Raw genomic sequence first — 95,910 nt, 5'->3', positions numbered from 1 at the left:
CGGCGGCCTCGAGCTGGGCCTGCAGCTGCACGGCCACCTCGGGCAGCTCGGCGCGGTCGGTGAAGGTGCCGATGGTGATGGTCCTGCCGTCCGCGGCGCCGGCCGGCGCGGTGGCCTGGGTGCGCTGCGGGCGGTCGGCCGTCCACGGCAGCGCCGGGCCCAGCAGGCCCTGCGCGACGTCGGCGCGGCCCTCGTAGACGGTGTCGACGACCTGCCGGGCGTCGACGGCCTCGCGCGCTGCGGCGCGCACCGCCGGGTCGGCGAAGGCGCCGCTGGAGGTGTTCAGGTAGAGGGTGTTGGTCCGGGGCATCTTGACCTCGTGCAGCAGCGCCGGGTCGAGCAGCGACGCCTGGCCCGCGGGGACCGCCTCGACGACGTCGGCGGTGCCGGTCCGCAGCGCGGCGGCGCGCGCGGTGCCGTCGGGCACGAACGAGGCGTCGATCCCGGCGGCCGCGGCCCGCTCGCCCCAGTAGCCGTCGAAGCGGTCCAGGGTGGCGCTCGAGGTGCCGTTGACGGCGGTCAGCACGAAGGGCCCGGTGGCGTGCCGGACCGGGTCCACCACCGTGGTGCCGGAGCCGTCGGTGGAGTAGGCGGCCGGCGACATGATCGCCAGCTGCGGGCTGGAGAGGCGCTGCGGCAGCAGCGGGTCGGCGGCCGCGGTCCGCACCAGCACGGCCTCGTCGGGGGCTGAGGGGTCGACCTCGGCGGTCAGGCCCACGCCGTCGAGGATGCGCGGCGGGGGCGACGCCGCGGCAGCCGCGCCGAGCGACCCGACCACGGCGGCCGGGGTCAGCGCCTGCCCGTCGTGGAACTGCACGCCCTGGCGGACGACGAAGCGCCAGGTGGTGTCGTCGACCTGCGACCACCGGGTGGCGAGCAGCGGCTGGGCGTCCCCGTCCTCGTCGAGGGTGACGAGGGTCTCGGTGTTCGACCAGCGCCCCATCTTGAAGGCGTCGTCGGTGATGGTCGAGAAGCCCGAGCGCGGCGGTTGCAGGTGGGCGATGCGGATGCGCGCGTCGCCGGCATCCGCGCTGGCGCCGGGTGCGCCGTCCGCGTCGTCGGTGCTGCCGGGCGTGCCGGCGAAGCACCCGGTGAGCAGCAGCGCGCCGGCGGCGGGCACCGCGAGGAGCAGCGACAGGCGGCGCGGGCTGCGCCGGAGCAGGGCGGAGCGGGACAAGGGTCCTCCAGGAGCGGTCGGGTGGTGCTGGTCAGGGGCGCCGCGGCCCGGCGCCGGTGCTGAGCCCGGGCCGTCAGGCCGTCAGGCCGTCAGAGCGGCGGAGCGGTCAGGGGCCTCGGGCAGGCGCGGCAGCGCGTCCACGAGCTCGCGGACGGCCTCGTGGCGCGGGTCGGCGAGCACGTCGCGGGTGGCGCGGTCCTCCACGAGGCGACCGGCGTGCAGGACGGCGGTCCGCTCGCACAGCGCGGCCACGGCGGCCAGGTCGTGGCTGACCACCACCAGCGCCGTGCTGCGCCGCACGCGGTGGAGCGCGTCCAGGACCTGCTCGCGCAGCGGGGCGTCCAGGCCGCTGACCGGCTCGTCGGCCAGCACCAGCTCGGGACGGGGCGCGAGCGCCCGCGCCACGGCGACGCGCTGCGCCTGGCCGCCGGAGAGCTGGCCCGGGCGGTGGTGGTGCAGCGCGGCGGAGACGCCGACGTCCTCGAGGCACTCGGCGGCGCGCTCGCTGGCGGCGGCGCTGCCGGCGCGGTGGACGCCGAGCCGCACCAGCGGCTGCTCCACGGCCTCGAGCGCGCTGAGCCGGGGGTCGAGGCTGGCGGCGCAGTCCTGCGGGACGTGCTGGACGGCCCGTCGGTACCAGCGCAGGGCGCCGGTGCGCCAGCGGGGCCGGACGCCGCGGGGCTCGCCGTCGTCGGGTCCCACCGCGGCGGTGACGGTGCCTGCGTCGGCGGCCTCCAGTGCTAGCAGGACGCGCAGGAGCGTCGACTTGCCGGCGCCGGAGCGACCCAGCAGCGCGAGGGACTCCCCCGGGCGGACGTCGAGGTCGACGCCGTCGAGCACCGCCCGCGAGCCGCCGGTGGTGCGGTAGCGGCGGACGAGGCCGCGGGCGCTCAGCAGCGGTGCGCTCACGGGGTCACCCCGGCCGGGGTGCGCGGCGGCAGCGCGGAGGCCGCTCGGCGCGTCGCGGTCACCAGGCTGCGCCCCGCGGCACTGGAGGGCCCGGCGAGGAGGTGGGAGCACACCGCGGTCTCGACCACCCGGCCCTCCGCCGCCACCACCACCCGCTGGCACAGCTGCGCGGCGACGGCGAGGTCGTGGGTGATGAAGAGCAGCGCCGGCTGGCCCGGCCCCCCGGTGCGCTCGCGCAGCAGCTCGACCACGCCGGTCTGGGTGACGACGTCCAGGGCCGTGGTGGGCTCGTCGGCCACGACCAGCGGGCCGGGACGGGCCAGGGCGAGGGCCAGGCAGGCGCGCTGGCGCTGGCCGCCGGAGAGCTCGCCCGGGCGGGCGTCCGCGACGGCGCGCCCGCCGGCGAGGCCCACCGCGGCCAGCAGGTCCAGCGCCTCCGACCGGGCGGCGCGGCGGCTGAGCCCCTGGGCGCGCAGGGGCGAGGCGACCTGCGCGCCCACCGCGACCAGCGGGTGCAGGGCCCGCGACGGGTCCTGGCCGACGCTGCTCGCCCGGCTCGCGGCGGGCCGGCGCTGCGGCGGGACGCCGAGCACCTCCGCGCCGCCCACGCGGACCGACCCGGTGACCCGCAGCCCGGGGAGCCCGCGCCCCAGCACGGCGGCGGCGGTGAGGGACTTGCCCGACCCGGACGCCCCGACGAGGGCCGTCCGCGCCCCCGGGAGGCCCCCCTCGGGGACGTCGAGGTCGACGCCGCGCAGCAGGGCCCGCTCCGCCGACGCGACCGTCAGCCCACGGACCCGCACCGCCTCCACACCGGAACAGTAACGGTTCTCATTATGGGCCGATCACAGGGTCGGGCCGCGGGCCCCCGGACCCGGCGGTCAGCGGGACGCCGTGAGCGCCACCGCCTCCACCCACCGCTGCGCGACCACCGGCGCGGGCGGCCGCTGCGCCCCTGGCACCGCGTGCCGGCGGACCTCCGCCACGAGGTCCGCGAGCATCGCGCGCAGGCGGTCGTCCGCGTCGGCGCGCCCGGTGTCGGCCAGGGCCCCCACGGCCAGCGCCACCAGCTGCGGGGCGGTGCGCCGCGCGAACTCCCGCGAGCGCGCCCCCGGCCGGCCGCGGCGGCGCGGGCGGTTCTCCTCCACGAAGCGGGCGGCCCACCGCTGCGCGCCCGGGGCCCGGCGCAGCGCGGCCAGCGTGGCCGGCTCCAGCAGGGCCTCGTCGCGCCCGTCCAGCTCCGCGAGCACGCCGTCGCTGGTGAGCACGGCGACGGCGAGCACGCGCTGGCGCGGCTCGGCGGCCACCGGCAGGGCGTGCGCCGCCGCCGTCCGCACGAGGCGGGGCGGCAGGTGCGGGTCGTCGCTGGTCAGGCCGACCACCTCGGGCACCAGCAGACCCAGGCGCGCCCGGGCGCCGTCACTGGTGCGGTCGTTGACGCAGCGGGCGGCGGTCGCCAGCAGGGGGTCGGTGCAGGACGGGTGGTCGCTCCACCGCTCCCCCGCCAGGTAGGAGGCCATCTCCATGAAGCAGGCCCCGCCCCGGGGGCTGCGGTGCCTGCCCGCGGACAGGACCGGCAGGACGTCGGGCGCCGCGGCGTGCGGCTCAGGACCTGGCAGCGCACCCGTGCTCACGGGCCACCTCCGCGCTCGGGGGGTCAGTCTCCGGCTCTCGCACGTCCATGGTGCACCCGGCCCGGCTCGAGCGGCAGTCCGAGCGGCAGTCCGAGCGGGCGACTCCTCGGAGGCGTGCGCCGCCGCCCCCGCCTAGGGTCGGGCCGTGAGCAGCAGCGCCGTCGACGAGCACGCGGAGCACTCGACCCCCGGGGTCTACTCGACGCCGGGCCAGGAGTTCACCCGCGACACCCGCTACATCACCGACCGCGTGGTCCGCGAGAGCGGCGCCCCGTCGGGCGCCGGCCCCCACGAGGGCCCTGACGGCACCCAGCTGTGGCCCGTCGAGGCGGGCCGGTACCGGCTCGTGGCGGCCAGGGCCTGCCCGTGGGCGAACCGCGCCATCATCGTGCGCCGCCTGCTGGGCCTGGAGGACGCGATCTCGCTCGGGCTCTGCGGTCCCACCCACGACGAGCGCAGCTGGACCTTCGACCTCGACGAGGGCGGTCGCGACCCGGTGCTCGGCTACGAGCGCCTGCAGGAGGCGTACTTCGCGCGCTTCCCCGACTACCCGCGCGGCATCACCGTTCCGGCGCTGGTGGACGTCCCCACGAGGGCCGTCGTCACCAACGACTTCGCGCAGATGACGCTGGACCTGTCCACCGAGTGGACCGAGCACCACCGCGAGGGTGCCCCGGACCTCTACCCCGAGCCGCTGCGGGACGAGCTGGACGCGGTCGTGCGCCGCATCTACACCGAGGTGAACAACGGCGTGTACCGGGCGGGCTTCGCGGGGTCGCAGGAGTCCTACGAGGCCGCCTACGACCGGCTCTTCACCGCGCTGGACTGGCTGGAGGAGCGGCTGAGCACGCAGCGCTACCTGGTGGGCGACACCATCACCGAGGCCGACGTGCGCCTGTTCACCACCCTCGCCCGCTTCGACGCCGTCTACCACGGCCACTTCAAGTGCAACCGGACCAAGCTCTCCGAGATGCCGGCGCTGTGGGCGTACGCCCGCGACCTGTTCACCACCCCCGGCTTCGGGGACACCACCGACTTCAGCCAGATCAAGGCGCACTACTACCGCGTGCACCGCGACATCAACCCCTCCGGCACCGTCCCGAAGGGCCCGGACCTGTCGGGGTGGCTCGAGCCGCACCACCGCGAGCAGCTGGGCGGGCGTCCCTTCGGCGACGGCACGCCCCCGCCGCCCGTGCGCGAGAGCGAGCGGGTGCCGTCCTCGGCCACGCCGCTGGGCTGACGCGGGGCCTGACGTGGGGCTGCGCCTGACCCTGCTGCTGGCGCCCGAGCCGGCGTCCGCGCGGGTCGGGCGCGTCGCCGCCGCCGAGCACCTCGCGCGGGCCGGAGCCGGTCCGTCGCTGACCGAGGCCGTCGTCCTGGTGGTCTCCGAGCTGGTGACCAACGCGGTGCGGCACGCGCCCGGGCCGCTGGAGCTGCTGCTCGAGGCCGACTCGGCCTCGGCGTCCGTGGGGGTGTCGGACACCTCCGCGGCGCACCCCGAGCTGGTGGCCCCCTACGACGGCGGCGGCCGGGGCATGCTCGTGGTCACCACCCTCGCCGTGCGCTGGCACGTCGAGGAGGTGCCCGGGGGCAAGGTGGTGTGGGCGCACCTGCGCGCCGGCTGACCCGCCGAGGGCCCGTCAGGGGGTGTGGAGCGCCACCAGCCGCGCAGCCCCCTGCTGCAGGGCCGCCCAGGGGCGGTCCAGCTCGAGGACGACGGCGGAGCCGGTGCTCACGCCGGCCAGCACCTGCCCGACGACCTCGCCCCGGGACCCCTCGCCGGCCAGCGCCGAGGCCGCGCCGGACACGACGGGTTCGTGCCCGACGAGGAGCAGCACGCCCACCTCCTCGGGCGTGGCCGCCACGAGGTGCACCAGCGCCTGCGAGGACGTGTCGTACAGCTCCGGCTCCTCGCGGACCGTGCCCGGGTGCAGCGCGGGGGCCATGGCCTCCCAGGTCTGCGCCGTGCGCAGCGCGGAGGAGACGAGCACGAGGTCGGGAGCCCCGAGGCCGCGGGTGGCCAGCCAGGCGGCCGTGGAGGCCGCCTGGCCGGCGCCGCGCGGTGCGAGGGCCCGGGAGCGGTCGGTGCCGTCGGCGGCGTCGGCGACGGCCTTGCCGTGCCGCACGAGCACCAGCCGGTGCAGCGGTCCGCCCGGCTGGTGCCCGTCGGCCACGACGGAGCTGCTCAGGCGCCGACGGCGTGCACGCCGCCGTCCACGTGGACGATCTCGCCCGTGGTCTTGGGGAACCAGTCCGACAGCAGCGCCACGCAGGCCTGCGCCGGGGGCACCGGGTCCTTGACGTCCCACGCCAGCGGCGCGCGCTCGCTCCAGACGCTCTCGAACGCCTCGAAGCCGGGGATCGCCTTGGCGGCGGTGGTGCGGACCGGGCCGGCGGCCACGAGGTTGCAGCGCACGCCCTCGCCGCCCAGCTCGCGGGCCAGGTAGCGGCTCACGGACTCGAAGGCGGCCTTGGCCACGCCCATCCAGCCGTACACCGGCCACGCCAGCGAGGCGTCGAAGGTCAGGCCGACCACACCGGCGCCGGGCGCCAGCAGCGGGCGGCAGGCCACGACGAGCGACTGCAGGCTGAACGCGGAGACCTGCAGCGCGGTGGAGACGTCGTTCCACTCGGCGGACAGGAACCCGTCACCCATGACCGCCTGCGGGGCGAAGCCGATGGAGTGCACGACGCCGTCCAGCTGAGCGCCCTCGCCGAGGTGCTCGGTGATGCGGCCCGCCAGGGCGCCCAGGTCCTCGGCGCTGGAGACGTCCAGCTGCACCACCGGCGCGGGCTGCGGCAGGCGGCGCGCGATGACCTCGGTGATGCGCATCTGGCGCCCGAAGCTGCTGAGCACCACGGTGGCGCCCTGCTCCTGCGCGAGGCGCGCGACGTGGAACGCCATCGAGGTGTCCGTGAGGACCCCCGTGACGAGCAGGCGCTTGCCCTCGAGAAGTCCAGCCATCAGTGACCCATCCCCAATCCTCCGTCGACGGGGACGACCGCCCCGCTGATGTACCCCGCGGCGTCGGAGGCCAGGAAGGCCACGACGCCGGCGACCTCGTCGGACGCGCCGAAGCGGCCGGCGGGGATCGCCTTCTGGTAGGCCTGCTGCTGCGCCTCGGGGAGCGCGTCCGTCATGGCCGTGCTGATGTACCCCGGCGCCACGACGTTGGCCGTGATGCCGCGACCACCCAGCTCGCGCGTCAGCGAGCGGGCCAGGCCCACGAGGGCCGCCTTGCTCGCCGCGTAGCTGGCCTGGCCCGGCGAGCCGTACAGGCCGACGACGCTGCCGATGAGCACGATGCGACCCCGCTTGAGGCGGACCATGCCCTTGGCGGCCCGGCGGGCGCAGCGGTGCGCCCCGCCGAGGTTGGTGTCCAGGACGGCGGCGAAGTCGTCGTCTGTGGCGCGCAGGAGCAGCGCGTCCCGGGTGACGCCGGCGTTGGCCACCAGCACCTCCACGGGGCCGTGGGCCTCCTCGGCGCGGGTGAAGGCGGCGTCGACCGACGTGGTGTCGGTCACATCCGCCTGCACGGCGAGGGCGCCCTCGGGCACGTCCTCGGGGCGCCCGGTGCGGTACGTGCCGACGACGCGGTCACCCTGGGCGACGAACGCGGCGGCGATCGCCCGGCCGATCCCCCGGTCGGCCCCGGTCACCAGCACGCTGCGGCCCTCCGGCACGCGCCACCCCCGCTCCTGGGCCTCCGCGGCCCTCCTCGTCCCGTCACGTCGCGTCGACCGGTGCGGCGCGCGCCCGGTGTGAGCAGCGCGACGTCCGGCTCTCGCCGGCGCACGCTACCGGCACCTCCGACGTACGGTTGACCCGTGGCTCGCACGCAGACCCCGCGTCCGGACCGGCGGAGCAGCTCCACCACCCCGTCGATCACGTCCGTCGGGCGCTCCCACCAGGACGACATCAACTCCCGGATGCTGAAGTACAGCATCACGATGGGCATCCGCGTGCTGTGCTTCGGGCTCATCTTCGTGCTGCCGAGCCCGTGGCGGTGGGTCGCCGCGGTGGGCGCGATCTTCCTCCCCTACGTGGCGGTGCTCATCGCCAACGCGGGCCGGGAGCGCCTGCCGGTGGCCTGGGGCTCTGGCCGGTCCGTGCGAGACGTGCCCTCCCCGCACCGGGAGGAGCCCGCCGCCGAGCCCGCCGCCCTGCGCCCGGTCCAGGTGGTGCGCGGCGAGACGGTGGACCGCGGCGCGGAGCCCGCCCCGGGCCGCGCGGCGGAGCAGCCCGCTGCGCGCTCGGCCGACCGGGTGGTCCCGCCGGCGGCGCGCACCGACGGCGCCACCGCCCGCGACGACGACGAGCCTCCGCAGGCCCGCGCCAGCTGACCGGCGGGACCGCCCGGCAGGTCCCTCGCCCCACTGTTGATCACGCAGCGTGATCTTCCGAGGCGTGAGGGTGACCGTTCGTCGGGGCCGGTCCACCGGTGGGGTGACAGCGCCGCGATCTTGGTGCGTCCCCCCTGTCCGCCGGTGCACGATCTTGGTGGTGCGAGACGTCCCCCCGTCGGCTCGCGCCGGCGCCGGGCGGCCCCCCACCGCCCGGCGCCCCCAGCGCCGCCGCGCTCCCCGGACGACCGTGGAGCGTCCGCTCCAGCCGCCGCGCCGTTCACCCCCGGGCAACCCGCAGGACGCGCGGGGTTCCCCCGGGGCCCGCGCGGGTGCGACCATGGGGCCATGGCCTTCGAGCTGCACGAGCCCGCCCCGGACCTGGTCTGCAGCGCACGGGGGTGCAGGGCCGTCGCAGCCCACGCCCTCCTGTGGAACAACCCCCGCCTCCACACCCCCGAGCGGCGCAAGACCTGGCTCGCGTGCGGGGAGCACCTCGACCACCTGACCGCGCACCTGCAGGTCCGCGGGTTCCTGCGCGAGGTGGAGGCCGTCGCCGGACCGGCTCCCCTGGCCGGTCAGCGCACCGCCTGACCCACCTCCGGGAGCGCTCCGCTCGCGCGGGGGCATCCAGCCGGGCGCCGTACCGTGGCGGGGTGCACCGGCTGCTCCTGCAGCGGCGATGGCTGAGGGCGATCGCCCTCGCCGTGCTGTTCACGCTCGCGTGCCTGGCGCTGGCCCACTGGCAGTGGGACCGGCGCACCGAGCGCGTCGCCGCCATCGAGCTCGTGCGCTCCAACTACGACCGCGCCCCGGTCGACCTCAACAGCGTGCTGCCCGCCGGTTCGCCGTCGCTGCCGCCCGGGCGCACCTGGACCCCCGTCGCGGTCAGCGGCACCTACCTCACGTCGGCCACCCTGCTCGTGCGGCACCGCCAGCACGCCGACGACGGCTACGGCTACGAGGTGCTCGTGCCGCTGCGCCTCGACGACGGGCGCGTGCTCGTGGTGGACCGCGGCTGGCTCCCGCCCGACCCGGCCACGGCCGACGCCCCGTCCGCCGTCCCCGACCCGCCCGCGGGGGCCGTCAGCGCCGTGGTGCGCCTGCGGCCCTCCGAGCCGGTCGACGGCCGCGGCGCCCCGCCCGGCCAGGTGCAGGCGATCGACCTGCCCGGCACGGTCGCGGCGGGCGTGACCGCCGCCGGGGGCGCCGGCGCCGGGCAGCAGCTGGTCACCGCGGCCTACGGGGAGCTCGAGCGCGGCAGCGAGTCCCCCGCGCCGTCGTCGTCCCCGCAGGCGCCGGACGCACCGAGCCAGGACGAGGGGCCCCACCTCGGGTACACCGTGCAGTGGCTGCTGTTCGCCGTGGGCGCCTGGGTCTTCCTGGTGGTGCACCTGCGCCGCGCCGCCTACGAGGCCGACGTCGCCGCGGGCCGGCGCGAGCGCCGCGCCGAGCTGGTGGTGCGGGACCCGGACCGGCCGCCGACCGACGAGGAGGTCGAGGACGCCCAGGTGGAGGCCATGCTCGCCGCAGCCCGGCGCGACAGCGAGCGCCAGATCGGCCGCTGAGCGCTCGCTGAGCGCCCGGCGGCCCGTCAGGCGGCCACCGGGCCGTCGCTGAACTGCGTGCGGTGGAGCTCGGCGTAGAGGCCGCCGCGGGCCACCAGGTCCTCGTGCCGCCCGCGCTCCACCACGCGCCCGTCGTCGACCACGCAGATGAGGTCGGCGGAGCGCACGGTGGACAGGCGGTGCGCGATGACGATGCTCGTGCGCCCCACCAGCGCGGCGTCGAGGGCCTCCTGGACGGCCCGCTCCGACTCGCTGTCGAGGTGGGCGGTCGCCTCGTCGAGGACGACGACGCTGGGCGCGCGCAGCAGCAGCCGCGCGAGCGCCACGCGCTGCTTCTCGCCGCCGGACAGGCGGTGGCCGCGCTCCCCCACCACGGTGTCGAGGCCCTCCGGCAGACCCCTGACCACGCCGTCGGCGCGGGCGGCGGCCAGCGCCGCCCACAGGTCGCCCTCGGAGGCGTCGGCGCGCCCGTAGAGGAGGTTGGCGCGCACGGTGTCGTGGAACAGGTGCGCGTCCTGGCTGACCACGCCCACGCGGCGGCGCAGCTCCGCCTGGGAGGTCTCGCGGACGTCCACGCCGCCCACGCGGACGCTGCCGGAGTCGACGTCGTGCAGCCGGGCCACCAGGGAGGCCAGAGTGGTCTTGCCGGCGCCGCTGCGGCCCACGAGGGCCACCACCTGGCCCGCCCCGGCGTGCAGGCTCACGCCGCGCACCACGGGCCGCTCACCGGTGCCCTCCAGCGCGTCGGCGGCGGGGCCCCCGGCACCACCGGCCTGCAGCGAGGCCAGCGTGGAGACGGCGGGGTAGGTGAAGACGACGTCGTCCAGCTCCACGTCGAGCGGACCGGCGGGCAGCGCCCGCGGGTGCTCGGGGTCGCGCACGGCGGGCACGAGGTCGAGCACCTCGAAGACCCGCTCGAAGGAGACCAGGGCCGTCATGACGTCCACCTGGACGTTGGCCAGGCCCGTGATGGGGCCGTACAGGCGCGCCAGCAGCGCGGCCAGGGCCACGAGCGAGCCGGTGGTCACGGCGCCGCTGATGGCCAGCCACCCGCCCACGCCGTAGACCATCGCGGTCGCGAGCGCCGCCAGGGCCGTGAGGCCGGCGAAGAAGACCCTGCTGCTGAGGGCGGTGCGCACGCCGACGTCGCGGACGGCGGCGGCCCGGGAGCGGAACTGGGAGGACTCCTCGCCGTCGTCGCCGTAGGTCTTGACCAGGAGCGCCCCGGCCACGCCGAAGCGCTCGGTCATGCGCTCGCCCAGGTCGGCGTTGCGCTGCATCGCCTCCCGGCGCAGCGCCGCCAGCCGGCGGCCCACGCGGCGCGCCGGGAGCAGGAACGCCGGGACCACCACCAGCGCCAGCAGGGTGATCTGCCAGCTCAGCACGAGCATGGCGGTGAGCACCGCCACCAGGGTCACCGCGTTGGACAGCACGCCCGCCGCGGTGGAGGTGAACGCCTGCTGGGCGCCCACCACGTCGCTGTTGAGGCGCGAGACCAGCGCGCCGGTCTGGCTGCGGGTGAAGAAGCCGATCGACTGCCGCTGCACGTGCTCGAAGACGGCGCTGCGCAGCTCGTAGATGAGGCCCTCGCCGATCCTGGCGGACAGCCACCGCTGCACCAGCGACAGCCCGGCCTCGGCCAGGGCGACGGCGGCCACCAGGAGGGCCAGGACGACGACGGTCGAGCGGTCCCCGGTGCGGACGCCGTCGTCGATGAGGTGGCGCAGCAGCAGGGGCGGGACGGCCACCAGGGCGCCGTCGAGGACCACCAGGGCGGTGAAGACCGCCAGGGGGCGCCGGTGGGGCCGGGCCAGCGCCGCGACGCGGCGCAGCGTCCCCGGGGCGAGGCGGTGCTCGCGCACCGACCCGTCGCGGCTGAACGACCGCATGGCGGCCCAGCCGCTGGTGCTGCTCATCGCCGGTGGTCAACAGCGCCGGGGACCCGGCGCTTCCCGCACCCGGCGGACCTGCTGCGGACGCGGGGGCGAGGTGGTGCCTCCCGGACGCGGGCCGCCACGCTGTTCGAGCGGACCCGCCTCCGGTGACCGCTCAGCTCGCCTTGCGCGACCCCCTCGTCGCCCCGCCGCGGCTGCGGAGGGAGACGTCGCTCTCGGTGAGGATGCGGTGCACGAAGCCGTAGGAACGGCCCGTCTCCGCCGCCAGGGCGCGGATGCTGGCGCCCTGGGCGTACTTCGCCTTCAGGTCGTCGGCGAGCGTGGTGCGCTCGCCGCCGGTGATGCGGGCGCCCTTCTTGATCACTGGGTTGTCGCTCACGGTGTTGCCCTCCTGAGTCGTCCTCGACCAGTCCCCTGCTGGCCGCGCCCGGCCACCGCAGTGCTTCGGCGGTGCCCGGAACGACCATGGTGCCCTCCATCGTGCGACCTCGTCACACCCGGTGCCACCGGCACCGATCTTCTCCTACCGCGCCGCTTCCGCGAGCCTCCCGCGCCGGGACCGCCAGACCTTCCCCCGGACGGCCCCCAGGAGCCGCCCAGGAGCCGCCCAGGAGCCGTCCAGGAGCCGCTGCGACGATCTTCCGCCGCAGGTCAGCCGGCCGGGGCCGCGCCGGCCGGACCGGGCGCGCGTCAGGCCAGCGAGACCAGCTCGGCGTACTCCGGGCTCCACAGGTCCTCCTGGCCGTCGGGGAGCAGCACGACGCGCTCGGGCTCGAGGGCGTGCACGGCGCCCTCGTCGTGGGTGACGAGGACGACCGCGCCCTCGTAGCGGCGCAGCGCGTCGAGGACCTCCTCGCGGCTGGCCGGGTCCAGGTTGTTGGTGGGCTCGTCGAGCAGCAGCACGTTGGCGGCGCTCACCACGAGCATCGCCAGCGCCAGGCGCGTCTTCTCCCCGCCGGACAGGACGCCGGCCGGCTTGTGCACGTCGTCCCCGACGAAGAGGAACGAGCCCAGCACGCTCCGCACGCCGGTGTCGTCGAGGTCCGGTGCCGCCGACCGCATGTTCTCCAGCACCGACCTGGCGACGTCGATGGTCTCGTGCTCCTGGGCGTAGTAGCCCAGGCGCAGCCCGTGCCCGGGCACCACGGCGCCGGTGTCCGGCGTCTCCACGCCCCCGAGCAGGCGCAGCAGCGTGGTCTTGCCGGCGCCGTTGAGCCCCAGCACCACGACCTTGCTGCCCTTGTCGATGGCGAGGTCCACCCCGGTGAAGATCTCCAGCGACCCGTAGGACTTGGACAGGTGCTCCGCCGCGAGCGGGGTCCGCCCGCAGGGGGCCGGCGAGGGGAAGCGCAGCCTGGCCACGCGGTCGGCCTGGCGGACGTCCTCGAGGCCGGAGACCAGCTTCTCGGCGCGCTTGGCCATGTTCTGCGCGGCCACGGCCTTGGTGGCCTTCGCGCGCATCTTGTCGGCCTGGGCCATGAGCGCGCCGGCCTTCTTCTCGGCGTTGGCGCGCTCGCGCTTGCGCCGCTCCTCGTCGATGCGGCGCTGGTCGAGGTAGAGCTTCCACCCGACGTTGTACAGGTCCAGCTGGGACCGGTTGGCGTCGAGGTGGAAGACCTTGGTGACCACCGCCTCGAGGAGGCCGACGTCGTGGCTGATGACCACCAGACCGCCGGAGTAGGTCTTGAGGTGGTCGCGCAGCCAGACGATGGAGTCGGCGTCGAGGTGGTTGGTGGGCTCGTCGAGGAGCAGCACCTCGGCGTCGGAGAACAGGATGCGCGCCAGCTCCACGCGGCGGCGCTGCCCGCCGGACAGCGTGCCCAGCGGCTGGGCGAGCACGCGCTCGGGCAGGTTGAGGTTGGCCGCGATCCGGTGCGCCTCGGACTCGGCCGCGTACCCGCCGGCGGCGGTGAAGCGCGCCTCGAGCCGGGCGTAGCGGTCCATGGCCCTCTCGCGGGCGGCCGGGTCGTCGCCGGCCATCTCGGCCTCGGCGGTGCGCATCCTGGCCACCACGTCGTCCAGGCCGCGCGCCGAGAACACCCGCGCGATGGCGGACTGCTCGAGGTCGCCGGTGCGCGGGTCCTGCGGGAGGTAGCCCACGGGCCCGTCGGAGGTCACCGAGCCGCCGGCCGGCTGGGTCTCGCCGGACAGCACGCGGGTGAGGGTGGTCTTGCCGGCCCCGTTGCGGCCCACGAGGCCCACCCTGTCGCCGCGACCGACGCGGAAGGTGGCTCCCGAGACCAGCAGGCGGGCGCCGGCGCGGAGCTCGACGTCGGTCGCTGTGATCATGTCCTCCCCAGTCTAGTCGGCGCGGGCGTCCCCCCTGGGCGGCGCAGCCCCCGTCTGCCAGGGTGTCCCCGTGGCCATCACCGCTGATCTCTCCGGCCGGCTCCCCCGCCGCGCCGTGCTCGCCGACCTCGTCCCCGCCGTCGGCGCGTCCACCCGCGTCCGCGACGCGCTGCTGGTGACCGGCGGAGCGCTGTTCACGGCCCTGCTGGCGCAGGTCGTCGTGCCGCTGCCGGGGACCCCCGTGCCGATCACCGGCCAGACGCTCGCCCTCGTGCTCGTGGCCGCCTCCCTCGGCCCGTGGCGCGGGCTGAGCTCGATGGGCCTGTACGCCGTGCTGGGGGCCGCCGGCCTGCCGTTCTACTCGGAGGCCTCCGGCGGCCTGCACGTGGTGCTCGGCGCGACCGGCGGCTACATCCTCGGGTTCCTGCCCGCCGCGTTCCTCGTCGGACTGGCCGCCCGCTACGGCGCTGACCGCCGCTGGTGGCGCGCGGTGCCGCTGTTCGCCGCCGGCCAGCTGGTGGTCTTCGCCGTCGGCGTCCCGTGGCTGGCGCTGACCACCGGCATGAGCGCCTCGCAGGCGGTCGCCGCGGGCTTCACCCCGTTCCTGCTGGGGGGCCTGGTCAAGGCCGTCGTCGCCGGTGTCGCCCTGCCCGGCGCCTGGAAGCTCACCCGCCGCGCCCGCTGACCCCCGCGACCGCGCAGGAGGCCCGCACCCGGACGCCCCGGGAGCGGGCCTCCTGCACGTCGCGCGGCTGGCGGCGCCGGCCCGCGCGGTGGCGCGAGCCGGCCCTCAGGAGCTGCCCGGCTCGCCCTGACCGGCCTGCGCGCACGCCTGCTGCAGCTGCTCGACCTGGCCCTCGTCTGGGCCGCCGTCGCCGAGGAGGGTGTCGGCCCGGGTGATGACGTCGCCCTCGACCCCGGCGGCCTCGGCGGCGCGCACCGCGGCCCGCAGCTGCTGCAGGTCCGCGTCGGAGAGCTGGCCGTCGGAGACGTAGCCGCACACCTGCGACAGCGCCGCGTCACGCGCGGCTCCTGCGGCCGCGGAGCTGGCGCCCTCCCCCGCGGCCGAGGCGACGTCGCCGACGGCGGAGCACCCGGTGAGGGCGAGGGCGAAGCCCGCGCCGGCGAGGATGGTCATCACGCTGCGTCGTGTGGTGATCACGTGTTCAGGGTGCCAGAGGTCCGACCCGGACGCGCACGCACCGGGCGCGGCGGGCGGCCGCGGCGAGCACCGCGCGCCGCGGGTCGGGGACGTCGAGCAGCGGGCCGCGCGGCAGGGCCAGCAGCTGCGACGCCGCGGGCGCGGGCACGCCGTCCAGGACGCCGGCCACGAGCTGGCGGTCCCCACCCGGCACCAGCACCTGGGGCGCCAGCGGCCCGGAGGGCCCACCGGCGCGTGCGAGCAGCGCCCCCAGGCCGTCGAGGGCCGCCGAGACCAGGCCGTCGGCCTGGTTGGCCCGCCGGCGGGCGTACCGCTGCTGGCTCCACCCGCCGGCGGCGGTGCGGGACTGCACGTAGCGCGTGCCGTGCGCGCCGTCGAGCAGCTCCCCGCCCCGCGCCAGGCCCACGGCCCACCCGCCGCGGCGCACGAGCACCAGCAGCGCCGTCCGGTCGGCGGCGGCGTGGGCGGCCAGCGCGGCCACGCGCGCGCCCGCGTCGTCGTCCTCAGCAACCGCGGCGGAGAGGGACGGGGAGACGACGGGGGCGGGCAGCGGGGGCCAGGGCACCTCGAGGTCGGCGGCCTCGCCGTCGGCGGCGCGCAGCAGCAGCCGCTCCGGCGCCTCCGCCAGCCGCACCGCCCCGTGGGAGGCCGTGAAGCGCTGGACCCAGCCGGACAGCCGCTCGGGCTCCACCTCGACCAGGCGGCTGCTCACCGCTCTGCTCCGACGGACGTGGCGCCGGACGTGGTGCCGGACGCGCAGGACCCCGTCGGGCAGGCCCGGGGAGGGCCTGCGACGGGGTCCTGCACGTCGGTCGTCAGACGTTGAAGCCGAGCGCCCGCAGCTGGTCGCGGCCGTCGTCGGTGATCTTCTGCATGTCCCACGGCGGCATCCACACCCAGTTGATGCGGTGGTCGTCCACCACGCCGTCGAGCACCTGGGCCACCTGCGCCTCGATCTCCTCGGTCAGCGGGCACGCCGCCGAGGTGAGCGTCATGTCGATGACCGCGGTGCGCGGCTCCTCCACGGTCAGGCCGTAGACGAGGCCCAGGTCGACCACGTTGATGCCGAGCTCGGGGTCGACCACGTCCTTGAGGGCCTCCTCGACGTCCGCGACGTCGACGTCGGACATCAGGCGGTCACCGGCGAGGAGGAGTCGAGGAAGCGGTCGTAGCCGTTCTCCTCGAGGTCGTCGGCCAGCTCCGGACCGCCCTCCTCGGCCACGCGGCCGGCCACGAAGACGTGGACGAAGTCGGGCTTCACGTACCGCAGGATGCGCGTGTAGTGCGTGATGAGCAGCAGGCCGGTCTCGCCGGTCTCGCGGACGCGGTTGACGCCCTCGGAGACGATGCGCAGCGCGTCGACGTCGAGGCCGGAGTCGGTCTCGTCGAGGACGGCCACCTTGGGCTTGAGCAGCTCCATCTGCAGGATCTCGTGGCGCTTCTTCTCACCGCCCGAGAAGCCCTCGTTGACGTTGCGCTCGGCGAAGGCCGGGTCCATGCGCAGCGCGTCCATGGCGCTCTTGACGTCCTTGGTCCAGTGCCGCAGCGACGGCGCCTCGCCGGAGACGGCGGTCTTGGCGGTGCGCAGGAAGTTGGACACCGTCACCCCCGGCACCTCGACGGGGTACTGCATGGCCAGGAACAGGCCGGCGCGGGCGCGCTCGTCCACGCTCATGGCCAGCACGTCCTCGCCGTCCAGCGTCACGGTGCCGCCGGTGACGGTGTAGCGGGGGTGACCGGCGATCGAGTACGCCAGCGTCGACTTGCCGGACCCGTTCGGGCCCATGATCGCGTGGGTCTCGCCCGCGCGGACGGTCAGGTCGACGCCGCGGAGGATCTCCTTGGCGCCGGCGTCGGGGGTGTCCACGGTGACGTGGAGGTCACGGATCTCCAGAGTGGCCATGCGGGTGCTCCTCGGGTCTTCAGTCAGGTCTTCGTCGGCGCGCTCAGCGCGCCTCGGCCGCGGGGCCGATGTCGGCGGTGGCGTCGACGAGCACGTCGTCGCCGTCCACCGCCAGGGCGTACACGGGCACGGGGTGGACGGCGGGCAGCGCGCTCGGGCGCCCGGTGCGCAGGTCGAACGCCGACCCGTGCAGCCAGCACTCGATCATGCAGCCCTCGACGTCCCCCTCGGACAGGGAGACGGCCTGGTGGCTGCAGGTGTCCGAGACGGCGTGCAGCTCGCCGTCCTCGTCGCGGACGACGGCGACGGCCACCGTCCCCGACGGGGTCGGCACCTCGACGCGCAGCGCCCCCGGGTCGGGGACGTCGCGCACCGAGCAGACGCGCACCATGCCCGCCCCCGCGTCCGCGCTCACAGGCGGGAGCCGGCGAGCTCCGCCTCGACGCCGTCGGCGACGACGGGGAGGTCCTCGGGCCCCTCGCCCTCGCCCAGCTCGAGCTCGGCCTCGATGGCGGCCATCAGCTGGTCGGTGACCGAGCGGACGCCGATCTGCTGCAGCACGTCGGCGAAGAACGCGCGGACCACCATGCGGCGGGCCTGGTCCTCCGGGATGCCGCGGCTCTGCAGGTAGAAGAGCTGCTCGTCGTCGAAGCGGCCGGTGGCGCTGGCGTGGCCGGCGCCGACGATCTCGCCGGTCTCGATCTCGAGGTTGGGCACCGAGTCGGCGCGGGCGCCGTCGGTGAGGACGAGGTTGCGGTTCAGCTCGTAGGTGTCGGTGCCCAGCGCGCTCGCGCGGATGAGCACGTCACCGACCCAGACCGCGCGGGCGGTCTCGCCCTGCAGCGCGCCCTTGTACGTGACGTTGGAGCGGCAGTTGGCCGCCTCGTGGTCGACGAAGGAGCGGTGCTCCAGGTGCTGGCCGGCGTCGGAGAAGTACACGCCCAGCAGGGTCGCGTCGCCGCCGGGGCCGTCGTAGCGGACGGTCGAGCCGACGCGGACCAGGGAGCCGCCCAGGGTGACCACGACGTGCTTGACGGTCGCGTCGCGGCCCACGAGGAGGTCGTGCTGCGCGAGGTGCACGGCGTCGTCCTCCCACTGGTGCACGCTGACCAGCACGAGGTGCGCGCCCTCGCCGACCACGGCCTCCACGCCGCTGCCGACGTGGCCGGAGCCGGAGTGGTCCAGCACCACGGTGGCGCGGCTGTACGGACCGGCCTGCACGACCAGGTGGCCGGCCGAGCGCGGGGCGTCGCTGGCGACCCGCACGAGCACCGGCTCGGCGAGGTCGGCCTCGGGGGCGATGGCGACCACGTCGACGGCACCCGCCGAGGCGGCGTCGGCCCACGCCACGGCCGCCGCGCGGTCACCGGGCACGAAGCCCTTCCCGGCGCGGCCCGCCCCGTCCGAGGACCGGCGGTGCGTGACGCCGTCCGCGGCCGTGACCTGCACCCGCAGGCCGGCGGCGGCGCCGCCGGCCGGCTCGAACAGGTCCCGGGCGCGGTCGACGGGGGTGAAGCGCCACTCCTCCTCGCGCCCGCTGGGCACCGGGAAGTCCGCGAGGTCGAACGACGTGCGGCGCTCGGCCCGGTTGGTGGCGGGGACGCCCGCTCCGTGGCTGTGCGCGTTCAGGCCGTGCTGCGCCGGCGCCGAGCCCACGGGCGAGCCGCCGTCCGGCACGGCCGGTGCGTCCTGCACCGCGGTGAGCGCTGCGGGAGCGCCCCCGGGCAGGTCCAGCGCGAGGTCATCGCGGCCGGCGTCCAGGCCGTCCAGACCGAGGTGCTCGTCGGTCTGGACGTCGGCGGGGGTGGTGGTGCTGTTGGACGTGTCAGCCATGCTCAGCCGACCGCTCCTTCCATCTGCAGCTCGATGAGCCGGTTGAGCTCGAGGGCGTACTCCATCGGCAGCTCCCGGGCGATGGGCTCGATGAAGCCGCGCACGATCATCGCCATCGCCTCGTCCTCGGCCATGCCGCGGCTCATGAGGTAGAAGAGCTGGTCCTCGGAGACCTTCGAGACGGTCGCCTCGTGCCCCATGGAGACGTCGTCCTCGCGGACGTCGACGTAGGGGTAGGTGTCGGAGCGGCTGATCGAGTCGACCAGGAGCGCGTCGCAGCGCACCGTCGACGCCGAGTGCCCGGCGCCCTCGAGCACCTGGACCAGGCCGCGGTAGGAGCTGCGGCCACCGCCGCGCGCCACCGACTTGGAGATGATCGAGCTGGAGGTGTGCGGCGCGGCGTGCACCATCTTGGCGCCGGCGTCCTGGTGCTGGCCCTCGCCGGCGAAGGCGATGGACAGCGTCTCGCCCTTGGCGTGCTCGCCCATGAGGAAGATCGCCGGGTACTTCATCGTCACCTTGGAGCCGATGTTGCCGTCGATCCACTCCATGGTGGCGCCCTCGGCCGCGGTCGCCCGCTTGGTGACGAGGTTGTAGACGTTGTTCGACCAGTTCTGGATGGTCGTGTAGCGCACGCGGGCGTTCTTCTTCACGACGATCTCGACCACCGCGGAGTGCAGCGAGTCCGACTTGTAGATCGGCGCCGTGCAGCCCTCGACGTAGTGCACGTAGGAGCCCTCGTCGGCGATGATCAGCGTCCGCTCGAACTGGCCCATGTTCTCGGTGTTGATCCGGAAGTAGGCCTGCAGCGGGATCTCCACGTGCACGCCCGGCGGCACGTAGATGAAGGACCCGCCCGACCACACGGCCGTGTTGAGTGCGGCGAACTTGTTGTCGCCCGGGGGGATCACGGAGCCGAAGTACTCCTGGAACAGCTCCGGGTGCTCGCGCATCCCGGAGTCGGTGTCCAGGAAGATGACGCCCTGGCGCTCGAGCTCCTCGTTGATCTGGTGGTAGACCACCTCGGACTCGTACTGCGCGGCGACGCCGGCGACCAGGCGCTGCTTCTCCGCCTCGGGGATGCCGAGCCGGTCGTAGGTGCTCTTGATGTCGGCCGGGAGGTCGTCCCAGCTGGTGGCCTGCTTCTCGGTCGACTTGACGAAGTACTTGATGTTCTCGAAGTCGATCTCGGACAGGTCGCTGCCCCAGTCGGGCATGGGCTTGCGGCCGAACATCTTCAGCGCCTTGAGGCGGGTGCGCAGCATCCACTCGGGCTCGCCCTTGCGAGCGGAGATGTCGCGCACGACGTCCTCGGACAGGCCGCGGCGGGCGGTCTCGCCGGCGGCGTCGGGGTCCGCCCAGCCGTACTGGTAGGTGCCGAGACCGGCGAGCTCGGGGTTGCGAGCCTCGATGTCGTTGAGCTCGGGGCTGGTGTCTGTGCTCATGCGCTCCGTCCCTGGGTGGGGTGCGACGTCTGCGGGGTCTGTCGGGTGCTGCTGGTCTGCGTGCTCGTCGGCGTGCTGGTGGGGCTGCTCGTGGTGGTCGTCACGTGCGTGGTGCACGCGTGGTGGCCGGCGGCCAGGGTGGCCAGCCGGCGGACCGGCGCGCCGATGAGGCGGGCGAAGGCGGCGGTCTCCGCCTCGCACAGCTCGGGGTGCCTGCCGGCGACGGCCTGCACGGGGCAGTGGCCCTGCACCAGCTGGAGCGCGGTCGGCACCGGCGCCTGGCCCGGTCCCGGCGCTGCGGCGGACCTGCGCGGGCTGCCGAGGACGGCGGTGCGGGCAGCGTAGCCGTCGGCGGTGAGGGCCTCGGCGAGCGCTCCGGCGCGCGCCGCGGGGGCGGCGCCGGCGGCGTCCACGCTCGGGCGGTGGCGGGCCACCAGCTCGTCGGCGCGCTGGCGGGCGAACCGCTCCAGCGCCTCGTGGCCGGCCTCGCGCTCGAGGGCGCTGAGAGCGGCCGCGGCGAGGTCGTCGTAGGCGCCCGGGGCGGCGGCGTGGCCGGCCTGCGTGGCCACCCACCCCCGGGCGGGGCGGCCCGGGCCGCGGCCGGCGGCACCGGCGGGCAGGGGCGCCTGGCGCACGAGGCCGTCGGCGGCGAGGGCGTCCAGGTGGCGGCGCACGGCGGCGGGGGTGATGCCGAGGTCCGCCGCGAGCTGCGCGGCCGTCACCGGACCGCGCGCCAGCACGGTGCGCGAGACGCGCTCCCGGGTGCTCGCCGCGGCCAGCTCCGGCGCCGCCGAGGCGTGCGCGACGCCCGGGGTCTCGGAGGTGTCCATGCTTTGCACAACACCATGGTGCCCTAATCCCCTTCCCCCGCAGCGCCGCTGATCAGGGGTGAGCGGGCGTGAGCACGGTCACGCACCGGCGATCACGCAGCGGGAGGCCCGCCGGCGGCCGACCTAGACTCCCGACGTGCTCCCACCCCGCGGCGACGCCGCCGCCGCGCTGGTGGTGCGCGGCCTGGTCAAGCGGTACGGCCGCCGCACCGCGCTCGACGGCCTGGACCTCGAGGCGCAGCGGGGCGCCGTGACGGCCGTCCTCGGCCCGAACGGCGCCGGGAAGACCACGCTCGTCGAGTGCTGCACCGGGCTGCGCCGCCCCGACGGGGGCGGCCTGGAGGTCCTCGGGCTCGACCCGCGCACCGACGGCCGCGCCCTGGCGGCGCGCACCGGCGTGCTCCTGCAGGACGGCGGCCTGCCCGGCGGCGCCCCCGCCGAGGCCGTGCTGCGGCTGGTGGCCGCGCAGCACTCCGACCCCATGGACGTCCCCGCGCTGGCCCGCCTGCTGGGGATCGACGAGTTCGGGCGGACGAACGTGCGCCGCCTGTCCGGCGGGCAGAAGCAGCGCCTGGCGCTGGCGTGCGCCGTGGTCGGGCGCCCCGAGCTCGCCTTCCTCGACGAGCCCAGCACCGGCCTGGACCCGCACGCCCGCGCCGTGGTCTGGGACCTGCTGGAGCAGCTGCGCGCCGCGGGCGCGGCCGTGGTGCTCACCACGCACTCCATGGCCGAGGCCGAGCGCCTCGCCGACGCCGTCGTCGTCGTCCGAGACGGCCGCGCCGTGGCCTCCGGCACGGTGGCGCAGCTGACGTCCTCGGGCCCGGAGGTGCTGCGCTTCGGCGCCCCCGCCGGCCTGCCGCTGGAGGCGCTGCGCTCCGCCCTGCCCACCACCGTGGCCACCGACGAGGCCGAGCCCGGGCGCTACGAGGTGACGGCCCTGCAGCCCGGCGCCGTCGACCCGCAGGTGGTGGCCACCGCCGCCTCCTGGTGCGCCGCCCAGGGAGTGCTGCCGGAGGGCCTGGCCGTGGGGCGGCGCTCCCTGGAGGACGTCGTGCTCGAGCTGACCGGAGGTCCGTCGCGGTGGGCGGCATGAGGACGACGACGGCGGACGGGCTCGTCCTGACGCCCGGCGGCGCCGCCGCGCCGCCCGCCCGGCGCGTGCTCGCCCAGGCCCGCTTCGAGGTGGGCGTGCTGCTGCGCAACGGCGAGCAGCTGCTCGTCAGCCTCTTCCTGCCCGCGCTGGCGCTGCTGGTGCTGGCGCGCACGCCCGTGGGGGCCGTCGTCGTCCCCGCGTCGCTGGCGCAGCTGCCGCGCATCGACGTCGTCGCGCCCGGGGTGCTGGGCCTGGCGGTACTCTCCACGGCCTTCACCGGGCAGGCCATCGCTCTCGGCTTCGACCGCCGCTACGGGGTGCTGCGGCTGCTGGCCACCACGCCGCTGGGCAGGTCGGGGCTGCTGCTGGGACGGGGCCTGGCCGTGCTCGCCGTCGAGGCGCTGCAGGTGGTGGTGCTCGGCGCGCTGGCGCTCGCGCTGGGGTGGCGGCCGCTGGCCGCCGGCCCGGCCGCGGTGCCGCTGCTGCTCCTGGCCCTGCTCCTCGGCACCGCCGCCTTCGCGGCGCTCGCCCTGCTGCTGGCGGGGTCGCTGCGCGCCGAGGCGGTGCTGGCCGTGGCCAACCTGGCGTGGGTCCTGCTCGCCGGGGCGGGCCTGCTGGTGCCCCGCGAGGCCGCGGGGGCCGCCGGTCCGCTGCTCGCGCTGCTGCCGTCCGCGGCCCTGGGGGACGCCGTGCGGGCCGCTGCGCTCGACGGCTCGCTCGCGCTGGGTCCGTGCGCGGTGCTCGTCGTCTGGGCCGCGCTCGCCGGCGCGCTGGTGGTGCGCACCTTCCGCTGGAGCTGACCGGGCCGCGCGCTGTGGCGCACCCGACAGCCGGTGGCGCCGCCGGACGGCCGGAGCGGTCCCCGCGCCCGCCTACCCTTCTGGGGTGACCAGCACCACGGCCCGCCACGGCTCCGCGACGCCCTCGCCGCAGGGGCCCGCGGCCGGCGGCCTCGGCCGCGGCACCCGCGCCGTGCTGCTGGCCAACCTCGTCGCGGAGGTCGGCATCGTCGTCACCGGTGGGCTGGTGCGCCTCACCGGCTCCGGCCTGGGCTGCCCCACGTGGCCGCAGTGCGCCCCCGGCTCCTACGTGCCGACCGTCCACCAGGAGGAGGGCTTCCACAAGTACATCGAGTTCGGCAACCGCACGCTGACGTTCCTCGTGCTCGTGCTCGCGGTGGCCGCGCTCGTGGCGGTGTGGCGGCTGCGCGGGCCGGACGGCGCACCCCGCCGCCGCCTGCGCGCCCTCGCCGCCGTGCCCGTCGTGGGGGTGCTCCTGCAGGCCGTGATCGGCGGCATCACGGTGCTGACGCGCCTGTCGCCGATCACCGTGTCGGTGCACTTCCTCGTGTCGATGGTGCTGGTCGCGGCCTCCACCCTGCTGCTGCTGCGGGCGGTGGAGGGCGACGGGCCGCCGCGTCCGCTGGTGCACCGCGCCGTCCGGCTGCTCGGGGTGGGCCTGGCGGCGGTCACGGCCGCCGTCCTCGCCGTCGGCACCGTGGTCACGGGCGCCGGCCCGCACTCCGGCGACGCCGAGGAGCCCGCCCGCTACGCCCTCGACCCCCGCACCGTCAGCTGGCTCCACGCCGACCTCGTGCTGCTGCTGGTCGGCCTCCTGGTCGGCCTCCTGGTGGCCCTGCACACCTCGCCGTCTCCCGCCGCGGCGAGGCGCCGCGGCTGGTGGGTGCTCGGCGTGGTGGTCCTGCAGGGGGCCGTCGGCTACGTGCAGTACGCCACCGCCCTGCCGGTGCCGCTCGTGGCGCTGCACATGCTGGGCGCCTGCCTGCTCGTGGTGGCCGTGACGGCGCTGTGGACGTCGCTGCGCGAGCGCACCGGCGCCGCGCTCCCCCGCACCGCCTGACGCCTCCGCCGCGCGGCCCCTGTCGCGGCGCGGAGGACGGGATCGGGAACGGGCTGGTCCTGCCCGTGGGGTTCGCACCCGTGCGCTCGGCAGCGGGCCGTGGGGTGCTCCGCGCCGCGTCCTGACCGGCACGGGGAGCCCAGGGCGACGACGGACGGCGCAGCCGGCCCTGGTGGGGCCTGCTGCGCCCGTCAGGCGGTCAGCGAGCGGTCGGCCAGCGCGTCAGCGGATCAGGAGAAGAGCGGCTGCAGCGGGACGACGGCGTCCACGGCGAGCGCCAGGAAGAGCAGCGTCAGGTAGCTGATCGAGGTGTGGAACAGGCGCATGGCGCCGACCTCGTCGGCAGAGGTGACGCGCTTGGCGCGCCGGAGCAGCGCGTGCGACTCGAGGAGGAACCAGCCGCCCAGCAGCACCGAGGCGACGGCGTACACCGGGCCGGTCGGCGCGATCGGCACGAGCACGAGCGTCGCCGCGACCATCGCCCAGGCGTACGCCACCACCTGCCGGCCCACGGTGAGCGGGGACGCGACCACCGGCAGCATCGGCACGCCGACCTCGGCGTAGTCGGCGCGGTACTTGATGGACAGGGGCCAGTAGTGCGGCGGGGTCCAGAGGAAGATGACCGCGAAGAGCACCCAGGGCGTCCAGCTCAGCGAGCCGGTCACGGCGGACCAGCCGATGAGCACCGGCATGCAGCCGGCCGCCCCGCCCCAGACGATGTTCTGGCTGGTGCGGCGCTTGAGGCCGAGCGTGTAGACGACCACGTAGAAGGCGATCGCCAGCGCCGCGAGCAGCGCCGAGAGCCCGTTGACGACCAGCCCGAGCCACGCCACCGACAGCACGCCGAGCACCAGGCCGAAGACGAGCGCCTCGCGCGGCGAGACCACGCCGGTGACCAGCGGGCGCTTGCCCGTGCGGTGCATCCGCATGTCGATGTCGCGGTCGATGTAGCAGTTGAGGGCGTTGGCGCTGCCCGCTGCCAGCGTCCCGCCCACGAGGGTGGCGCCGAGCAGCCACAGGGGCGGCAGGCCGCGCTGCGCGAGCATCATAGTCGGCACCGTCGTCATGAGGAGCAGCTCGATGATGCGCGGCTTGGTCAGTGCGACGAAGCCGGCCACCCGCTGGCGCCGGGTCCAGCGGGAGCGGGCGCCACGGGCGTCCTCGACGGCGGTCACGAGCGGTCGCGGTCCTCGCTGGAGCAGGGGGCTGGCGACCCGCCTCCGGGCAGGGGGCGTCGGTCTCCAGGGCACGGTCGGGCCCACTGTACGGGCACGGCACCACTCGGTCGGCAGGGTGACGCGTGGCGCCTCCCGGGCTGGTGAGTAGGCTCACAGGGACAGCAGAGCCGCACCACTGGACGACACGCGCGCGGCGGCCCCCTCCCGCGCCGCGCGGAGGGAAGGACAGCTCAGTGACCCAGACCCAGACCAGCACCACAGGCCAGCTCACGTGGGACGAGGTCGACCAGCGCGCCGTGGACACGGTGCGCGCCCTCGCCGCGGACGCGGTGCAGAAGGTCGGGAACGGCCACCCCGGCACGGCCATCTCGCTGGCCCCGCTGGCGTACCTGCTCTACCAGAAGCTCATGCAGCACGACCCGGCCGACACCACCTGGGACGGCCGCGACCGCTTCGTCCTGTCCGCCGGCCACTCCGCGCTGACGCAGTACATCCAGCTGTACCTGGGCGGCTTCGGGCTGGAGCTCGACGACCTCAAGGCGCTGCGCACGTGGGGCTCCAAGACCCCCGGGCACCCGGAGTACCAGCACACCAAGGGCGTCGAGGTCACCACCGGCCCGCTCGGCCAGGGCGTGGCCAACGCCGTGGGCATGGCGATGGCCGCCCGTCGCGAGCGCGGCCTGCTCGACCCCGACGCGGCCCCGGGCGAGTCGGTCTTCGACCACCACGTCTACGCCATCGCCTCCGACGGCGACCTGCAGGAGGGCGTCTCCGGCGAGGCCAGCTCGCTGGCGGGCACCCAGCAGCTGGGCGGCCTGACCGTCGTCTACGACGCGAACTCGATCTCCATCGAGGACGTCACCGACGTCGCCTTCACCGAGGACGTCGCCAAGCGCTACGAGGCGTACGGCTGGCACGTGCAGACCGTCGACTGGACCCGCGGCGGCGACCACGGCGACGGCGAGGGCTACCACGAGGACGTGCAGGCCCTGTGGGACGCGCTGCAGGCCGCTGACGCCGAGACCACGCGGCCGAGCTTCATCGTGCTGCGCACGATCATCGCCTGGCCGACCCCGAAGCTGCAGAACACGGGCAAGTCGCACGGGTCGGCGCTCGGGGACGAGGCCGTCAAGGGCCTGAAGAGCGTGCTCGGGCTCGACCCCGAGAAGACCTTCGCCGTGGACGACGAGGTGCTCGAGCGCACCCGCGGCCTGGCCGCGCGCGCGGCCGAGGTCCGCAAGGACTGGGACGCCCGCTTCGCCGCGTGGCAGGAGGCGAACCCGGAGCGCGCCGCCCTGCTGGACCGCCTCAAGACCCGCACCCTCCCCGAGGGCTGGACGGACTCGCTGAAGACCTTCCCCGCGGGCAAGGCCGTCTCCACCCGCAAGGCCTCGGGCGAGGTCCTCACCGGCCTGGCCGGCGTGCTGCCGGAGCTGTGGGGCGGCTCGGCCGACCTGGCGGAGTCCAACAACACCACCATGGAGGGCGAGCCCTCCTTCCTGCCGCCGTCGCGCCAGACCCGCTCCTGGCAGGGCGGCCCCTACGGGCGCACGCTGCACTTCGGCATCCGCGAGCACGCCATGGGCGCGGCGATCAACGGCATCGTCCTGCACGGTGGCACCCGCGCCTACGGCGGCACGTTCCTGCAGTTCAGCGACTACATGCGCGCCTCGGTGCGCCTGGCCGCGCTGATGCAGATCCCGTCGATCTTCGTGTGGACGCACGACTCCATCGGCCTGGGCGAGGACGGCCCCACCCACCAGCCCGTCGAGCACATCGCCGCGCTGCGCCTGATCCCCGGCCTGGCCGTCGTCCGGCCCGCGGACGCCAACGAGACCGCCTACGCCTGGCGCGGCGCGCTGGAGCACACCGGGAGCCCGACGGGCGTGGTGCTGTCCCGCCAGAACCTGCCGGTCTACGACCGCGAGGTCTTCGGCAGCGCCGAGGGCACGCTCAAGGGCGGCTACGTGCTCGTGGACAGCGAGGGCGACCTGCAGGTCGTCATCGTGGCCACCGGCTCCGAGGTCGAGGTGGCCGTCGCGGCCCGCGAGCAGCTGCAGGCCCAGGGCATCGGCACCCGGGTGGTCTCGATGCCGTGCCGCGAGTGGTTCGCCGAGCAGGACGACGACTACCGCGCGTCCGTGCTGCCGCCGTCCGTGAAGGCGCGCGTGTCCGTGGAGGCCGGGGTGGCCGCCGGGTGGCACGACATCGTCGGGGACGCCGGCCGGAGCGTGTCCCTGGAGCACTTCGGGGCCTCCGCCGACGGCGCCCGCCTCATGCAGGAGTTCGGCTTCACCGCCGAGAACGTCGTCGCCAAGGCCCACGAGTCCCTGCAGGCCGCGGCCGGTGGCGACAGCCCCGGCTCCGTGAGCGGCTCCTCCTCCCCCACCGGTGGCACCGGCGACCGCTGAGCCACCCGGGGCGGTGTGCGTGCGGCGCGAGCGCTCGCGCCGCACGCACACCGCCAGCAGGCTGGTCGTCCCGGCGGCCGACCACCTGAGACGCCAGACGTCCCCCTCGACACCACCAGGAGCGTTCCCATGACCAACGCCAACCTCGCCGCCCTCTCGCAGGCCGGTGTCGCGGTCTGGCTCGACGACCTCTCGCGCGAGCTCGTGCAGACCGGCCGCCTGGCCGGTCACGTCGAGCAGGAGAGCGTGGTCGGCGTGACGAGCAACCCGACGATCTTCGCGACCGCCCTGAAGAAGGGCGACCTCTACGAGGACCAGGTCCGCGAGCTCGCGGCCTCCGGCGCCGACGTGGACGAGGCCGTCTTCCAGATCACCACGCGCGACGTGCGCGAGGCCTGCGACGTGCTGCGTCCCGTGCACGACCGCACCGGCGGCAAGGGCGACGGCCGCGTCTCGCTCGAGGTGGACCCGCGCCTGGCGCGCGACACCCAGGCGACGATCGAGTCGGCGCGCACCCTGTGGTCCGCCGTCGACCGCGAGAACCTCTACATCAAGATCCCCGCGACGGTGGAGGGCCTGCCCGCCATCACCGCCGCCATCTCCGAGGGCATCAGCGTCAACGTGACGCTGATCTTCTCCCTCGACCGCTACCGCGCGGTGATGAACGCCTTCCTCACCGGTCTGGAGCAGGCCCGCGAGAAGGGCCTCGACCTGGCGCCGATCGCGTCCGTGGCGAGCTTCTTCGTCTCCCGCGTGGACACCGCGATCGACCCGCAGCTCGACAGGATCGGCACGGACGAGGCGAAGGCGCTGCGCGGCAAGGCGGCCCTGGCCAACGCCCGCCTGGCCTTCCAGGCCTACGAGGAGGTCTTCTCCTCCCCGCGCTGGCAGGTGCTGGCCGAGGCCGGCGCCCAGCCGCAGCGCCCGCTGTGGGCCTCCACCGGCGTGAAGGACCCCGCCTACCCCGACACGCTGTACGTCAGCGAGCTCGTCACCGACGGCGTCGTCAACACCATGCCGGGCACCACGCTGGAGGCCTTCGCCGACCACGGCCGGGTCACCGGCGACACGGTCAAGGGCTCCTACGCCGAGGCCGAGGCGGTCATGGACGGGCTGGAGCGCCTGGGCATCTCCTACACGAAGGTCGTCGAGGACCTCGAGACCGAGGCCGTCGACAAGTTCGAGAAGTCCTGGACCGAGCTGGGCGACTCCGTCCGCGACGAGCTCGACCGCGCCGCAGCCCAGGCCGGCGGCAGCAGCGACGAGTGACGGCTCGTCACCGCTCCACGCGGCCCGTCGTGCCTCGTCGCACCGCCGACCCGGTGAGGCCCTGATGTCCCTGCTCCGCCCCGAGCAGGCGGAGGGGGTCGCGCAGAACCCGCTGCGCGACCCCCGCGACAAGCGGCTGTCCCGGATCGCCGGCCCCTGCGGCATGGTGATGTTCGGGGTCACGGGCGACCTGGCCCGCAAGAAGCTCATGCCCGCGATCTACGACCTCGCCAACCGGGGGCTGCTGCCGCCGGGCTTCTCCCTGGTGGGCTTCGCCCGGCGCGACTGGGCTGAGCAGGACTTCGGACGGATCGTCTACGACTCGGTGCGCGAGCACTCCCGCACGCCCTTCCGCGAGGAGGTCTGGGCGCACCTGGCGGAGGGGTTCCGCTTCGTCCCCGGCGAGTTCGGCGACGCTGCGGCCTTCACCCAGCTCGCCGAGGTCGTCCGCGACCTCGACGAGCAGCGCGGCACCGGCGGCAACCACGCCTTCTACCTGTCGATCCCGCCGAGCGCGTTCCCGCTGGTCTGCCAGCAGCTGGCCGCCTCGGGGCTGACCGACCAGGTGGACGGCTCGTGGCGCCGCGTGGTGATCGAGAAGCCGTTCGGGCGCGACCTGGCCTCGGCCCGGGAGCTCAACGCCGTGGTCGGAAGCGTCTTCCCCCAGGACTCGGTGTTCCGCATCGACCACTACCTGGGCAAGGAGACGGTGCAGAACCTGCTGGCGCTGCGCTTCGCCAACCAGATGTTCGAGCCGCTGTGGAACTCCAACCACGTCGACCACGTGCAGATCACCATGGCCGAGGACATCGGCATCGGCGGTCGCGCGGGGTACTACGACGGCATCGGCGCGGCCCGGGACGTCATCCAGAACCACCTCCTGCAGCTGCTGGCGCTCACCGCGATGGAGGAGCCGGTCTCCTTCGACGCCCGCGACCTGCGCGCGGAGAAGGAGAAGGTGCTCTCCGCGGTCCGCCTCCCCGCCGACCTCGACGCCCACACCGCCCGCGGCCAGTACGCGCCGGGCTGGCAGGGCAGCGAGCCGGTGAAGGGCTACTTGGAGGAGGACGGCATCTCGCCGGACTCCACCACGGAGACCTACGCCGCGGTGACCCTCGAGGTCGACACGCGCCGCTGGGCCGGGGTGCCGTTCTACCTGCGCGCCGGCAAGCGCCTGGGGCGCCGCGTCACCGAGATCGCCGTCGTCTTCAAGAAGGCCCCGCACCTGCCCTTCGAGTCGACGGCCACCGAGGAGCTGGGGCAGAACGCCCTGGTGGTCCGGGTCCAGCCCGACGAGGGCGTCACCCTCCGCTTCGGGTCCAAGGTGCCCGGCACGCAGATGGAGGTCCGCGACGTCACGATGGACTTCGGGTACGGGCACTCCTTCACCGAGTCCTCCCCCGAGGCCTACGAGCGGCTCATCCTCGACGTGCTCCTGGGCGACCCGCCGCTGTTCCCGCGGCACGAGGAGGTCGAGCTCAGCTGGCGCATCCTCGACCCCGTCATCGAGCTCTGGGCGGGTCAGGGCCAGCCCCCGCCGTACCCGGCGGGCTCGTGGGGCCCGGACGCCGCCGCCGAGATGCTCGCCCGCACCGGCCGCACCTGGAGACGCCCGTGAACGACCGGGGGGCCGCCCTGTGATCGTCGACATGCCGCGCACCTCGACCGCGGCGATCGCCAAGAAGCTCGTGGACCTGCGCGACTCCGGCGGTGCCGTGGCCCTGGGCCGCGTGCTGACGCTCGTGGTGCCCACGGACGACGAGCACGCCGAGACCGCCATCGAGGCCGCGAACGACGCCAGCCGCGAGCACCCCTGCCGCATCGTGGTGCTGGCCGCCGCCGACGAGCGCGGCACGTCACGGCTGGACGGGCAGATCCGGGTGGGCGGTGACGCCGGCGCCAGCGAGGTCATCGTGCTGCGCAGCTACGGGCCGCTCACGGGGCACGGCGCCTCGATGGTCATCCCGCTGCTGCTCCCCGACGCCCCGGTGGTGGCGTGGTGGCCCGGCGAGGCGCCGCAGCACCCCGCCTCGGACGCCATCGGGGCCATGGCGCAGCGGCGCATCACCGACGCGGCGGGCTGCTCCGACCCCGTCAGCACGCTGCACCGGCTCGCGGCCCGCCACGTGCCGGGCGACACCGACTTCGCCTGGTCGCGCCTGACCCTGTGGCGCGGCCTGCTCGCCGCGGCGCTCGACCAGGTCCCCGCCGACCGCGTCACCGCGGCCACCGTCACCGGCGCCAGCGACAGCCCCAGCACGGAGCTGCTCGCGGCGTGGCTGGCGCTGGCGCTGCGCTGCCCGGTGACCCGCGTCAGCGGGCCCACCGGCGGCGGCATCGTCGGGGTGCGCCTGGAGCGCCCGACCGGGGCGGTGGAGCTGGCCCGCCCGGACGGCAGGGTGGCCACCCTCACCCAGCCCGGCCAGCCCGAGCGGCGCCTGGCGCTGCCGCGCCGGTCCAACCGCGACTGCCTCGCCGAGGAGCTGCGCCGCCTCGACCCCGACGACATCTACGGCGCGGTCCTCACCACCGGGCTCGCCGCGCTGGACGCCGGGTCCGACGGCCACCTCGAGCTGTCCGAGGCCCGCTCCAGCGGGCGCGGGCCGGACGTGGCCGAGCAGCTGCGCCACGGCGCCGAGCTGGACGCCGCCGCGCACGCCCGCGCCGCGGCCATCGCGGCGGCGGACCCGCCGCCGGAGAAGCCGACCGTCGGAGAGGACGCCTCATGAGCAGCTACGGGTCCCGGTCCGCCGCCGAGGTGGTCGTCCACCCCGACAAGGACTCCCTGGCCGCCGCGGTGGCGGCCAGGCTCGTGGTGCGCGTGCTGGACGCGCAGGTCCGCCGCGGGCGAGCGTCCGTGGTGCTCACGGGCGGCACCGTTGGCACGCAGGTGCTGCGCGACGTCGCGTCCTCCCCCGCCTCCCGCGCCGTCGACTGGTCGCGGGTGGACCTGTGGTGGGGCGACGAGCGCTTCGTGCCCACCGACGACGGCGACCGCAACGCCGTCCAGGCCCGCGGAGCCGTGCTGGACGCCCTCGCCCAGCAGGGCCTGCGCGAGGAGGCGGTGCACGTCATGCCCGCCAGCGACGGGGCGGACGGTGACGACCCGGACGCCGCCGCGGCCCGCTACGCCGCGGAGCTGGCCGAGGCCGCCCGCGCCGAGGGCGTCGGCGGGGCGGTGCCGGTCTTCGACGTCCTCATGCTCGGTGTGGGTCCGGACGGGCACGTCGCGAGCCTCTTCCCCGACCACCCGTCGCTGGAGGAGGGCCAGGAGGTCGGCCGCGAGGTGATCGCCGTGCGCGACTCCCCCAAGCCGCCGCCCACGCGCCTGTCCCTCACGGTGCCGGTGATCGTCTCCGCGGAGGAGGTCTGGCTCGTGGTGGGCGGCGCGGACAAGGCCGACGCCGTCGCCGAGGCCCTGGCCGGTCCGGGGCGGCTGCCCGCGAGCCTGGTCAGCGGCACCGCGCGCACGCTGTGGCTGCTCGACCGGGAGGCCGCCGGCCGGCTGTGACAGCGGCTCCCGGACGGGTCCGGGGCGGGGTGCGGGCGGCCTGCGAGCGGGTCGCGAGGCTGGGTGTGACGGGGCCCGCCGCCTGCCCTAGCGTCTCCTCGTGAGCACCCAACCCGTGGACCCGACCACCACCTCCGCGTGGGCCCGCCTCGAGGCCCACCACGCCGAGCTGGAGCCTGACCTGCGCGGCTGGTTCTCCGCAGACCCCGAGCGCGCCCGCCGGCTGACCTTCGACGCCGCGGACCTCCACGTGGACCTGTCCAAGAACCTCGTGACGGACACCACGCTGTCGCTGCTGGTGGAGCTGGCCGAGCAGGTCCGCCTCCCGGAGCGGCTCGCCGCGATGTTCGCCGGGGAGCACATCAACGTCACGGAGGACCGCGCCGTCCTGCACACGGCGCTGCGCCGCCCGCCGGGCGCGCAGCCCGCGCTCGAGGTCGACGGGCAGGACGTCGACGCCGACGTCCAGGCCGTGCTCGAGAAGGTGTCCGCCTTCGCGGACGACGTGCGCTCGGGCGCCTGGAAGGGCGTCACCGGCGAGCGGATCCGCACCGTCGTCAACATCGGCATCGGCGGGTCCGACCTCGGGCCGGTGATGGCCTACGAGGCCCTCAAGGAGCACAAGCACCCCGACATCGAGCTGCGCTTCATCTCGAACATCGACCCCACCGACCTCGCCGAGACCGTCGCCGACCTCGACCCCGCCACGACGCTGTTCATCGTCGCCTCCAAGACCTTCGGGACCCTGGAGACGCTGACCAACGCCCGCCTGGCCCGCGCGTGGCTGTGGGAGCGCCTGGCCGCCGCCGGTGCCCTGGAGGACGACGACGACGCGCGCCGCTCGGCCGTCGCCAAGCACTTCGTCGCCGTGTCCACCGCCCTGGACAAGGTCGCCGACTTCGGCATCGACCCGGACAACGCCTTCGGGTTCTGGGACTGGGTCGGCGGCCGCTACTCCGTGGACTCCGCCATCGGCACGTCGCTGGCGGTGGCCGTCGGCCCGGAGGCGTTCAGGGACTTCCTCGCCGGGTTCCACGCGGTCGACGAGCACGTGCGCACCGAGCCCCTCGCCACGAACGTGCCGGTCCTCCTCGGCCTGCTCAACGTCTGGTACGTCAACTTCGTGGGCGCCCACACCCACGCGGTGCTGCCGTACAGCCAGTACCTGAACCGCTTCCCCGCGTACCTGCAGCAGCTGACCATGGAGTCCAACGGCAAGTCGGTGCGCTGGGACGGCTCCCCGGTGACCACCGAGACCGGCGAGGTGTTCTGGGGCGAGCCCGGCACCAACGGCCAGCACGCCTTTTACCAGCTGATCCACCAGGGCACGCGGACCGTCCCGGCCGACTTCATCGCCTTCGCGAACCCGGCGCACCCGCTCCAGGACGGCGACGCCGACGTCCACGCCCTCTTCATGGCCAACTTCTTCGCCCAGACCAAGGCGCTGGCGTTCGGGAAGACGGCGGAGGAGGTGCGTGCCGAGGGCACTGCCGAGGACGTGGTGCCGGCCCGGGTGTTCAGCGGGAACCGGCCGACCACGTCGATCATGGCCCCGTCGCTGACCCCGTCGGTGCTCGGTCAGCTCATCGCGCTGTACGAGCACATCACCTTCGTCGAGGGGACCGTCTGGGGCATCGACAGCTTCGACCAGTGGGGGGTCGAGCTCGGCAAGAAGCTCGCCCAGGAGATCGCTCCCGCCCTCACCGGCGACGCCGCCGCGCTGGAGTCCCAGGACCCCTCGACGCGGGCGCTGATCGAGCACTACCTCGCGCAGCGCACGGTGTAGTCGCGCCGCCGCGGCGCGCGAAGGGCCCCCGAGACGGTTCCGACCGTCCCGGGGGCCCTTCGCGTGGTCAGCGGAGCGTCAGATCCCGCGCTTGGCGCGGTGCTTGGCCAGGGCGGCCTCGAGGATCGCCTTGCCGTCGCTCTCGGAGCGGCGCTCCTTCACGTAGGCGAGGTGCGTCTTGTACGGCTCGGTCTTGGGCGGCTGGGGCGGGTTGGCCCGGTCCTGGCCGGCCGGCAGCCCGCAGCGCGGGCAGTCCCAGGTCTCGGGGACCTCGGAGCCGGAGTCGTAGGCGAAGCTCGGCTGCGTCTCGTGCGCGTTGGCGCACCAGTAGGAGACGCGGCGCCGGGGCGCGGCGTCGCCGCGCTCCGCCTCGCCCATCGGTCCGGCGCCGACACGGCTGCCTCGGATCGCGTTGCCACCTGCCACGGTGATCCCTTCGTCTGCAGGAGTGGGTGCTCAGGAACCGCTGGGGTCGAACCGCTCGACCAGGCCGAGCGCCACGACGACGGCCGCCCACAGGACGGCGTTGGCCACGGTGATGCGGTTGAGGTTGCGCTCGGCCACACCGGAGCTGCCCACGCTGGCCGACATCCCGCCGCCGAACATGTCCGACAGACCGCCGCCCTTGCCCTTGTGGAGCAGGATCAGCAGGGTCAGGAAGAGGCTCGTCAGCGCCAGCAGCACCTGGAGCACGATCCGCAGGACGGTCACAGCCGACCAGGGTACTTGCTGGTGGGCGCTGCGGTGACCGTCCTCACGCAGGTGGCGGCAGCGGTCGCCGCGGCCGCGCCGGGGGCGCTCAGGACGCCGCCCCGCCCGTGACGATGCCGGCGAACTCGCCGGCGTCGAGGCTGGCGCCGCCGACGAGGGCGCCGTCGACGTCCTCACCGGCCATGATCGCGGCGACGTTGGAGGACTTCACCGAGCCGCCGTAGAGCACGCGGACCGCGTCGGCCACCTCCGCGCCGTGGGCCTCCGCCAGGCGCGCGCGCAGCGCGGCGCACACCTCCTGGGCGTCCTCGGGGGTCGCGACCTTGCCGGTGCCGATGGCCCACACGGGCTCGTAGGCGACGACGACCTTGGGCAGGTCCTCCGCGGAGATGCCGGCCAGGGAGCCGTCGAGCTGGCCGACGCAGTCGGCGACGTGCTCGCCGGCCTCGCGGACCTCGAGCTGCTCGCCGAGGCAGACGATCGGGGTCATGCCGTGCTCGAGGACCTTGGCGGCCTTCGCGGCGACCAGCGCGTCGTCCTCGCCGTGGTACTGGCGGCGCTCGCTGTGGCCGACGACGACGTACTGGACGCCGAGGCGCGCCAGCATGGAGGCGGCGACCTCACCGGTGCGGGCGCCGGGCTCGTGGGCGGAGACGTCCTGGGCGCCCAGGCCCAGCTCCAGCTTGTCGCCCTCGATGAGGGTCTGCACCGAGCGCAGGTCCGTGAACGGGGGGATGACCACGGCCTCGACGGCCGCCGGGTCGTGCTTGGCGTCGCGCAGGGTCCACGCGAGGCGCTGCACGAGGGCGGTGGCCTGCACGTGGTCGACGTTCATCTTCCAGTTGCCGGCCATGAGCGGGGTGCGGGCCACGGGGTCCTCCGGGTGTCGTCGGTCAGGGGGTGCGTGCGGAAGGCTCCCCGCCCGCACGCGTCGGGCAGTGCGGGCGGGGAGCCGGTGCGCCCGGGGGGCGCGGGTGCTGCGGGCGGTGCGGTCGGGCTGCGCCTCAGGAGAGGACGGACAGCCCGGGGAGGGTCTTGCCCTCGAGGTACTCCAGGCTGGCGCCGCCGCCGGTGGAGATGTGGCCGAAGTCGCTGTCGGCGAAGCCGAGCGAGCGCACGGCGGCGGCGGAGTCGCCGCCCCCGACCACGGTGAGGCCGCCGGCGCGGGTGACCTCGGCGAGGGCCTTCGCGAGCTCGCGGGTGCCCTCGGCGTACGGCGCCATCTCGAACGCGCCCATGGGGCCGTTCCAGAAGACCGTGCGGGTGTCGGCGAGCTTCTCGGCGAAGAGCTTCGAGCTCTCCGGGCCGATGTCCAGGCCCATGCGGTCGGCCGGGATGGCGTCGGCCGCGACGACCTCGTGGTCGGCGTCGGCGGAGAACGCCGTCGCCGCGATGACGTCGACCGGCAGGACGACCTCCACGCCGCGCTCGGCGGCGGTGGCGAGGTAGCCCTTGACGGTCTCGACCTGGTCGGCCTCCAGCAGGGACTTCCCGACCTCGTGGCCCTGGGCCGCCAGGAAGGTGAAGACCATGCCGCCGCCCACGAGGAGCCGGTCGGCGGTGCCGAGCAGGTTCTCGATGACGGCGAGCTTGTCGGAGACCTTCGCCCCGCCGAGCACCACGGCGTAGGGCCGGGCCGGGTCGGTGGTGAGGCGCTGCAGCACCGCGGTCTCGGCCTCGACGAGGCCGCCGGCGGCGTGCGGGAGCAGCTGGGCGACGTCGTAGACGCTCGCCTGCTTGCGGTGCACCACGCCGAAGCCGTCGGAGACGAAGAGGCCGGTGCCCTCGCCGCCGACCAGCGCGGCGAGCTCGCGGGCGAAGGCGGCGCGCTCGGCGTCGTCCTTGCTCGTCTCGCCGGCGTTGAAGCGGAGGTTCTCGACGAGCAGCAGCTCGCCGTCGCCGAGGGCGTCAGCGGCCTCCTGCGCCGCCCCGCCGACCGTCACGTCCGCGAAGCGGACCGTGGTCGACGGCAGCAGCTCGCGCACCCGCTCGGCCACGGGGGCCAGGGAGTACTTCGCCTCCGGGGCGCCCTTGGGGCGGCCCAGGTGGGCGACGACGACGACGCGGGCGCCCGCGTCCAGCAGCCGCTGCCAGGTCGGCACGGAAGCGCGGACGCGGCCGTCGTCGGTGATGGTGGTGCCGTCGAGCGGCACGTTCAGGTCGGAGCGGACCAGCACCCGGCGGCCGCGCAGGTCACCCTGCGCGGCCACCAGGTCGTGGAGGGACGTCAGGGCCAAGGCTCAGGCCCCGACGAGCTTCACCAGGTCGACGAGGCGGTTGGAGTAGCCCCACTCGTTGTCGTACCAGCCGACGACCTTCACCTGGTCGCCGATGACCTTGGTCAGGCCGGCGTCGAAGATGCAGGAGGACGGGTCGGTGACGATGTCCGAGGACACGATCGGGTCGGTCGTGTACTTGAGGTAGCCCTTGAGCGGGCCCTCGGCGGCGGCCTTCACCACGGCGTTGACCTCGTCCACGGTGGTCTCGCGGCCCACGGTGACGGTGAGGTCGGTGGCGGAGCCGGTCGGGACCGGGACGCGCAGCGCGTAGCCGTCGAGCTTGCCCTTGAGCTGCGGGAGCACCAGGCCGATCGCCTTCGCCGCACCGGTGGAGGTGGGGACGATGTTGATCGCGGCGGCGCGGGCGCGGCGCAGGTCGGAGTGCGGGCCGTCCTGCAGGTTCTGGTCCTGCGTGTAGGCGTGCACCGTGGTCATGAGGCCGCGCACGATGCCGAACTCGTCGTCCAGGGCCTTGGCCATCGGGGCGAGGCAGTTCGTGGTGCAGGACGCGTTCGAGATGATGTTGTGAGCGGCGGCGTCGTAGTCGCCGTCGTTCACGCCCATGACGACCGTGATGTCCTCGTTCTTCGCCGGGGCGGAGATGATGACCTTCTTGGCGCCGCCGTCGATGTGCGCCTTCGCCTTGGTGGCGTCGGTGAAGATGCCGGTCGACTCGACGACGACGTCCGCGCCCAGCTCGCCCCAGGGCAGCTCGGCGGGGTTGCGCACGGCGAGCGCCTTGAAGCTCTTGCCGTTGACGGAGATCTCGTCGCCCGAGGTGGACACGCCCTCGAGACGGCCGAGGACCGAGTCGTAGGCGAGCAGGTGGGCGAGGGTCGCGTTGTCCGTGAGGTCGTTGACGCCGACGATCTCGACGTCAGCGCCCGACGCCTGGACGGCGCGGAAGAAGTTGCGGCCGATGCGGCCGAAGCCGTTGATGCCCACGCGGATGGTCACAGAGCGCCTCCTGGTAGGAGTGGCAGGGGTCGCCCCAGACCCTAGGGCACCTCAGGCGTCCAACATGTCAGGGGTCAGGTTGGCCTCGGTCCCGGGCACCCCGAGCTCCTGGGCGCGGCGGTCGGCCATGGCGAGCAGGCGGCGGATGCGCCCCGCCACGGCGTCCTTGCTCATCGGGGGGTCGGCCAGCGCGCCCAGCTCCTCCAGCGAGGCCTGCTTGTGGGCCAGGCGGAGCGCGCCGGCGGTGCGCAGGTGCTCGGGCACCTCCTCGCCGAGGATCTCCAGCGCCCGCTCCACGCGGGAGCCGGCGGCCACGGCCGCGCGCGCCGAGCGGCGCAGGTTGGCGTCGTCGAAGTTGGCCAGCCGGTTGGCGGTGGCGCGCACCTCGCGCCGCATGCGCCTCTCCTCCCACACCAACTTCGCGCCGTGGGCGCCCAGGTGGGTGAGGAGGTCGCCGATGGCCTCGCCGTCGCGGATCACCACGCGGTCCGTGCCGCGCACGTCGCGGGCCTTCGCCTGGATGTCCAGGCGCCGGGCGGCGCCCACCAGCGCCAGGGCCGCCTCCGGACCGGGGCACGTGATCTCCAGGGCGGACGAGCGGCCCGGCTCGGTGAGCGATCCGTGCGCGAGGAAGGCGCCGCGCCAGGCGGCCTCGGCGTCGCAGACGGCGCCGGCCACCACCTGGGGCGGCAGGCCGCGCACGGGACGGCCCCGCTGGTCCAGCAGGCCCGTCTGGTGGGCCAGCGACTCGGCGTTGTGGACCACCCGGACGACGTAGCGGGAGCCGCGCCGCAGGCCGCCCCCGGCCACCACCAGCACCTCGCTCGGGGCGCGGTACACGTCGGCGAGGTCGCGCCGCAGGCGCCGCGCGGCGGCGCCGGTGTCGAGCTCGGCCTCCACGACCACGCGGCCCGCGATGATGTGCAGGCCCCCCGCGAAGCGCAGCAGGGCCGAGACCTCGGCCTTGCGGCAGCAGGAGCGCTGGACCGGAAGACGGCTGAGCTCGTCCTTCACCTGTGCCGTCAGTGCCATGCCAGCCATGGTGCCACCGCGACACGCCCGGGGGGACGACTCGCCGAATTCCACCGGTGTGACTAGGTCGGCGTGATCAGTCCGACCCGGGCGCGGGGCTGGTCAGACCCTCTTCAGCGGCACCCTGGACGCGCCCGCGCCGTCCCCGCCCCGGCGACGGGGTCAGGCCACGTCGCCCCAGGAGCCCTCCAGCACGTCGCGCATCGCGGCGGCCAGGCGCAGCGGGTCGTGCTCGGCCGTGCGCCCGCGGCGGACCTGCCGGAGCACGAGCTGGGCGCCGGCCTCCTCCGCCGCGGCCGCCAGGCCCTCGACGTCCTCCACGGCGCTCGGGTCGGCCAGCACCACGTCGAACCGCAGCCCGCGGGCGTGGGCCGTGAGCGCCCGCACGTGCGCCGCGGGGCTCAGGCCGCTGGTCTCCCCGCGCTCGCTGACGAGGTTGAGCACCAGGCAGCGCCGGGCCGGGGTCTCGCGCAGCGCGGCGGCCAGCTCGGGCACCAGCAGGTGCGGCATGACGCTGGTGAACCAGCTGCCCGGCCCGAGCACCACCCAGTCGGCCTGGCGGACGGCGTCCACCACCTCCGGGCGGGCTGGCGGGTCCGCGGGGAGCAGCCGCACCTCCTCCACGGTGCCGCGGGTGGTCGCCACGGCGGCCTGGCCGCGGACCACCTCGACGTGGGCCGGCGCCGACCGCGTGCCGCGCACGCGCACGTCGGCCTCGATGGACAGCGGCACCGACGACATCGGCAGCACCCGGCCCCGCGCGCCCAGGAGCCGGCCCACGAGGTCCAGCCCCTCGACGCTGTCGCCGAGGCGCTGCCACAGCGCGGCGATGAGGAGGTTGCCGACGGCGTGGCCGGCCAGCGCGCCGTCCCCGGTGAAGCGGTGCTGCAGCACGTCGCGCCAGGTGCGGCCCCACTCCGTGTCGTCGCACAGCGCGGCCAGCGCCATCCGCAGGTCGCCGGGGGGCATGATGCCCAGCTCCGAGCGCAGGCGGCCGCTGGAGCCGCCGTCGTCCGCCACCGTCACGACCGCCGTGATCCTGTCGGACAGGTGCCGCAGCGCCTGCAGCGACGCCGCGAGGCCGTGGCCGCCCCCGCAGGCCACCACGGCGGGCCCGGAGCCGGGCTGCAGGCCGGCGGCGAGGCCGCTGCCGGGACCGACGCCGGGTCTCACGGGGCCCTCACTCCCTTCCGAGGTCGCGGTGGGCCACCCTCAGCACCGGGGCCGGGTGCTCCTCGCCGCCCTCCGGCGAGGAGGAGGACGGCGGCGGGGCGTCGGCGAGGGCCTGCAGGCGCGCCGCGAGGGCCTCCGTCATCGCCACGGAGCGGTGCTTGCCGCCGGTGCAGCCGATGGCCACGGTGGCGTAGCGGCGGTGCTCGCGCTGGTAGCCGGCGATGACGGGCTGCAGCGCGGCGGCGTACCTGTCGAGGAACTCCTCCGCGCCGTCCTGCCCGAGCACGTAGCCGCTGACGGCGGCGTCGCGGCCCGTCAGCGGGCGCAGCTCGGGGATCCAGTGGGGGTTGGGCAGGAACCTCACGTCGACCACGTGGTCGGCGTCCGTGGGCAGCCCGTACTTGAAGCCGAACGAGAGCAGCGTCAGGCGCAGCCGGGTGGCCTCGGCCTCGCCGAAGGCCCGCGTGATGGAGGCGGCCAGCTGGTGGACGTTGAGGTCGGAGGTGTCGATGACGACGTCGGCGGCGGCGCGCAGGTCGCGCAGGAGCTCGCGCTCGGTCTCGATGCCGTCGAGGATGCGCCCCTCCTCCTGCAGCGGGTGGGGGCGCCGCACGGACTCGAAGCGGCGCACCAGCACCGCGTCGCTGGCCTCCAGGAACAGGATGCTGCGGCGCACACGGACCTCCGCGAGCGCCGCGGCGAGGTCGGCCGAGAAGCCGCGCCCGCGCACGTCGAGCACCACGGCCACCTTCGGGACGGCCCCGGAGGCCTGCGCCGCCAGCTGGGCCAGCGGCCCGAGCATCTGCGGCGGGAGGTTGTCGACCACGTACCAGCCGAGGTCCTCCAGGACGTGGGCCACGGTGGACCGGCCCGCCCCGGACAGGCCGGTGATGACGAGCAGGTCGTGCTCGCCCTCCAGCGGGGGCTGCTGGGGCTGCGGCTGGGGGTGCTGCGGCGGCGCGCTCACGCGGCCATCCTGGCCCATGGCACTGCTCGCCGAGTCAGTCGACGAGCTCCCCGGTGGCCGTGTCGACGGCGGGCTCGGGCGCGTTCCCCGCCAGCGCCGCCACCACGGCCGCGGCCGTGGCGGGCCCCACGCCCGGCACCTCGGCCACCTGCTCGGCGGTCGCGGCGCGCAGCGCCTTCAGCGTGCCGAAGCGCGCCATGAGGGCCTGCTTGCGGGCCGGGCCGAGCCCGGGGACGCCGTCGAGGGCGCTCGTCGTCATCGCCCTGCTGCGCTTGGAGCGGTGGTGGGTGATGGCGAAGCGGTGGGCCTCGTCGCGCAGGCGCTGCAGCAGGTAGAGCCCCTCGCTGGAGCGCGGCAGGACGACGGGGTGGTCCTCCCCCGGCAGCCACACCTCCTCCAGGCGCTTGGCCAGGCCGCACAGGGCGACGTCGGTGACGCCGAGGTCCGCGAGCGCGGCCGCGGCGGCCTCCACCTGCGGCTGCCCGCCGTCGACGACGACGAGCTGCGGCGCGTACGCGAAGCGGCGCGCGCGCCCCGTGGTGGGGTCGATGCCGGGCTGCACCTCACCGCTGACCGGCCCGCTGACGGGCGCCACCTGGTCGTCGAGCTCGCCGTCCCTGGCCCCGTCGGCGACGTGGCGGCGGAACCGGCGGGTGAGCACCTCGTTCATCGAGGCGAGGTCGTCGGTGCGCCCGTCGGGCCCGTCGCCGCGCACGTTGAACTTGCGGTACTCGCTCTTGCGCGGCAGACCGTCCTCGAAGACCACCATCGAGGCGACCACCTCGCTGCCCTGCAGGTGGGAGACGTCGTAGCACTCGATGCGCAGCGGGGCCTCGTCGAGCCCGAGGGCCTCCTGCAGCTCCTGCAGGGCCAGGGACCGGCTGGTGAGGTCTCCGCCGCGGCGGGTCTTGTGGAGGTTGAGGGCGCCGGTGGCGTTGCGCTCCACGGTCTCCAGCAGCGCGCGCTTGTCGCCGCGCTGCGGGACCCGCACCTCCACCCGCGAGCCGCGCAGCCGCGAGAGCCAGGCGGCGGTCTGCTCGGGGTCGGTGGGCTCGACGGGCACGAGCACCTCGCGGGGCACCTGCTCACCGGCCTCTGAGCCGTCGTCCCCGGCTCCCTCGAGGCTGGCGGCACCGCCGTAGACCTGCTGGAGCAGGTGCTGGACGAGGTCGGCCGTGGTGACGTCCTCGACCTTCTCCACCACCCAGCCGCGCTGGCCGCGCACGCGCCCGCCGCGCACGTGGAAGACCTGGACGGCGGCCTCGAGCTCGTCCTCGGCCAGGGCGAAGACGTCGGCGTCGGTGGCGTCGGGCAGCACCACGGCGCTCTTCTCGAGCGCCTTGCGCAGGGCGCCGGCATCGTCCCGCAGCCGCGCAGCCCTCTCGAAGTCCATCTCGGCGGCGGCCTCGCGCATCTGCGCCTCGACCCGCTTCACGTACTTGGAGGTGGCGCCGCCCATGAAGTCGGCGAACTCCTGGGCCAGCGCGCGGTGCTCCTCGGGGGTCACCTTGCCCACGCAGGGCGCGGAGCACTTGTCGATGTAGCCGAGCAGGCAGGGGCGGCCGACCTGGCCGGCGCGCTTGAAGACGCCGGTGGAGCAAGTGCGGACGGGGAAGACCCGCAGCAGCAGGTCGACGGTCTCGCGGATGGCCCAGGCGTGGGCGTAGGGCCCGAAGTAGCGGGTGCCCTTGCGCTTGGCCCCGCGCATGACCTGCACCCGCGGGAACTCCTCTCCCATCGTCACCGCGAGGTAGGGGTAGGACTTGTCGTCGCGGTACTTGACGTTGAAGCGCGGGTCGAACTCCTTGATCCAGGAGTACTCCAGCTGGAGGGCCTCGACCTCGGTGCCCACGACGGTCCACTCGACGCTGGCGGCGGTGGTGACCATCGTGGCGGTGCGGGGGTGCAGCGCGTGCAGCGGCTGGAAGTAGTTGGCCAGCCGCTGCCGCAGGCTCTTCGCCTTGCCGACGTAGACCACGCGGCCCTGCGGGTCGCGGAACCTGTAGACGCCCGGGGAGTCAGGCACCTCCCCCGGCTTCGGGCGGTAGGAGGCGGGGTTCGTCACCCGTCCAGCGTAAGCAGGGCCTCCGACAGGTCCTGCGGCCCGGCCCGGGCCGTCAGCCCGGGAGCACCTCGCGCCACAGCCGCGCCTGCGCCTTGCCCTCCGCGACGTCGACCAGCCCCGACAGCCCGTGGCCGGTGTGCCCCACGAGCACGTGGTCGAGGTCGGTGAGCAGACCGCGGTCGGGGCCCGGTGCCCCGTTGGGCCGCACGAAGCTGATCTTGTAGCGCGTCCCGCGGACCGTGCCCTTGAAGCCGCCGCCGAACCACCACCACGGCCACTGGACGTCGGTGAGCTCGCCCAGGCCGACGTCGAAGGCGGGGCCGTCGTCGTGCTCGGCCACCAGCACGAGGCGGCCGCCCGCCGCCACGAGGTAGCCGGGGTCGTTGCCGATCCCGCGCAGCACCCACACGGGGCTGAGGAGGGGCTCCCCGGCGGCCGGGGTCGAGGAGGACGCGTCGCTGTGCTGTGTGCTCATGGGGACGACGGTGCCGCCGCCGGCTTGCGGGCCGCTTGCAGAGCGCTGGCGGCTCAGCCCATCCGGCGCGGGTCGGCGGGCAGCCGCGGGTTGAGCAGGTGCGCCACCAGCGCCGTCCACCCGGTCTGGTGGGTGGCGCCGAGGCCCTCGCCGGTGTCGCCGTCGAAGAACTCGCTGAAGGTCACCTGCTCGCGCCACAGCGGGGAGTCGCTGGCCTCCACCCGCGTCCCGTCCGTGGGGCGTCGGCCGCCCCGGGCGGGGTCGGGCCGGAACAGCGCCGTGAGGCCGCCGTCGATGAGGTCGGCGGCCTGGTCGAGGGTGACCACGTTGCCGGAGCCCGTGGGCACCTCGATGGTGAAGGTGTCGCCGTAGTGGCGGCCCATGGTCCGCAGCTTGTCGGCGATGAGCACGTTGACGGGGAACCAGATCGGACCGCGCCAGTTGGAGTTCCCGCCGAACAGGCCGGTGCGGCTCTCCCCCGGCTCGTACTCCAGCGAGACGTCGCGGCCACCGACGTTGGCGTACACCTGGCCGGTGGAGCGCGAGAGGGACCGGACGCCGTAGGGGCTCCAGAACTCCTCGGTGTCGAACATCCGCTGCAGGATCCGCCGCAGCCGCTCGGGCCCGACCAGCGAGAGCAGCATCCGCCGTCCCTCCGGTCCGGACCGGGAGCGCAGGGGGCCCATGACCTCCGGGCGCCGCCGCTGCAGCCAGCGCAGCCGGGTGGTGACGTCGGGGCACTCGGTCGAGATCCAGGCGGGCACCTCGGTGGCCCCGAGGATCGGCAGCAGGCCGACCATGGAGCGGACCCGCATCGGCTCGGCGTGCCCGGAGGGGTCGACGAGGACGTCGTAGAAGAAGCCGTCGTCGTCGTCCCAGAGCTTGGCGCCGCGGGTGCCGAAGCTGTTCATCGCCTGGGCGATGGACAGGAAGTGCTCGAGGAACTTGGTGGCGGTGTCGTCCCAGGCGCGGTCGTGGCGGGACAGCTCCAGCGCGATCTTGAACATCTGCTGGCAGTAGAACGCCATCCAGCTGGTGGCGTCGGACTGCTCCAGGCGGTACCCGGGCGGCAGGGGCGCGGACCTGTCGAACAGGGCGATGTTGTCCATCCCGAGGAAGCCGCCCTCGAAGAGGTTGGAGCCGGAGGCGTCCTTGCGGTTCACCCACCACGAGAAGTTCAGCAGCAGCTTGGTGAAGACCCGGATCAGGAAGTCGCGGTCGCGGTAGCCGTCGATCCGGTAGACGTGCCACGCGGCCCACGCGTGGACCGGCGGGTTCACGTCGCCGAACTCCCACTCGTAGGCGGGCAGCTGGCCGTTGGGGTGCATCGCCCACTCGCGGCACATGAGCACCAGCTGCTCCTTGGCGAAGTCGGGGTCGACGTGCGCCAGGGGGATGGTGTGGAAGGCGGTGTCCCAGGCGGCGAACCAGGGGTACTCCCACTCGTCCGGCATGGAGATGACGTCGGCCAGCGCGACGTGGCGCCACGTGGTGTTGCGCCGGCCGGCGTCCTCGCGCTGCTCGGGGGCCGGGGCGACGGGGTCGCCGTCGAGCCACTGGGCCACGTCGAAGCGGTACAGCTGCTTGGTCCACAGCAGACCGGCGTAGGCGCGGCGCGCGACGTGCCGGTCGGCCTCGGGCAGGGAGGGGTCGATGACGGTGGCGTAGAAGTCGTCGGCCTCGGCGCGGCGCGCGGCGACGACGTCGTCGAAGCCCTCCCCGAAGGTGGCGGGGGTGGGGTCGGACGGGGTCAGGCGCAGCCGCACGGTGACCGTCTCGCCCGGCGCCACGGAGTCCCAGCGGTACCAGAAGGCGGCCTTGGTGCCGGTGTCGGCGGGGTTGACGCCGCTGGTGTCGCCCTGGACGACGGCCCTGTCGACGCCGTCCTTGGGGTAGCGCGGGCTGTTGGCGCGCTTGTCGCCGAAGAGCAGCGCCGCGTTGGTCTCGTTGTCGCAGAAGAGCACCTGCGGGGAGCCCTCGGCGGCCAGCACGTAGCGGCCCAGGTAGCCGTGCTCGGCCTCCACCGCCTCCAGGCCGGGCACCGTCAGGGTGGGGGCCAGCATCTGGTTGAGGACGCCGCGGCGCAGGTCGCGGCCCCAGGACCAGGTGTTGCGGAACCACAGCTGCGGCAGCAGGTGCAGCGGCGCGGCCTCCGGACCGTGGTTGGTGGCCTCGACCACCACGCAGACGTCGTCGGGGGCGGCCTTGGCGTAGGTGACCGTGACGTCGAAGAAGCGGTCCTCGTCGAGCACGCCGGTGTCGGCCAGCTCGAACTCGCGCTCGTCACGGCTGCGGCGGGCGTTCTCCTCGCGCAGGCGGGCGTAGGGGAACTCGGCCTGCGGGTAGCGGTAGAGCCACTTCGCCCAGGAGTGCGTGGGCGTGCCGTCGACGGCCCACCAGTGCTCCTTGGCGTCCTCGCCGTGGTTGCCCTCCTCGTTGGTGAGGCCGAACAGCCGCTCCTTGAGGATGGGGTCCTTCCCGTTCCACAGCGCCACCGCGAGGTTGAGGAAGCCGAACCTGTCGCAGAAGCCGCCCAGGCCGTCCTCGCCCCAGCGGTAGGCGCGCGAGCGCGCGTGGTCGAAGGGGAAGGAGCGCCACGCGTCGCCGTCGGCCGAGTAGTCCTCGCGGACCGTGCCCCACTGGCGCCCCGCCAGGTAGGGGCCCCACAGGCGCCACGGTCCGGCGGAGCCGGTGCACTCGTCGAGGCGGGCGTGCTCGGCCGTCTGCGGGGGCGCAGCCGGCTCGGCGTGGTGGCCGACCGGCGCCGCGGTCGCGGCGGGCCCGGAAGCTGTCGGGGTCTCGGAGGCGTCGCGAGGAGCGCCGGCGGCGGGGCCGCCGGTGGGAGCGAGGGGCACGGCGACACCCTGCCACCTGAGGAGGTCATCTGCGTGGGGTGGCCCATGACCCGACCACCGCACCGGCGCCGTGGACACCTTCCAGTCACCGGAGCATCTTCGTCGCCGTGGCCAGGCCAGGGCTCCAGGAGCCGTCCTTCCTCGTGCTCACGGCGCTGGCCGGGGCCCCCTGCACGGGTACGCGATCCTCAAGGACGTCGAGACCACGTCCGGCGGAGCCGTGCCCTGGGCGTCGGCACGCTGTACGGCGCCCTGGAGCGCCTGGCCGAGCGCGGCCTGGTGGAGGTGGCCGCGGAGGAGGTGGTCGACTCCCGCCTGCGCCGCAGCTGCCGCCTCACCGAGGGCGGCGCCGCCGTCCTCGCCGCCGAGGCGCGCCGGCGCCAGGAGCAGAGCGCGGCGGCGCTGGGCCGCCTCGGCGCCCTGGGCTATCCGTCGTGACCCGGCGCAGCGCTCCCGCGGACCCCCTGGAGCGGTCCTACCGCCGCTGGCTGCGAGACCCCGGCGCGATGCTGCTGTCTCCGGACGGCCGGCGCGTCGCGGTGGGCCGCTACGACGCCGCCGACACCGCCCCCGACGTCGCCGTGCAGGACCTCACCACCGGCGACGTGACGCGGTCTGCGGCCCTGAGCGGCCGTGCGGTGCTCCCCCTGGCGTGGTCCCCCGACTCCAGCACCGTCCTCGCCGCGGTCCGCCGGGCCGCCTGGAACCCGTACGCGGGCGACGCGGACCAGACCGCCTCCGGGGTCCCGGTGCTCGTCGGGCCGGACGGTGCCGTGCGGCCGCTGCCGACCGGTGCGCCGCAGGAGGTCGCCGCGGCGGCGTACTCCCCCGACGGCCGGCGCCTGGCCCTGCAGACGCCCGAGGGAGAGGTCGTGCTGCTGGACACCACCACGGGTGAGCTGCAGGACCTCGGACCCGTCGGGCGGGTGCTCGGCGCCAGCGCCTGGTCCCCGGACGGCCTCCACCTGGCCGTGCGGCGGACCTGCGCCGTGCAGCTGCTGGACGTGGACGGCGGCGCCGCGAGGAGCGACGGTCCGGGCCCCGCGTGCGCACCGGGCGTGACGGCCGCCGACGGCTTCGTCGGCTGGGCCGGGCCGCGCACCGTCGCGGTGCTGGTCGGGCCCGGGCCGGGTGGCGGTGACCCCGGCTCCCAGCCGGTCGTGGCCGTGGACGTCGACGGCGGGGCGCGCACCGTGCTGTCGGCCGTGCCGGACGCCCCCGGCGACGTCGCCGTCTCGCGGCTGCAGGTGCCCCAGCCGGCCCTGGCCGCGGCGGCAGAGCGGGCCGGAGCGGTGCCGGCGCCCCGCTACGAGCGCGGCCGCAGCTCCGCGATGCTGCTCGCGCTCGGCGTCGTCCCCCTGGCCGGTGCGGTCGGGCTGCTCGTGGCGGCGGCCGCGACCCTGCGCCGCGGCCGCCGGGGCGGCAGCTCGCCCGGCCTCAGCTGACGACGAGCTGGTCGCCCTCCAGGGCCACGGTCTTGGGGGGCAGCGGCGAGGTGGCCGGCCCCTGCGTGACGGCGCCGTCGTCAGCGGCGTCGAAGACGCTGCCGTGCAGCGGGCAGCGGACCTCGGTGCCCTGGTCGGCCTGGACGATGCCGCCGGCGTGGGTGCACACCGCGGAGTAGGCGACGTACTGACCCGCGCTGGGCTGGGCCAGCACGACCTCCTCGCCACCGACCTCCACGACGACCGCGGTGCCCTCGGGCACCTCCGAGGCGGGCACGCCCGCGCCCGAGCCCGAGCCGCTGCCTCCCGCGGCGCTCGAGCTGCCCGAGCCCGAGGCCGAGCCCTCCCCGCCTCCCGAGGTGCCGGCGGGCTCGCCGGTGCCTCCGCAGGCGGCGAGCAGGCCGGCCGCGCCGAGCACGGCGCCGCCGGCTCCGGCCCTGGCGAGCAGGGCGCGCCGCGAGCACGGCAGCACGCGCGCGGTGGCGCTCCCGACCGGTCCGGACGAGGAGGGCTCGGTCATGGCGGGGCGGGACTCGGCGGTCTGCGGTTCCGTCGTCATGACGCGAGGCTAGGTGCTGCGGCTGCGTCCTTCCTGAGATCGACCTCGGCGCCGCGCTGGCGCGCCGCCTCGAGCACCGGCCCGAGGAAGCGGCCGGTGTGGCTGCCCGTCCTCTCGTGGGTGGCGGCGAGCTGTTCCGGGGTGCCCGAGGCGATGAGCTTCCCCCCGCCGGAGCCGCCCTCCGGACCCATGTCGAGCACCCAGTCGGCGCTCTTGATGACGTCGAGGTTGTGCTCGATGACCACCACGGTGTTGCCCTTGTCGGCCAGGCCCTGGAGCACCTCGAGCAGCTTGCGGACGTCCTCGAAGTGCAGACCCGTCGTCGGCTCGTCGAGCACGTACACGGTGCGGCCCGTGGAGCGGCGCTGCAGCTCGCTGGCGAGCTTCACGCGCTGCGCCTCGCCGCCGGACAGCGTGGGCGCGGGCTGGCCCAGGCGGACGTAGCCGAGCCCGACGTCGACGAGGGTGCGCAGGTAGCGGGAGATGCGCGGCACCGCCGCGAAGAACTCCGCGGCCTCCTCGATCGGCATGTCCAGCACGTCCGCCACGGTCTTGCCCTTGAAGTGCACCTCGAGGGTCTCGCGGTTGTAGCGGGCCCCGTGGCAGACCTCGCACGGCACGTACACGTCCGGGAGGAAGTTCATCTCGATCTTGATGGTGCCGTCGCCGCTGCAGTGCTCGCAGCGGCCGCCCTTGACGTTGAAGGAGAACCGCCCCGCCTGGTAGCCGCGCACCTTGGCCTCGGTGGTCTCGGCGAACAGCGAGCGGACCACGTCCCACACGCCGGTGTACGTGGCGGGGTTGGAGCGCGGGGTGCGGCCGATGGGGCTCTGGTCGACGTGGACCACCTTGTCGAGCTGGTCCACGCCCTCCACGCGGGTGTGGCGCCCGGGCACCTGCCGGGCGCCGTTGAGCCGGTTGGCCAGCACCTTGTAGAGGATGTCGTTGACCAGGCTGGACTTGCCGGACCCCGACACCCCCGTCACGGCGGTCAGCACGCCGAGCGGAAGCTCGACGTCGATGCCGCGCAGGTTGTTCTCGCGCGCCCCGACCACCTTGACCACGCGCTCCCGGTCCACCGGGCGGCGCTCGGCGGGCACCGGCACGGCGCGCCGCCCGGCCAGGTAGTCCCCGGTCATGGAGCCGGTGTTGGCCAGCAGCTCAGCGACCGGACCGGAGTGGACCACCTGCCCGCCGTGCTCGCCCGCCCCCGGGCCGATGTCGACCACCCAGTCGGCCACGTGGATGGTGTCCTCGTCGTGCTCGACCACGATGAGCGTGTTGCCGAGGTCCCGCAGGCGGGTGAGCGTCTCGATGAGGCGGCGGTTGTCGCGCTGGTGCAGGCCGATGCTGGGCTCGTCGAGCACGTAGAGCACCCCGACCAGGCCGGAGCCGATCTGGGTGGCCAGGCGGATGCGCTGCGCCTCGCCGCCCGACAGCGTGCCGGAGGCGCGGTCGAGGGAGAGGTAGGTCAGGCCGACGTCCACGAGGAACTGGACCCGCGCCAGCACCTCCTTGAGGACGGCGGCGGCGATCTGCGCCTCGCGGGCGGTCAGCTCGAGGGTGTCGAGCCAGGCGCGCAGCTCGGCCACCGGCAGCGCGCAGGCCTGCGCGATCGACTTGCCGCCGACGGTGACCGCCAGCACCTCCGGGCGCAGGCGGGCGCCGCCGCAGACCCGGCACGGCACCTCGCGCATGTAGCCCTCGAGCCGCTCGCGCGAGCTGTCGGACTCGGTCTCGGAGTGGCGGCGCTTGATGAACGGCAGCACGCCCTCGAAGCCGGTGGTGTACGAGCGCTCGCGCCCCCAGCGGTTCTTGTAGGTGACGTGCACCTCGTAGCCCTCGCCGTGCAGCAGCGCCTGCGTCGCCCGCTCGGGCAGGGCGCGCCAGGGCACGTCGGTGGAGAAGCCGAGCTGCTTGGCCAGGCCCCCGATGAGCCGCTGGTGGTACTCGCTGCTGCCGGCGCCGTTCCACGGCGCGATGGCACCCTCGGCCAGGGTCTGGTCGGGGTCGGGGACGACGAGCTCGGGGTCGACCTCCAGGCGGGTGCCGATCCCGGAGCACTCCGGGCAGGCGCCGTAGGGGGCGTTGAAGGAGAACGTGCGCGGCTCGACCTCCTCCAGCGCGAGGGGGTGGTCGTTGGGGCAGGCCAGCTTCTCGGAGAAGCGCATGACGGTCGGCCCGTCCGCCGCCGCGGGGCCCTCCTCGCCCTCGGCGGGCTTGCGCTCGACCAGCTCCACCAGGAGGACGCCGTCGGCGAGGCCGAGCGCGGTCTCCACGGAGTCGGTGAGGCGGCGCTGGACGCCCTCGCGCATGACGAGGCGGTCGACGACGACCTCGATCGTGTGCTTCTTGCGCTTGTCGAGGCTGGGGCGGGACGCGGCGTCCGACAGCTGCAGGGTCTCGCCGTCCACGCGGACCCGGGCGTAGCCCTTGGCCTGCAGCTCGGTGAAGAGGTCGACGAACTCGCCCTTGCGGCCGCGGACCACCGGGGCCAGCACCTGGAAGCGGGTGGTCTCCGGCAGCTCCAGGAGCCGGTCGACGATCTGCTGCGGCGTCTGGCGCGCCACCGGCTCGCCGCAGGTGGGGCAGTGGGCGCGTCCGGCCCGCGCCCATAGCAGGCGGAGGTAGTCGTAGATCTCGGTGATCGTCCCGACCGTCGACCGGGGGTTCCGGCTCGTCGACTTCTGGTCGATGGAGACCGCCGGGGACAGCCCCTCGATGAAGTCGACGTCGGGCTTGTCCATCTGCCCGAGGAACTGGCGGGCGTACGCGGACAGCGACTCGACGTACCGGCGCTGGCCCTCGGCGAAGATCGTGTCGAAGGCCAGGCTGGACTTCCCCGACCCCGACAGGCCGGTGAACACGATCATCTTCTCGCGGGGGAGGTCCAGGGAGACGTCCTTGAGGTTGTGCTCACGGGCGCCTTGCACGACGAGTCGATCCACGGGTGTCAACTGTAGGTCGCGCCACCGACAGCGCGACCGAGCGAGCGTCAGCGGGCGACCCGGGTCACACCCTCCCCGGGTCGCCGCGCGGCTGCGGTCAGACGGCGGGGAAGGCCTGCGTGGGCTCCGGGCCCCCGCTGCCCGCCGGGTAGGTCTCCAGCGGCACCTCGTCGGCCTCCCAGGCGGCGATGACGGGCGCGAGGATGCGCCAGCAGTCCTCGGCGGTGTCGCCGCGCACCGACAGCAGGGGGTCGCCGTCGAGCACGCCGGCGAGGACCTCGCCGTAGGCGGGCAGCTGGGAGTCGCCCAGCTGCGCCGCCAGCGTGGCGTCCTCGAGGTCGAACGGGTCGCCCTCGGCGTTCACCGTCAGGTCGAGGTTGATGGTCCCGGGCTTGAAGGAGAGCCGCAGGCGGGTGGGGCGGGCCTGCCCGCGCAGCCCGCCCATGAGGTGCGGCACCGGCTTGAAGGTGATGACGGCCTCCTTGCGAGCCCGTCCCAGCCCCTTCCCGGAGCGCAGGCGGAAGGGCACGCCCGCCCAGCGCCAGGTGTCGATGTGCAGCACGACCTCGGCCAGGGTCTCCGTCTGGCGCGAGGGGTCGACGCCGTCTTCGGCCTGGTAGTCCGGCAGGTCCCGGTCGCCCATGCGCCCGGCCGTGTAGACGGCGCGGCGGCTGGCCTCGGCCGGCGTGCCGGCCAGGCGGGTGGCGCGCAGCACCTGCGCCTTGCGGTCGCGGAACTCCCGCTCGTCGAGGCTGGCGGGGGCGTCCATGGCGAGCACCGCGAGCACCTGCAGGAGGTGGCTCTGGATCATGTCCTTGAGCGCACCGGCCCTGTCGTAGTACCGCGCGCGGCCCTCCAGGCCCAGGTCCTCGTCGTAGACGACGTCCACGCGCTCGACGTGCCCGGCGTTCCAGGTGGGCTCGAAGAGGCGGTTGGCGAAGCGGACGCCGAAGACGTTCAGCACCGCCGAGGTGCCCAGGAAGTGGTCCACCCGGTGGACGTGCTCCTCCGGGACCAGCCGGGCCACCACCTCGTTGAGGTGGTGGGCGGAGGCCTCGTCGGAGCCGAAGGGCTTCTCCATGACCAGGCGCGTGCTCTCGGGGAGCTCCTTGCCGACGAGGTTCTCGCAGGCCTTCGCGGTGATGGCCGGCGGCAGTGCGAAGTAGACCGCGACGGGCGCCGTGCAGGAGTGGAGCAGGTCGTTGAGGGCGTCGGGGTCGGTGACGTCCACCTGCTGGTAGCGGCTGGCGTCACGGACGGCGCACGCGGCCTCCCACCCGTCGGGGCGGTCGGCGTCCTCGTGGCCCTCCGCGTCGGCGAAGGCCTTCGTGACCACCTCGCGCCACCGGTCGTCGTCCCAGTCCTCCGAGCCGGCGCCCACCAGCTGCAGCGACGAGCCGTGGCCGTGGCCCGGGTCCTCGTTGCGGTCGGAGACGAGCAGCCGCGCGAGGCCGGGCAGCAGCAGGCGGGAGGCGAGGTCGCCGCTGGCGCCCAGCACGAGCAGGGTGGCCACCGGGTCCCCGCCGGTGTGGCCGCGCTCACCGGCGGCGCCGTGACCGCCGCCGCCGGGCTGCTCCGGGCCGCCGCTGCCGCCGCGGCCGCTCTCGGTGCCGCCGGTCGCCGTCTCCTCGTGCGCGCTCACGGCGCTCAGCCTGCCGAAGATCGTGGTCAGGTGCACGATGGCGCCGTGCCCGCGACCCCCGCCGACCAGCAGCCTGACCAGCAGCCCGACGAGCAGCCCGACGAGCAGCCCGGCCAGCAGGTCGAGGACTACGCGCTCGTCGGCGACTGCCACACCGCGGCGCTGGTCAGCCGCCGCGGGTCCGTCGACTGGATGTGCCTGCCGCGCTTCGACTCCCCCGCCGCGTTCGCGGCGCTGCTCGGCACCCGCGAGCACGGGCACTGGACCATCGCGCCCCCGGAGGACGGGCCGGCGGTGGTGTCGGTGGAGCGCGCCTACGAGGGCGACTCGTTCCTGCTGCGGACCCGCTGGACCCTGGACGACGGCGGCGTGGTGGACGTCGTCGACGCCATGCCCATGGGAGACCGCCGCGCCGACCTGGTGCGCCGCGTGGTCGGGGTGGCCGGCCGCGTGGAGCTGCGCCAGGAGCTGGTGATCCGCTTCGGCTACGGGGCCGTGGTGCCCTGGGTGCGCCGCGTGGGCGGCAAGGGCGACGCCGCCAAGGGCCTGCTGGCCAGCGCCGGTCCGGACGCCGTGCTGCTGCGCACGACCGGCAAGCTCCCCAGGGCCGAGGGGCGCACGCACACGGGCAAGATCAAGGTGTCCGCCGGGGAGGTGGTCGACACCGTCCTCACCTGGTACCCCTCCCATCGCGAGCCCCCGGCCCCGATGGAGGTCAGCCACCGCCTGGAGAGCACCCGCCGGTGGTGGGAGGGGTGGGCCGCGCGCGGTGACGGCCCCGCGGCGCAGGGGCCCTACGCCGCGGCGGTGGTGCGGTCGCTGCTCGTGCTGCGCGCCCTGACCCACGAGGACACCGGCGGCATCGTGGCGGCCGCCACGACGTCGCTGCCGGAGATGCCCGGCGGCACCCGGAACTGGGACTACCGGTACTGCTGGCTGCGCGACGCGGCGCTGACGCTGGAGGCGCTGCTGGAGCACGACTACACGGAGGAGGCCCGGGAGTGGCGCGGCTGGCTGCTGCGCGCCATCGCCGGCGACCCCGAGGACGTGCAGATCATGTACGCCGTCGACGGCGCCCGGGACCTGCCCGAGCGCGAGCTCGACCACCTGCCCGGCTTCGGAGGGGCGAAGCCGGTGCGCATCGGGAACGGCGCTGTGGACCAGTACCAGGCGGACGTCCTGGGAGAGGTCATGGTGGCCCTGGACGCAGCGCGCCGGGCCGGCCTGCCCGAGGACGAGTTCTCCTGGCCGATGCAGCGGGCCCTGCTGGACTTCGTGGTGGCGCACAGCAGCCGCAAGGACTCCGGCATCTGGGAGATGCGCGGGCCGGAGCAGTACTACGTGCACTCGCGGGTGATGGTCTGGGCCGCGCTGGACCGCGGGGTGCGGGCCGTGCGGGAGAAGGGCCTCGACGGCCCGGCGGACCAGTGGGAGTCGCTGCGGGACCAGGTGCGCGCCGAGGTGCTCGAGCACGGGGTCGACCGTCAGCGCGGCTGCTTCGTGCAGCACTACGGCAGCCGCGAGGTGGACGCCTCGCTGCTGCAGCTCCCGCAGGTCGGCTTCGTCGAGCCCGACCACCCGGCCGTGCTCGCCACCGTCGCCGCCATCGAGTCCGACCTCATGCCCGACGGGCTGGTGCTGCGCTACCGCACCGAGGCCTCCTCCGACGGGCTCCCGCCCGGTGAGCACCCGTTCCTCGCGTGCTCGTTCTGGCTGGTGGAGCAGTACGCCCGCAGCGGACGCACCGCCGACGGCCACGCGCTGATGCGCCGGCTGCTCGGCCTGCGCAACGACGTCGGCCTGCTCTCCGAGGAGTACGACGTGCGCGGCGGCCACCAGCTGGGCAACACTCCCCAGGCCCTCTCGCACCTGGCCCTGGTCAGGGCGGCCGACGCGCTGGCCGCCGCCGACGAGCGGGTGGGAGCACCCGACGGACAGGAGCTGGAGCGCTGATGCTGGACCTGCGGACGGTCTCGGTGGGACCGATGGACAACCGCTGCTACCTCCTGGCGGACGCCGGCCCGCAGGGCAGCGGCTCGTGGCTGCTCGTCGACGCCGCCGCGCAGCCGGAGCGCCTCCTCGCGCTGCTGGAGGAGGCGCTGCCCGCGACGCGGCGCGGCGCGGGCCTGGTGGTCACGACGCACCGCCACGACGACCACACCGGCGCGCTGGTGCGCTTCGCGGACGCCACCGGAGCCACCACGGCCGCCGGCGACGACGACGCTGACGCGCTGCCGCTGGCGCCCGACCGCCGTCTGCGGCACGGCGACGTCGTCAGGGTCGGCGAGCAGGAGCTGGGGGTCACCGCGCTGCGCGGCCACACGCCGGGGTCGGTGGCGCTGCTCCTGCCCGCCGGCGCGCTGGCGGGTCCCGACGGGGAGGTCGCGCACCTGTTCACGGGTGACTCGCTGTTCCCCGGCGGCCCCGGGAAGACGTGGTCGCCGCAGGACTTCACCTCGCTCGTGGACGACCTGGAGGCGCGGGTCTTCGCCGTCCTGCCCGACAGCACCGTCGTCCACCCCGGCCACGGCGAGACCACCACGATCGGCGCCGAGCGTCCGCGCCTCGGGGAGTACCGCGCCCGCGGCTGGTGACGCCGGACGGTGGTGCGACGAGGCCGCCGCCCCCGGTGAGGGGGCGGCGGCCTCGAGGCGCCTCGCGGCGGCCGGGCCTCAGGCCTGACCGCGGCGCTCCAGCTGGCGGCTGCGCAGCAGGCTGGCGACCGTCGTCACGAGCAGCACGGCCACGATGAACACCAGGGAGACCCAGATCGGGACCTCCGGCGCCCACTCGAACGGCTCCCCGCCGTTGAGGAACGGCAGCTCGTTGGTGTGCAGCGCCTCGAGCACCAGCTTCACGCCGATGCCGCCGAGCACCACCGCCAGACCGATCGAGAGGTAGACGAGCCGGTCCAGCAGACCTCCCAGCAGGAAGTACAGCTGCCGCAGCCCCATGAGCGCGAAGATGTTGGCGGTGTAGACGAGGAACGGGTCCTCGGTGAGGCCGAAGATGGCCGGGATCGAGTCGAGCGCGAACAGCAGGTCGGTGCTGCCGATGGCGAAGAAGACGATGACCATCGGGGTGAACAGCTTCTTGCCGTCCACCACGGTGCGGACCTTCGCCCCGTCGTAGTGCTCGGTGAGCGGCAGCACCTTGCGCATCCTGCGGATGAGGGCGTTGTCCTCGTACTCCTCGTCCTCGTTCCTGTCGAGCACCAGCTTGACCGCGGTGTAGATGAGGAACGCGCCGAAGATGTAGAAGACCCAGCTGAACCGCTCGATGACGGCGGCGCCGAGCAGGATGAAGATCCCCCGCAGGACGAGGGCGATGAGGATGCCCACCATGAGGACCTTCTGCTGGTCCTCCGCGGGCACCGCGAACCTCGACATGATGATCACGAACACGAAGAGGTTGTCGACGCTGAGGGAGTACTCGGTGATCCAGCCGGCGAAGAACTCGGAGGCGGGTTCGGTGCCTCCGCCGGGGATGACGAGCATGACCACGCCGAAGACGACGGCGAGGGCCACGTAGAAGCCCACCCACAGGGCGCTCTCCTTGGTGGACGGCACGTGGGGCCGCCGCGCGACGACCAGCAGGTCGGCGAGCAGCAGCCCCACGAGCGCGATGAGAGTGCCGACCTCGAACCAGGTCGGCAGCTCCTGCACGCTCAGCCGTCCTGGCGGGTGGAGCCTGGGCCGGCTCCGGTGGTGCTGCTCATGGTGTTCCCCTCACGGTCGGCCTGGGCGTCGTCGTCCTTCTTGGACTTGCGCAGGCTCAGCACCGTGGTGACGGCCAGCGCGACGACGATGAACCCTAGCGACACGGGCGTGGAGATCTCCGGGATGACGGTGATGTGCTCACCGCCGTTGAGGAAGGGCAGCTCGTTCTCGTGCATGGCGTGGATGATCAGCTTGGCGCCGATGAAGGCGAGGATCGCGGCCAGGCCGTAGTGCAGGTACACGAGGCGGTCGAGCAGGCCGTCGATGAGGAAGTACAGCTGGCGCAGGCCGAGCAGCGAGAACGCGTTGGCCGCGAAGACCAGGTACGGCTCCTGCGTGAGGCCGAAGATCGCGGGGATCGAGTCGACGGCGAAGATCAGGTCCGCGGTGCCGATGGCGATGATGACGACGAGCATCGGCGTCACGAACCGCTTGCCGTCGACCTTGGTCGTGAACTTGTCGCCGTGGTAGTCGTCGGTGGTCGGCAGGATGCGCTTGGTGAAGCGCAGGACCGCGTTCTCCTTGTACTCCTCGTCGTGGTCGTTCTGGGCCCTCACCTGGGCGATGGCCGTGTAGATGAGGATGGCGCCGAAGATCCAGAACACCCAGGAGAAGTTCTGGATGGCGGCCGCGCCGACGGCGATGAAGATGCCGCGCAGGGCGATGGCGATGGCGATGCCGATGAGGAGCACCTTCTGCTGGTACTCGCGGGGCACGCCGAAGCTCGTGAGGATCAGCACGAACACGAAGAGGTTGTCGACGCTGAGCGCCTTCTCCGTGATGTACCCGGCGAAGTACTCACCGCCGTACTGGCCGCCGTAGAAGACGAGGATCAGCAGGCCGAAGACGATCGCGATGCCGACGTAGGCGGCGGACCAGATGGCCGCCTCGCGGATCGAGGGGGCGTGCGGGGTGCGCACGTGCCCGACGAAGTCGTACACGATCATGCCGATGATGGCGGCGAGGGTGACACCCCACAGCCAGAGGGGAACGTCCACGGGAGACCTCCGGGTTCAGGACCGACGCGAGAAGACCGGAGGTCTCTCCCACTGCCGGCTCTCGCCGGTCAGCCGCAGGTCCGGGTCCTCGGCGGGGCCGAGGACCGTGATGACGAACCTGCGCGCAGGGATACTCCCCTCACGTTCTCTTTACCGTACCTTGAACAACCGCTGACGGCGCGCCAAGACGATCAGGTGCGCGCCGCACGGCCGTCCCCTACCCCTCGAGCCGGTCGTCACACGGTGGTCGCGCGCTGCATCCCCCGCAGCTCCCGCTTGAGGTCGCCGACCTCGTCGCGCAGGCGCGCCGCCAGCTCGAACTGCAGCTCCGCGGCCGCCGCGTGCATCTGGTCCGACAGCTGCTGGATGAGGTCGGACAGCTCCGCGCCGGCCATCCCGGCTGTCGACCGCCCCTCGGACCCCTTGGACGCCATGCCCGGCACCGGCGCCTTGCCGCGCGACTGCTGCCGGCCGCCGCCGCCCAGCAGCGCCGCCGTGTCCGCGTCCTCACGGGCGATCAGGTCGGTGATGTCGGCGATCTTCTTGCGCAGCGGCATCGGGTCCACGCCCCGCTCGCGGTTGTAGGCGATCTGCTTCTCGCGCCGGCGGTTGGTCTCCTCGATGGCCTGCTGCATCGACGGGGTCACCGTGTCCGCGTACATGTGCACCTGGCCCGAGACGTTGCGGGCCGCGCGCCCGATCGTCTGGATCAGCGAGCGCGCCGAGCGGAGGAAGCCCTCCTTGTCGGCGTCGAGGATGCTCACCAGGCTCACCTCGGGGAGGTCGAGGCCCTCCCGGAGCAGGTTGATGCCCACGAGGACGTCGTACTCGCCCTGGCGCAGCTCGCGCAGCAGCTCCACGCGGCGCAGCGTGTCGACCTCGGAGTGCAGGTAGCGCACCCGCACGCCCTGGTCGAGCAGGTAGTCGGTGAGGTCCTCGGCCATCTTCTTCGTCAGCGTGGTGACCAGGACGCGCTCGTCCTTGGCCGCCCGCTCGCGGATCTGCCCCAGCAGGTCGTCGATCTGGCCCTTGGTCGGGCGCAGGACCACCTGCGGGTCGACCAGGCCCGTGGGGCGGATCACCTGCTCGACGAACTCGCCCTTGACGCGGCTCATCTCGTAGTCGCCGGGGGTGGCGGAGAGGTAGACGGTCTGCCCGATCCGCTCGAGGAACTCCTCCCAGGTCAGCGGGCGGTTGTCCATGGCGGACGGCAGGCGGAAGCCGTGGTCGACGAGGGTCCGCTTGCGGCTCATGTCGCCCTCGTACATCGCCCCGATCTGCGGCACGGTGACGTGCGACTCGTCGATGACGAGGAGGAAGTCCTCGGGGAAGTAGTCGAGCAGCGTGTTGGGCGCGGTGCCCGGGGCGCGGCCGTCGATGTGCCGGGAGTAGTTCTCGATGCCGGCGCAGGTGCCGACCTGGCGCATCATCTCGATGTCGTAGGTGGTCCGCATGCGCAGGCGCTGCGCCTCGAGCAGCTTGCCCTGCTGCTCCAGCTCGGCCAGGCGCGCCTCGAGCTCGCGCTCGATGGTGCCGATGGCCCGTTCCATGCGCTCGGGACCCGCGACGTAGTGGGTGGCCGGGAAGAGGTGCATCGACGTCTCGTCGCGCAACACCTCACCGGTCAGCGGGTGCAGCGTGTAGAGCTTCTCGATCTCGTCACCGAACATCTCGATGCGGATCGCGTGCTCCTCGTACACCGGGATGATCTCGATGGTGTCACCGCGCACCCGGAACGTGCCGCGCGTGAAGGCGAGGTCGTTGCGGGTGTACTGCATCGTCACGAACTGGCGCAGCAGGTCGTCCCGCTCCACCGTGTCGCCGACGTTGAGGGTCACCATCCTGTCGACGTACTCCTGCGGCGTGCCCAGGCCGTAGATGCACGACACCGACGCCACGACGACGACGTCGCGCCGGGTCAGCAGCGAGTTGGTGGCCGAGTGCCGCAGCCGCTCGACCTCCTCGTTGATGGAGGAGTCCTTCTCGATGTAGGTGTCGGACTGGGGGACGTACGCCTCGGGCTGGTAGTAGTCGTAGTAGGAGACGAAGTACTCCACCGCGTTGTTCGGCAGCAGCTCGCGGAACTCGTTGGCCAGCTGCGCGGCGAGGGTCTTGTTGGGCGCCAGCACCAGCGTCGGGCGCTGCAGCTGCTCGATCGTCCACGCCGTCGTCGCGGACTTGCCGGTGCCGGTGGCGCCGAGCAGCACGACGTCCTTCTCGCCCTTGCGGATGCGGCGGGAGATGTCGGCGATGGCCGTCGGCTGGTCACCGGCCGGTGAGAACTCGGACTCGACGGTGAAGGGCGCGACGCGACGCTGGAGATCGGTGACCGGGCGCATGGTGACAGTCTGAACGCCGGGTCTGACATCCGCTGTTCCCGGCGACCAGCGCCGGATCAGGACGAGCGGGACAGCACCTCCGCGATGAAGTCCGTCTTCGCGGCGGCGTACTCCTCGACGTCGCGGTGCCTGGCGGCCAGGCCGCGCTTGAGCAGGGCGTACGCCTCGCGGGCGTGCGGGTCGACCCGCAGCGCGTCGCGGAAGGCGAGGACCTCGTGGGCCTCGGGGTTGGCGGCGTGCCGCACGTGGCAGTTCACCCGGCGCCCGGGATCGGCGTCGAAGGCCATCGCCTTCGGCACTCGCCGGTACGCCTCGTCGCCCTGGCCCCGCCGGGACACGGGCTCGTCCCACCACTCCCCCGGCGCCGCCACCAGGCCTGCGGCGCGCAGGTCGGCGGCCACCTCCCGCGCCGAGGCCAGGTCGGCGCAGACCACCTGCAGGTCGATGCAGTCCTTCGCCAGCAGCCCCGGCACGGCCGTCGAGCCGGTGTGCTGCACGTCCAGCGCCCTCTCCCCGGCGGCCCGCGCCACCCGGGCGACGAGGCGCTCCCCCGCGGCCGCCCACCCCGGGTCCGGCGGCACGAGCACCGGGTGCTCGGGGCGCGGCGCGCGCCGACCGGCGCGGAGGTCCGCCTCGTACGGCAGCAGCCGCTCCTCCCAGAGCACCCGCAGCTGCTCGGCCAGGTCCTCGGGTGAGCCGGAGCCGTCCAGGAGCACGTCGGCCGCGGCGCGGCGGGCGTCGTCGTCGGCCTGCGCCGCGATGCGGGCGCGCGCGTCGCCGTCGTCCATCCCCCGGCCCTGCACGAGCCGGCGCAGCCGCACCTCCTCGTCCGCCATGACGGCCAGCACCAGGTGGTAGCGGTCGGTGCGGCGCAGCTCCACGAGCAGCGGGATGTCGTGGACGACGACGGCGGCCGGGTCCGCCTCCACCGCCGCGGCCACGAGCGCCTCGGTCCGCTCCAGCACCAGCGGGTGCGTGATGGCCTCGAGGGCGCGCCGGCGCTGCGGGTCGGCGAACACCACCGTGCCCAGCGCCGGACGGTCCAGCGCCCCGTCCGCGCCCAGCACGCCCTCGCCGAACTCGGTGACGACGGCGGCCAGCCCGGGGGTGCCGGGGGCGACCACCTCGCGGGCGATCGCGTCGGCGTCCACCACCACCGCGCCCAGCTCGCGCAGCGCGGCGGCCGCCGTGCTCTTGCCCGCACCCACGCCACCGGTCAGCCCCACGAACAGCACCCGCCGACCCTACGGGCCGCCCGCCCCGCACTCGCGCACCCCAGTGCTCGATGAGCGGGCCCTCACCCCGCACTCGCGCACCCCAGTGCTGCACCACGAGCCACCACCGCAGCCGGGGACGGGCGAGGCCCCGCACCCCCTCGTAAGGGGGCGCGGGGCCTCGTCGTGCGTGAGCGGGAGCTCAGCGGCTCATCAGCCGCCGGTGAGCTTCTCGCGCAGGGCCGCCAGCGCCTCGTCGGAGGCCAGGGTGCCCTCCGCCGCGGGGCCGCTGGAGCGGCTCGTGCTGGTGGACTCCGCCGGAGCGGAGCTGGAGTAGCTCGTCGGGGCCGACTCGCCGGAGGTCGCGGCCTCGGCGTCGCGCTCGCGCGCGTCGGAGACCTGCTTGCGGTGGGCCTCCCAGCGCGCGTGGGCCTCGGCGTACTGCCGCTCCCACTCCTCGCGCTGGCGCTCGAAGCCCTCGAGCCAGTCGTTGGTCTCGGGGTCGAAGCCCTCGGGGTACTTGTAGTTCCCCGCCTCGTCGTACTCCGCGGCCATGCCGTACAGCGACGGGTCGAAGTCCTCGGACTCCAGGTCCACGCCCTGGTTGGCCTGCTTCAGCGACAGGCTGATGCGGCGGCGCTCGAGGTCGATGTCGATGACCTTGACGAAGATGTCGTCACCGACGTTGACGACCTGCTCCGGCAGCTCCACGTGGCGCTCGGCCAGCTCGGAGATGTGCACCAGGCCCTCGATGCCCTCCTCGACGCGCACGAACGCACCGAACGGGACGAGCTTGGTGACCTTGCCCGGCACGACCTGCCCGATGGCGTGCGTGCGGGCGAACTGCTGCCACGGGTCCTCCTGGGTCGCCTTCAGCGACAGGGAGACGCGCTCGCGGTCCATGTCGACGTCGAGGACCTCGACCTTGACCTCCTGGCCGACCTCGACCACCTCGGAGGGGTGGTCGATGTGCTTCCAGGACAGCTCCGAGACGTGCACCAGGCCGTCCACGCCGCCGAGGTCGACGAAGGCGCCGAAGTTGACGATCGAGGACACGACGCCCGGGCGGACCTGGCCGCGCTGCAGGGTCTGCAGGAAGTTCTGGCGGACGGCCGACTGGGTCTCCTCCAGCCAGGCGCGGCGCGACAGGACCACGTTGTTGCGGTTCTTGTCGAGCTCGATGATCTTCGCCTCGAGCTGCTGGCCCACGTAGGGGGCCAGGTCGCGCACGCGGCGCATCTCGACGAGGGAGGCGGGCAGGAAGCCGCGCAGGCCGATGTCGAGGATGAGGCCGCCCTTGACGACCTCGATGACGGTGCCGGTGACGACGCCGTCCTCGTCCTTGAGCTTCTCGATCGTGCCCCAGGCGCGCTCGTACTGGGCGCGCTTCTTGGACAGGATCAGGCGACCCTCCTTGTCCTCCTTCTGGAGGACCAGGGCCTCGACCTCGTCGCCGACGCCGACGACCTCGCTGGGGTCGACGTCGTGCTTGATGGAGAGCTCGCGCGAGGGGATGACGCCCTCGGTCTTGTAGCCGATGTCGAGGAGGACCTCGTCGCGGTCGACCTTGACGATGGTGCCGGAGACGATGTCCCCGTCGTTGAAGTACTTGATCGTCTCGTCGATCGCGGCGAGCAGCTCTTCGGCGGTGCCGATGTCGTTGATGGCGACCTGGGGAGCGCTCGACGTCGGGAGGGTGGCGGTCATGAAGGGGTGGGCTCCGATGCGGACAGGGAATGAGTGGTGGACGGATGACGGGAGCGTCATGCGCACGAGCACCACGGGGACCAGCACCGGTAGACCCAGCCTCATCACCACGGCGGCCGGCGCTGCTGGCCTCGGCCCCGGTGGGGACCTCCGACAGCGCACGACACACCCAGTGGAGAGACTACCGGAATGAGCGGACCCCTTTCCAGCGCGGGGTACGGCCCCGCCGGCGCCGACGAGAGCGTGCGCGCGAGCCGGAGCCACTGGGACGTCGCGTCCAGCACCTACCTGGAGGAGCACGGCGCCACGCTGGGCACGGACGTGCTGGTCTGGGGCCCCGAGGGCCTCACCGAGGACGAGGCGCACCTGCTCGGGGACCCCGCCGACCTGGCGGGCGCCGTGGTGGTGGAGGTCGGCTGCGGCGCGGGCCAGGGTGCGCGCTGGGCCGCCCGTCGCGGCGCCCGCGCCGTCGGCGTCGACCTGTCCGCCGGCATGCTCGCGCGCAGCCGCGCCCTCGACGCCGCCTCCGGCACCGCCGTCCCCGTGCTGCAGGCCGACGCCGGCGCCCTCCCGCTGGCCGACGGGTGCGCTCGCGTCGCCTTCTCCGCCTACGGCGCCCTGCCCTTCACCGCCGACGCCGCCGGGGTGCTCGGCGAGGTGCACCGCGTGCTGGAGCCGCACGGGCGCTGGACCTTCTCCGTCAGCCACCCGGTGCGCTGGGCCTTCCCCGACGACCCCGGGCCGCAGGGCCTCGTGGCCGAGCGCTCCTACTTCGACCGGGCCCCCTACGTCGAGAGGGACGACGACGGCGGCCTGCTGTACGCCGAGCACCACCGCACCCTCGGGGACTGGGTGCGCCTGCTGGGCCGCGCCGGGTTCCGCCTGGTCGACCTCGTGGAGCCCGAGTGGACCCGGCCCGACCAGCCCACCTGGGGAGGGTGGAGCGCCCTGCGCGGCGAGCACCTGCCGGGCACCGCCGTGTTCGTGTGCGAGCGGCTCGGCCGCTGACCGCTGCCGGCGGCCGCGCGGTGCCTCAGTGGCCGGCCTCGTGCCAGGACGCCCCGGCCCCCACGGACACGTCCAGCGGGACCGACAGCCGGGTGCGCTCCTGGACGCGCGCGCCCATCTGCTCGCGCAGCAGGGCCTCCACGGCGTCGCGCTCCCCCGGGGCCACGTCGACGACGAGCTCGTCGTGGACCTGCAGGAGCAGCCGGGAGCGCAGGTCCTGCTCGCGCAGGGCGCGCTCCACGCCGAGCATGGCCAGCTTGATGACGTCGGCCGCCGAGCCCTGGATGGGGGCGTTGAGGGCCATCCGCTCGGCGATCTCCCGTCGCTGGCGGTTGTCGCTGGTGAGGTCCGGCAGGTACCGCCGGCGCCCGAGCACGGTCTCGGTGAAGCCGGTGGCGCGGGCCTCCTCCACCACGCCGCGCAGGTAGTCGCGCACGCCGCCGAACCTGGCGAAGTAGTCGTCCATGAGGCCTCGGGCCTCGTCGACGGGGATGGTCAGCTGGCGGGACAGGCCGAACGCCGACAGGCCGTACGCCAGCCCGTAGGACATCGCCTTGATCTTGGCACGCATCTCGCCGGTGACGTCGGCGGGCTCCACGCCGAAGACGCGCGCCCCGACGAAGCGGTGGAGGTCCTCCCCGGAGCGGAACGCCTCGATGAGCCCGGCGTCACCGGACAGGTGGGCCATGATGCGCATCTCGATCTGGCTGTAGTCGGCGGTGAGGAGCACCTCCGCGTCCCGGCCGACGACGAAGGCCTCGCGGATGCGGCGGCCCTCCGCGGTGCGGATGGGGATGTTCTGCAGGTTCGGGTCGGTGGAGCTCAGCCGCCCGGTGGCGGCGATGGTCTGCTGGAAGGTCGTGTGGATGCGCCCGTCGTCGGCGACGGACTTCAGCAGCCCCTCGACGGTCTGGCGCAGCCGGGAGGCGTCCCGGTGGCGCAGCAGGTGGTCGAGGAAGGGGTGGGGCTGGCGGACGTTCAGGTCGGCCAGGGCCTCGGCGTCGGTGGTGTACCCGGTCTTCGTGCGCTTGGTCTTGGGCATGCCGAGCTGCTCGAACAGCACCACCTGCAGCTGCTTGGGCGAGCCCAGGTTGATCTTCTGCCCGCCGATGGCCGCGTAGGCCTCGTCCGCGGCGTCGGCGACCACCTCGGCGAACTCGCCCTCCAGCCGCTCCAGCGCGGTCACGTCCACCGCGATGCCGTCGGACTCCATCTGCGCCAGCAGCGGCACCAGGGGGAGCTCGAGGTCGCGCAGGAGGGCCGTGCCGCCGCGCTGCTCGACCTGCTGGGCCAGCACCGCCGACAGCTCCAGGGTCGCAGCGGCGCGCACGCAGGCCAGCTGCCCCTCGTCGGGACCGGCGGCGTCGCCGTCGAGGTCCAGGACGCCCTGCTCCTCGCCGGAGGAGGCGGCCTCGTCGACGCGCAGCTCCCGCTGCAGGAAGCGCACCGCGAGGTCGGCGAGGTCGTAGCTGCGCTGGTCGGGCTGGCACAGGTAGGCGGCCAGCGCGGTGTCGTCGGCCAGGCCGGCCAGCGGCATCCCGCGCTCGGCGAGCGCGTGCAGGGCGGGCTTGGCGTCGTGCAGGACCTTGGGCGCGCCGGCGTCGGCCAGCCACGAGGCGAGCGCCGCCTCGGCGTCCGGGGAGAGCTCGCGCAGGTCGAACCAGGCGGTGGCGCCGTCGGCGCCGGCCAGGGCCAGCCCCCACGCGTCACCGGAGCCCCCGCTCCACCGGCCCAGCACCGCCACACCGGAGGCGGCGCCCCCGGGGGCGGCGTGCGCGGCGAGCCACGCGGCGGCGTCGTCGCCGGCCGGGCGGTCGGCGCTGACGGCGAAACCGCCGTCCACCTCGGGCTCGTCCGCGGACAGGGTGGCGAAGAGCCGGTCTCGCAGGACGCGGAACTCCAGGCCGTCGAAGACCCGGTGCACCTCCTCGCGGTCCCAGGGACGGACCGCGAGGTCGTCGACGACGACCGGCAGCTCCAGGTCCCGCACGGGCGCGTTGAGCCGCTTGTTGCGCAGCACCTGGTCGAGGTGGTCGCGCAGGGACTGGCCGGCCTTGCCGGTGAGCGCTCCGACGCCGGCGACCAGGCCCTGCAGGTCGCCGTGGGCGGTCAGCCACTTCGCGGCGGTCTTCGGGCCGACGCCGGGCACGCCGGGGAGGTTGTCGCTGGTCTCGCCCACCAGGGCGGCGAGGTCGCCGTAGCGCTCGGGGCGCACGCCGTACTTCTCCTCCACGGCCTCCGGCGTCATGCGGGCGAGGTCGGAGACGCCCTTGCGCGGGTAGAGGACGGTGGTGCCCTCGTCGACCAGCTGGAAGGCGTCGCGGTCCCCGGTCACCACGAGCACCTCGGCGCCCTGCGCGCGGGCGGCGCCGGTGAGGGTGGCGATGACGTCGTCCGCCTCGTAGCCCTCCTTGGTCACCACGGTGATGCGCAGCGCCGCGAGCACCTCCCTGACAAGGTCGACCTGGCCGGCGAACTCCGCCGGGGCGGAGGAGCGGCCCGCCTTGTACTCCGGGTACTCCTCGGTGCGGAAGGTGCGCTTGGAGACGTCGAAGGCCACGCCGACGTGGGTGGGCGCCTCGTCGCGCAGGAGGTTGATGAGCATCGAGGTGAAGCCGTAGACGGCGTTGGTGACCTGCCCGGTCGAGGTGGAGAAGTTCTCCGCGGGCAGGGCGAAGAAGGCCCGGTAGGCCAGGGAGTGCCCGTCGACCAGGAGCAGCCGCGGACGGGGCCCCTCCAGCACGGCGTCGCTGGTGGCGCTGCTCGTCGTCGTCACGTCTGCCAGCCTAGGCGGGGTGACCGACAGCTCCACCTCCCTGACCGGCGTCCCGGACGAGCTCGCCGGCGACGCCGTCCTGTCCACCGCCGGGACGCTCATCGAGCGGATGGGCATCCGGCTCGACCTCAGCGACCCGGCCCGGCCCACGGGCACCATGCCGGTGGAGGGCAACACCCAGCCCTACGGGCTCCTGCACGGCGGGGCCTCGGTGGTGCTGGCCGAGACGCTCGGCTCGGTGGCAGCGGCCCTGGCGGCCGGACCGGGCCGGGTCGCGGTGGGCGTCGACATCAACGCCACGCACCACCGCGCGGTGCGTGGCGGCGTCGTCACCGGCCGCACCGAGCCGCTGCACGTCGGGCGGACCACCGCCAGCTACGAGGTGGTGGTCACCGACGAGGCCGGACGGCGCGTGTGCACCTCGCGCATCACCTGCCAGCTGAGGGACGCGCCCCCGCGCTGAGCCCGGACGGCCCCCGGCCCTAGCCGGGGGCGCGGTCCAGCTGGCGGCGGCGGCGGGCCACCAGCTCGTCGAGGGCGGCGCGGCGCCGGTCGCGGCGGCCGGCGCCGGAGGCCCCCGCGGCGGCCAGGCGGGCGCGCAGCACGGCCAGCGGGGCCGAGCGGACCACGAGCGGCCTGCCGAAGCCCAGCCGCGCCAGGAAGCGCTGCACGTCGCGCTGGCCCGTGGCCGCGGCCGCGAGGACGTCCTCGGCCCCGGCGGCCTCGGCCGAGGCCGCCACGGCGGCCAGCAGCTGGTGGCCGACGCCGCGGCGCCGCCAGGCCGGGTCGACCCACAGCTGCTCCACGTGGAGGACGACGGCGGGGGCGGGCAGCACCACCTGCCCGCGGCGCAGCACCGCCAGGCCCACGACCTCCGAGCGCGCGCCGTCTGCCGAGAGCGCCACCAGCACCTCGACGTCGGGGTGGGCCAGCAGAGCGGCCACCACGTCCCCGGCTGAGGACGCCGCGGCCTGGGCGCTCGACCCGGCGGCGAGCGGCTCCCGCTGGGCGGGCACGGGCGCCCCCCCGGGTGCCGCGGCGACCGCGTCCAGCAGCAGCGCCAGGTCCGCGGGGTCGGCGGGGTCCGCGCGGCGCACCGCGAAGGTCCTGCTGGCCACCGCACCTCCTCGCTCGGGTCCCCCGCGGGAGAGTAGACCCGCGACCTGGGGCGGACCGCGAGAGGTCGCGAGCGGGTCCGGCCGGCCCGGCCAGCTCTCCGAGCGGGGTCCGGGTGGTGCGCTCACCCGGGGTGTTCGAGGGACGACCCGGGGTGACGGCGGAGCCGGCCGGCACATCACAGCCAGGTCACGCCCGCCCGCGGCGGCCCGCCACCTGGTTATGCTCCCCCGCCACCTGACAACAGGCTGAGCGCGCTGGACCCGGTGCGCGGTCCCACCGCAGCAACACCCCGATGGAGGTCCGCGCCGTGCGGAGAACACCCCGCCGAGCAGCCCAGGTGGTCCTGGGCCTCGTGCTCGCCGTGGCTGCCCTGGCGGCAGCCCTGGTCGTCGGCGTCGCCGGCGCAGGCCCCGCCGCCGCAGCCGCCGCCTCGCCGTCGGCCAGCGCCTCGGAGGGCGCGAGCGGACTGTCCATCAACGTCCGCGTGCGCACCGGTGACGGCGACGACGTGCCCGGCGCCACCGTGGAGCTCCTGCAGGGCGGCCAGCAGGTCGCCACGGCGGAGACCGACGACCGCGGCACCGCGCAGCTCGCCGCGCCGTCGGCCGGGTCCTACGAGGTCCGGCTCGACACCGACTCGCTGCCGTCGGCCGCGGAGGGCCTGGAGCCCCGCGAGGACACCATCGCCACCACGGTCCAGGAGGGGCTGGGGCGCACCGTCGCGTTCCGCCTGTCCGAGCCCGGCACCGACTCGGCGTCCAGCGGCGTCTCGGCCGGCCAGGTGCTGCAGCGCCTGGCGACCGGCCTGCGCTTCGGCCTGGTCATCGCGCTCGGCGCCATCGGCCTGTCGCTGATCTTCGGCACGACCGGCCTGACGAACTTCGCGCACTCCGAGCTCATCACGCTGGGCGCGCTGACCACCTACCTGTACACGGCGATCGCGGGCCTGCCGTTCCTGCTCGCCGCCGCGCTGGGCCTGGTGAGCTGCGCGGTGTTCGGGTACCTCAACGACCGGGTGCTGTGGCAGCCGCTGCGCCGGCGCGGCACCGGCCTGATCGCCATGATGATCGTCTCGATCGGCCTGTCGCTGTTCCTGCGCTACACCTACCTGTACCTCTTCGGCGGCGGGGTCCGCACCTTCCCCGGGTACGCCGGCCAGGGCGGTGTCCAGGTGCTGCCGGGCGTGCTCCTGCGCCCGCTGGACCTGTGGACGATGGGGCTGTCCGTCATCGTCCTCGTCGTGGTCGCGCTCGCGCTGGTCAAGACCCGGCTGGGCAAGGCCACCCGCGCCGTCGCGGACAACCCGGCGCTCGCCTCGGCCTCCGGCATCGACGTCGACCGGGTCATCCGCACGGTCTGGGTCGTCGGGTCCGCGCTGGCGGGGCTGTCGGGCGTCGTCCTGGGCCTGCAGCAGGGCATCAGCTTCCAGATGGGCTTCCAGATCCTGCTGCTCGTCTTCGCCGCCGTGACCCTCGGCGGGCTCGGGACGGCCTTCGGAGCCGTGCTCGGCTCGATCGTCGTGGGCCTCTTCGTGGAGGTCTCCACCCTCGTCATCCCGACGGAGCTCCAGAACCTCGGAGCGCTCGTCATCCTGATCCTCATCCTGCTCGTGCGGCCCCAGGGCATCCTCGGCCGCGCCCAGCGGATCGGCTGAGAGGCGCCGACCATGGACATCCTCCCGATCATCAACAACGCCCTCGCCGCCGCGATCGGCCTCGACACCGTCATCTACGCGCTGGCCGCGCTCGGCCTCAACATCCAGTTCGGCTACGCGGGCCTGCTGAACTTCGGCCAGGCCGCCTTCGTGGCCATCGGCTCGTACGGCATCGCCACCATGGTGAGCATCGCCGGCCTGCCGTTCGGCGTCGGGATCCTCGTCGGCCTGGCCGCCTCGGTCGTGTTCGCACTGCTGCTGGGCATCCCCACGCTGAGGCTGCGGGCCGACTACCTCGCCATCGCCACCATCGCCGCCTCGGAGGTGGTGAGGCTGCTGGCCCGGTCGAACAGCCTGGGCGCCTACACCGGCGGCTCCAACGGCCTCACGGGCTTCGCCGAGGGCTTCTACGCCCTCAACCCGTTCCCGCAGGGCACCTACGGCTTCGGCCCGTGGCAGTACAACGAGCGGAACACCTGGATCCTGCTCGTCGGGTGGGTCCTGGTGGCGCTGGTGGCGCTCGGGACGTGGGCGATCATGCGCAGCCCGTGGGGGCGCGTGCTCAAGGGCATCCGCGAGGACGAGGACGCCGTGCGCGCGCTCGGCAAGAACGTCTACGCCTACAAGATGCAGGCCCTCGTGCTCGGCGGCCTGGTCGGCACCCTCGCGGGCTTCGTCTTCTCGCTCGGCCGCGCCGCCGTCCAGCCCGACAACTACGCCACGGCCTTCACCTTCTTCACCTACACCGTGCTGCTCCTCGGCGGCGCCGCCCGCGTGCTCGGCCCGGTGGTCGGCGCGGCCATCTTCTGGGTGGTGCTGTCCCTCACCGACGGCCTCCTGCGCGGGGCCATCGGCGCCGGCTGGATCCCCGACGGCCTCATGACCACCACGCAGGTCGGCCAGGTCAGGTTCATGCTGGTGGGGCTCGCACTCATGCTCCTCATGATCTACAGGCCACAAGGCATCTTCGGCGACCGGAGGGAGCTGGCTCTCGATGGCCGGTGACACCACGGCCCCTGCGACGACCGCAGCGGTCGAGCAGCAGGGCACCCGCAAGGAGGCCGCGACGCGCGCGCTGGCCGACGTCCCCCGCGTGCCCGGGGCCAAGAAGCCCGACCCGGTGCTCGTCGCCGACGGCGTCGTGCGCCGCTTCGGCGGGCTCACGGCGGTGCACGTCGACCACGTCGAGATCCAGCGCGGCGCGATCACGGCGCTGATCGGCCCCAACGGCGCCGGGAAGACGACGTTCTTCAACCTGCTGACCGGCTTCGACAGGCCGGACGAGGGGCAGTGGTCCTTCGACGGCACGGACCTGGCGCGCGTGCCGGCCCACAAGGTCGCCCGCCGCGGCATGGTCCGCACGTTCCAGCTCACCAAGGCGCTCTCGCGCCTGACGGTGCTGCAGAACATGCTCCTCGGGGCGTCCGGGCAGAAGGGCGAGAGCCTGCTGCGCGCGGCCTTCGCGGGCATCTGGCGCAGCCAGGAGAAGGCCAACACCGAGCGCGCGATGGAGCTGCTCGGGCGCTTCAAGCTCGACGCCAAGGCCGACGACTTCGCCGGCAGCCTGTCCGGCGGCCAGCGCAAGCTGCTCGAGATGGCCAGGGCGCTCATGAGCGACCCGCAGGTGGTCATGCTCGACGAGCCGATGGCCGGCGTGAACCCCGCGCTGACGCAGTCGCTGCTCGGCCACGTCAAGGACCTGCGCGAGCAGGGCATGACGGTGCTGTTCGTCGAGCACGACATGGACATGGTCCGCGACATCTCCGACTGGGTCGTCGTCATGGCCCAGGGCAAGGTCGTCGCCGAGGGCCCGCCGGAGTCGGTCATGGCCGACCCGGCCGTCATCGAGGCCTACCTCGGTGGCCACCACGACGTGTCCCTGGCCGACGAGGGCGCGGCTGCGGAGCTGGAGAAGGAGATCGAGGCCGAGGTCGACGCCGAGATCGCCGCCGACGACGACGCGAAGGGCAGGAAGGCATGAGCGGGGCCCACGCGGCGTCGACCACCATCGAGGACCGGTCGGCGCACGTCAGCGCCGCCGAGGGGGCGGTGCTGCGCGCCGACGAGCTGGTGGCCGGCTACTTCCCCGGCGTCAACATCCTCAACGGCACGGACCTCTACTGCCACGAGGGCGAGCTGGTCGGCATCATCGGCCCCAACGGCGCCGGCAAGTCGACGTTCCTCAAGGCCCTCTTCGGCCTGGTGAAGATCCGCTCCGGGAGCATCCGGCTGAAGGGCGAGGAGATCACCGGCCTGCGCGCCGACCGCCTCGTGCGCCAGGGCGTGGGCTTCGTGCCGCAGAACAACAACGTGTTCCCCTCGCTGACCATCGAGGAGAACCTGCAGATGGGCTGCTACCAGGCGCCGTCGCGCTTCAAGGAGCGCTTCGAGGCGGTGACCGACCTGTTCCCCGCGCTGGGCACCCGCCGCGCGCAGCGGGCCGGTTCGCTGTCCGGTGGTGAGCGGCAGATGGTGGCGATGGGCCGCGCGCTCATGATGGACCCCTCCGTGCTGCTGCTCGACGAGCCCAGCGCGGGCCTGTCCCCCGCCATGCAGGACGAGGTGTTCCTGCGCACCCGCCAGATCAACAAGACCGGCACCTCCGTGGTGATGGTCGAGCAGAACGCCGCCCGGTGCCTGCAGATCTGCGACCGCGCGTACGTGCTCGACCAGGGGCGCAACGCCTACACGGGCACCGGCCGCGACCTCGCCACGGACCCCAAGGTCATCGAGCTCTACCTGGGCACGCTCGCCAAGAACTGAGCAGCACCCACCCGCACGACGAGGGGCGCCACCCGGCCGGGTGGCGCCCCTCGTCGTCGTCCTCCGCTCCCCCGGCGCCCGCCCCTCCCCGACGGGGACGGGAGCGGTACGGGCCCGCCTGACGGGCACGGGGGCGTCCCCGCGGCTCCGTGAGCCGTCCGAGGACGACGACGCGCGTCTGCCGCGGGCCTGGCCCGCTCAGCAGGCCACGGGCGGCGCGACCGCCCTCAGACGCAGCGAGGGCGCCGCCCCCGGGTGGGAGCGGCGCCCTCGGCAGGGGCTACCTGCGGGTCACAGGGAGCCGGCGATGTAGTCCACGTTGGTGTACGTGTTGTCGTCGCCGTACTCGTAGATGCCGATCGTGGCCTGCGTCGGGTCGCCCTGGGGGCTGAACTCGATCGGGCCCGAGAAGCCGTCGTAGTCGATGTCCGTGCCCGCGTTCAGCAGGTCCAGGCACTCCTTGTAGGCGGTGCACTTGGTGCCGCCCTCGGAGACCGCCTGCAGCTGCGAGGCGATGGCCGTGCCGCTGTCGTCCTTCGCGGCGTGCGCGGCGAGCGCTGCCAGGACGGTCGCGTCGTAGGACTCCGGCGCGTAGCTGAAGTCGGTCAGGCTCGGGTCCACCTGGAGCAGCTTCTGGCGGAAGTCGTCGCTGGTGGCGGCGCCGGGCAGGGTGCCCTTGACGCCCTTCAGCGTGCCGGCCGGGAAGTCGTCCTTGTAGTTGGACAGGTTGCCGTCCACGAAGTACGTCGGGACCGCGGACGGGCCGATGTTCTGCGTCTGCAGCGCCTGGATGATCTGGACGGTCTGCTCGAAGCCGATCACCACGATCGCCTCGGGCTGGGCCGCGGCGACCTCGGAGGCGACGGAGTCGAAGGTGGCGGCGTCGGGGTTGAAGACCTCGTTGGCGACGATCTGGCCGCCACCGGCCGTCAGCGCCTGCTCGATGTTGGTCTGCAGGCCCGAGCCGTACGGGTCGTCCAGGGTGATGGTGGCGACGTCGAGGTGGCCGTCCTGCAGGAGCAGGTCACCCATGACGCGGCCCTGGAGCACGTCCGAGGGCGCGGTGCGCCAGTACAGGCCGCGGTCGTTGTAGGTGGTGAAGTCCGGCGAGGTGTTTGCCGGGCTGATCTGCGTCACGCCGGCGCCGGTGATGGCGTCGATGACCGTGAACGACACGCCCGAGGACGCGGCGCCGATGATGGCGTCGGTCTTGGCGGAGAGCAGGCGCTGCACCGACTGGGAGGCGATGTCGGTGGTGGTGTCGCCGGAGTCGGTCTGGTTGTAGACGACGTCCTTGCCGTTGTAGCCACCGGCCGCGTTGATGTCGTTGAGGGCCAGCTGCACGCCGGCGAACTCCGGCGGGCCCAGGAAGGCGAGCGAACCGGTCTGCGGGAGCAGGGTGCCGATGGTCAGCGTGCCGTCACCCGGCTCGACGGGGGCCTGCGTGACGCTGGCGCTCGCGGACGAGCTGGCGCTCTCGGAGCCGGTCGAGGTGGCGGCGGGGTCGTCGCCGCTGCCACCGCCGCAGGCGGCGAGGGTGAGGGAGGCGACACCGAGCACGGCGAACGCGCCGGCTCCGCGCAGGGATCGGATCATGGAGGTCCTCTCGGGGGTGCGGCGCTCACGCTCGGCGCCGCGCGGTCTGGTGACCGTAAGCGCCTCAGCGCCACCCGAGGAGGTGCTGACCTGGGTTGTTGTGCATCCGTGACCTTAGGAGCAGCTGAGGGCGGCCTCCCGGGGTGCTGTGCGTCGCGCCCAGCACCCCCGGTGACCGCCCGTCAGCGGGACCGCGGGCGCGTCAGCTGCTGACCTGGCTGAGCACCGCGTCGGCCACCTCGCGCATGGTGAGGCGGCGGTCCATCGAGGTCTTCTGGATCCACCGGAACGCCTCGGGCTCGGAGAGCCCCATGCGGGTCATGAGCAGGCCCTTGGCCCGCTCGACGCGCTTGCGGGTCTCGAAGCGCTCGGTGAGGTCGGCGACCTCCTCCTCCAGGTCGGCGATCTCCTGGAAGCGCGAGACGGCGATCTCGACGGCGGGCAGCAGGTCCGCGGAGGTGAACGGCTTGACCACGTACGCCATCGCGCCGGCGTCACGGGCGCGGTCCACCAGCTCGCGCTGGGAGAACGCCGTCAGGAGGACGACGGGCGCCAGGCGCGCCTTGCCGATGCGCTCAGCGGCGCTGATGCCGTCCATGACGGGCATCTTCACGTCCATGACCACCAGGTCGGGCTGGAGCTCCTCGACGAGGCGGACGGCGCTCTCGCCGTCACCGGCCTCGCCCACCACGTCGTAGCCCGCCTCACGGAGGATCTCGACGACGTCGAGGCGGATGATCGCCTCGTCCTCCGCGACGACGACGCGCCGACGCGGCCCTGCGCCCGGCTCCGCCTGGGTACCCTGCTCGCTCACGCGGGTACTTTAGTGGGCCCGGAAGGGTGCGCCTTGCACACGTGCCTCCTCCGAGGTGCCCAACTGAACACAGTTGCCCCGGTAACCCAATTGGCAGAGGTCGCGGATTCAAAACCCGCTCAGTGTGGGTTCGAGTCCCACCCGGGGCACAGCACAGCGGTGTCAGACCCGCGCTGCAGGGTCAGGCCATGCACTCCCCCGCAACGCGTCGAGCCGCTCGGGAGCTGGTGGAGGCCGGCCTGGGCGACGCAGAGGTCGCCAGGCGGATCGGCGTGGGCCGGTCGACCATCAGGTCCTGGCGTTCGCAGCGCTGGCGCCCTCCGATGCTCCGCAACACGTGCTTCCGCTGTGACGAGATCGCCTGCCCGCCGCCCGACCCCGGGTCGTACGCCTACCTCCTCGGCCTCTACCTCGGCGACGGGTGCATCAGCGACCTCCCCCGCGGCGTGCAGGTGCTGCGCATCGCCTGCTGCGACGACTACCCGGACCTCATGGACGAGTGCGAGGCCGCCATCGCGGCCGTCCGCCCTGCGCAGTGAGTCGCACCCGGTCGCAGGGCTGCCACTACGTCCAAGCCTTCTGGAAGCACTGGTCCTGCGTGTTCCCGCAGCACGGGCCAGGGCGCAAGCACGACCGGACGATCGCACTGGTGCCCTGGCAGCAGGCGATCATCGACGCGCACGCCGGCAAGCTGCTGCGTGGGCTGTTCCACAGCGATGGGGCCAGGGTGCAGAACTGGGGCATCGGCGCGAACGGCAAGCGCTACGAGGGCTACGTCCGCTACTTCTTCGACAACGCCTCGCAGGACATCATCGGCATCTGCTGCGCCAGCCTCGACCGGCTCGGGATTTCCTACACGCGCCCCAAGGAACGCACAGTGTCTGTCGCGCGGAGGGCTGCTGTTGCCGTCCTCGACGAGCACGTGGGCCCGAAGAGCTGACCCCAGCGCTGACCGCTCGCCCGCCAGGGCGGGCGCCGCCGCACCGTGGACGCTGCCTTCCGGTCTGGTCGCCCACGCGGGAGGACAGCGTCCACGGTCACGCGGTGGAGCGCGGCGCAGTGCCCTCGGGCCCGGTCCTCACGACGGCGAGGGGCCGGGTCCGGCGCAGCGGCTGCGCCCGACCCGGCCCCTCGGCGTCGTCGTCCTACTCGTTCTTGGCGTCCCCGACGCGGTGCACGCGGACCGCGTTGGTGGACCCGACCTTGCCGGGGGGCGAGCCGGCGCAGATGACGACCGTGGACCCCTCGTCGACGCGGTGGATGTCGAGCAGGGCCTTGTCGACCTGGGCGACCATGTCGTCAGTGGTGTTGACGAACGGCACCAGGAACGGCTCGGTGCCCCACGTCAGCGCGAGCTGGTTGCGGGTGGCCGCATCCGGCGTGAACGCCAGCGCCGGGATCGGGGAGCGCAGCCGCGCCATGCGGCGGGCGGAGTCGCCGGAGACCGTGAAGGTGACCAGCTGGCTGGCGCCGATGTTCTCCGCGATCGCGCGGGCCGCCCACGTCACCGCACCGCCCTGGGTGTGGGGGGTGGTGCCGAGGGGGCGGATGCGGTCGAGCGCCTCCTTCTCGGTGTTCGCGATGATCCTGGCCATCGTCTGCACGGTCTCGATGGCGAACTCGCCGACGCTGGTCTCACCGGACAGCATCAGCGCGTCAGCGCCGTCGAGGACGGCGTTGGCGACGTCGCTGGCCTCGGCCCGCGTCGGGCGCGGGGCGCTGATCATCGAGTCGAGCATCTGGGTGGCCACGATGACCGGCTTGGCGTTGCGGCGGCACATCTCCACCGCGCGCTTCTGCACGATCGGCACCTGCTCCAGCGGCAGCTCCACGCCCAGGTCGCCGCGGGCGACCATGACGCCGTCGAAGGCGGCGACGACGCCCTCGAGGTCCGCCACGGCCTGCGGCTTCTCGACCTTGGCGATGACCGGGCGACGGACGCCCACCTCGTCCATGATCGCGTGGACGTCGTGGATGTCGGCGCCGGAGCGCACGAAGGACAGGGCGATGAAGTCGACGCCGGTCTTGAGGGCCCAGCGCAGGTCGTCGGCGTCCTTCTCGGACAGCGCGGGCACGCTCACGGCCACGCCGGGCAGGTTGATGCCCTTGTTGTTGGAGACCGGGCCCGGCACGACGACCTTCGTGTGGACGCGGGGGCCGTCGACGGAGACGACCTCCAGGCCCACGCGGCCGTCGTCGATGAGGAGCGGGTCGCCCGGGGCCACGTCACCGGCGAGGCCCTTGTACGTGGTCGAGCAGATCTCCTTGGTGCCCGGCACGTCCTCGGTGGTGATGGTGAAGCTGTCACCGACGGCCAGCAGGTGCGGTCCGTCGGTGAACCGGCCCAGGCGGATCTTCGGGCCCTGCAGGTCGGCGAGGATCGCGACCGCGTGGCCGGAGGCATCGCTGGCCTTGCGGACCAGGTTGTAGCGACGCAGGTGGTCGGCCTGGTCGCCGTGGGACATGTTGAGGCGGGCGACGTCCATCCCGGCCTCGATGACGGCTGCCATCCGTTCCGGGGTGTCCAGTGCGGGCCCCAGCGTGCAGACGATCTTCGCGCGGCGCATGGGCCCAACCCTAGGCCCGCACCGGGCGCCCCCGACCTGGGGGGCGCCCGGCGCGACCAGCACCTGCTCCGAGCGTGTGAGCGTTCACACGCCGTTCACCCCGGACGGCCGACCAGCGGCCGCGCGGGGCTCCCCCGGACAGGGGGTCAGACGACGAGCGGCCTCGCGGACGGCGTGACGGGAGCCGGCAGCGTGCTCGGGCGCCCGGTGAGGAACTCATCGACGGCGGCCGCGCACGCGCGGCCCTCGGCGATCGCCCACACGATGAGGCTGGCGCCGCGGCCGGCGTCGCCCACCACGAACGTGCCCGGGCGCGAGGACTGCCAGCCCTCGTCGCGCACGAGCGCGCCGTCACGGCCGACCTCCAGGCCCAGCTGCTCCACCATGGGCATCTTCTCGACGCCGGAGAAGCCCAGCGCCAGCAGCACCAGCTGGGCCGGCAGCTCGCGCTCGGAGCCCTCGACCACGGTGTAGGTGCGGTCCGGGTGGCGGACCACCTCGACCATGCGCAGCGCCGCGACACCGCCCTGGCCGTCGTCCACCAGCTCCGTGGTGGAGGCGGTGTAGACGCGCTCCCCGCCCTCCTCGTGGGCCGAGGAGGTGCGGAACACCAGCGGGTAGGTCGGCCACGGCTGGTTGCCCGTGCGGTCCGGCGGCGGGGTCGGGCCGATGGCCAGCTGCGTCACCGACCTCGGGTTCTGCCGCAGCACGGTGCCCAGGCAGTCCGCGCCGGTGTCGCCGGCGCCGATGATGATGACGTCCTTGCCCTCGGCCGTGAGGCGCTTCTCGGCGGGCACGGAGTCGGGCACGGGCTGGCCCAGGGCCAGCTTGTTGCCCTGCGGCAGGAACTCCATCGCCTGGAGCACGCCGTGGAGCTGGCGCCCGGGGACGTCCAGCTCGCGCGGCTGCAGCGCTCCCACGGCCATGACGACGGCGTCGTACCGGTCCGCCAAGCGGGCGGCGTCGACGTCTCCGCCGACGTCGACGCCGGTGCGGAAGCGGGTGCCCTCCGCCTCCATCTGCTTGATGCGCCGGTCGATGTGGCGCTTCTCCATCTTGTACTCGGGCACGCCGTAGCGCATGAGCCCGCCCAGGGCGTCGTCGCGCTCGTACACGGCCACGGTGTGGCCGGCGCGCGTGAGCTGCTGGGCGGCCGCCAGGCCGGCCGGGCCGGAGCCGATGACGGCGACGGTCTTGCCGGTGAGGCGCTCCGGGGGCAGGGGCTGCACCCAGCCCTCGTCCCAGGCGCGCTCGATGATCGACTCCTCGACCAGCTTGATGGTCACCGGGTCCTGGTTGATCCCCAGCACGCACGCCGCCTCGCACGGGGCGGGGCAGAGCTTGCCGGTGAACTCCGGGAAGTTGTTGGTGGCGTGCAGCTGCTCGATCGCCTCGCGGAAGTCGCCGCGGCGCGTGAGGTCGTTCCACTCGGGGATGAGGTTCCCCAGCGGGCAGCCGTTGTGGCAGAAGGGGATGCCGCAGTCCATGCAGCGCCCCGCCTGGCGGGACAGCACGCCGGGCTCGACCGGCTCGTAGACCTCCCGCCAGTCCTTGATGCGCACCGGCACCGGGCGGCGCGGGGCGTTCTCGCGGACGGGGGTGGTGAGGAACCCTCGGGGGTCAGCCACGGACGGCCTCCATGATCTGCTGCCAGACGTCGGCGCCGTCGGGGTCGTTCCCCTCGGCGGTGGCGGCCTCGCGCAGCGCGGTGACGCGCGCGAAGTCGCGCGGGACGAGTGCGGTGAACCTGCTCAGCGCCTCGCTCGTGAGCGCGCCGCCCTCGAGCAGCGAGGAGGCCACGGCGGAGCCGGTCTCCTCGAGGTGGCGGGCCAGCAGCCGCGCGACGAGCCCGCGCTCGGCGTCGGTGCCCTCGGCCAGCGGGCGGGAGGTCAGCTCGCCGCTGCGCACGGCCGCCGCGTTGAGCTTCTCGGGCACGAGGTCGAGCACGTAGGCCGTGCCGCCGGACATGCCCGCGCCGACGTTGCGGCCGGTGGCGCCGAGGACGACGACGACGCCGCCGGTCATGTACTCGCAGGCGTGGTCGCCCGTGCCCTCCACCACGATGGAGGCGCCCGAGTTGCGCACGGCGAACCGCTCGCCCACCCGGCCGGACAGGAACACCTCGCCGGAGGTGGCGCCGTAGCCGACGGTGTTGCCGGCGATGACGTTGTCCACGGCGCCCGCGCCGGCGAACGGCGCGGCCTCGTGCGGGGTGACGACCACGCGGCCGCCGGACAGGCCCTTGCCGACGTAGTCGTTGGCGTCGCCCACGAGCCGCAGCGTGACGCCGGCCGGGAGGAACGCGCCGAACGACTGGCCCGCCGACCCCACGAGGGTGAGGTCGACGGTGCCGTCCGGGGCGCCGTCGGGGCCGAAGCTCTTGGTGACCTCGTGGCCGAGCATCGTGCCGACCGTGCGGTTGACGTTGCGGATGGAGAAGGTCGCGCTGACCCGCTCCCCGCTGTCGAGCGCAGCGCGGCTGGCCGCGATGAGCTGGTGGTCCAGCGCCTTCTCCAGGCCGTGGTCCTGCGCGGAGGTCTGGCGGCGCGCGGCGCCGTCGGCGACCTCCACGTCGGCGAGCACGGGCGAGAGGTCGAGGCCCGAGGCCTTCCAGTGCTCCACGGCGCGGCGCACGTCGAGGGAGCCGACCTGGCCGACCGCCTCGTCGAGGCTGCGGAAGCCCAGCGCGGCGAGGTGCTCGCGCACCTCCTCGGCCAGGTACTCGAAGAACGTCACCACGAACTCGGGCTTGCCGGTGAAGCGCTCGCGCAGCACCGGGTTCTGCGTGGCCACGCCCACCGGGCAGGTGTCGAGCTGGCAGACGCGCATCATGATGCAGCCGCTGACCACGAGCGGGGCGGTGGAGAAGCCGTACTCCTCGGCGCCGAGCAGCGCCGCCACCACGACGTCGCGGCCGGTCTTCAGCTGGCCGTCGACCTGGACGCTGACCCGGTCCCGCAGGCCGTTGAGCAGCAGCGTCTGCTGGGTCTCGGCCAGGCCCAGCTCCCACGGGGCGCCGGTGTGCTTGAGGGAGGTCAGCGGGGCCGCGCCCGTGCCGCCGTCGTGCCCGGAGATCAGGACGACGTCGGAGTGGGCCTTCGCCACGCCCGCCGCGACCGTGCCGACGCCGACCTCGGACACGAGCTTGGTGTGCACGCGCGCCGCGGGGTTGGCGTTCTTGAGGTCGTGGATGAGCTGGGCGAGGTCCTCGATGGAGTAGATGTCGTGGTGCGGCGGCGGGGAGATGAGGCCCACGCCCGGCGTCGCGTGACGGGTCTTCGCGATGTTCGGGTAGACCTTCGGGCCGGGCAGCTGCCCGCCCTCGCCCGGCTTCGCGCCCTGCGCCATCTTGATCTGCAGGTCGGTCGCGTGGGTGAGGTAGGCGCTGGTGACGCCGAACCGGCCCGACGCGATCTGCTTGATGGCGCTGCGGCGCTCGGGGTCGAGCAGGCGGTCGACGTCCTCGCCGCCCTCACCGGTGTTCGACTTGGCGCCGAGCCGGTTCATGGCGATGGCGAGGGTCTCGTGCGCCTCGGCGGAGATGGAGCCGTAGCTCATCGCGCCGGTGGAGAAGCGCTTGACGATCTCACTGACCGGCTCGACCTCGTCCAGCGGCACCGGCTGGCGGCCGGTCGCGGCGGCGTCCTTGAAGGAGAACAGGCCGCGCAGCGTCATGAGGCGCTCGGACTGGTCGTCGACGCGCTCGGTGTACTGGCGGAAGACGTCGTAGCGGCGCGCGCGGGTGGCGTGCTGGAGGCGGAAGACCGTCTCCGGGTCGAACAGGTGGGGCTCGCCCTCGCGCTTCCACTGGTACTCGCCGCCCACGTCGAGGCGGCGGTGCGCCGGGGCCGCGCCCTCGACGGGGTAGGCCCGGGCGTGCCGGGCGGCCACCTCGGCGGCGATGACGTCGATGCCGACCCCGCCCAGCTGGGTGGTGGTGCCGGTGAACCAGCGGTCGACCAGCTCCTGGGACAGGCCGATGGCCTCGAAGACCTGGGCGCCGCGGTAGGAGGCGACGGTCGAGATGCCCATCTTGGACATCACCTTGAGCACGCCCTTGCCGAGCGCGTAGATGAGCTTGCGCACCGCCTGCTGGGGGTCGGTCCCCTCCAGCAGCCCGTGGCGGCAGAGGTCCTCGACGGACTCCATGGCCAGGTACGGGTTGATGCAGGCCGCGCCGTAGCCGATGAGCAGCGCGACGTGGTGCACCTCGCGCACGTCACCGGCCTCCACCACGAGGCCGACCTGGGTGCGGGTCTTCTCGCGGATGAGGTGGTGGTGGACGGCGCTGGTGAGCAGCAGCGAGGGGATCGGCGCCCAGACGGCGTCGGAGTCGCGGTCGGACAGGAGCACGAAGCGCGCGCCGCCGGCGATGGCCTCGGAGACCTCGGCGCAGATCTCGCGCAGACGGCGCTCGAGCTCCTCACCGCCGCCCGCGACGCGGTACAGGCCGCGGACCCGGTGGGTGGTGAAGCCCTCCAGCCTGCCCTCGGTGCCGATGTGGGTGATCTTGGCGAGCTCGTCGTTGTCGATCACCGGGAACGGCAGGCGCAGCTGGCGGCAGTGCTCCGGCGTCGCGCCCAGGGCGTTCGACTCCGGGCCCATCACGACGCCCAGGCTGGTGACGACCTCCTCGCGGATGGCGTCCAGCGGCGGGTTCGTGACCTGGGCGAAGAGCTGGGTGAAGTAGTCGAAGAGCAGGCGGGGCCGCTCGGACAGCACCGCGATCGGCGTGTCGGTGCCCATGGACCCCACCGGCTCCGCGCCGGAGGCGGCCATCGGCGCGAGGATGAGGCGCAGCTCCTCCTCGGTGTAGCCGAACGCCTGCTGGCGCCGCGTCACGGAGGCGTGGGTGTGGAGCACGTGCTCGCGCTCGGGCAGGTCGGGCAGCTCGACCATGCCCTCGGCCAGCCACTCCGCGTAGGGGTGCTCGGCGGCGAGCTGCCCCTTGACCTCCTCGTCGGGGATGATCCGGCCCGGCTCGTCGGCGGTGCCGACGTCGAGCAGGAGCATGCGCCCCGGCTGAAGGCGGCCCTTGCTGACCACGCGCTCGGGCGCGATGTCGAGCACGCCCACCTCGCTGGCCAGGACGACGAGACCGTCGTCGGTGACCCAGTAGCGGGAGGGGCGCAGGCCGTTGCGGTCGAGCACGGCGCCGATGAGGCGCCCGTCGGTGAAGGTCACCGCCGCGGGCCCGTCCCAGGGCTCCATGAAGGTGGAGTGGAAGGCGTAGAAGGCCCGCCGCGCCTCGTCCATCTGGGCGTGGTTCTCCCACGCCTCGGGGATCATCATGAGGACCGCGTGGGGCAGCGAGCGGCCCGTCAGGTGCAGCAGCTCGAGGACCTCGTCGAAGGAGGCCGAGTCGCTGGCGCCGGGGGTGCAGACCGGGAACAGCCGCGACAGGTCGCCCTCGATGAGGTCGGTGGCGAGCTGGCTCTCACGGGTGCGCATCCAGTTGCGGTTGCCGCGGACGGTGTTGATCTCACCGTTGTGGGCGATGTAGCGGAACGGGTGCGCGAGCGGCCAGCTGGGGAAGGTGTTCGTGGAGAAGCGCGAGTGCACGATCGCCAGCTGGGTGGCCAGGCGGCGGTCGGACAGGTCTGGGAAGAACGGCTCGAGCTGGCCGGTGGTGAGCATGCCCTTGTAGACGAGCGTCCGGCTGCTCAGGGAGGCGAAGTAGACGTCCAGCTCGCGCTCGGCGCGCTTGCGGAGCACGAACGCCAGGCGGTCGAGCTCGACGCCGGAGACGCCGGCCTTGGAACCGGCGCCGGCCACGACGAGGTGGCGGAAGCGGGGCATGCAGGAGCGGGCGGTGTGGCCCACCAGGGACGCGGTGACCGGCACCTCGCGCCAGCCGACGACGCGCAGGCCCTCCTCGGCCGCGGTAGCGGCGATCTCGGCCTTGGCGATGGCCTCCTCGCCGTCGTCGTCGGGCAGGAAGCCCAGCCCGACGGCGTACTGGCCCGCGGGCGGCAGCTCCGCCCCGGACGGGTCGCCCTGCTCGGCCCAGACGGCGCGCAGGAACGCGTCGGGCACCTGCAGGAGGATGCCCGCGCCGTCGCCGCTGTCGACCTCGGCGCCGACGGCGCCGCGGTGGTCGAGGTTGCGCAGGGCCGTGAGCGCCTGCTCCACCACCTCGTGCGTGGCGCCCGAGCGGAGGTTGGCCACGAAGGCGACGCCGCAGGCGTCCTTCTCCGCGGCGGGGTCGTACAGGCCCTGCGCACTCGGCTGCGCGGAGAAGCGCTGCAGTGCGCGGGAGGTGTCGCGCGTGGGGGCCATGGTGACCGTCCTCGGGGCTGGCCGGCGGGCAGAGCCCGCCGGGTGTGGTCTCGGGGCTGGCGGCAGTGCTGCTGCTGATCGACTGGTGGTGACTGGGTCGTCGAGCGGGGACGGCGCTGGCCCGGCACGCTGACACGGACGATAGCACCGGCGAGGGACCTCTCCGGTGCTCGAGGACGTGACTGCTATCTCACATCGCGAGACGCTGTGTCCCGTCCACCGGACGGTTCCTCCTGGCGGTCGGCCGCGGCGCCCCCACCGGTGGCCTCGCGGGACGCGGCGGCGGAGGCGGACTCCTCCTCACCGGCCCCGCCGGTGGGACCGGAGGCGGCTGCCTGGGCCTCCCGGTAGGACGCGGAGCGGGCGGGCACGAGCACCGAGGCCTCCACGCCGGGGTGGCGGCGGGCGCTCACGACGAAGGCGACCACGCCGGCCAGACCGACCACGAGGCAGGTCCAGATGTTGAGCCGCAGCCCCAGGACCTGCTCGGCCGGGTCGATCCGCAGGGCCTCGATCCACACGCGACCGAGGGTGTACAGGACCACGTAGCCGAAGAAGACCCGGCCGTGGCCCAGTCGGAAGCGGCGCTGCGCCCAGACGAGCACCCCGGCCGCGGCCACGTTCCAGAGGGCCTCGTAGAGGAACGTCGGGTGGTAGGTCGCGACGTCCTCGTAGCCGGGTTCGCGGTGCTCGGGGCTGATCTCCAGCGCCCACGGCAGCGTGGTGGGCCGCCCGTACAGCTCCTGGTTGAACCAGTTGCCGAAGCGGCCGACGGCCTGGGCCAGCAGCAGGCCCGGGGCGAGGGCGTCGGCGTAGGAGGAGAACCGCGCCCCCACGGCGCGGCAGCCGATCCACGCGCCGAGGGCGCCCAGCGCGACGGCCCCCCAGATGCCCAGGCCGCCGTTCCAGACGAACAGGGCCGCGACCGGGTCGCCGCCCTCCCCGAAGTACGCCTCCGGGGAGGACACCACGTGGTAGAGCCGCCCGCCGACGATCCCGAAGGGCACGGCCCACAGGGCGATGTCGGCGACCTGGCCGGGCAGGCCCCCGCGGGCGCGCCAGCGGCGGTCGGTCAGCCACACCGCCAGCGCGATGCCGGCGAGGATGCAGAAGGCGTAGGCGCGCAGGGGCACCGGGCCGAGGTGCCACACGCCCTGGGACGGGCTGGGGATGGAGGCGAGCACGCCCGCGACCTCCAGCACGGACGTCACCCGCGGGCGCCGGCGACGCCGGCGGCCAGGTCGCGGACGACGCGCTCCAGGCCCGGGACGCCGTCGTCGGACAGGGCGCGCACCAGCGCGGAACCGACGATCACACCGTCGGCGTAGGCGCCGACCTCGGCCGCCTGCTCGCCGGTCGAGACGCCCAGGCCCACGCAGACCCGCTCGGCGCCGGCGCCGCGGACGGCCGCCACCAGGCCCTCGGCGGCCGAGCCGACCGAGGTGCGGGTGCCGGTGACGCCCATGGTGGAGGCGGCGTAGGTCCAGCCGCGGCAGGCCGCCGCCGTGGAGGCCAGCCGGGCCGGGGTGGAGGAGGGGGCCACGAGGAAGACGCGCTCGAGCCCGTGCGCGTCGCTGGCGCCCAGCCACTCCCCCGCTTCGTCGGGGACGAGGTCGGGGGTGATGAGCCCCGCACCGCCGGCGGCCGCGAGGTCGCGCGCGAAGGCGGCCACCCCGTAGCGCAGCACCGGGGCCCAGTAGCTCATGACGAGCACCGGGGCGCGCTCGCCGTCGGGGGCGGAGGCGAGCTGCTCCACGGACTCCAGCACGTGGCGGATCCGGGTGCCGCCCCGCAGCGCCGCCTCCGCGGCGGCCTGGATGACGGGGCCGTCCATGACGGGGTCGGAGTAGGGCAGGCCCAGCTCGATGACGTCGAGGCCCGCGGCCACGGAGGCGCGCAGCGCGTCCACGCAGCCGCGCTGGTCCGGGAAGCCGGCCGGCAGGTAGCCGACCAGCGCCGGACGGCCGGCGTCGCGGGCGGCGTCGATCGCCAAGGCGCTGCTCGGCCCAGCGCTGGTCGCCCCGGCGGCGGTGGCGGCGGGCAGGTCGGTGGTGCTCACCAGCCCGTCGCCTCCGTCTCCTCCACGGGCCCGCCGACGCGCTCGGCCTCGGAGGCCACCAGGTCGGCGTCGCTGACCAGCCCGAAGTAGCGGGCGGCGGTGTCGACGTCCTTGTCCCCGCGACCGGAGAGGTTCACCAGCACCACGCCGTCGGGCCCCAGCTCGCGGCCGGCGCGCAGCGCCCCGGCCAGGGCGTGCGCGCTCTCGATGGCCGGGATGATGCCCTCCGTGCGGCACAGCAGGCGGAACGCCTCCATGGCCTCGGAGTCCGTGACCGGCTCGTAGCGGGCGCGGCCGGTGGAGGCGAGGTAGGCGTGCTCGGGCCCGACGCCGGGGTAGTCCAGGCCGGCGGAGATGGAGTGGCTGTCGAGGGTCTGGCCGTCCTCGTCCTGCAGGACCAGCGAGCGGGCGCCGTGCAGCACGCCGGACACCCCGCCCGTGATGGACGCGGCGTGGCGGCCCGTCTCGACGCCGTCGCCCGCGGCCTCGAGCCCGAGGAGCCCGACGCCCTCGTCCTCGATGAAGGCGTGGAAGATCCCGATGGCGTTGGAGCCGCCCCCGACGCACGCGGCGACGACGTCGGGCAGGCGCCCGACGCGCTCGAGCACCTGAGCCCGGGCCTCGACGCCGATGGTGCGGTGGAAGTCGCGCACCATGGCCGGGAAGGGGTGCGGACCCGCCACCGTGCCGAGCACGTAGTGGGTGTCGTCGACGTGGGCGACCCAGTCGCGGAACGCCTCGTTGAGGGCGTCCTTCAGGGTGGCCGTGCCGGTGCTCACCGGGACGACCTCGGCGCCGAGCAGGCGCATCCGGGCGACGTTGAGCGCCTGCCGGCGGGTGTCGACCTCGCCCATGTAGACGACGCACTCCAGGCCCATGAGGGCCGCGGCCGTGGCCGTGGCCACGCCGTGCTGGCCGGCGCCGGTCTCGGCGATGACGCGGGTCTTGCCCATGCGCTTGGTGAGCAGCGCCTGGCCCAGCACGTTGTTGATCTTGTGCGAGCCGGTGTGGTTGAGGTCCTCGCGCTTGAGCAGCACCCGGGCGCCGCCGGCGTGCTCGGCGAAGCGGGGCACCTCGGTGAGGATGCTCGGACGCCCCGTGTACTCGCGCTGCAGCCTGTCGAGCTCCGCGGCGAAGGCCGGGTCCGCGGCGGCGCGGGAGTACTCCTCGTCGAGCTGGTCGAGCGCGGCGATCAGCGCCTCGGGCACGAAGCGCCCGCCGAACTCCCCGAAGTACGGACCGCGCTGGCCCACCCGCTGGAACAGCAGCTGCTCGTCGAGGGCCGCCGTCGTCGACGGGGACGACGACACGTCGGCGCTCACGGCCTGCCGCTGCGCGAGACCGCGCGCAGCGACGGGTGGGAGCCGGCGGCGACCAGGTCGGCCACGGCCGTGCGGGGGTCGCGCCCGGTGACGAGGGCCTCCCCCACGAGCACCGCGTCGGCGCCGGCGCGGGCGTGCTCGACCACGTCGTGCGCGGAGCGGACGCCGGACTCGGCGACGCTGACCACCGAGTCGGGGATGCGGTGCGCGCAGCGGGCGAAGGTGGTGGGGTCGACCTCGAGGGTCTTGAGGTTCCGCGCGTTCACGCCGATGAGCTGGGCCCCGGCGGCGACGGCGCGGTCCACCTCGGCCTCGTCGTGCGCCTCCACGAGCGCGCACATGCCCAGGGAGTGGATGCGCTCGACCAGGGACACCAGGGCCTCCTGCTCCAGGGCGGCCACGATGAGCAGCACCAGGTCGGCGCCGGCCGCACGGGCCTCCCAGACCTGGTAGCTGGACACGACGAAGTCCTTGCGCAGGACCGGGACGTCGACGGCGGCCCGCACCGCGCGCAGGTCGTCGAGGCTGCCGCCGAAGCGGCGGCGCTCGGTCAGCACGCTGATGGCGCTGGCCCCGCCCGCCTCGTACTCCTTGGCGAGGGCCGCCGGGTCCTCGATGGGCGCCAGCGCGCCCTTGCTCGGGCTCGACCGCTTGACCTCGGCGATGACGGTCACCTGGCCGCGGTCGTCGCCGCCGGGCCGCAGCGCCTCCAGGGCGCTGCGCGCCGACGGGGCCCGGCGCGCGGCCTCCTTCAGCTCGTCCAGCGACGTGGCGGCCTGGCGCTCGGCCAGGTCCTCCCGGACGCCGGCGAGGATCTCCTCCAGCACGCTCACGGGGCCAGGGTAGTCCGCGCCGGGAGCACCCCCGTCCGCTCTCCCCGTCCGGGTGCTGATCGAGAGGCGGTCCGCCGCAAGATCGCTACCGTGGCGGGAAGAGGCCGCTCGCCAGCGGCGCGCACAGACGAGGAGAGGGCCCCATGAGCACGCAGGACCCCTACGGCACGTCCGACCAGCCGCCGCGCACCGGCTCGAGCGCGTCGGGCCCGTCCGGCTCGCAGCCGTCGTGGCAGCAGTCCGCCCCGGCGGGCCCGCAGCAGGGCTACCCGGCCGCCCCCCAGCAGGGCTACCCCGCCTACGCCGGGCAGGGCGGCTACGACCGGCCCGCCCCCAAGAACGGCGTCGGGCTGGCCGCCCTGATCATCGGCATCCTCGCCCTCCTGCTCAGCTTCACGGTCTTCGGCGGGATCATCCTCGGCCTGGTGGCGATCGTCCTCGGGATCATCGGCGCGCGGCGCGTCAAGCGGGGTCTGGCGACCAACCGGGGCGCGTCGATCACCGGCGTGGTCCTGGGTGTCCTCGGGCTCATGGTGAGCATCGCCTTCATCGCCCTCGGGGCCTTCTTCTTCAGCCAGACGGCTGACTGCAACCAGTACATCGAGAGCAACGACCAGGCCGGCTACCAGCAGTGCCTCGAGAGCCAGCTGGGCGGCCAGGGCAGCTGACCGCCCCCCCCCCGGCACGACGGAGGCCCGGTCACCAGCGTGCAGCTGGTGACCGGGCCTGCGTCGTCGTGCGCGGGTCAGCGCACCGGCGTCGGCTTGCCGTGCTGCTGCGGGTGCTGCTTCTGCCCCTTGCCGGCGCGGCTGAGGATGATGCCGGCGGGCAGGCCCAGCAGCATCACCACGATGCCGACCCAGAACAGCCACACCAGGGCGAGGACGACGGCGACCGACGCGATGGCCGAGCCCAGCAGGCCCAGGCCCGCGCCCGTCCACCCGGCGACGGAGTGCCCGTGGTCGATGTGGTCCTCGACCTCCTCGCGGCGGGCCTGCACGATCGGGTTGCTGTCGGCGTCGGTGCTCATCTCGCTCCTCGTGCTGCGGGCGGGCGCTGCGCCACCTGGCTGCGGCCCCGGGTCGGGACGTCGACGCTCATTCTGCCCGGTCCCGGCGCGGCGCGTCGGACGACCCGTCGGCGGGCCCGGGCCCGGCGTCGGCGGTGGGGTCCTCGCCGCGGCTGAGGCCGTCCCACAGGCCGGCGCGGCTCGGGGCCGCCGGGCGCGCGGCCAGCCCCGCGCTGGGCGCCTCGAACCGCTCCGAGCTGCCCCACGTGCGCCCGGCGGACAGGGCGAGCGCCCCGGAGGCCGCCACGCCGAGCGCCGGCAGCAGCGCAGCCAGCGGCCAGGCGGTGGTCCGGGCACCGGAGACCTCCCCGACGCCGGTGGCGGCGCGGGCCGCCCCCACCGCCGCGCCGACCGGGTCGGCCAGCAGCGCGACGACGGCCGCCACCGCTGCCAGCCCCGCGAGCACCAGCAGGGCACCGGCGGCGGCGCGGCCGGCGCCGCGCAGCGTCGACAGGGCCAGCGAGCCGGCCACCGCCACGACGCCGAGCGCCGGCACCGCGGCGGCCGCGTCACGACCGCTCACGGGCACGTCGGGGGCGGTGCCGCCGGGCCCCACCGGCAGCGACGCCAGCACCCAGGGCTGCGTACTGGCGGCCAGCAGCAGGCCACCCGCCACGAGGCCGAGCAGGACGACGGGCGCCCGTCCCCGCCGTCGCCGGCGTCCCGCCCCCCCGTCGGGCTGCTGGACCGGCTCGTCAGGCACCGGGCAGCGGCCTCAGCGCGCCGGCGCGGGCGACGGCGGTGAGCACCGCGGCGGCCTTGGCACGGGTCTCGGCCTCCTCGCTCGCCGGCACCGAGTCGGCGACGACGCCCGCGCCCGCCTGGACGCGGGCCACGCCGTCGCGCAGCACGGCGCTGCGGATGGTGATCGCCATGTCGAGGTCACCCGCGACGTCGAAGTAGCCGGCCGTCCCGCCGTAGAGCCCCCGGCGCACCGGCTCGAGCTCGTCGATGAGGGCCAGCGCCCGCGGCTTGGGGGCCCCGGAGAGCGTGCCCGCGGGGAACGTCGACTGCAGCACGTCGAACGCCGTCCTGCCCTCGCGCACCTCGCCGGTGACGGTGCTCACCAGGTGCATGACGTGGCTGTACCGCCACACCTCCATGAACTCGACCACCTCGACGGTGCCCGGCCTGCACACGCGCGCGAGGTCGTTGCGGGCCAGGTCGACGAGCATGAGGTGCTCGGCGCGCTCCTTGGCGTCGGCGAGCAGGTCGGCGGCCAGCTCCGTGTCCAGCTCGGGCGTCGCGCCGCGCGGCCGGGTGCCCGCGATGGGGTGGGTCATGGCCCGCCCGCCCGAGACCTTCACCAGCGACTCCGGGCTCGACCCCACGACGTCGAAGCGGCCCCCGTCGGGGTCGGCGAAGCGGAACAGGTACATGTACGGGCTCGGGTTGGTGGCGCGCAGCGCCCGGTACACGTCGAGGGCGTCGGCGGCGCAGTCGACCTCGAAGGTCTGCGAGGGCACCACCTGGAAGACCTCGCCGTCGCGGATGGCGACCTTCGCGGCCTCGACCGCGGCCTCGTAGTCCGCGGCGCTGGACGTGCGGCGCGGCTGGGCGGCGGCCGCCGCCGCGGCCGCCTCCGGGTCGAGGGTCGACACGGTCGACGGCGCCGGCTCGGCCAGCTTCGCGGCCATGGCGTCGAGGCGGGCGACGGCGTCGGCCCAGGCCTCGTCGACGCGGTCGTCGGTGCCGTCGAGGTTGACGGCGTTGGCGACCAGCAGCACGGAGGAGTCGGCGTGGTCGACCACGGCGAGGTCCGTGGCCAGGCACAGCGCCAGCTCCGGCGGCTCGGTGCCCTGCGCCCGCGGCGGGCTGGGCAGCTTCTCCCACCGCCGCACGACGTCCCACCCGAGCACGCCGACCAGACCGCCCGTCAGGGGCGGCAGGCCGGGCAGGCGCGGGGTGCGCAGCGCCGCCAGGGTCTCGCGGACGGCCAGGAGCGGGTCGCCGTCCACCGGGACGCCGGCGGGCGGGGTGCCCAGCCAGTGCGCCTGCCCGTCGCGCTCGGTGAGGACGGCGGCGGAGCGGGCCCCGACGATGGAGTAGCGCGACCACACGCCGCCGTGGTCGGCGGACTCGAGCAGGAACGTGCCGGTCTGCTCGCCGGCGAGCTTGCGGTAGACGCCCACGGGCGTCTCGGAGTCGGCCAGGAGGCGGCGCACCACCGGGATGACGCGCCGGTCCCTCGCGAGCTGCCGGAACGTCGGCAGGTCGGGCCAGGTGGCGCCGATGCTGAGGTCGGGCGCGGGCGCGGCCGCCGCGCCACCGGCCGGGGCGCTCGTCGTCGGGGTCGCCGGGGTCGCCGGGGTCGTCGGGGTCTGGGTGGTGGTCACGGGGCCGGCTCCTCGAGCAGCGGGCGGGCGTCGAAGCAGGTGCGGTCTCCGGTGTGGCAGGCGCCGCCGGTCTGGTCGACCGTGACGAGCACGGCGTCGCCGTCGCAGTCGAGGCTGACCGTGCGCACGCGCTGGACGGCACCGGAGGTGTCGCCCTTGCGCCAGTACTCCGAGCGGCTGCGGCTCCAGAACCAGCTGCGGCCGGTGGTGAGGGTGCGGTGCAGCGCCTCGTCGTCCATCCACCCGACCATGAGCACCTCGCGGGTGTCGTGGGCCTGGACCACCGCGGCCACGAGGCCGGCGGCGTCGCGCTTCAGCAGGGAGGCGACGGCGGGGTCGAGCGGAGAGCCGGTGGTCTCACCGGTGGTGGCGCTGCTCACGCCCGACATCATCCCAGCCGGGCGGCAGCACCCGGCGCGCGCTCAGGCGGTGGCGGCCAGGGACTGCGGCGCGACGGCCCCGTCGTGCTCGGGGACCTCGTCGGTGGCGCGCTCGGCGGCCACGGCCTCGTCGCGCTCGTCCGCGGCGCGGCGGCGCTGGCGCTGGCTGGCCTGCACCGCGAAGCGGACGCCGTGGTGGGGGTCCTCGGCCATGGCGCGCAGCACCTCACCGCTGGTGGTGGCGTTGCGGGCCACCGCGGAGCGCACCGCGGAGCTGGGGTCCTCGCTGAGCTTGGCGAGCAGCTTCCTGGGGACGTCGGCGCGGCGGGCGACCTGCTCGCGGACCTCCGGGTCCTCGTCGCGCGAGAGGACCCAGAGCGCGTCCGACTGCGCCGACGGGTTCTTCGCGACCCGCAGGCGCGTGGCGGCGTCCCTGCTGTGCGCCAGGGCGTCCAGCTGGTACCAGGCCGTGCTGCGCCGGCCGGCGAGCACCTGCTCGCGGGTGATCCAGAGCACCGCCGTCCTCCTCTGTGGTGCGGATGTCCCTCACATGCTGCTACCGCAACGTCACGGGCAGCGAGGTCGGCGAGTGTCATCCACCCGTTCGCGCCAGCGCGCCGCGCCGAGGGCCCGGTGCGAGGCTGGCGCGCGTGAGCGACCAGCAGGAGATGCCGACAGCACGCCCCAACGCCGCGCTGACCGCGGACGTCGTGGCCCTCCACCGCTCCGGCGGTGTCGACAGGGTGCTGCTGGTCCGCCGCGGGGCCGAGCCGTTCGCGGGCCGCTGGGCGCTGCCCGGCGGCTTCGTGGACCCCGACGAGGACCCGCAGGTGGCCGCGCTGCGCGAGCTGGCCGAGGAGACCGGGCTGGACCTCGCGGACGTGGCGCTCCACCAGCTGGGCGTCTACGGGGCGCCCGGGCGCGACCCCCGCGGCCGGGTGGTCAGCAGCGCCTGGTGGGTGCGGCTCGCCGACGGTGGCGCCCCGGCGGACGTGACCGGCGGGGACGACGCCGCGGAGGCCTCCTGGGTGCCCCTGGCGGAGGTGCTGGGTGCGGACGGGCAGGACGACGACGGCGAGGGCGGCCGCGGGCGGCTGGCCTTCGACCACGGGGCCGTCCTGCGCGACGCCCTGGCGCGCGACGCCGCGCACGCCCCGGCGCGCTCCATCGCCGTCCGCTTCGACCTGCCCGACGCCGCGGCTCTGGCCGCCTTCGACGAGCTGGTGGCGGACGTGCTGCCGGGCTTCGCCGCCGACGAGCCGGGCACGCTGACGTACGTGGTGCACGCCGTGGAGGGCGAGCCGCTGGCCCGGGTGTTCTTCGAGGAGTACGCCGAGGGCGGCCACGCCGCGCACGAGGCCAGGCCGGCGACGGCGGCGTTCCTGGACCGGGTGCGGGAGCTGACCGGCGGTGCGATCCGCGCCGAGCTGCTGGTGCCGATGGGCGCCGTGCGCCCCTGACCCCCCTCCTCGATGCGCACTCGGGTGCGCGAGTGCGCATCGAGGAGCACCTGGACCAGCACTCGGGTGCGCGAGTGCGGGTGCGTGAGGGGGTGCACCCGCGACCTGGTTCGTGTCGCTGCGACCTGAAGTGGTGTTAGTGTCGCGCTGACCTGAACGAGTCGACGTGGTGTCGGCGTCACGAGGAGCGGGGGTGCGCGGTGGGCGCGTCGCTCGACCTCGCCGTCTCCACCGTGATCCTGGCGCTGCTGCCCGGCACCACCGCGGGCTGCGGGGACGAGACCCCGCAGCTCCACCTGCCGCTGGTCCGCCGCACCCGCGAGCCCTTCGACGGCCGGTGGGCGCTGCCCGGCGGCTGGGTCACCCCCGACGAGCGGCTCAGCTCGGCCGCGCGCCGCACCCTCGCCGAGACCACCGGGCTGCGCCCCAGCTACCTCGAGCAGCTCTACACCTTCGGCGCGCCGCACCGCTCCCCCACCGGCCGGGTGGTGTCGGTGGTCTACACCGCGCTGGTCCGCGCACCGGAGGCCGCCGCCGTGGAGGTCGGCCCGAACGTGCGCTGGGCGCCGGCCGACCGGCTGCCCGACACGGTCGGCGAGCTGGCCTTCGACCACGCCGAGATCGTCGACTACGCGCTGTGGCGGCTGCGGACCAAGGTCAGCTACGCCGCCATCGCCCAGCACTTCCTCGGCGAGCTGTTCACCCTGGCCGAGCTGCGCGGGGTGCACGAGGCCGTGCTCGGGAAGCACCTCGACCCCGCCAACTTCCGCCGCAGCGTGGCCGCCTCCGGAGCCGTCGAGGCCACCGACGAGGTCCGCGCCGGCGCCGCGCACCGCCCCGCCCGCCTCTACCGCGCCGTGCTGCCCCCCGGTGGGGCGACCGGCGGCTACCCGCCCTGGCAGTCCCGTCCCGAGCTCGGCTGAAACCGTCCCGTCCGGAGGAACACAGACATGGTCTCCGTCGCCGTCACCCTCGGCCGCTCCGCGCCCACCGGCGCCAGCAGCGCGCCCGTGAGCTCCTGCGACGCGCGGCTCGCCGCCGAGCCGTTCGCCCTCGACGCCCTGCCCGGCCTGCCCGCGCCGGCCCCCGAGTACGGGCCCGGCGCCTCCGTGGTCGACACCGCGCCCGCGCACACCCCGGTGCAGCAGCAGATCCCCGAGCGCTACCGCCGCATGGAGGCCGACGAGGTCCACGCGCGCATCCGCGCCGCCAAGGACGAGCTCGGCAGCGCCGTCGTCGTCCTCGGGCACCACTACCAGCGCGACGAGGTCATCGCGCACGCCGACGTCACGGGCGACTCCTTCCTCCTGGCCCGCCGGAGCCTCGAGCGGCCGGAGGCGAAGTACGTCGTGTTCTGCGGCGTGCACTTCATGGCCGAGACCGCCGACCTGCTCACCCGGCCCGACCAGGCCGTGGTGCTGCCCAACCTCGCCGCGGGCTGCTCCATGGCGGACATGGCCGACCTCGACGCCGTCCAGGACTGCTGGGACCAGCTCGAGGCGGCGATCGGCCGCCCGCTCGACCAGCCCGGCGAGGACGGCCTGGTCGAGGTGGTGCCGGTGACCTACATGAACTCCTCCGCCGCCATCAAGGCGTTCTGCGGGGAGCACGGGGGCATCGTCTGCACCTCCTCCAACGCCACGGCCGTCCTGGAGTGGGCCTTCGCCCGCGGGCGCCGGGTGCTCTTCGTGCCCGACCAGCACCTGGGCCGCAACACCGCGACGTCCATGGGCGTGCCGGCCGACCTCATGCCCCTGTGGGACCCCCGCAAGCCGATGGGCGGCAACAGCCCCCAGGCCCTCGTGGACGCGCGCGTGCTGCTGTGGCGGGGCTGGTGCTCCGTGCACCAGCGCTTCACCACCGCGCAGATCGACGCCGCCCGCGCCGCCGACCCGTCCGTGCAGGTGGTGGTGCACCCCGAGTGCCCGCAGGCCGTGGTCGACGCCGCCGACCAGGCCGGCTCGACGGAGTTCATCATCAAGGCGGTCGAGGCGGCCCCGGCCGGTTCCTCCCTGGCCATCGGCACCGAGATCAACCTCGTGCGCCGCCTCGCCGACGCCCACCCCGACAAGACCATCACCTGCCTCGACCCGGTGATCTGCCCCTGCTCGACCATGTACCGCATCCACCCCGGCTACCTCGCGTGGGTGCTGGAGTCGCTCGCTGACCGGGAGCGCGGGAGGGCCGCTGGAGCGCCCGAGGCCGAGCTCGGCGACGTGGTGAACCGGGTGGTGGTCCAGGACGAGGCCGCCGCCCACGCGCGCACGGCGCTGGAGCGGATGCTGGCGGTCGTCCCGTGACGACCCCGGCGACGACGGCGGGCGCCGCGCCCGCCGGGCAGCGCCTGGACGTCGACGTCCTCGTGGTCGGGTCGGGGATCGCCGGGCTGACCACCGCGCTGGAGGTGCTCCGCCTCCAGCCGGGTGCGCGCGTGGCCGTCGCCACGAAGGCCGCGCTCGGCGACGGGGCCACGGCGTGGGCGCAGGGCGGGATCGCCGCCGTGCTCCTCGACGGTCCCGCTGGCCGGCCCGCGGGGGCCCCCCTCGACGAGGTGGCGCTGCACGTCGCGGACACCCTCGCCGCGGGCGACGGGCTCTGCGTGCCCGAGGCCGTCGCCGTGCTGTGCGGCGCGGGTGCCAGCGCCATCACCGCCCTCGAGCGCCGCGGGCTGCAGCTGGACCACCGTCCCGACG

The 95,910-nt window shown here is 74.6% G+C and carries 86 protein-coding genes and 1 tRNA gene (1 of these 87 cut by a window edge); 33 read left to right on the top strand and 54 right to left on the bottom strand.

Translation table 11 applies throughout. From position 1 onward, the window contains the following. The 4 genes from FHN55_RS14155 to FHN55_RS14140 form a co-directional block, all read right to left on the bottom strand. On the bottom strand, positions 1-1,177 hold a 1,177-nt coding region (locus FHN55_RS14155; protein ID WP_257570985.1), incomplete at its 3' end, for an ABC transporter substrate-binding protein. 81 nt (positions 1,178-1,258) lie between these two features. Then, positions 1,259-2,086 (bottom strand): ABC transporter ATP-binding protein, encoded by an 828-nt coding sequence (locus FHN55_RS14150; protein WP_139712918.1) that lies wholly within the window; start codon positions 2,084-2,086, stop codon positions 1,259-1,261. Further along, positions 2,083-2,898 (bottom strand): ATP-binding cassette domain-containing protein, encoded by an 816-nt coding sequence (locus tag FHN55_RS14145; RefSeq protein ID WP_139712917.1) that lies wholly within the window; start codon positions 2,896-2,898, stop codon positions 2,083-2,085. The genes FHN55_RS14150 and FHN55_RS14145 overlap by 4 nt, the downstream gene beginning before the upstream one ends. Positions 2,899-2,967: 69 nt before the next feature. Further along, positions 2,968-3,720 carry a hypothetical protein gene (locus FHN55_RS14140; protein ID WP_218974654.1) on the bottom strand — a complete coding sequence of 251 codons (753 nt, stop codon included), beginning with the start codon at positions 3,718-3,720 and terminating at the stop codon, positions 2,968-2,970. Positions 3,721-3,865: 145 nt separating this feature from the next. Between FHN55_RS14140 and FHN55_RS14135 the strand changes: the two genes are divergently transcribed. After that, positions 3,866-4,960: a glutathione S-transferase family protein gene (locus tag FHN55_RS14135; protein WP_139712916.1), complete on the top strand. Its 1,095-nt coding sequence runs from the start codon at positions 3,866-3,868 to the stop codon at positions 4,958-4,960. A gap of 13 nt (positions 4,961-4,973) precedes the next feature. Continuing rightward, complete coding sequence (locus FHN55_RS14130) at positions 4,974-5,345, top strand: ATP-binding protein (RefSeq protein WP_139712915.1); 372 nt, start codon at positions 4,974-4,976, stop codon at positions 5,343-5,345. A 15-nt stretch (positions 5,346-5,360) separates the two neighbouring features. Here the strand turns inward: FHN55_RS14130 and FHN55_RS14125 are convergent, their stop codons facing one another. Genes FHN55_RS14125 through fabG form a run of 3 tightly spaced genes read right to left on the bottom strand, consistent with a single transcriptional unit; the run spans position 5,361 to position 7,404 of the window. Beyond that, positions 5,361-5,894, bottom strand: a complete 534-nt coding sequence (locus FHN55_RS14125; protein WP_139712914.1) for a histidine phosphatase family protein — start codon at positions 5,892-5,894, stop codon at positions 5,361-5,363. Positions 5,895-5,905: 11 nt separating this feature from the next. Continuing rightward, on the bottom strand, positions 5,906-6,685 hold the full coding sequence (gene fabI, locus FHN55_RS14120; RefSeq protein ID WP_139712913.1) for an enoyl-ACP reductase FabI: 780 nt from the start codon (positions 6,683-6,685) through the stop codon (positions 5,906-5,908). Beyond that, complete coding sequence (fabG, locus tag FHN55_RS14115; RefSeq protein ID WP_139712912.1) at positions 6,685-7,404, bottom strand: 3-oxoacyl-ACP reductase FabG; 720 nt, start codon at positions 7,402-7,404, stop codon at positions 6,685-6,687. Before fabG ends, fabI begins: the two co-directional genes overlap by 1 nt. Positions 7,405-7,548: 144 nt before the next feature. On the opposite strand from fabG, the gene FHN55_RS22780 reads away from it, so the two are divergent. From FHN55_RS22780 to FHN55_RS14100, 3 genes are all read left to right on the top strand, one after another. Next, positions 7,549-8,064 carry a DUF3099 domain-containing protein gene (locus FHN55_RS22780; protein WP_218974653.1) on the top strand — a complete coding sequence of 172 codons (516 nt, stop codon included), beginning with the start codon at positions 7,549-7,551 and terminating at the stop codon, positions 8,062-8,064. Positions 8,065-8,412: 348 nt separating this feature from the next. After that, entirely contained in the window at positions 8,413-8,658 is a 246-nt protein-coding gene (locus FHN55_RS14105) for a hypothetical protein (protein WP_139712911.1), read from the top strand. A 62-nt stretch (positions 8,659-8,720) separates the two neighbouring features. Then, positions 8,721-9,632, top strand: coding sequence for an SURF1 family protein (locus FHN55_RS14100; RefSeq protein WP_180357831.1), 912 nt, complete (start codon positions 8,721-8,723; stop codon positions 9,630-9,632). Between the two features lie 26 nt (positions 9,633-9,658). Here the strand turns inward: FHN55_RS14100 and FHN55_RS14095 are convergent, their stop codons facing one another. The 3 genes from FHN55_RS14095 to FHN55_RS14085 all read right to left on the bottom strand — a co-directional run bounded on the left by FHN55_RS14095 (position 9,659) and on the right by FHN55_RS14085 (position 13,816). Beyond that, a complete protein-coding gene (locus FHN55_RS14095; RefSeq protein ID WP_139712909.1) occupies positions 9,659-11,548 on the bottom strand; it encodes an ABC transporter ATP-binding protein in 1,890 nt (629 codons plus the stop codon). A 133-nt stretch (positions 11,549-11,681) separates the two neighbouring features. Continuing rightward, the gene (locus tag FHN55_RS14090) at positions 11,682-11,906 is read right to left on the bottom strand and encodes a helix-turn-helix domain-containing protein (RefSeq protein WP_211319646.1); all 225 of its coding nucleotides are present in this window, start codon (positions 11,904-11,906) and stop codon (positions 11,682-11,684) included. A 311-nt stretch (positions 11,907-12,217) separates the two neighbouring features. Beyond that, on the bottom strand, positions 12,218-13,816 hold the full coding sequence (locus FHN55_RS14085; protein ID WP_139712908.1) for an ABC-F family ATP-binding cassette domain-containing protein: 1,599 nt from the start codon (positions 13,814-13,816) through the stop codon (positions 12,218-12,220). 70 nt (positions 13,817-13,886) lie between these two features. Between FHN55_RS14085 and FHN55_RS14080 the strand changes: the two genes are divergently transcribed. Continuing rightward, positions 13,887-14,501 carry a biotin transporter BioY gene (locus tag FHN55_RS14080; RefSeq protein WP_257570978.1) on the top strand — a complete coding sequence of 205 codons (615 nt, stop codon included), beginning with the start codon at positions 13,887-13,889 and terminating at the stop codon, positions 14,499-14,501. 105 nt (positions 14,502-14,606) lie between these two features. Here FHN55_RS14080 and FHN55_RS14075 read toward each other — a convergent pair whose 3' ends face one another. From FHN55_RS14075 to FHN55_RS14040, 8 genes are all read right to left on the bottom strand, one after another. Continuing rightward, the gene (locus FHN55_RS14075) at positions 14,607-14,978 is read right to left on the bottom strand and encodes a hypothetical protein (protein WP_139712907.1); all 372 of its coding nucleotides are present in this window, start codon (positions 14,976-14,978) and stop codon (positions 14,607-14,609) included. Between the two features lie 4 nt (positions 14,979-14,982). After that, positions 14,983-15,690 carry an acVLRF1 family peptidyl-tRNA hydrolase gene (locus tag FHN55_RS14070; protein WP_139712906.1) on the bottom strand — a complete coding sequence of 236 codons (708 nt, stop codon included), beginning with the start codon at positions 15,688-15,690 and terminating at the stop codon, positions 14,983-14,985. 103 nt (positions 15,691-15,793) lie between these two features. Next, positions 15,794-16,108: a metal-sulfur cluster assembly factor gene (locus FHN55_RS14065; protein ID WP_139712905.1), complete on the bottom strand. Its 315-nt coding sequence runs from the start codon at positions 16,106-16,108 to the stop codon at positions 15,794-15,796. Further along, on the bottom strand, positions 16,108-16,881 hold the full coding sequence (sufC, locus tag FHN55_RS14060; RefSeq protein ID WP_139712904.1) for a Fe-S cluster assembly ATPase SufC: 774 nt from the start codon (positions 16,879-16,881) through the stop codon (positions 16,108-16,110). Before sufC ends, FHN55_RS14065 begins: the two co-directional genes overlap by 1 nt. 43 nt (positions 16,882-16,924) lie before the next feature. Further along, positions 16,925-17,272: a non-heme iron oxygenase ferredoxin subunit gene (locus FHN55_RS14055; protein ID WP_139712975.1), complete on the bottom strand. Its 348-nt coding sequence runs from the start codon at positions 17,270-17,272 to the stop codon at positions 16,925-16,927. Positions 17,273-17,292: 20 nt separating this feature from the next. Then, positions 17,293-18,576: a Fe-S cluster assembly protein SufD gene (gene sufD / locus FHN55_RS14050; RefSeq protein WP_373995738.1), complete on the bottom strand. Its 1,284-nt coding sequence runs from the start codon at positions 18,574-18,576 to the stop codon at positions 17,293-17,295. A 140-nt stretch (positions 18,577-18,716) separates the two neighbouring features. Continuing rightward, positions 18,717-20,159, bottom strand: a complete 1,443-nt coding sequence (gene sufB, locus FHN55_RS14045; RefSeq protein ID WP_139712902.1) for a Fe-S cluster assembly protein SufB — start codon at positions 20,157-20,159, stop codon at positions 18,717-18,719. Beyond that, positions 20,156-20,989, bottom strand: a complete 834-nt coding sequence (locus tag FHN55_RS14040; RefSeq protein WP_139712901.1) for a metalloregulator ArsR/SmtB family transcription factor — start codon at positions 20,987-20,989, stop codon at positions 20,156-20,158. The genes sufB and FHN55_RS14040 overlap by 4 nt, the downstream gene beginning before the upstream one ends. Before the next feature lie 136 nt (positions 20,990-21,125). Here FHN55_RS14040 and FHN55_RS14035 point away from each other — a divergent pair, with 136 nt between their 5' ends. From FHN55_RS14035 to FHN55_RS14025, 3 genes are all read left to right on the top strand, one after another. Further along, a complete protein-coding gene (locus FHN55_RS14035) occupies positions 21,126-22,082 on the top strand; it encodes an ABC transporter ATP-binding protein (RefSeq protein ID WP_139712900.1) in 957 nt (318 codons plus the stop codon). Continuing rightward, positions 22,079-22,882, top strand: a complete 804-nt coding sequence (locus FHN55_RS14030) for an ABC transporter permease (RefSeq protein ID WP_139712899.1) — start codon at positions 22,079-22,081, stop codon at positions 22,880-22,882. The genes FHN55_RS14035 and FHN55_RS14030 overlap by 4 nt, the downstream gene beginning before the upstream one ends. A gap of 85 nt (positions 22,883-22,967) precedes the next feature. Then, the gene (locus tag FHN55_RS14025) at positions 22,968-23,942 is read left to right on the top strand and encodes a heme A synthase (RefSeq protein WP_139712898.1); all 975 of its coding nucleotides are present in this window, start codon (positions 22,968-22,970) and stop codon (positions 23,940-23,942) included. A 230-nt stretch (positions 23,943-24,172) separates the two neighbouring features. Here FHN55_RS14025 and FHN55_RS14020 read toward each other — a convergent pair whose 3' ends face one another. Beyond that, positions 24,173-25,117, bottom strand: coding sequence for a heme o synthase (locus FHN55_RS14020; protein ID WP_139712897.1), 945 nt, complete (start codon positions 25,115-25,117; stop codon positions 24,173-24,175). 236 nt (positions 25,118-25,353) lie between these two features. Here FHN55_RS14020 and tkt point away from each other — a divergent pair, with 236 nt between their 5' ends. The 6 genes from tkt to pgi all read left to right on the top strand — a co-directional run bounded on the left by tkt (position 25,354) and on the right by pgi (position 34,097). Next, positions 25,354-27,531, top strand: coding sequence for a transketolase (tkt, locus tag FHN55_RS14015; RefSeq protein WP_139712896.1), 2,178 nt, complete (start codon positions 25,354-25,356; stop codon positions 27,529-27,531). Between the two features lie 129 nt (positions 27,532-27,660). After that, entirely contained in the window at positions 27,661-28,800 is a 1,140-nt protein-coding gene (gene tal / locus FHN55_RS14010) for a transaldolase (RefSeq protein WP_139712895.1), read from the top strand. A gap of 64 nt (positions 28,801-28,864) precedes the next feature. After that, the gene (gene zwf / locus FHN55_RS14005) at positions 28,865-30,418 is read left to right on the top strand and encodes a glucose-6-phosphate dehydrogenase (protein ID WP_139712894.1); all 1,554 of its coding nucleotides are present in this window, start codon (positions 28,865-28,867) and stop codon (positions 30,416-30,418) included. A gap of 31 nt (positions 30,419-30,449) precedes the next feature. Continuing rightward, complete coding sequence (locus tag FHN55_RS14000) at positions 30,450-31,529, top strand: glucose-6-phosphate dehydrogenase assembly protein OpcA (RefSeq protein ID WP_257570977.1); 1,080 nt, start codon at positions 30,450-30,452, stop codon at positions 31,527-31,529. Then, the gene (gene pgl, locus FHN55_RS13995) at positions 31,526-32,311 is read left to right on the top strand and encodes a 6-phosphogluconolactonase (RefSeq protein ID WP_139712892.1); all 786 of its coding nucleotides are present in this window, start codon (positions 31,526-31,528) and stop codon (positions 32,309-32,311) included. The genes FHN55_RS14000 and pgl overlap by 4 nt, the downstream gene beginning before the upstream one ends. Before the next feature lie 100 nt (positions 32,312-32,411). Continuing rightward, complete coding sequence (pgi, locus tag FHN55_RS13990; RefSeq protein WP_139712891.1) at positions 32,412-34,097, top strand: glucose-6-phosphate isomerase; 1,686 nt, start codon at positions 32,412-32,414, stop codon at positions 34,095-34,097. 78 nt (positions 34,098-34,175) lie between these two features. On the opposite strand, the gene FHN55_RS13985 is transcribed toward pgi, so the two are convergent. From FHN55_RS13985 to FHN55_RS13935, 11 genes are all read right to left on the bottom strand, one after another. After that, positions 34,176-34,523, bottom strand: a complete 348-nt coding sequence (locus tag FHN55_RS13985) for an RNA polymerase-binding protein RbpA (RefSeq protein WP_139712890.1) — start codon at positions 34,521-34,523, stop codon at positions 34,176-34,178. 30 nt (positions 34,524-34,553) lie between these two features. Further along, on the bottom strand, positions 34,554-34,799 hold the full coding sequence (secG, locus tag FHN55_RS13980) for a preprotein translocase subunit SecG (RefSeq protein WP_257570993.1): 246 nt from the start codon (positions 34,797-34,799) through the stop codon (positions 34,554-34,556). 97 nt (positions 34,800-34,896) lie between these two features. Next, positions 34,897-35,661, bottom strand: a complete 765-nt coding sequence (tpiA, locus tag FHN55_RS13975) for a triose-phosphate isomerase (protein ID WP_218974666.1) — start codon at positions 35,659-35,661, stop codon at positions 34,897-34,899. A 151-nt stretch (positions 35,662-35,812) separates the two neighbouring features. Further along, positions 35,813-37,039 carry a phosphoglycerate kinase gene (gene pgk / locus FHN55_RS13970; RefSeq protein ID WP_139712974.1) on the bottom strand — a complete coding sequence of 409 codons (1,227 nt, stop codon included), beginning with the start codon at positions 37,037-37,039 and terminating at the stop codon, positions 35,813-35,815. Positions 37,040-37,048: 9 nt separating this feature from the next. Further along, positions 37,049-38,044 (bottom strand): type I glyceraldehyde-3-phosphate dehydrogenase, encoded by a 996-nt coding sequence (gene gap / locus FHN55_RS13965; protein ID WP_139712887.1) that lies wholly within the window; start codon positions 38,042-38,044, stop codon positions 37,049-37,051. A gap of 51 nt (positions 38,045-38,095) precedes the next feature. After that, on the bottom strand, positions 38,096-39,076 hold the full coding sequence (whiA, locus tag FHN55_RS13960) for a DNA-binding protein WhiA (protein WP_139712886.1): 981 nt from the start codon (positions 39,074-39,076) through the stop codon (positions 38,096-38,098). A 162-nt stretch (positions 39,077-39,238) separates the two neighbouring features. Next, entirely contained in the window at positions 39,239-40,249 is a 1,011-nt protein-coding gene (yvcK, locus tag FHN55_RS13955; protein ID WP_139712885.1) for a uridine diphosphate-N-acetylglucosamine-binding protein YvcK, read from the bottom strand. Positions 40,250-40,256: 7 nt separating this feature from the next. Further along, a complete protein-coding gene (rapZ, locus tag FHN55_RS13950; RefSeq protein WP_257570975.1) occupies positions 40,257-41,216 on the bottom strand; it encodes an RNase adapter RapZ in 960 nt (319 codons plus the stop codon). Between the two features lie 34 nt (positions 41,217-41,250). Continuing rightward, positions 41,251-43,281 (bottom strand): excinuclease ABC subunit UvrC, encoded by a 2,031-nt coding sequence (uvrC, locus tag FHN55_RS13945; RefSeq protein WP_139712883.1) that lies wholly within the window; start codon positions 43,279-43,281, stop codon positions 41,251-41,253. A 52-nt stretch (positions 43,282-43,333) separates the two neighbouring features. Further along, complete coding sequence (locus FHN55_RS13940; protein WP_139712882.1) at positions 43,334-43,756, bottom strand: hypothetical protein; 423 nt, start codon at positions 43,754-43,756, stop codon at positions 43,334-43,336. 53 nt (positions 43,757-43,809) lie between these two features. Beyond that, positions 43,810-46,611, bottom strand: a complete 2,802-nt coding sequence (locus tag FHN55_RS13935; RefSeq protein ID WP_139712881.1) for an MGH1-like glycoside hydrolase domain-containing protein — start codon at positions 46,609-46,611, stop codon at positions 43,810-43,812. A 279-nt stretch (positions 46,612-46,890) separates the two neighbouring features. Here FHN55_RS13935 and FHN55_RS24165 point away from each other — a divergent pair, with 279 nt between their 5' ends. Together FHN55_RS24165 and FHN55_RS13925 are read left to right on the top strand one after the other, a co-directional pair. Then, positions 46,891-47,049: a hypothetical protein gene (locus FHN55_RS24165; protein WP_306821810.1), complete on the top strand. Its 159-nt coding sequence runs from the start codon at positions 46,891-46,893 to the stop codon at positions 47,047-47,049. Next, positions 47,046-48,056 (top strand): WD40 repeat domain-containing protein, encoded by a 1,011-nt coding sequence (locus FHN55_RS13925; RefSeq protein ID WP_139712880.1) that lies wholly within the window; start codon positions 47,046-47,048, stop codon positions 48,054-48,056. Before FHN55_RS24165 ends, FHN55_RS13925 begins: the two co-directional genes overlap by 4 nt. On the opposite strand, the gene FHN55_RS13920 is transcribed toward FHN55_RS13925, so the two are convergent. The 3 genes from FHN55_RS13920 to FHN55_RS22775 all read right to left on the bottom strand — a co-directional run bounded on the left by FHN55_RS13920 (position 48,049) and on the right by FHN55_RS22775 (position 53,358). Beyond that, positions 48,049-48,615, bottom strand: a complete 567-nt coding sequence (locus FHN55_RS13920) for a Rieske (2Fe-2S) protein (protein ID WP_257570974.1) — start codon at positions 48,613-48,615, stop codon at positions 48,049-48,051. The two genes, FHN55_RS13925 and FHN55_RS13920, sit on opposite strands and share 8 nt — an antisense overlap. Then, positions 48,612-51,563 (bottom strand): excinuclease ABC subunit UvrA, encoded by a 2,952-nt coding sequence (gene uvrA, locus FHN55_RS13915; protein ID WP_218974652.1) that lies wholly within the window; start codon positions 51,561-51,563, stop codon positions 48,612-48,614. The genes FHN55_RS13920 and uvrA overlap by 4 nt, the downstream gene beginning before the upstream one ends. Before the next feature lie 97 nt (positions 51,564-51,660). Beyond that, positions 51,661-53,358, bottom strand: a complete 1,698-nt coding sequence (locus FHN55_RS22775) for a glucose-6-phosphate dehydrogenase (protein WP_218974651.1) — start codon at positions 53,356-53,358, stop codon at positions 51,661-51,663. Between FHN55_RS22775 and FHN55_RS13905 the strand changes: the two genes are divergently transcribed. Both FHN55_RS13905 and FHN55_RS13900 read left to right on the top strand, forming a co-directional pair. Continuing rightward, a complete protein-coding gene (locus FHN55_RS13905; RefSeq protein ID WP_257570973.1) occupies positions 53,251-55,158 on the top strand; it encodes a glycoside hydrolase family 15 protein in 1,908 nt (635 codons plus the stop codon). The two genes, FHN55_RS22775 and FHN55_RS13905, sit on opposite strands and share 108 nt — an antisense overlap. Next, entirely contained in the window at positions 55,158-55,799 is a 642-nt protein-coding gene (locus FHN55_RS13900) for an MBL fold metallo-hydrolase (RefSeq protein WP_139712877.1), read from the top strand. The genes FHN55_RS13905 and FHN55_RS13900 overlap by 1 nt, the downstream gene beginning before the upstream one ends. A gap of 78 nt (positions 55,800-55,877) precedes the next feature. On the opposite strand, the gene FHN55_RS13895 is transcribed toward FHN55_RS13900, so the two are convergent. The 5 genes from FHN55_RS13895 to rpsA all read right to left on the bottom strand — a co-directional run bounded on the left by FHN55_RS13895 (position 55,878) and on the right by rpsA (position 63,182). Then, on the bottom strand, positions 55,878-56,870 hold the full coding sequence (locus FHN55_RS13895) for a TerC family protein (RefSeq protein WP_139712876.1): 993 nt from the start codon (positions 56,868-56,870) through the stop codon (positions 55,878-55,880). Between the two features lie 2 nt (positions 56,871-56,872). Next, on the bottom strand, positions 56,873-57,922 hold the full coding sequence (locus FHN55_RS13890; protein ID WP_139712875.1) for a TerC family protein: 1,050 nt from the start codon (positions 57,920-57,922) through the stop codon (positions 56,873-56,875). A gap of 236 nt (positions 57,923-58,158) precedes the next feature. Beyond that, complete coding sequence (gene uvrB, locus FHN55_RS13885; protein WP_139712874.1) at positions 58,159-60,261, bottom strand: excinuclease ABC subunit UvrB; 2,103 nt, start codon at positions 60,259-60,261, stop codon at positions 58,159-58,161. A 56-nt stretch (positions 60,262-60,317) separates the two neighbouring features. Further along, on the bottom strand, positions 60,318-61,496 hold the full coding sequence (gene coaE, locus FHN55_RS13880) for a dephospho-CoA kinase (RefSeq protein WP_139712873.1): 1,179 nt from the start codon (positions 61,494-61,496) through the stop codon (positions 60,318-60,320). A 192-nt stretch (positions 61,497-61,688) separates the two neighbouring features. Beyond that, positions 61,689-63,182: a 30S ribosomal protein S1 gene (rpsA, locus tag FHN55_RS13875; RefSeq protein WP_139712872.1), complete on the bottom strand. Its 1,494-nt coding sequence runs from the start codon at positions 63,180-63,182 to the stop codon at positions 61,689-61,691. Positions 63,183-63,371: 189 nt separating this feature from the next. On the opposite strand from rpsA, the gene FHN55_RS13870 reads away from it, so the two are divergent. Continuing rightward, entirely contained in the window at positions 63,372-64,190 is an 819-nt protein-coding gene (locus tag FHN55_RS13870; protein ID WP_139712871.1) for a class I SAM-dependent methyltransferase, read from the top strand. 25 nt (positions 64,191-64,215) lie between these two features. On the opposite strand, the gene polA is transcribed toward FHN55_RS13870, so the two are convergent. Then, a complete protein-coding gene (gene polA / locus FHN55_RS13865) occupies positions 64,216-66,966 on the bottom strand; it encodes a DNA polymerase I (protein ID WP_257570972.1) in 2,751 nt (916 codons plus the stop codon). Between the two features lie 19 nt (positions 66,967-66,985). Here polA and FHN55_RS13860 point away from each other — a divergent pair, with 19 nt between their 5' ends. Then, complete coding sequence (locus tag FHN55_RS13860) at positions 66,986-67,429, top strand: hotdog fold thioesterase (RefSeq protein ID WP_257570971.1); 444 nt, start codon at positions 66,986-66,988, stop codon at positions 67,427-67,429. Between the two features lie 19 nt (positions 67,430-67,448). Here the strand turns inward: FHN55_RS13860 and FHN55_RS13855 are convergent, their stop codons facing one another. Further along, complete coding sequence (locus tag FHN55_RS13855; RefSeq protein WP_139712869.1) at positions 67,449-68,084, bottom strand: GNAT family N-acetyltransferase; 636 nt, start codon at positions 68,082-68,084, stop codon at positions 67,449-67,451. A gap of 338 nt (positions 68,085-68,422) precedes the next feature. Here FHN55_RS13855 and FHN55_RS13850 point away from each other — a divergent pair, with 338 nt between their 5' ends. Genes FHN55_RS13850 through FHN55_RS13835 form a run of 4 tightly spaced genes read left to right on the top strand, consistent with a single transcriptional unit; the run spans position 68,423 to position 72,502 of the window. Next, entirely contained in the window at positions 68,423-69,739 is a 1,317-nt protein-coding gene (locus FHN55_RS13850) for a branched-chain amino acid ABC transporter permease (RefSeq protein ID WP_218974650.1), read from the top strand. A gap of 12 nt (positions 69,740-69,751) precedes the next feature. Further along, the gene (locus FHN55_RS13845; RefSeq protein ID WP_139712867.1) at positions 69,752-70,744 is read left to right on the top strand and encodes a branched-chain amino acid ABC transporter permease; all 993 of its coding nucleotides are present in this window, start codon (positions 69,752-69,754) and stop codon (positions 70,742-70,744) included. Beyond that, positions 70,734-71,720, top strand: coding sequence for an ABC transporter ATP-binding protein (locus tag FHN55_RS13840; protein ID WP_139712866.1), 987 nt, complete (start codon positions 70,734-70,736; stop codon positions 71,718-71,720). Before FHN55_RS13845 ends, FHN55_RS13840 begins: the two co-directional genes overlap by 11 nt. Continuing rightward, the gene (locus tag FHN55_RS13835; protein WP_139712865.1) at positions 71,717-72,502 is read left to right on the top strand and encodes an ABC transporter ATP-binding protein; all 786 of its coding nucleotides are present in this window, start codon (positions 71,717-71,719) and stop codon (positions 72,500-72,502) included. The genes FHN55_RS13840 and FHN55_RS13835 overlap by 4 nt, the downstream gene beginning before the upstream one ends. A gap of 291 nt (positions 72,503-72,793) precedes the next feature. Here the strand turns inward: FHN55_RS13835 and FHN55_RS13830 are convergent, their stop codons facing one another. Together FHN55_RS13830 and FHN55_RS13825 are read right to left on the bottom strand one after the other, a co-directional pair. Then, a complete protein-coding gene (locus FHN55_RS13830) occupies positions 72,794-74,098 on the bottom strand; it encodes an ABC transporter substrate-binding protein (RefSeq protein ID WP_139712864.1) in 1,305 nt (434 codons plus the stop codon). A 202-nt stretch (positions 74,099-74,300) separates the two neighbouring features. After that, positions 74,301-74,912, bottom strand: coding sequence for an ANTAR domain-containing response regulator (locus FHN55_RS13825; RefSeq protein WP_139712863.1), 612 nt, complete (start codon positions 74,910-74,912; stop codon positions 74,301-74,303). Positions 74,913-74,987: 75 nt separating this feature from the next. Here FHN55_RS13825 and FHN55_RS13820 point away from each other — a divergent pair. The 3 genes from FHN55_RS13820 to FHN55_RS24155 all read left to right on the top strand — a co-directional run bounded on the left by FHN55_RS13820 (position 74,988) and on the right by FHN55_RS24155 (position 75,852). Then, positions 74,988-75,061 (top strand) — tRNA-Leu (locus FHN55_RS13820). 39 nt (positions 75,062-75,100) lie between these two features. After that, entirely contained in the window at positions 75,101-75,451 is a 351-nt protein-coding gene (locus FHN55_RS24160) for a hypothetical protein (protein ID WP_306821809.1), read from the top strand. A 110-nt stretch (positions 75,452-75,561) separates the two neighbouring features. Further along, on the top strand, positions 75,562-75,852 hold the full coding sequence (locus FHN55_RS24155; protein ID WP_306821808.1) for a hypothetical protein: 291 nt from the start codon (positions 75,562-75,564) through the stop codon (positions 75,850-75,852). Positions 75,853-76,057: 205 nt separating this feature from the next. Here FHN55_RS24155 and pyk read toward each other — a convergent pair whose 3' ends face one another. The 7 genes from pyk to trpC all read right to left on the bottom strand — a co-directional run bounded on the left by pyk (position 76,058) and on the right by trpC (position 87,972). After that, positions 76,058-77,479 (bottom strand): pyruvate kinase, encoded by a 1,422-nt coding sequence (pyk, locus tag FHN55_RS13810; protein ID WP_139712862.1) that lies wholly within the window; start codon positions 77,477-77,479, stop codon positions 76,058-76,060. Positions 77,480-77,625: 146 nt separating this feature from the next. Next, positions 77,626-79,107 carry a glutamate synthase subunit beta gene (locus FHN55_RS13805; RefSeq protein ID WP_139712861.1) on the bottom strand — a complete coding sequence of 494 codons (1,482 nt, stop codon included), beginning with the start codon at positions 79,105-79,107 and terminating at the stop codon, positions 77,626-77,628. Next, the gene (gltB, locus tag FHN55_RS13800) at positions 79,100-83,758 is read right to left on the bottom strand and encodes a glutamate synthase large subunit (protein ID WP_139712860.1); all 4,659 of its coding nucleotides are present in this window, start codon (positions 83,756-83,758) and stop codon (positions 79,100-79,102) included. Before gltB ends, FHN55_RS13805 begins: the two co-directional genes overlap by 8 nt. Positions 83,759-83,943: 185 nt before the next feature. Beyond that, a complete protein-coding gene (lgt, locus tag FHN55_RS13795) occupies positions 83,944-84,960 on the bottom strand; it encodes a prolipoprotein diacylglyceryl transferase (RefSeq protein ID WP_373995735.1) in 1,017 nt (338 codons plus the stop codon). Positions 84,961-84,965: 5 nt separating this feature from the next. Then, entirely contained in the window at positions 84,966-85,751 is a 786-nt protein-coding gene (trpA, locus tag FHN55_RS13790) for a tryptophan synthase subunit alpha (RefSeq protein ID WP_306821812.1), read from the bottom strand. Positions 85,752-85,813: 62 nt separating this feature from the next. Then, entirely contained in the window at positions 85,814-87,085 is a 1,272-nt protein-coding gene (gene trpB / locus FHN55_RS13785) for a tryptophan synthase subunit beta (protein ID WP_139712970.1), read from the bottom strand. 50 nt (positions 87,086-87,135) lie between these two features. Next, complete coding sequence (trpC, locus tag FHN55_RS13780) at positions 87,136-87,972, bottom strand: indole-3-glycerol phosphate synthase TrpC (protein ID WP_139712858.1); 837 nt, start codon at positions 87,970-87,972, stop codon at positions 87,136-87,138. Positions 87,973-88,115: 143 nt separating this feature from the next. On the opposite strand from trpC, the gene FHN55_RS13775 reads away from it, so the two are divergent. Continuing rightward, on the top strand, positions 88,116-88,640 hold the full coding sequence (locus tag FHN55_RS13775) for a DUF4190 domain-containing protein (protein WP_139712857.1): 525 nt from the start codon (positions 88,116-88,118) through the stop codon (positions 88,638-88,640). Positions 88,641-88,717: 77 nt separating this feature from the next. Here the strand turns inward: FHN55_RS13775 and FHN55_RS13770 are convergent, their stop codons facing one another. The 5 genes from FHN55_RS13770 to FHN55_RS13750 all read right to left on the bottom strand — a co-directional run bounded on the left by FHN55_RS13770 (position 88,718) and on the right by FHN55_RS13750 (position 92,273). Continuing rightward, entirely contained in the window at positions 88,718-89,002 is a 285-nt protein-coding gene (locus FHN55_RS13770) for an HGxxPAAW family protein (protein WP_139712856.1), read from the bottom strand. A 67-nt stretch (positions 89,003-89,069) separates the two neighbouring features. Next, entirely contained in the window at positions 89,070-89,744 is a 675-nt protein-coding gene (locus FHN55_RS13765) for a Trp biosynthesis-associated membrane protein (protein ID WP_139712855.1), read from the bottom strand. After that, a complete protein-coding gene (locus FHN55_RS13760; protein ID WP_180357838.1) occupies positions 89,737-91,275 on the bottom strand; it encodes an anthranilate synthase component I in 1,539 nt (512 codons plus the stop codon). Before FHN55_RS13760 ends, FHN55_RS13765 begins: the two co-directional genes overlap by 8 nt. Positions 91,276-91,373: 98 nt before the next feature. Further along, complete coding sequence (hisI, locus tag FHN55_RS13755; protein WP_257570967.1) at positions 91,374-91,757, bottom strand: phosphoribosyl-AMP cyclohydrolase; 384 nt, start codon at positions 91,755-91,757, stop codon at positions 91,374-91,376. Positions 91,758-91,799: 42 nt separating this feature from the next. After that, positions 91,800-92,273 carry a hypothetical protein gene (locus FHN55_RS13750; protein WP_139712852.1) on the bottom strand — a complete coding sequence of 158 codons (474 nt, stop codon included), beginning with the start codon at positions 92,271-92,273 and terminating at the stop codon, positions 91,800-91,802. Between the two features lie 134 nt (positions 92,274-92,407). Between FHN55_RS13750 and FHN55_RS23790 the strand changes: the two genes are divergently transcribed. From FHN55_RS23790 to nadB, 4 genes are all read left to right on the top strand, one after another. Continuing rightward, on the top strand, positions 92,408-93,217 hold the full coding sequence (locus tag FHN55_RS23790) for an NUDIX domain-containing protein (RefSeq protein ID WP_257570966.1): 810 nt from the start codon (positions 92,408-92,410) through the stop codon (positions 93,215-93,217). A 200-nt stretch (positions 93,218-93,417) separates the two neighbouring features. Next, complete coding sequence (locus FHN55_RS13740; RefSeq protein WP_139712851.1) at positions 93,418-94,140, top strand: NrtR DNA-binding winged helix domain-containing protein; 723 nt, start codon at positions 93,418-93,420, stop codon at positions 94,138-94,140. Positions 94,141-94,167: 27 nt separating this feature from the next. Then, entirely contained in the window at positions 94,168-95,517 is a 1,350-nt protein-coding gene (gene nadA / locus FHN55_RS13735; protein ID WP_139712850.1) for a quinolinate synthase NadA, read from the top strand. Next, a protein-coding gene (nadB, locus tag FHN55_RS13730) for an L-aspartate oxidase (protein WP_218974649.1) crosses the window boundary here: on the top strand, positions 95,514-95,910 show its 5' portion. It continues 1,280 nt past the right edge of the window; 397 of the gene's 1,677 nt are visible here — the first part of the coding sequence; its start codon is at positions 95,514-95,516; the stop codon falls past the right edge of the window. Before nadA ends, nadB begins: the two co-directional genes overlap by 4 nt.

Origin of the sequence: Streptomyces sp. NP160 (assembly GCF_006335115.1) — a bacterium.
Lineage (GTDB): Bacteria > Actinomycetota > Actinomycetes > Actinomycetales > Quadrisphaeraceae > Quadrisphaera.
Note: the sequence above shows the minus strand (reverse complement) of the source record. Positions and strands in the feature narration are given on the sequence as shown.

What these genes read in the sequence shown, in the direction of transcription:
- FHN55_RS13845 (WP_139712867.1), top strand. Translation starts at nt 69,752, where the DNA reads ATGGACATCCTCCCGATCATCAACAACGCCCTCGCCGCCGCGATCGGC.
- FHN55_RS13830 (WP_139712864.1), bottom strand. Translation starts at nt 74,098, where the DNA reads ATGATCCGATCCCTGCGCGGAGCCGGCGCGTTCGCCGTGCTCGGTGTC.
- nadA (WP_139712850.1), top strand. Translation starts at nt 94,168, where the DNA reads ATGGTCTCCGTCGCCGTCACCCTCGGCCGCTCCGCGCCCACCGGCGCC.
- FHN55_RS14095 (WP_139712909.1), bottom strand. Translation starts at nt 11,548, where the DNA reads ATGAGCAGCACCAGCGGCTGGGCCGCCATGCGGTCGTTCAGCCGCGAC.
- FHN55_RS13870 (WP_139712871.1), top strand. Translation starts at nt 63,372, where the DNA reads ATGAGCGGACCCCTTTCCAGCGCGGGGTACGGCCCCGCCGGCGCCGAC.
- FHN55_RS24160 (WP_306821809.1), top strand. Translation starts at nt 75,101, where the DNA reads ATGCACTCCCCCGCAACGCGTCGAGCCGCTCGGGAGCTGGTGGAGGCC.
- gltB (WP_139712860.1), bottom strand. Translation starts at nt 83,758, where the DNA reads ATGGCCCCCACGCGCGACACCTCCCGCGCACTGCAGCGCTTCTCCGCG.
- sufB (WP_139712902.1), bottom strand. Translation starts at nt 20,159, where the DNA reads ATGAGCACAGACACCAGCCCCGAGCTCAACGACATCGAGGCTCGCAAC.
- FHN55_RS13920 (WP_257570974.1), bottom strand. Translation starts at nt 48,615, where the DNA reads ATGACGACGGAACCGCAGACCGCCGAGTCCCGCCCCGCCATGACCGAG.
- fabI (WP_139712913.1), bottom strand. Translation starts at nt 6,685, where the DNA reads ATGGCTGGACTTCTCGAGGGCAAGCGCCTGCTCGTCACGGGGGTCCTC.
- FHN55_RS13835 (WP_139712865.1), top strand. Translation starts at nt 71,717, where the DNA reads ATGAGCGGGGCCCACGCGGCGTCGACCACCATCGAGGACCGGTCGGCG.
- FHN55_RS14085 (WP_139712908.1), bottom strand. Translation starts at nt 13,816, where the DNA reads ATGATCACAGCGACCGACGTCGAGCTCCGCGCCGGCGCCCGCCTGCTG.
- uvrB (WP_139712874.1), bottom strand. Translation starts at nt 60,261, where the DNA reads ATGCGCCCGGTCACCGATCTCCAGCGTCGCGTCGCGCCCTTCACCGTC.
- FHN55_RS13900 (WP_139712877.1), top strand. Translation starts at nt 55,158, where the DNA reads ATGCTGGACCTGCGGACGGTCTCGGTGGGACCGATGGACAACCGCTGC.
- rpsA (WP_139712872.1), bottom strand. Translation starts at nt 63,182, where the DNA reads ATGACCGCCACCCTCCCGACGTCGAGCGCTCCCCAGGTCGCCATCAAC.
- FHN55_RS14055 (WP_139712975.1), bottom strand. Translation starts at nt 17,272, where the DNA reads ATGGTGCGCGTCTGCTCGGTGCGCGACGTCCCCGACCCGGGGGCGCTG.
- FHN55_RS14030 (WP_139712899.1), top strand. Translation starts at nt 22,079, where the DNA reads ATGAGGACGACGACGGCGGACGGGCTCGTCCTGACGCCCGGCGGCGCC.
- FHN55_RS14000 (WP_257570977.1), top strand. Translation starts at nt 30,450, where the DNA reads ATGCCGCGCACCTCGACCGCGGCGATCGCCAAGAAGCTCGTGGACCTG.
- FHN55_RS13940 (WP_139712882.1), bottom strand. Translation starts at nt 43,756, where the DNA reads ATGAGCACACAGCACAGCGACGCGTCCTCCTCGACCCCGGCCGCCGGG.
- pyk (WP_139712862.1), bottom strand. Translation starts at nt 77,479, where the DNA reads ATGCGCCGCGCGAAGATCGTCTGCACGCTGGGGCCCGCACTGGACACC.
- tal (WP_139712895.1), top strand. Translation starts at nt 27,661, where the DNA reads ATGACCAACGCCAACCTCGCCGCCCTCTCGCAGGCCGGTGTCGCGGTC.
- FHN55_RS13840 (WP_139712866.1), top strand. Translation starts at nt 70,734, where the DNA reads ATGGCCGGTGACACCACGGCCCCTGCGACGACCGCAGCGGTCGAGCAG.
- FHN55_RS14040 (WP_139712901.1), bottom strand. Translation starts at nt 20,989, where the DNA reads ATGGACACCTCCGAGACCCCGGGCGTCGCGCACGCCTCGGCGGCGCCG.
- tpiA (WP_218974666.1), bottom strand. Translation starts at nt 35,661, where the DNA reads ATGGCCGGCAACTGGAAGATGAACGTCGACCACGTGCAGGCCACCGCC.
- FHN55_RS13775 (WP_139712857.1), top strand. Translation starts at nt 88,116, where the DNA reads ATGAGCACGCAGGACCCCTACGGCACGTCCGACCAGCCGCCGCGCACC.
- sufC (WP_139712904.1), bottom strand. Translation starts at nt 16,881, where the DNA reads ATGGCCACTCTGGAGATCCGTGACCTCCACGTCACCGTGGACACCCCC.
- FHN55_RS14105 (WP_139712911.1), top strand. Translation starts at nt 8,413, where the DNA reads ATGGCCTTCGAGCTGCACGAGCCCGCCCCGGACCTGGTCTGCAGCGCA.
- whiA (WP_139712886.1), bottom strand. Translation starts at nt 39,076, where the DNA reads ATGGCACTGACGGCACAGGTGAAGGACGAGCTCAGCCGTCTTCCGGTC.
- FHN55_RS14065 (WP_139712905.1), bottom strand. Translation starts at nt 16,108, where the DNA reads ATGTCCGACGTCGACGTCGCGGACGTCGAGGAGGCCCTCAAGGACGTG.
- FHN55_RS13770 (WP_139712856.1), bottom strand. Translation starts at nt 89,002, where the DNA reads ATGAGCACCGACGCCGACAGCAACCCGATCGTGCAGGCCCGCCGCGAG.
- zwf (WP_139712894.1), top strand. Translation starts at nt 28,865, where the DNA reads ATGTCCCTGCTCCGCCCCGAGCAGGCGGAGGGGGTCGCGCAGAACCCG.
- pgl (WP_139712892.1), top strand. Translation starts at nt 31,526, where the DNA reads ATGAGCAGCTACGGGTCCCGGTCCGCCGCCGAGGTGGTCGTCCACCCC.